General features: G+C 71.3%; 84 protein-coding genes (2 of these 84 only partly in view). 47 read left to right on the plus strand and 37 right to left on the minus strand.

Going from position 1 to position 115,343, the window contains the following annotated elements; all coding sequences use genetic code 11:
• Window positions 1-418: the end of an ABC transporter ATP-binding protein gene (locus AW273_RS05205; protein ID WP_062345730.1), read on the plus strand. The gene continues 806 nt to the left of window position 1, outside the view; only the last 418 of its 1,224 coding nucleotides appear in the window; its start codon lies beyond the left edge, outside the window; it ends in the stop codon at window positions 416-418.
• Between the two features lie 72 nt (window positions 419-490).
• On the opposite strand, the gene AW273_RS05210 is transcribed toward AW273_RS05205, so the two are convergent.
• The 4 genes from AW273_RS05210 to AW273_RS05225 all read right to left on the minus strand — a co-directional run bounded on the left by AW273_RS05210 (window position 491) and on the right by AW273_RS05225 (window position 4,515).
• Window positions 491-1,318: a hypothetical protein gene (locus AW273_RS05210; protein ID WP_062345732.1), complete on the minus strand. Its 828-nt coding sequence runs from the start codon at window positions 1,316-1,318 to the stop codon at window positions 491-493.
• 139 nt (window positions 1,319-1,457) lie between these two features.
• Window positions 1,458-2,735, minus strand: a complete 1,278-nt coding sequence (locus AW273_RS05215; protein WP_062345734.1) for a tyrosine-protein kinase domain-containing protein — start codon at window positions 2,733-2,735, stop codon at window positions 1,458-1,460.
• Window positions 2,732-3,724: a glycosyltransferase family 4 protein gene (locus AW273_RS05220; protein WP_062345735.1), complete on the minus strand. Its 993-nt coding sequence runs from the start codon at window positions 3,722-3,724 to the stop codon at window positions 2,732-2,734. Before AW273_RS05220 ends, AW273_RS05215 begins: the two co-directional genes overlap by 4 nt.
• Complete coding sequence (locus AW273_RS05225) at window positions 3,721-4,515, minus strand: NAD-dependent epimerase/dehydratase family protein (RefSeq protein WP_062345737.1); 795 nt, start codon at window positions 4,513-4,515, stop codon at window positions 3,721-3,723. Before AW273_RS05225 ends, AW273_RS05220 begins: the two co-directional genes overlap by 4 nt.
• Window positions 4,516-4,823: 308 nt before the next feature.
• Here AW273_RS05225 and AW273_RS05230 point away from each other — a divergent pair, with 308 nt between their 5' ends.
• Window positions 4,824-5,885, plus strand: coding sequence for a glycosyltransferase (locus AW273_RS05230; protein ID WP_062345739.1), 1,062 nt, complete (start codon window positions 4,824-4,826; stop codon window positions 5,883-5,885).
• Here AW273_RS05230 and AW273_RS05235 read toward each other — a convergent pair.
• Window positions 5,878-6,636 (minus strand): SDR family NAD(P)-dependent oxidoreductase, encoded by a 759-nt coding sequence (locus AW273_RS05235; protein WP_062345740.1) that lies wholly within the window; start codon window positions 6,634-6,636, stop codon window positions 5,878-5,880. The genes AW273_RS05230 and AW273_RS05235 overlap by 8 nt on opposite strands.
• Before the next feature lie 493 nt (window positions 6,637-7,129).
• Between AW273_RS05235 and AW273_RS05240 the strand changes: the two genes are divergently transcribed.
• The 5 genes from AW273_RS05240 to AW273_RS05260 all read left to right on the plus strand — a co-directional run bounded on the left by AW273_RS05240 (window position 7,130) and on the right by AW273_RS05260 (window position 14,798).
• A complete protein-coding gene (locus AW273_RS05240) occupies window positions 7,130-7,834 on the plus strand; it encodes a hypothetical protein (RefSeq protein ID WP_062345742.1) in 705 nt (234 codons plus the stop codon).
• Window positions 7,835-7,843: 9 nt separating this feature from the next.
• The gene (locus AW273_RS05245; RefSeq protein WP_062345745.1) at window positions 7,844-10,777 is read left to right on the plus strand and encodes an AAA family ATPase; all 2,934 of its coding nucleotides are present in this window, start codon (window positions 7,844-7,846) and stop codon (window positions 10,775-10,777) included.
• A gap of 114 nt (window positions 10,778-10,891) precedes the next feature.
• Window positions 10,892-12,709 (plus strand): M14 family metallopeptidase, encoded by a 1,818-nt coding sequence (locus tag AW273_RS05250; protein ID WP_062345747.1) that lies wholly within the window; start codon window positions 10,892-10,894, stop codon window positions 12,707-12,709.
• A 37-nt stretch (window positions 12,710-12,746) separates the two neighbouring features.
• The gene (locus tag AW273_RS05255; protein ID WP_063909840.1) at window positions 12,747-13,175 is read left to right on the plus strand and encodes a hypothetical protein; all 429 of its coding nucleotides are present in this window, start codon (window positions 12,747-12,749) and stop codon (window positions 13,173-13,175) included.
• Between the two features lie 135 nt (window positions 13,176-13,310).
• Window positions 13,311-14,798 carry a S8 family serine peptidase gene (locus tag AW273_RS05260; protein ID WP_062345749.1) on the plus strand — a complete coding sequence of 496 codons (1,488 nt, stop codon included), beginning with the start codon at window positions 13,311-13,313 and terminating at the stop codon, window positions 14,796-14,798.
• A gap of 372 nt (window positions 14,799-15,170) precedes the next feature.
• Here the strand turns inward: AW273_RS05260 and AW273_RS05265 are convergent, their stop codons facing one another.
• Window positions 15,171-16,712, minus strand: coding sequence for an aldehyde dehydrogenase family protein (locus tag AW273_RS05265; RefSeq protein WP_062345751.1), 1,542 nt, complete (start codon window positions 16,710-16,712; stop codon window positions 15,171-15,173).
• Window positions 16,713-16,772: 60 nt separating this feature from the next.
• Here AW273_RS05265 and AW273_RS05270 point away from each other — a divergent pair, with 60 nt between their 5' ends.
• Window positions 16,773-17,360: a GNAT family N-acetyltransferase gene (locus AW273_RS05270; RefSeq protein WP_198168012.1), complete on the plus strand. Its 588-nt coding sequence runs from the start codon at window positions 16,773-16,775 to the stop codon at window positions 17,358-17,360.
• Here AW273_RS05270 and AW273_RS05275 read toward each other — a convergent pair.
• A complete protein-coding gene (locus AW273_RS05275) occupies window positions 17,332-17,811 on the minus strand; it encodes a cupin domain-containing protein (RefSeq protein WP_232327075.1) in 480 nt (159 codons plus the stop codon). The genes AW273_RS05270 and AW273_RS05275 overlap by 29 nt on opposite strands.
• Window positions 17,812-17,815: 4 nt before the next feature.
• On the minus strand, window positions 17,816-20,686 hold the full coding sequence (locus AW273_RS39030) for a helix-turn-helix transcriptional regulator (protein ID WP_062345753.1): 2,871 nt from the start codon (window positions 20,684-20,686) through the stop codon (window positions 17,816-17,818).
• A gap of 91 nt (window positions 20,687-20,777) precedes the next feature.
• Between AW273_RS39030 and AW273_RS05285 the strand changes: the two genes are divergently transcribed.
• The 7 genes from AW273_RS05285 to AW273_RS05315 all read left to right on the plus strand — a co-directional run bounded on the left by AW273_RS05285 (window position 20,778) and on the right by AW273_RS05315 (window position 30,656).
• Complete coding sequence (locus tag AW273_RS05285) at window positions 20,778-22,097, plus strand: SWIM zinc finger family protein (protein WP_062346141.1); 1,320 nt, start codon at window positions 20,778-20,780, stop codon at window positions 22,095-22,097.
• Window positions 22,094-23,497 (plus strand): DUF5691 domain-containing protein, encoded by a 1,404-nt coding sequence (locus AW273_RS05290; protein WP_062345755.1) that lies wholly within the window; start codon window positions 22,094-22,096, stop codon window positions 23,495-23,497. The genes AW273_RS05285 and AW273_RS05290 overlap by 4 nt, the downstream gene beginning before the upstream one ends.
• Entirely contained in the window at window positions 23,494-24,579 is a 1,086-nt protein-coding gene (locus AW273_RS05295; protein WP_062345757.1) for an ATP-binding protein, read from the plus strand. Before AW273_RS05290 ends, AW273_RS05295 begins: the two co-directional genes overlap by 4 nt.
• 3 nt (window positions 24,580-24,582) lie before the next feature.
• Window positions 24,583-26,751: a DUF5682 family protein gene (locus tag AW273_RS05300; RefSeq protein WP_062345759.1), complete on the plus strand. Its 2,169-nt coding sequence runs from the start codon at window positions 24,583-24,585 to the stop codon at window positions 26,749-26,751.
• Complete coding sequence (locus AW273_RS05305; RefSeq protein ID WP_062345761.1) at window positions 26,751-27,938, plus strand: VWA domain-containing protein; 1,188 nt, start codon at window positions 26,751-26,753, stop codon at window positions 27,936-27,938. Before AW273_RS05300 ends, AW273_RS05305 begins: the two co-directional genes overlap by 1 nt.
• 340 nt (window positions 27,939-28,278) lie before the next feature.
• Window positions 28,279-29,613 carry an MFS transporter gene (locus AW273_RS05310; RefSeq protein WP_232327077.1) on the plus strand — a complete coding sequence of 445 codons (1,335 nt, stop codon included), beginning with the start codon at window positions 28,279-28,281 and terminating at the stop codon, window positions 29,611-29,613.
• Between the two features lie 41 nt (window positions 29,614-29,654).
• Window positions 29,655-30,656, plus strand: coding sequence for an enolase C-terminal domain-like protein (locus tag AW273_RS05315; protein ID WP_062345765.1), 1,002 nt, complete (start codon window positions 29,655-29,657; stop codon window positions 30,654-30,656).
• Here the strand turns inward: AW273_RS05315 and AW273_RS05320 are convergent.
• Entirely contained in the window at window positions 30,653-31,966 is a 1,314-nt protein-coding gene (locus AW273_RS05320) for an LCP family protein (RefSeq protein WP_062345767.1), read from the minus strand. The two genes, AW273_RS05315 and AW273_RS05320, sit on opposite strands and share 4 nt — an antisense overlap.
• A gap of 162 nt (window positions 31,967-32,128) precedes the next feature.
• On the opposite strand from AW273_RS05320, the gene AW273_RS05325 reads away from it, so the two are divergent.
• Complete coding sequence (locus AW273_RS05325) at window positions 32,129-33,160, plus strand: alpha/beta hydrolase (protein ID WP_063909842.1); 1,032 nt, start codon at window positions 32,129-32,131, stop codon at window positions 33,158-33,160.
• Here the strand turns inward: AW273_RS05325 and AW273_RS05330 are convergent.
• Complete coding sequence (locus AW273_RS05330; protein ID WP_062346142.1) at window positions 33,080-34,558, minus strand: alpha/beta hydrolase family protein; 1,479 nt, start codon at window positions 34,556-34,558, stop codon at window positions 33,080-33,082. The genes AW273_RS05325 and AW273_RS05330 overlap by 81 nt on opposite strands.
• A gap of 146 nt (window positions 34,559-34,704) precedes the next feature.
• On the opposite strand from AW273_RS05330, the gene AW273_RS05335 reads away from it, so the two are divergent.
• Complete coding sequence (locus AW273_RS05335) at window positions 34,705-35,796, plus strand: exonuclease SbcCD subunit D (RefSeq protein ID WP_062345769.1); 1,092 nt, start codon at window positions 34,705-34,707, stop codon at window positions 35,794-35,796.
• Window positions 35,796-39,593 carry an AAA family ATPase gene (locus AW273_RS05340; protein WP_062345771.1) on the plus strand — a complete coding sequence of 1,266 codons (3,798 nt, stop codon included), beginning with the start codon at window positions 35,796-35,798 and terminating at the stop codon, window positions 39,591-39,593. The genes AW273_RS05335 and AW273_RS05340 overlap by 1 nt, the downstream gene beginning before the upstream one ends.
• Window position 39,594: 1 nt before the next feature.
• On the opposite strand, the gene AW273_RS05345 is transcribed toward AW273_RS05340, so the two are convergent.
• Window positions 39,595-41,805: a thiamine pyrophosphate-dependent enzyme gene (locus AW273_RS05345; protein ID WP_062345773.1), complete on the minus strand. Its 2,211-nt coding sequence runs from the start codon at window positions 41,803-41,805 to the stop codon at window positions 39,595-39,597.
• Window positions 41,806-41,993: 188 nt separating this feature from the next.
• Here AW273_RS05345 and AW273_RS05350 point away from each other — a divergent pair, with 188 nt between their 5' ends.
• Window positions 41,994-43,043 carry a hypothetical protein gene (locus AW273_RS05350; RefSeq protein WP_062345775.1) on the plus strand — a complete coding sequence of 350 codons (1,050 nt, stop codon included), beginning with the start codon at window positions 41,994-41,996 and terminating at the stop codon, window positions 43,041-43,043.
• A 50-nt stretch (window positions 43,044-43,093) separates the two neighbouring features.
• Here AW273_RS05350 and AW273_RS05355 read toward each other — a convergent pair whose 3' ends face one another.
• From AW273_RS05355 to AW273_RS05370, 4 genes are all read right to left on the minus strand, one after another.
• Window positions 43,094-43,951: an ABC transporter permease gene (locus AW273_RS05355; protein ID WP_062345777.1), complete on the minus strand. Its 858-nt coding sequence runs from the start codon at window positions 43,949-43,951 to the stop codon at window positions 43,094-43,096.
• The gene (locus AW273_RS05360) at window positions 43,948-44,916 is read right to left on the minus strand and encodes an ATP-binding cassette domain-containing protein (RefSeq protein WP_062345779.1); all 969 of its coding nucleotides are present in this window, start codon (window positions 44,914-44,916) and stop codon (window positions 43,948-43,950) included. The genes AW273_RS05355 and AW273_RS05360 overlap by 4 nt, the downstream gene beginning before the upstream one ends.
• Window positions 44,913-45,092 carry a hypothetical protein gene (locus tag AW273_RS05365; RefSeq protein ID WP_062345781.1) on the minus strand — a complete coding sequence of 60 codons (180 nt, stop codon included), beginning with the start codon at window positions 45,090-45,092 and terminating at the stop codon, window positions 44,913-44,915. Before AW273_RS05365 ends, AW273_RS05360 begins: the two co-directional genes overlap by 4 nt.
• A gap of 135 nt (window positions 45,093-45,227) precedes the next feature.
• Window positions 45,228-46,340, minus strand: coding sequence for a magnesium and cobalt transport protein CorA (locus tag AW273_RS05370; protein ID WP_232327079.1), 1,113 nt, complete (start codon window positions 46,338-46,340; stop codon window positions 45,228-45,230).
• A gap of 134 nt (window positions 46,341-46,474) precedes the next feature.
• Between AW273_RS05370 and AW273_RS05375 the strand changes: the two genes are divergently transcribed.
• Complete coding sequence (locus AW273_RS05375) at window positions 46,475-47,116, plus strand: M50 family metallopeptidase (protein WP_232327081.1); 642 nt, start codon at window positions 46,475-46,477, stop codon at window positions 47,114-47,116.
• On the opposite strand, the gene AW273_RS05380 is transcribed toward AW273_RS05375, so the two are convergent.
• Window positions 47,098-48,018, minus strand: a complete 921-nt coding sequence (locus AW273_RS05380; protein WP_062345785.1) for a winged helix DNA-binding domain-containing protein — start codon at window positions 48,016-48,018, stop codon at window positions 47,098-47,100. The two genes, AW273_RS05375 and AW273_RS05380, sit on opposite strands and share 19 nt — an antisense overlap.
• A 63-nt stretch (window positions 48,019-48,081) precedes the next feature.
• Here AW273_RS05380 and AW273_RS05385 point away from each other — a divergent pair, with 63 nt between their 5' ends.
• The 3 genes from AW273_RS05385 to AW273_RS05395 all read left to right on the plus strand — a co-directional run bounded on the left by AW273_RS05385 (window position 48,082) and on the right by AW273_RS05395 (window position 53,447).
• Window positions 48,082-49,269: a hypothetical protein gene (locus AW273_RS05385; RefSeq protein ID WP_232327082.1), complete on the plus strand. Its 1,188-nt coding sequence runs from the start codon at window positions 48,082-48,084 to the stop codon at window positions 49,267-49,269.
• Complete coding sequence (locus tag AW273_RS38410; RefSeq protein ID WP_232327084.1) at window positions 49,262-50,413, plus strand: hypothetical protein; 1,152 nt, start codon at window positions 49,262-49,264, stop codon at window positions 50,411-50,413. The genes AW273_RS05385 and AW273_RS38410 overlap by 8 nt, the downstream gene beginning before the upstream one ends.
• A gap of 79 nt (window positions 50,414-50,492) precedes the next feature.
• On the plus strand, window positions 50,493-53,447 hold the full coding sequence (locus AW273_RS05395; protein WP_157555578.1) for a coiled-coil domain-containing protein: 2,955 nt from the start codon (window positions 50,493-50,495) through the stop codon (window positions 53,445-53,447).
• A 36-nt stretch (window positions 53,448-53,483) separates the two neighbouring features.
• Here AW273_RS05395 and AW273_RS05400 read toward each other — a convergent pair whose 3' ends face one another.
• Window positions 53,484-54,056: a TetR/AcrR family transcriptional regulator gene (locus tag AW273_RS05400; protein ID WP_062345789.1), complete on the minus strand. Its 573-nt coding sequence runs from the start codon at window positions 54,054-54,056 to the stop codon at window positions 53,484-53,486.
• Between the two features lie 27 nt (window positions 54,057-54,083).
• On the opposite strand from AW273_RS05400, the gene AW273_RS05405 reads away from it, so the two are divergent.
• The 6 genes from AW273_RS05405 (at window position 54,084) to AW273_RS05430 (ending at window position 60,736) form a co-directional block, all read left to right on the plus strand.
• Entirely contained in the window at window positions 54,084-55,691 is a 1,608-nt protein-coding gene (locus AW273_RS05405) for a carboxyl transferase domain-containing protein (protein ID WP_062345791.1), read from the plus strand.
• A 5-nt stretch (window positions 55,692-55,696) separates the two neighbouring features.
• Window positions 55,697-57,499 (plus strand): acetyl/propionyl/methylcrotonyl-CoA carboxylase subunit alpha, encoded by a 1,803-nt coding sequence (locus AW273_RS05410; RefSeq protein WP_062345793.1) that lies wholly within the window; start codon window positions 55,697-55,699, stop codon window positions 57,497-57,499.
• Window positions 57,496-58,416, plus strand: coding sequence for a hydroxymethylglutaryl-CoA lyase (locus AW273_RS05415; protein ID WP_062345795.1), 921 nt, complete (start codon window positions 57,496-57,498; stop codon window positions 58,414-58,416). The genes AW273_RS05410 and AW273_RS05415 overlap by 4 nt, the downstream gene beginning before the upstream one ends.
• A gap of 2 nt (window positions 58,417-58,418) precedes the next feature.
• Window positions 58,419-59,570: an acyl-CoA dehydrogenase family protein gene (locus AW273_RS05420; RefSeq protein WP_062345797.1), complete on the plus strand. Its 1,152-nt coding sequence runs from the start codon at window positions 58,419-58,421 to the stop codon at window positions 59,568-59,570.
• Between the two features lie 91 nt (window positions 59,571-59,661).
• A complete protein-coding gene (locus tag AW273_RS05425; RefSeq protein WP_062345799.1) occupies window positions 59,662-60,126 on the plus strand; it encodes a Rieske (2Fe-2S) protein in 465 nt (154 codons plus the stop codon).
• Between the two features lie 163 nt (window positions 60,127-60,289).
• Complete coding sequence (locus tag AW273_RS05430) at window positions 60,290-60,736, plus strand: GNAT family N-acetyltransferase (protein WP_062345801.1); 447 nt, start codon at window positions 60,290-60,292, stop codon at window positions 60,734-60,736.
• A gap of 10 nt (window positions 60,737-60,746) precedes the next feature.
• Here AW273_RS05430 and AW273_RS05435 read toward each other — a convergent pair whose 3' ends face one another.
• The 3 genes from AW273_RS05435 to AW273_RS05445 form a co-directional block, all read right to left on the minus strand.
• On the minus strand, window positions 60,747-62,492 hold the full coding sequence (locus tag AW273_RS05435) for a hypothetical protein (RefSeq protein ID WP_157555579.1): 1,746 nt from the start codon (window positions 62,490-62,492) through the stop codon (window positions 60,747-60,749).
• 65 nt (window positions 62,493-62,557) lie between these two features.
• Window positions 62,558-63,562: a carbohydrate kinase family protein gene (locus AW273_RS05440; protein WP_232327085.1), complete on the minus strand. Its 1,005-nt coding sequence runs from the start codon at window positions 63,560-63,562 to the stop codon at window positions 62,558-62,560.
• Window positions 63,563-63,567: 5 nt separating this feature from the next.
• A complete protein-coding gene (locus tag AW273_RS05445) occupies window positions 63,568-64,476 on the minus strand; it encodes a pseudouridine-5'-phosphate glycosidase (RefSeq protein ID WP_062345805.1) in 909 nt (302 codons plus the stop codon).
• Window positions 64,477-64,623: 147 nt separating this feature from the next.
• Between AW273_RS05445 and AW273_RS05450 the strand changes: the two genes are divergently transcribed.
• From AW273_RS05450 to AW273_RS05470, 5 genes are read left to right on the plus strand one after another with little or no spacing between them, the layout of a single operon-like run.
• The gene (locus tag AW273_RS05450) at window positions 64,624-66,111 is read left to right on the plus strand and encodes a phytoene desaturase family protein (protein ID WP_062345807.1); all 1,488 of its coding nucleotides are present in this window, start codon (window positions 64,624-64,626) and stop codon (window positions 66,109-66,111) included.
• Between the two features lie 34 nt (window positions 66,112-66,145).
• Complete coding sequence (locus tag AW273_RS05455; protein ID WP_083949548.1) at window positions 66,146-66,841, plus strand: response regulator transcription factor; 696 nt, start codon at window positions 66,146-66,148, stop codon at window positions 66,839-66,841.
• The gene (locus AW273_RS05460; protein ID WP_062345810.1) at window positions 66,838-68,184 is read left to right on the plus strand and encodes a sensor histidine kinase; all 1,347 of its coding nucleotides are present in this window, start codon (window positions 66,838-66,840) and stop codon (window positions 68,182-68,184) included. Before AW273_RS05455 ends, AW273_RS05460 begins: the two co-directional genes overlap by 4 nt.
• Window positions 68,181-68,912: a dolichyl-phosphate beta-glucosyltransferase gene (locus AW273_RS05465; RefSeq protein ID WP_062345812.1), complete on the plus strand. Its 732-nt coding sequence runs from the start codon at window positions 68,181-68,183 to the stop codon at window positions 68,910-68,912. Before AW273_RS05460 ends, AW273_RS05465 begins: the two co-directional genes overlap by 4 nt.
• Window positions 68,882-69,298 (plus strand): ferritin-like domain-containing protein, encoded by a 417-nt coding sequence (locus AW273_RS05470; protein WP_062345814.1) that lies wholly within the window; start codon window positions 68,882-68,884, stop codon window positions 69,296-69,298. The genes AW273_RS05465 and AW273_RS05470 overlap by 31 nt, the downstream gene beginning before the upstream one ends.
• Here the strand turns inward: AW273_RS05470 and AW273_RS05475 are convergent.
• Window positions 69,267-71,393: an acetate--CoA ligase family protein gene (locus tag AW273_RS05475; RefSeq protein WP_062345815.1), complete on the minus strand. Its 2,127-nt coding sequence runs from the start codon at window positions 71,391-71,393 to the stop codon at window positions 69,267-69,269. The genes AW273_RS05470 and AW273_RS05475 overlap by 32 nt on opposite strands.
• Before the next feature lie 80 nt (window positions 71,394-71,473).
• On the opposite strand from AW273_RS05475, the gene AW273_RS05480 reads away from it, so the two are divergent.
• Together AW273_RS05480 and AW273_RS05485 are read left to right on the plus strand one after the other, a co-directional pair.
• Window positions 71,474-72,109: a TetR/AcrR family transcriptional regulator gene (locus AW273_RS05480; protein ID WP_062345817.1), complete on the plus strand. Its 636-nt coding sequence runs from the start codon at window positions 71,474-71,476 to the stop codon at window positions 72,107-72,109.
• Between the two features lie 59 nt (window positions 72,110-72,168).
• Window positions 72,169-73,332: an acyl-CoA dehydrogenase family protein gene (locus tag AW273_RS05485; protein ID WP_062345822.1), complete on the plus strand. Its 1,164-nt coding sequence runs from the start codon at window positions 72,169-72,171 to the stop codon at window positions 73,330-73,332.
• Window positions 73,333-73,433: 101 nt separating this feature from the next.
• On the opposite strand, the gene AW273_RS05490 is transcribed toward AW273_RS05485, so the two are convergent.
• Window positions 73,434-74,264 carry an ABC transporter permease gene (locus tag AW273_RS05490; protein ID WP_062345824.1) on the minus strand — a complete coding sequence of 277 codons (831 nt, stop codon included), beginning with the start codon at window positions 74,262-74,264 and terminating at the stop codon, window positions 73,434-73,436.
• 287 nt (window positions 74,265-74,551) lie between these two features.
• Between AW273_RS05490 and AW273_RS05495 the strand changes: the two genes are divergently transcribed.
• Together AW273_RS05495 and AW273_RS05500 are read left to right on the plus strand one after the other, a co-directional pair.
• Window positions 74,552-84,862 carry a LamG-like jellyroll fold domain-containing protein gene (locus AW273_RS05495; protein WP_198168014.1) on the plus strand — a complete coding sequence of 3,437 codons (10,311 nt, stop codon included), beginning with the start codon at window positions 74,552-74,554 and terminating at the stop codon, window positions 84,860-84,862.
• Window positions 84,859-85,182, plus strand: a complete 324-nt coding sequence (locus AW273_RS05500; protein ID WP_157555581.1) for a hypothetical protein — start codon at window positions 84,859-84,861, stop codon at window positions 85,180-85,182. The genes AW273_RS05495 and AW273_RS05500 overlap by 4 nt, the downstream gene beginning before the upstream one ends.
• A 165-nt stretch (window positions 85,183-85,347) precedes the next feature.
• On the opposite strand, the gene AW273_RS05505 is transcribed toward AW273_RS05500, so the two are convergent.
• Both AW273_RS05505 and AW273_RS05510 read right to left on the minus strand, forming a co-directional pair.
• Complete coding sequence (locus AW273_RS05505) at window positions 85,348-86,217, minus strand: ABC transporter permease (RefSeq protein ID WP_062345829.1); 870 nt, start codon at window positions 86,215-86,217, stop codon at window positions 85,348-85,350.
• Window positions 86,218-86,252: 35 nt separating this feature from the next.
• On the minus strand, window positions 86,253-87,341 hold the full coding sequence (locus AW273_RS05510) for a polyamine ABC transporter substrate-binding protein (protein WP_062345832.1): 1,089 nt from the start codon (window positions 87,339-87,341) through the stop codon (window positions 86,253-86,255).
• A gap of 236 nt (window positions 87,342-87,577) precedes the next feature.
• Between AW273_RS05510 and AW273_RS05515 the strand changes: the two genes are divergently transcribed.
• The 3 genes from AW273_RS05515 to AW273_RS05525 all read left to right on the plus strand — a co-directional run bounded on the left by AW273_RS05515 (window position 87,578) and on the right by AW273_RS05525 (window position 91,768).
• Complete coding sequence (locus AW273_RS05515) at window positions 87,578-89,176, plus strand: phytoene desaturase family protein (protein WP_062345834.1); 1,599 nt, start codon at window positions 87,578-87,580, stop codon at window positions 89,174-89,176.
• 79 nt (window positions 89,177-89,255) lie between these two features.
• Complete coding sequence (locus AW273_RS05520; RefSeq protein WP_062345836.1) at window positions 89,256-90,380, plus strand: aromatic ring-hydroxylating oxygenase subunit alpha; 1,125 nt, start codon at window positions 89,256-89,258, stop codon at window positions 90,378-90,380.
• 2 nt (window positions 90,381-90,382) lie between these two features.
• Entirely contained in the window at window positions 90,383-91,768 is a 1,386-nt protein-coding gene (locus tag AW273_RS05525) for an aspartate aminotransferase family protein (protein ID WP_157555582.1), read from the plus strand.
• Here the strand turns inward: AW273_RS05525 and AW273_RS05530 are convergent.
• The 7 genes from AW273_RS05530 to AW273_RS05560 form a co-directional block, all read right to left on the minus strand.
• Window positions 91,741-91,998, minus strand: a complete 258-nt coding sequence (locus tag AW273_RS05530; protein ID WP_062345838.1) for a hypothetical protein — start codon at window positions 91,996-91,998, stop codon at window positions 91,741-91,743. The genes AW273_RS05525 and AW273_RS05530 overlap by 28 nt on opposite strands.
• Before the next feature lie 68 nt (window positions 91,999-92,066).
• Complete coding sequence (locus AW273_RS05535) at window positions 92,067-92,921, minus strand: helix-turn-helix domain-containing protein (protein WP_062345840.1); 855 nt, start codon at window positions 92,919-92,921, stop codon at window positions 92,067-92,069.
• Between the two features lie 78 nt (window positions 92,922-92,999).
• Window positions 93,000-93,206 carry a hypothetical protein gene (locus AW273_RS05540; protein WP_030454164.1) on the minus strand — a complete coding sequence of 69 codons (207 nt, stop codon included), beginning with the start codon at window positions 93,204-93,206 and terminating at the stop codon, window positions 93,000-93,002.
• Between the two features lie 77 nt (window positions 93,207-93,283).
• Window positions 93,284-94,963: an acyclic terpene utilization AtuA family protein gene (locus AW273_RS05545; protein ID WP_062345842.1), complete on the minus strand. Its 1,680-nt coding sequence runs from the start codon at window positions 94,961-94,963 to the stop codon at window positions 93,284-93,286.
• Entirely contained in the window at window positions 94,963-95,724 is a 762-nt protein-coding gene (locus AW273_RS05550) for an enoyl-CoA hydratase family protein (protein WP_062345844.1), read from the minus strand. The genes AW273_RS05545 and AW273_RS05550 overlap by 1 nt, the downstream gene beginning before the upstream one ends.
• On the minus strand, window positions 95,721-97,640 hold the full coding sequence (locus tag AW273_RS05555; protein WP_062345846.1) for an ATP-binding protein: 1,920 nt from the start codon (window positions 97,638-97,640) through the stop codon (window positions 95,721-95,723). Before AW273_RS05555 ends, AW273_RS05550 begins: the two co-directional genes overlap by 4 nt.
• A gap of 5 nt (window positions 97,641-97,645) precedes the next feature.
• Complete coding sequence (locus tag AW273_RS05560) at window positions 97,646-99,178, minus strand: acyl-CoA carboxylase subunit beta (RefSeq protein WP_232327109.1); 1,533 nt, start codon at window positions 99,176-99,178, stop codon at window positions 97,646-97,648.
• 261 nt (window positions 99,179-99,439) lie between these two features.
• Here AW273_RS05560 and AW273_RS05565 point away from each other — a divergent pair, with 261 nt between their 5' ends.
• On the plus strand, window positions 99,440-99,853 hold the full coding sequence (locus AW273_RS05565; protein ID WP_062345850.1) for a hypothetical protein: 414 nt from the start codon (window positions 99,440-99,442) through the stop codon (window positions 99,851-99,853).
• Here the strand turns inward: AW273_RS05565 and AW273_RS05570 are convergent.
• Entirely contained in the window at window positions 99,850-101,334 is a 1,485-nt protein-coding gene (locus AW273_RS05570; RefSeq protein WP_062345852.1) for a serine/threonine-protein kinase, read from the minus strand. The two genes, AW273_RS05565 and AW273_RS05570, sit on opposite strands and share 4 nt — an antisense overlap.
• A gap of 21 nt (window positions 101,335-101,355) precedes the next feature.
• The gene (locus tag AW273_RS05575) at window positions 101,356-102,708 is read right to left on the minus strand and encodes an FAD-binding oxidoreductase (protein WP_232327087.1); all 1,353 of its coding nucleotides are present in this window, start codon (window positions 102,706-102,708) and stop codon (window positions 101,356-101,358) included.
• Between the two features lie 263 nt (window positions 102,709-102,971).
• Between AW273_RS05575 and AW273_RS05580 the strand changes: the two genes are divergently transcribed.
• Together AW273_RS05580 and AW273_RS05585 are read left to right on the plus strand one after the other, a co-directional pair.
• Window positions 102,972-105,731 (plus strand): immune inhibitor A domain-containing protein, encoded by a 2,760-nt coding sequence (locus AW273_RS05580; RefSeq protein ID WP_232327089.1) that lies wholly within the window; start codon window positions 102,972-102,974, stop codon window positions 105,729-105,731.
• A gap of 56 nt (window positions 105,732-105,787) precedes the next feature.
• Complete coding sequence (locus AW273_RS05585) at window positions 105,788-106,726, plus strand: diacylglycerol/lipid kinase family protein (protein ID WP_062345858.1); 939 nt, start codon at window positions 105,788-105,790, stop codon at window positions 106,724-106,726.
• Here the strand turns inward: AW273_RS05585 and AW273_RS05590 are convergent.
• Both AW273_RS05590 and AW273_RS05595 read right to left on the minus strand, forming a co-directional pair.
• Window positions 106,695-107,501: an SWIM zinc finger family protein gene (locus tag AW273_RS05590; protein WP_062345861.1), complete on the minus strand. Its 807-nt coding sequence runs from the start codon at window positions 107,499-107,501 to the stop codon at window positions 106,695-106,697. The genes AW273_RS05585 and AW273_RS05590 overlap by 32 nt on opposite strands.
• A gap of 85 nt (window positions 107,502-107,586) precedes the next feature.
• Window positions 107,587-110,421 (minus strand): DEAD/DEAH box helicase, encoded by a 2,835-nt coding sequence (locus tag AW273_RS05595; protein WP_062345863.1) that lies wholly within the window; start codon window positions 110,419-110,421, stop codon window positions 107,587-107,589.
• 86 nt (window positions 110,422-110,507) lie between these two features.
• On the opposite strand from AW273_RS05595, the gene AW273_RS05600 reads away from it, so the two are divergent.
• Window positions 110,508-110,900, plus strand: coding sequence for a hypothetical protein (locus AW273_RS05600; RefSeq protein WP_062345865.1), 393 nt, complete (start codon window positions 110,508-110,510; stop codon window positions 110,898-110,900).
• 55 nt (window positions 110,901-110,955) lie between these two features.
• On the plus strand, window positions 110,956-112,995 hold the full coding sequence (locus tag AW273_RS05605; RefSeq protein WP_157555583.1) for a DUF4132 domain-containing protein: 2,040 nt from the start codon (window positions 110,956-110,958) through the stop codon (window positions 112,993-112,995).
• Between the two features lie 142 nt (window positions 112,996-113,137).
• Here AW273_RS05605 and AW273_RS05610 read toward each other — a convergent pair whose 3' ends face one another.
• A complete protein-coding gene (locus AW273_RS05610; protein ID WP_062345869.1) occupies window positions 113,138-113,848 on the minus strand; it encodes a hypothetical protein in 711 nt (236 codons plus the stop codon).
• 92 nt (window positions 113,849-113,940) lie between these two features.
• On the opposite strand from AW273_RS05610, the gene AW273_RS05615 reads away from it, so the two are divergent.
• Window positions 113,941-114,444, plus strand: coding sequence for a hypothetical protein (locus tag AW273_RS05615; protein WP_062345871.1), 504 nt, complete (start codon window positions 113,941-113,943; stop codon window positions 114,442-114,444).
• Between the two features lie 67 nt (window positions 114,445-114,511).
• Here the strand turns inward: AW273_RS05615 and AW273_RS05620 are convergent, their stop codons facing one another.
• Window positions 114,512-115,343, minus strand: the 3' portion of a protein-coding gene (locus AW273_RS05620; RefSeq protein WP_062345873.1) for a glycoside hydrolase family 9 protein. It continues 1,511 nt past the right edge of the window; the window shows 832 of its 2,343 coding nt (coding positions 1,512-2,343); the start codon falls outside the window, past its right edge; the stop codon is at window positions 114,512-114,514.

Consider the following 115,343-nt stretch of genomic DNA (forward strand, 5'->3'; position numbering starts at 1 on the left):
GTTCGGGGAGAAGGTCGGCCTCGACCGCTACATCGGCAAGCGCATCATCCTCGGCATCCGCCCCTCGGACTTCGAGGACTCGGTCGCCGCCAACGGCGCCTCCGCCGGGTGGGTCCGCATCCCCGTCAAGGCCAACGTGACCGAGGAGCTCGGCTCCGAGATCAACGTCCTGTTCACGATCGACGCCCCGCCGGTCGAGCACAAGGACACCGTCGCCGCCGCCAACGACGGTGACGAGGAAGAGGCCGCGACGCTGCCGCTCTCGGGCGACAAGTCGCTGTGGACCGCCCGCGTGAACGCCCGCAGCCACGTGCGCCCCGGCCAGAACATCGAGCTGGTCGTGGACACCCACAACCTGCACTTCTTCGATGTCGAAAGCGGCCTCTCGATCGGCCACCCGGCCAACGTCGGCCGCTGACGACATACCCTTCAACGGCAGAGCCCGCCCCGCCGGCTTCCCCCCTCCGTTCGGCCGGGCGGGCTCTGTCCTTTATTCGTTCGCGCAGGTCGCGTACGACCGGACGCTCCATTCCCGGCTCGTGCCGCTCAGCTCGTGCGCGTACGTGATGACCGTCCCGTCGGTCGGGATGAAGTAGGTGAGCACGGTCTCACCGGCGGCTCCGGGGATCGAGAAGCCCGCGCTCAGCGTCCGCGTCCCGGCGGGGCACTCCCTGATGGCGCCCTTGTCGTCCGAGTCCTCCTCGCTCTCCTCCGACAGGACCCGCAGCCCCGCCGGGGCGTCCTCGACGCAGATCGCGAACACCCTCAGGTAGTAGTTGCCGGCGTAGCCCCGGTGGTTCTCCTTCGTCTCCACGAAGACGTCGTCGAGGGTGGGGATGAGCGCGGTGACGCTCACGTTGCCCCGGGCGCCCTCCAGCTGGTAGCCCGAGCCGACCAGCCAGTCGCCCTCGTGGCAGGCGAGCCCCAGCGTCTTCGGGTTGGGGTGCGACGCGGTCGTCTGGTAGCGGATGTAGGCGTTCGTGCGGGGGTTGCCGCACACCGCCCACACCCGGATCGTCCACGCGGCGGTCGTGCCGGTCGGCGTCTCGACGCCATAGGCGCTGACCGTGTAGGCGGTCGGGATGACCTCGTCGATGACGACCGAGCCGCCGCCGCGGGTGATCTCGGCGCCGGTGCCGAGCACGTGGGTGCCGTCGGGGCAGTGCACCTCGGCGCCCTTGTCGTTGGAGTTGCTCTCGCTGACCTCGGAGACGATGACGCGCCCCGGGACGTCGGCCGACGACGGACCGGCCGAAGCCGTGACGAACCCGGCGGCCAGGGCGAGGGTGAGCAGGACGGTTCTGAGTCGGATGTTCACGGTCTCTCCTCACGGGGAGCCGGCACCGGCTCCCCGACGACCGGAGAGGGGCGCCCCCCTTCCCCGCACTGTCGGCCCGCCGGCGTGCGCGCACCGCGCCGTTTTACCCGCTGGTTCCGCGTCGTCGTCCGTGGACAGGTCAGCGGAAGCTGGTCCGCCGGGCCCGCTCTTCGGGATAGGGCGAGCGGAGGCCGACCGGCGCGAAGTTCAGCACGCCGCCGACCAGCCGCGCGTCGACCCGCGTGAGCCGCGCCACCGCCTGGGCGAGCGACTCCCGGCGGGTGCGGCCCGCGCGGGCCACCAGCAGCACCCCGTCGCAGGCCGTCGCCAGCAGGCAGGCGTCGGTCACCGGGAGCAGCGGGGGCGCGTCGACGACGACCAGGTCGTGGTCGGTGGCCAGCTCCGACAACACGCGGTGCATGCCGGGCGAGCCCGCGAGCTCGCCCGGGTCGGCCGGGACCCGGCCGCTGGGCAGCACGTCGAGGTCGTGGCGGCGCTGGAGGGCCTCCGGCACGCGGGCCGAGCCGGCCAGGACGTCGGTCAGGCCCATCGACCGGGTGTCCAGGCCCAGGTAGCCCGCCAGCGAGGGGCGGCGCAGGTCGGCGTCCACCAGGGCGACCCGCCGGCCCGTCTGGGCGACGGCGACGGCCAGGTTGATCGCCAGGGTCGACTTGCCCTCACCGGTGCCGCAGCTCGTGACGAGCAGCGAGCGCGGCCCCCCGTCCACCCCCACGAACCGCAGGTTGGTGCGCAGGGCGCGGAAGGCCTCGGCCCGCGCGCCGGTGACGACGAGGGGGCGGCGGCGGTCCCGGCCGACGACCCCCAGCGTGGGCGCCCCGGCCGCCGCGGCGAGGTCGTCGCCGTCGGAGATGGTGGTGTCGAGGCGGGAGCGCAGCATCAGCAGGCCGTAGGCGAAGACCAGGCCGAGCAGGATCCCGGCCGCCACGTTGACCGGGGGGCGCGGCGAGACGGGGTCGGCCGGCGGGGTCGCCCGGTCGATGACGGTGACGCCGATCGCGGCGCGTCTCTCCAGGGTGTGGATCAGGCCGCTGAGCTCCCCGCCGATGCGGTTGGCGAGGCGGGCGGCCCGCTCCGGGTCGCCGTCGGTGACGATGGCGCGCAGCAGCACCGTGCCGGGCACGACCTCCGACCGCACGTCGAGCGTGGCCGGGTCGAGGTGCTCGGCCACCGCGACCTCCCGCAGCACGCGTCGGCTGGTGACCAGGCGGGCGTACGACTTCACCCGCTGCTGCGACAGCGGGTCGGCCGAGCCCTTCTGGTCGACCATCAGCGACACGGCCGCCGCGTACCTGACCGGCATGTAACCGGTCACCAGCAGCGCGCAGGCTGCGCCGCCGACGGCGGCCAGGAGGAGGATCCACCAGCCCCGGCGGACCAGCCCGAGATGTTCCGTCACACCGTCACCGCCACCCGATAGACGTCGACCTGCTGGAACGCCAGCACCCCGGCGACCGCCGCGGCCCCGGCGCCGAACAGGGCGACCAGGGGCGACAACACGCCCAGGGTCATCGCCACCGCCAGCACCCCGCTCACCGCCGCGCTCGCCGCCAGCGCGCAGACGATCACCGGCGCCGGCAGCCCGACCCGCCGCAGCCGGTGCGCCACGTGGTCGGTCCCGCCGCACGTCAGCGGCCGGTGGTGGAGGGCGCGGGCGAGCAGCACGACACCCGTGTCGACGGTCGCGGTGAACGTCGCCAGCAGCGCTCCGGCGGGGGCGTGGAAGGGGCCGTCGAAGACCAGCAGGGCGCATCCGGCGACGGTGAAGCCGATGAACAACGAGCCGCAGTCGCCCATGAAGATGCGGGCCGGCGTCCAGTTGTGGACCAGGAAACCGGCGGCCGACCCCGCCAGCGCGAACGGCACCAGGGCGACCGGCCCGCTCCCGGCCGCCAGCGCGGCGGCGCCCAGGGTCAGGCCGGTCGCCGTCGTCACCGCGCCGAGCGCGCCGTCCATGTTGTCGAGCAGGTTGAACGCGTTGGCCGCGAACACCAGCCACGCCGCCGTCAGCGTCACGTCGAGCCACGGCACGCCGGTCAGGTCGGCGCGGACGCCGTTGACCGCGACCAGCAGGGCGGTCGGGGTCTCCACGGCCAGCCGCGGCAGGCGGCCGAGCGGGCGGGCGTCGTCGACCAGGCCGACCAGGGCGAACACCAGGCCGCCGAAGAACAGGGCGCGCACGCGCGGGTCGTCGGCCACGCCCGCGACGGCCGTGCCGAGGATGATGGCCGGGCCGCCCAGGCACGGGGTCGGGGCGCGGTGCGCCTTGTGCCCGCCGGGGTGGTCGACCAGCCCGACCCGCAGCGCCAGGCGGCGCAGCGGCTCGACGGCCAGGGCCCCCACGACGGTCGCCGAGACGGCCGTGCCGAGCACGATCGCGGGGTTCACCGGACGCGGGCCTCGCTGATCGTGTCGAGCAGGATCTCGTCGAGGTTCCGCCGGGGCCGCCACCCGGTCAGCGCCCGCAGCCGCGACGCGTCGGCCACCCGGAAGCCGGGTTCGGGGGCGCCGCCGTGGCAGGTGATGCCCGACGGGCTCCCGGTCAGTTCGACGATCGCCTTGGCGAGCTCCAGCACGCTGACCTCGTCGTCGGCGCCCACGTCGAAGATGCCGCCGAGGGCGAACGGCTCGTCGAGCAGCAGTGTCAGGGCCTCCACGACGTCGCGGACGTGGGTGAGAGAGCGCGTCTGCGACCCGTCGCCGGGCACCACCAGGTCGGCCCCGGCCAGCGCCTGCCGGATCAGCCTCGGCACCAGGTGCTCCTCGCGCTGCCTCGGCCCGGCCACGTCGAACAGCCGGGCCACCACGACGAGCAGGTCCTTCTCCGTCCGGTACGTCCCTCCGCGCGGCGTCTCCCCGCCGGAGAAGGCCGCGGCGTGGTCGTCGGTGCCCACCAGGACCTTGCGGCCGTGCCGCCGGGCCGCGTCCAGCACCGTCTCGCCGCCGGCCAGGTGCACGACCGCGTCGCACCCGCCGACCAGGTCGCCGACCAGCGGGGCGTCCAGCGCCGACCCCTGGACGAACCGCAACGACGGATGCCCGCGCAGGTGCCGGAGGCCGGCGGGGGACCCGGTGGACAGATCGTCCAGCACGGTGACCGTGTCGCCCCTGGCGAGCAGGGCCCCGGTCAGGTGCGAGCCGACGAAGCCGCCGCCCCCGGTGATCAGATGGTGCGCCACGGTGCTCCTCGCTGTCAGTGGGCGAGAGAGACGGTAGAGACGCCGTCGGCACGGCCCGGCGCAGCCACGCGCGGGCTTGCGCCGCCTTTTGCGGATTATTGGCGACCCGCGCACGTACTCGATGGAGACGCCGCGTGGTCGAGCGGCCTACACATAGCGGGGCAAACCGGCCCACCATGGCAAACGAGCCGCTAATCCTTCGCAAGCGCATGACATGCCCGCCGGTAAAAGCCGCATCAACCCCCCGCGCTGGACGAGACTGCCCGCCGGGCAGACATACCGCAACAGGGTCGAAACGGGGGCCAGTGATGGGCGAGCGCATCAGGGTCATGCGGGTGATCACCGGGCTGGACGCGGGCGGGCCCGCCCTCCAGGCCCTCACGCTGCTCGACCACCTCGATCCCGGCCGGTTCGAGCAGCGTCTCTACACCACCACGATGCACGAACGCGCGCGCACCATCCCGGACGACAGCCCGCGCGCGCTGGCCCGGCTGGTCGCCGAGATGCGCCGGTTCCGGCCGGACATCGTGCACACCCACACCGCCAGGGCGGGCGCGCTCGGCCGGATGGCCGCCACGATGGCCCGGGTCCCGGCGCGGGTGCACACCTTCGACGTCCACCCGCGCCGGCCCACGATCGAGCGGCGGCTGGCCCGGGTCAGCGACCGCCTGGTCGCCGACTGCGCCCTGGTCCGCGACGACCTGCTCGCCGCCGGGGTCGGCACCCCGCGTCAGTACGCCGTCGTCCGGCCCGGCGTGCGGACGGGCGGCCGGCCGGCCCGGGAGGTCGCGCGGGCCCGGCTGGGGCTGCCGGCCGACATCCCCGTCGTGGCGTTCGTCGGGAAGGTCACCAAGGCCCGCAGGCCCGACCGGTTCCTCGACACCGTCGCGCTGGTGCTGCGCGGCCTGCCGATGACCAGGGTCCTCGTCTGCGGCGGCGGCGACCTGGCCGCCGACCTGCGGGCCAAGGCGGTCAGGTTCGGCGACGCCGTCGCCTACCTCAGCCGCCGCACCGACCACGAGATCATCCACGCCGCCGCCGACGTCATGCTGCTGACCAGCGACTACGAGGGCATCCCGCTGGACCTCCTCAAAGCGGCCGCGTCGGGGGTCCCGGCGGTCGCCACGCGGGTCGGCGGGGTGCCCGAGGTCGTCGAGGACCGGGTGACCGGCCTGCTCACCGACCCCGACCCGGGACTGCTGGCCGCCTCGGTCGTGCGGATCCTGCGCGACCCCGGCTACGCGGGCCGGCTGGGCGACGCCGCCGCCCAGCGGGCCGGGCTCTACTTCGGGCAGTCACGGTTCGTCGACGACCTGTCGGCCCTCTACCTGCGGCTGCACGAGGAGAGCCGGTCGGGGTCCGCTACCTGAACCGGCGGCCGATGCGGGTGGAGATGCGGGCGGTGAGGTTCTGCGGGAGCAGCCGCCCCACGCCGACGACCACCTTGTAGCGCAGGTCGGGCACGCTGACGACCTTGCCGAGGGCCAGGTCGCGCATCGCCGTCCTCACGACGGGGTCGGCCTCCAGCCACAGGAACTCCGGGATGCTGGTGGTGTCCATCCCGGCCCGCTGGTGGAACTCGGTGTGCACGAAACCGGGGCACAACGCCATCACCCGCACGCCGTCGCCCGCCGTCTCGGCGGCGACCGCGCCGCTGAAGTTGACCACCCACGCCTTGGACGCGCCGTAGGTGCCCCGGGTGAAGAACGCCGCCACCGACGCCACGTTGATCACCCCGCCGCGGCCCTTGGCCCGCATGTGGGGGAGGGCCGCGTAGGTGAGCCGCAGCACCGCCTCGCAGTGCACCTTCATCATGGTGAGCTCGTCTTCGACCGGCGCGCTGAGGAACATCCCCCGGTTGCCGAACCCGGCGTTGTTGACCAGCAGGTCGACCCCCTCGCGCAGCCGCTCCTCGACGACCTTCAGGCCGTCGTCGGCCGACAGGTCGGCCGGCAGCACCTCGGCGTGCACGCCGTAACGGCGGCCGAGGAACGCGGCCTGCTCGGCCAGCCGGTCGCGGTCGCGGGCGACCAGCACGAGAGAGAAGCCGTCGGCGGCCAGGCGGCGGGTGAACGCCGCGCCGATCCCGGCGGTCGCGCCGGTGACGAGTGCGGTGGGCATGGCCCGCAGCCTAGCCCCATGCCGATCGGCCCGTGCCTGATCACCGGCGGCGCGCCGACATCCGGTACGCCATGATTCATCCTTTTCGATAGGGCCGATAATGCCTTTCTGTTGCGGGTATCGGCCCTATCGCGAGTTCGCCCGCATAAACGGGCGTCGATAATCGGCGGGGATTCCGGGTCGTCGCAGGTCCGGGCCGTCCCGATTCGTCCGGACGGCTCTCGTCACATAGGCTTCGCCGGTTCGTGTATCAACGGTCGATCTGGGGGAAGTGCCGCTTACGCCGGACTTATGCCATGCGGCCTACGCTGCCGCAAAAAGTTGACGTTTCTCACCCAGCGGTCCCGCCGCCCTATGATCACGTCACAAGTACAGCTAAGCTCCGGGCAAGATTTGGTCAAGTTTTCCAAGATGTAACAACAGTCCCGGTAAGGGGATACTTGGAAAACGGGCACTACTACCTCGTAGACCCGCAAAGCGGAGGTATGGCCCTGTGAAGAGATGGCGGGCGGGGTCCGGCGCGACGGCGGCCTTCGGGGTCGCCGCGATGATCGCCGGATTGGCCGGATGCGGCGGCTCGCAATACACATTCGTCCGTGACTCGGGCGGCAGCACCTACTTCAAAGTCCCCGCCACCTGGCACAAGGTCGACCAGAACGCGGTCGAGGCCGCGCTCCTCGGGGATCCGTCCTCGGCGACCACCCAGGTGCTGAAGAAGAGGATCTGGACCGTCGCCTACGACGGCCACATCCAACCGTCGATCGACCACATCATGACCGCGGGGCCCGAAGACCCCGACGAACCGTTCGCGTTCGCGATGGTGCAGACGCTCTCCGAGGAACAGCAGCAGGACGTCTCTCTGAACGCCCTGCGAAACGTGCTGGGCTTCCCCGTCGCGGCGACCGCCGCGGAACGCACCCAGAACGAGAAGAACGACGAATACCCGTACAAGAACTTCGAGCTCACCCGTGACGACGTGCTCGAAGGCGACAACGGCGCGAAGGGTGTGCGGGTGCAGTTCAGCCTCCGTTACATGGGCGGCCCGCTGCAGACGTTCCAGCAGACGGGCTACCTGTCGGCCGACGGAACCACCATGTCGACCTTCCTGATCCGCTGCTCCGCGGCCTGCTTCCAGCAGCGTCAGGCCGAGTTCGACTCCATCGCGCAGTCGTTCAAGGTGAAGAACAACCTCGGGTAAGGAGCCCATATGAAGACGGCTTCCCCGCCGCAATACGAGGGACTCCGGCCACCCGGATCAGGTCCCGACGACCGGGATCCGCGCACCCGCAAGAAGATGGCGTTCTGGGATCGCTCCAAGATCATCATTTTCCTCGTCGCGGCGTTCCTCATCCTCACCGTCAAGACGATGGGTGAGTTCGAAGGTGTCATGACCTTCTGGGACGCGGTGGTCTACCAGGCCGAAGCGACCGGCTGGATCCTCTGGCTGATCGGCGTCGACCTGCTCCGCCAGATCCACTTCCTGATCTCCGAACGCTCCGCCGGCTACCACCGTCTGTGGACCAAGGGCATCTTCGGCGGTTTCGACCGCTGGGTGCACCGCAGGTTCAGCGACTGGACCCGCTACCGGCTGGCCCGAGCGATCAAGGTCGTTTTCTGGATCACCCTCATCGCCTTCATCCTCGCCGAGGTCCTGCCAGGGGACGTGTCGCCCGTCATGGCGCTGTTCCAGGCCCCGGCGCTGCTGTGGCAGGCGATGCCGATGATCGCGCAGCTCGCCTTCGCGTTCTTCTTCATCGTGTTCCAGTTCATCGGCCTGTTCTGGTTCCTCTCCCGGGGCGGCGTCGAGACCTACTTCCCCGACGACATCAAGACGCGCTTCGACGACGTCTGGGGCCAGGACCACGTCGTCGAGCGGGTCAAGGAGAACATCGTCTTCCTGGAGCGCCCCGACGAGATCGAGCAGCGCGGCGGCTACGTGCCCAGCGGCCTCCTCCTGTGGGGCCCGCCCGGCACCGGCAAGACCCTGATGGCCGAGGCCGTCGCGGGCGAGACCGGCAAGCCCTACGTGTTCGTCGACCCCGGCGCGTTCACGAACATGTTCATGGGCATCGGCATCCTCAAGGTCAAGTCGCTGTTCCGCAAGCTGCGCAAGCTCGCTCTGCGGTACGGCGGCGTCATCGTCTTCTTCGACGAGGCCGACTCGCTGGGCCGCCGCGGTTCGCTCGCCCAGCAGGGCCCCCAGACCGGGCCGGCCTTCAGCGCCTTCGACGACAGGTGCAACGGGTTCTCCTACCTGTCCGAGAACGCCAAGCAGATGCACCTGCGCGATTCGTTCGCCCAGAGCGGCGTCGACGTGAACGAGTCACAGACCAGCCGCTTCATGATGGGCGGCAACATGATGGGCGGCGGCGGTGGTGACATGGGCACCCTGCAGGCCCTGCTCACTGAGTTGTCCGGTCTGAAGAAACCGCGCGGCATCGTCAACCGCCACGTCCGGCGACTGCTCGGCATGCGCCCGAAGCCGCCGCCCAAATACCGCATCCTCGTCATGATGGCGACGAACATGCCCAACGCGCTCGACGAGGCGCTCCTGCGGCCCGGCCGTATCGACCGGATCTACAAGGTCGGCTATCCGTCCAAGCCGGGCCGGATCCGCACCTACCAGGGCTACTTCGACAAGGTGCGCCACGAGCTGACCGAGGAGAACATCGACAAGCTCGCCACGATCACTCCCTACGCCACCGGCGCCACGATCAAGGACCTCGTGAACGAGTCCCTGATCACCGCGATCCGCGACGGCCGCGAAGTGATCACCTGGGCCGACGTGACCAAGGCCAAGCGGCTCAAGCAACTCGGTCCGCCCGAGGACGTCGAGTACATCGAGAGGGAGCGCCACGCGATCGCGGTTCACGAGGCCTGCCACGCCGTGGTCGCCTACCGCACCCGGCATCACCTCGAGATCGACCTCGCCACCATCGAGAAGAGCGACAGCACCCTGGGCATGGTCGCCAACATCAAGCCGGAGGATCAGTTCACCGAATGGAGGTCCGAGCTGAAGTCGGACATCCTGGTAAGCCTGGCCTCACTCGCCGGTGAGCGGATGTTCTTCGACGACGACAACTCCTCCGGGGTGTCGAGCGACCTCCACAAGGCGACCTACAACACGGCGCTCATGGAGACCCAGTTCGGCATGGGGGTGGGCATCTCCGTGCTGCCCACGCTCCGGCGGCTCGGTCTCTTCTCCGGTTCGCCCAGTGAGCGGAAGAAGCCCGGGGCCGGGCGGGCGGCCGGGTTCCTGGCCGATGAACTCTCTCCGAGAGTCGACCACGAGGCGCCCCAGGCGGTGGCCGACCGCATCGAATACATGCTGACGCGCTACTTCGAGGAGGCCGAGGAACTGCTCCGGGCCAACCGGGCGCAGGTGCTGGCCGTCGCGCACGCGCTGGAGACCCACAAGACCCTCAACGGCGACGACGTCATCGCGGTCATCAACCGCACCCGCGGCCCGCTGATCGACGGCACCGTCTACGCCGACGAGGAGTTCCAGCAGGAGATCGAGGCCTTCCACGAGGCGGCCGTCCGGGCGCATCAGCAGCACACCCCCGTGGACGTGCCGCTGCCGCAGCCCAGGTCCCGCGTGCTGGCGCTCGAACCGGCGTCCGTGCTCACGCACAGCGGCGCCGGGATCCCAGTCTTCGCCCCGGCGGTGACCGGCGAGATCGTCCCCGTCAACGGCAACGGGAACGGTTCCGTCGACTTCGTCCCGTGGGCGAACACGAACGGCAACGGCTCCCCGCTGCCCCCGCCGCCGCCCGAGGCGACGGCGGCCAAGCCCGACGGCTCGCGTTCGCGTGGTCTGCTCTGGGGCCTGTTCGGGGCGGCGCTCGCGCTGGCCGCGCTGGTGCTCGTGGTGATCGCCGTCTCCGGCGGCGCCATGAACGGCGCGACCGAGGTGGTGCCGGGCCTGCCGGCCGGGACGGTCATCGTGTTCTTCCTGATCCTGCTCGGCATCGTCGCCATCCTGGCCATCGTGGTCGGGGTGGTCCGCGCCCAGCAGGCCAACCGGCGGCGGGCCGAGGAGGCCAGGGACCGGGCGAACGAGCGGGCCCAGCTCCTCGCCGCCGCGATGGACCCCGAAGTGGCCATGAGGTTGCTCGGGTACGACGGCCGGGAGAAGTAGAAAACACAGAATTGCACCAAGCGTCCGCCGTCCTGAGCGCTCCGGACGACGGACTTGACGGGAGATCGTGAGTCGGCCTTGCCTCCTCGGCGGGGCCGATTCACTTTTGTCGACATGAAGCAGCGCCTGACAGTCGTTCTGACACTGATCGTCCTGGTCCTGACCACGGGCCTGACGAGCGCCGGAGCCGGGGCCGAACCCCCGCCCAACCGCCAGTACACCGTCGAGGGTGTGAGCACCCAGGAGCAGCGCACCGCCGTCGCCCGGACGGGTGCCGCCATCGACGAGGTCGCCGCCGACCGGATCGTCGTCACCGCGACGAGCGAGGAGGTCGCGGCGATCCGGGCCCTGGGCCACACCGTCAAGGCCGCGCCGAACCGGCTCGCGCCGGCCGTGCCGCAGCCGCTCGACTTCCCGGCCGCCGACAGCGCCTACCACAACTTCGCCGAGCTCAACTCAGTGGTGAACGCGGCCCTGTCGGCCCATCCGTCGATCATCCGCAAGGTGTCGATCGGCACGTCGTACGAGGGCCGGGAGCTGTTCGCGGTCAAGATCAGCGACAACGTCGCGACCGACGAGAACGAGCCCGAGGTGCTGTTCACCCACAGCCAGCACGCCCGTGAGCACCTGACCGTCGAGATGGCGGTCTACCTGCTGAACCTGCTCACCGACTCCTACGGCTCGGACTCCCGCATCACCGACATCGTGAACTCGCGGGAGATCTGGATCATCCCCAACATGAACCCCGATGGCAGCGAGTACGACATCGCCACCGGGTCGTACCGGAGCTGGCGCAAGAACCGGCAGCCCAACAGCGGATCGAGCGCGATCGGCACCGACCTGAACCGCAACTGGGCCTACAACTGGGGCTGCTGCGGAGGGTCGTCCGGCACCACGTCATCGGAGACCTACCGGGGTCCGTCGGCCGAGTCGGCGCCCGAGGTGCGCGCGGTTTCCGACTTCGTCCGCGGCCGGGTCGTCGGCGGCGTCCAGCAGATCAAGGCGCACATCGACTGGCACTCCTACGGCGAGCTGATCCTCTGGCCGTACGGCTACACCACCGCCAACACCGCCCCGGGCCTGACCCAGGACGACCGCGACGCGCACGCCGTGCTCGGCCAGCAGATGGCCGCCACCAACGGCTACACGCCCGAGCAGGCCAGCGACCTCTACATCACCGACGGGTCGATCGACGACTGGATGTGGGGCACGCACAAGATCTTCTCCTACACCTTCGAGATGTACCCGGTGGCGTCCAACCCCGGCTTCTACCCGCCCGACGAGGCGATCGTGCCGCAGACCACCCGCAACCGCGAGGCCACGCTGCTGCTGCTGGAGAACGCCGACTGCGTCTACAAGGTGATCGGCAAGCAGGCGCAGTACTGCGGCGGCGGCCCGCCGGCCGTCACCGTCTACGAGGACACCTTCGAGACCGCCACCGGCTGGACCGCCAACCCGCTCGGCACCGACACCGCCACCATCGGCCAGTTCACCCGGGCCAACCCCGAGGCGACCACCTCCAGCGGCGCCAAGCAGCTCGGCACCACCACCAGCGGCTCGTTCGACCTGGTCACCGGTCCGCTCGCGGGAGCCTCGGCGGGCGACTACGACCTCGACGGCGGCGTCACCTCGATCCGTTCCCCGCAGATCGCCCTGCCGGCCACCGGCACCCTGACGTTGTCGTTCGCGTGGTACCTCGCCCACGGCAGCAACTCCTCCAACACCGACTACCTGCGCGTGTCGGTCAACGGCACCCAGGTCTTCCAGCAGCTCGGCGCGGCGAGCAACCGCAACGGCGCGTGGGCCACGGCGTCGGTGAACCTGGCGGCGTTCGCGGGCCAGAACGTGCAGATCACGGTCAGCGCCGCCGACACCGGCACCGCCTCACTGGTCGAGGCCGCCGTCGATGATGTGAAGATCACCCAGCAGTAATGGACTAACTACCCTTACCGGTGTAAACGTGGCATGTGTGATTAATGACCGGTCGCGGGGCCGCGAACGGGAGCTCGCCGTCCTGCTCCGCACCGGCCCGTTCGAACGCGCGCTCCGGGCCGCCATCGCGGCCCGGGGCCTGTCGCTGGAACGCCTGCACGCGCGCCTCGCCGAGCGGGGCGCCCACGTCAGCCTGGCCAGCCTCAGCAACTGGCAGCGCGGCCGCTCCCGTCCGGAGCGGTCGCGGTCGCTGGCGGCGGTGCGGGAGCTGGAGTCGATCCTCGGGCTGCCCGCCGACTCGCTCGTCGCGCTGCTGGGGCCGCGGCGTCCCCGGGGGAGATGGCTCGCGCACGATCCGGGCGCGATCCGGCAGCAGCTCCGCGACCTCGTCGAGTCGCTCGACGACGACGAACTGCCGACTGTACTCGCAGTCGTGCGTGCCCTCAGGGCGTCAGACCGGAAATGATATACCGCCGGTTTTGCCCGGAAATTTCCTGGAAGCTCAGCACAGGCGATTGATTCCGCCCTATCTGACCTGGCGTTTCGTCATGCCCTCATTCGGGCCTTTCGTATGCGTGCGCCACCCAGGAAAGGACCCCCGATGCACCGAATCCCCCGGGTCGCGGCGCTGCTTGCGGCCACCGCGCTCGCGGGCGCGTCGCTCGCCGCCCCCGCCCAGGCCCGCACGGCCATGGTCGTGGGGACGGACAACCCCGGCGCGATCCCCGGCAGCTACATCGTCGTGCTGAAGCCGACGGCGGACGTCCGCGCCCAGTCCCGCGACCTCGCCGCCGAGAAGGGCGGCCAGGTGAAGAACGTGTACAACCGGGCCATCAAGGGCTTCTCCATCAACGCCACCGCGAAAGAGGCCCGCGCCCTCGCCGCCGACCCCGACGTCGCCTACGTCGAGCAGGACGCCGTGGTGACGATCGACGCCGAGCAGGCCGACCCGCCGTCGTGGGGCCTCGACCGCATCGACCAGCGCGCCCTCCCGCTGAACTCCCGCTACACCTACACCGGGACGGGGGCGGGGGTGACGGCCTACGTCATCGACACCGGCATCCTCACCACGCACCAGGACTTCGGCGGCCGGGCCGTCTCCGGCAAGGACTTCGTGTCCAACGACAACGACGCGACCGACTGCAACGGCCACGGCACCCACGTCGCCGGCACCGTCGGCGGCACCGCCTACGGTGTGGCCAAGCAGGTCAAACTGGTCGGCGTGCGGGTGCTCGACTGCGCCGGGCGGGGCAGCAACTCCGGCGTCATCGCCGGCATCGACTGGGTGACCGCCAACGCCGCCAAGCCCGCCGTCGCCAACATGTCGCTGGGCGGCTCGGCCTCGGCCGCCGTCGACACGGCCGTGCGCAACTCCATCAAGTCGGGCGTGACCTACGGCCTGGCGGCCGGCAACAGCAGCGTGAACGCCTGCTCGTCGTCGCCGTCACGCGTGACCGAGGGCATCACCGTCGGCGCCACCGCGAAGAACGACGCCCGCGCCTCGTACTCCAACTACGGCGACTGCCTCGACATCTTCGCCCCCGGCACCGACATCACCTCGGCCTGGTACACCTCCCCGACCGCCAAGAGCACCATCAGCGGCACGAGCATGGCGACCCCCCACGTCGTGGGGGCGGCCGCCCTGATCCTCTCCGGTACGCCGGCCGCGACCCCGGCGCAGGTCAGGGACACCCTGGTGAAGGACGGCGTGACCGGCGTGGTGACCAACCCGGGCAGCGGCTCCCCGAACGTCCTGCTGAACACCTCGGGCGGGCCCGCCCCGTCGCCGACGGCCTCCCCGACCGCGTCGCCCAGCCCCAGCGCGACGCCCACCCCGACGGTGTCGCCGAGCCCCACCACCTCCCCGCGCCCGTCGGCCTCGCCGACCCCGACCGCGACCGCGCCCGCGAAGAAGTGCGTGACCGCGACGAACAACGCGCACGTCTCGGCCGGCCGGGCCTACGTGGAGTTCTTCTTCCTCGTGTACGCCGAGGGCTCCAACGACTACCTCGGTCTCACCGGCAGCACCCAGCGCAGCCTCCAGGAGACCCGTCCGGGCTACTGGGACCTGGTCTCGCGCTGCGCGTGACCCCGAGCGGAAAAGGTCCGGCTCCGGCGTGGGGGCCGGACCTTTTCATCGCTCCCGTGCCGGTCCGCACCGGGTCCCTCGGCCGGACGTCCGGCGTGGCCGCTCGGTGGTGGCACGCCGGTTGATGGCCGAGGCCGGCACCCGGCTTGTGGATCCGCCCATGGATCCTGCCCGTGGTGTCCGGCCTGTAGAACCGGCTTTGACCCGGGCGTCGCACCCCGTCTCGTGAGCCGTGCCGCCGCGCGCCGATTTGTCGGCCGGACATCCGTCGTCGCGGTGCCCTGCCCGAGCGGGTGGTCGCCGCCGGATACGGCGCGGGGCCGGGCGGCGGGCGGTGCCGGGGTGGGCGGAGCCGTAACGGAAGGAAGCCTTTCAGATCCTGTACTCCAGGTCGGGGAGGATTTCCGTGACGTCCATCTGGGCCTTCTGCAGCCGGCCCGAATAGTCCCAGTTCATCGCCTGCCAGCGGGTGAACTGGTCGAGCACCCACATGCCCGACTGGCGGCTGCCGTTGCCCGACTTGCCGTTGCCGCCGAACGGCAGGTGCGCCTCGGCGCCCGACGTCGAGTTGTTGACGCTGACCATCCCGGCCGACACCCCGGCCCGGAAGCGGAACGCCGCCTGCGGGTCGCGGGTGTAGATCGACGACGACAGGCCGTAGCCGGGCAGGTTGGCCAGTTCGATGGCCTCGTCGAGGGTGGAGAAGGTCGTCACGCCGACGATCGGGCCGAACGTCTCCTCCAGGAACAGCCGGTCGGTCGGCCGGACGCCGTCGACGATCACCGGGTGGTAGAAGAGGCCCTCGTTCGGGTCGTCGCCGAGGAAGTGGCCGCACGGGTTGGACTCGGTGATCCGGCCGACCGGGCCGGTGACCGTGTGGTGGTCGCCGATCCAGGTCAGGAACTCCTCGTAGCGGTCGGCGAACTTCTGGTCGAGCAGCGGCCCCATCAGCACCTTCCGGGCCGGATCGCCGACATGGGCCGATTGCGCGGCGGCGGTGAACCGGGCCACGAAGTCGTTGTGGATCGACTCGTGGACGATCACCGTGCCGAGCGAGGTGCAGCGCTGACCGGCGGTGCCGAACCCGGCGAACAGGGCGCCCTCGGTGGCGAGGGTCAGGTCGGCGTCGGGCATGACCACCATCGGGTTCTTGCCGCCCAGCTCCAGGCACGGCGACTGCAGGTGCCGCCCGCACAACGCGCCGATCCGGCGCCCGACCTCGGAGGAGCCGGTGAAGCCGACCTTGTGGACGGTCCCCTCGCCGAGCGCGGTCTCCAGCCCGGCGAAGGTCTGCTCCCCGTCGGCGAAGACGACGTTGAACACCCCCTTGGGCAGCCCGGCGGCCGAGAAGACCCGGTGCAGCGCGGCGGCGGAGGCGGCGGCGTACTCGGCCGGCTTCCACACCACCGAGTTCCCGCACAACAGGGCCGGCACCAGATACCACGACGGCACCGCCACCGGGAAGTTCCCCGCCGTGATCACCGCCGCGACCCCGACCGGGGTCCGGAACGTGAACAGGTTCTTGTCCGGCATCTCCGAGGGAACGGTCTGCCCGTAGAGGCGCCGCCCCTCGCCGATGAAGAAGTCGCAGGTGTCGACGATCTCCCGCACCTCGCCCAGCGCCTCGGCGTAGGGCTTGCCGATCTCCTCGCTGACCAGCCGCGCCAGCGCCTCGGCGTTGGCCTCCACGAGCCGCCCGATCGAGGCGATCACCCGCCCGCGCACCGGCGCCGGCACCGCCGCCCAGTCGCGCTGCGCGGAGGCGGCGTTCCGGCACGCCGCCGCGAACGTCGCCGCGTCGGCCAGGGCGACCTCGGCGACGACCTCCTTCAACCGGGCGGGGTTCCGGGACAGATAGGGCGTGCCGGACGGCTCGTCCTTCCCTCCGATGACGGAAACGATCTGCCGGGTCATCGTGCGACCTCCTCGTCGTGCGCGTGCCCTTCACCCTATTCCGGGCGGCAGGATAGGCGGGTGTACGTCATCCCCGAGGTCGTCCCCGCCGGTTCCATGCGTGATCACCCACAGCCGTCGCTGACGACCGGAGACCTGCTGCTGCGCCCTTTCCGCGAGTCCGGGGACGAGCCGATCGTCATGGCCGCCTTCGCCGACCCCGACATCCGCCTGTGGAACCTCGAACACGAGGCCGACGCCGCCAGGGCCGCGACCGTCATCGCCCGCTGGCGGGCCCGCTGGACCCTGGAGACCGGCGCGTCATGGGTGGTCGAACGCGGCGGTCTCGTCATGGGCCGGGTGGCCCTCCGCATGGTCGACCTGGAACTGGGCCTGGGCGAGGTCGCCTACTGGACCCTCCCCGAGGGCCGCGGCCGGGGCGGCACCACCGCGGCGGTCGCGGAGGTGACCCGCTGGGCCTTCGACGACCTGGGCCTCCACCGCCTCGAACTCCGCCACGCGATCGCCAACCCGGCGTCGTGCCGGGTGGCGGAACGGTCGGGATACGCGCTGGAGGGCGTCCTGCACAGCTCGCTGCTCCACGCGGACGGCTGGCACGACATGCACCTCCACGCGCGGATCACCGATCGGCCAGCCGGAAGTCGGTGAACTCGAAGCCGGGGGAGACGACGCAGCTCACCAGCACGCCCTCGGCTCCCGCCGGCCGGGCCGCCTGCCAGACGCCCGGCGGGATCAGCACCTGGGGCCGCTCGCCCCGCTCGACGTCGGGGCCCAGGACGACGCTCTCACCGCTCTCCGGGTGGTCGCCGGCGCCGCCGAAGGTGAGGACCAGCGGGCCGCCGCGGTGCCAGAACCAGAGTTCGGCGGAGGCGACGACGTGCCAGGCCGACTCCTCGCCGGGTTCGAGGAGGAAGTAGATGGCGGTCGCGCTGTGCCTCGGGCCGTCGTAGCCGTCGGGGGAGAACATCACGGGAGACCGCCAGGTCTCCGCGAACCATCCCCCCTCGGGGTGGGGCTCCAGCCCGAGCTCCTCGGCCAGCGGCGGCTTCTGCATGTCGGCTCCCTCCAGCGGCACCTGTGGTCCGAGGGTATCGATCACCGGTTCAGTCGGCGGGAGGTCTCACCCCTTCCTGGTGGGCGATGGCGGCGGCCTGGGTGCGGGTGGCCGCGCCGAGTTTGGCCAGGATGTTGGACACGTGGACGCTCGCCGTCTTCTGGCTGATGAACAGGCGTTCGCCGATCTCGCGGTTGGAGCGCCCGGCCGCCACCTGGGCCAGGACCTCGCGTTCGCGGCCGGTCAGGCTGTCGAGCACGCCCGCCCGGACGGGCCCGGCCGAGCCGGGCACGGTGAAGCGGGCCCGGCGGCCCAGCAGGTCGAGGGCGTGGCGGAGCGGGGCGGCGCCCAGGTGGTCGGCCACCTCGACGGCCCGCTCCCACTCGGCGCGGGCCCGGTCGCGGTCGCCCGACTCCAGGAGGGTCTCGGCCAGCCGCCAGCGGGTGCGGGCCTGCTCGTAGGGGAAGCCGCCGTCGAACGCGGCCAGCGCCCGCTCCCACACCTCGGGGGTGGCGGTGCCGGACAGGCGGTGCCACTCGGCCTCCGCGCGGGCCGCCCAGCCCCGGCCCTCGGGGCCGAGCGTGTTCCCCGAGCCGGTGGGCCCGGTGGGGCCGTTGGTGGCGGCATAGCGGGCCCGCTCGATGAACTCGGTGCCGCGCGCCCGGTCGGGATCGCCGGGCGGCAGGTCGGCGAGGGCGGCCAGACCGGTCGCGGAGACGCGGATCAGGCCCGAGTCGTAGGGCTGCTGCACGGCCACGACCGCGTCGACGTGACCGAGCGCCTCCTTCGGGTCGCCGCGCCACAGGGCGAGCTCGGCGGCCATGCCCCGGGTCATGTAGGTCACCAGGTCGTCGGCGCCCCAGAACGGCTCCAGCCAGCGCAGCCGCTCGGCGGCCACCGCGCGCCCCCGGCCGACCTCGACGAACAGCGCGAACGACGACAGCAGCGCCTCGGGCGGGGTGCCGACCCGGACGCCGAACATGGCGGCCCGCTTCTCGGCGGCGTCCCAGTCGCCGGCCGCGTAGGAGATCAGGTAGCGCAGGAACCGCAGGTCGGTGCCGAACGTGCTCCACATCAGGCCGTTGTCGCGGGCCACCTGCAACCCGGTCTCGGCCGACTCCGCCGCCGCGTCGAGGTCGCCCCGCTCGTATTGCAGCCGGGCCAGGCTGAACAGGGCCCGCAGGTCCATCGACAACGATCCCGACGTCTTGGCCGCCGCCATCGACAGCAGCTCCTCGGCCATGTCGGGATCGCCGAGCGACTCCTGCTGGATGCCCAGCGTCACCAGCGCCGCCGACTCGGCCTCGATCGAACCGGTGCGCCGCGCCACCTCCAAGGCGCGGGCGGCGGCCGCCTGCGCGTCGGTCACCCGCTCGGAGATCCACAACGTGCGGGCGTGGGTGGCCAGGGCGCGGGCCAGCATCGGCGTCTCGGGGCCGTCGTCGACGGCGTTCACCGCCGCCTCGGCCGCCTCGGCCATGCCGTGGAAGTCGTCGCCGTCGGCCTGATACCAGGCCAGCCGCTCGTTGGTCTCGGCCACGAGCTGCGGCTCGGTGACGAGCTGGCGCAGCCGCCGCAGATGGGCGATGGCCCGGTGGTTGTCGCCGCTGTCGGCCGCCGCGGCGGCGCTGTCGAGGATCAGCCGCGCCCGTGTCGTGGCGGTGATCGCCTCGGCGTCGGGGACCTGCTCCCACACCTCCAGCGCCCGGTCGAAATGCCGGTTGGCCTCGGCCGGGGCGCCCATCTGGGTGGCCCGCACACCCGCCTCCAGCGAGGTGATCAGCGCGCCCCGCACGTCGTGGGCGGCCGAATAGTGGTGGGCCAGCTCGGCGGCCCGGCCCCCCGACTCGGTGAGCAGCGACGCGAACGTCATGTGCAGGCGGGTGCGCTCGCCCGGGAGCAGGTCGTCGTAGACGGCCTCCTGGAGGAGGGCGTGGCGGAAGTCGTAGCCGATGTGCTGGTCGACCGTCAGCAGCCCGCGCGAGACGATCTCGCGCAGCGCCTCTTCGAGCGGCCGGTCGGCCAGCCCGGCCGCCGCGCGCAGCATGTCGTGGTCGACCCGCCGCCCGGCCACGGCCGCCACCCGGAGCACCTGCTGGGCCGTGTCGGACAGCCCCTCGACCCGCGCCATCAGCAGGTCGGCCAGCGTCGCCGGCAGCCGGTCACCGCTGGCGGCCGCCTGGAGCAGCTCCTCGGCGAAGAACGGATTGCCCCCGGCCCGCCCGACGACCCCGCCGATCACCCCCGCGTTCCCGCCGCCCAGAGCGGTCAGGTGGGTCGCCATCGCCTCGTCGTCGAGCGGCGGCAGCTCGACCGGCACGACCAGCGGCAGCCGCTGAAGCTCCGCGAGCACCGGGCGCAGCGGATGACGGCGGTGCAGGTCGTCGGTCCGGTAGGTGCCGACCAGGACCACCCGCTCGCGCTGGAGCATGCGGGTCAGGAACACCAGCAGGTCACGCGTCGAATGGTCGGCCCAGTGGAGGTCTTCGAACACCATCAGCACCGGCCGCTCCTCGGCCAGCTCGCCCAGCAGGCTCAACGTCGCCCCGAAGAGCCGCTGCTGCGCCAGCGCCCCGCTGAGCGCGTCGGGCCCGTCGGAGTCGGCTCCGGGCAGCAGCCGCCGGAGCACGGGCCGCGATTCGAGCGCCGACCGGAGGTCGGCGCTGCGGAGCGCGTCGGCGAGCGGCAGATAGGGCAGCGCGTTGCCCAGCTCGGCGCACTGCCCGACCAGAACGGTGAAATCGCGCTCCCGCGCGATCGTGCACAACTCGCACACGATCCGCGTCTTCCCGATGCCGGCGTCGCCGCCGACGAGCGCCACCCCGGCCATGTGCCCGGTCGCGGCGTCGAGCACCCGCGACAACCGGTCGAGCTGGAACCCCCGCCCGACAAGCCCGGTTTGTGTCTTTCGGCCCACCACGCTGCGAGTATGGCACGTCACCCCGACAGAACCCGGAGCCCTCTTCGTGATCTCGCGCGTTTTGTCGCCCGGCGCGGCTAGGGTGCGGCGCGTGATCGAACGATGGAGTCGAGACCAGGTGCTGGCGCTCGCGCCCGACGCCGCCTCGCAGAAGGCGGCCAGTGGGGTGAGCGCGCCCAGGAAGTGGTCCGCCATGGGGGTGAGCGGATCGGCGTTGTGGGGCGAGTGCGCCGGGTCCGGGTCGAAGCCCTACCAGGCGTGCGTCGACCTGTCCGAGCCCGCCTACCGCTGCAGTTGCCCCAGCAGGAAGTTCCCCTGCAAACACGCCCTGGGCCTGCTCCTGCTGTGGTCGGCCGACGGCGTGCCGCCCGCCGCCGAACTCGCCCCCTGGGCGGCCGAGTGGTTCGCCCAGCGGGCCGCGCGGGCCGAGAAGGCCGCCGAGAAGAAGACCGCGGAGAAGGCCGAGCCCTCCGCCGCGAAGCCCGACGAGGGCCGGGCCCGGCAGCGTGAAGAGCGGGTCACGGCCGGGCTGGCCGAGCTCGAACGCTGGTTGTCCGACCAGGTCGCGAGCGGCCTGTCCGACGCGCGGCAGACGGGCCTGGCCGAGTGGAGCGACCTGGCCAAGCGGCTCGTCGACGCCCAGGCGCCGGGCCTGGCCGGGACGTTCTCGGGGCTCACGCGGGTCTTCCGCGACGAGAACTGGCCGGGCCGGCTGCTCGGCGAATACGCCATGGTCCACCTGCTGGCCGTGGCCCACCGCCGGGCGGCCGAGCTGCCCGGCGACCTGCGCGAGACGGTGCGCCAGCGGGTCGGCTACCAGGTGGCCAAGGAGACCGTGCTGGCCCTGCCGCCGATCCGCGACGAGTGGCAGGTCATCGCCCTGCGCGACGAGGAACGCGACCGGTTGTTGTCGCGGCGCGTCTGGCTCCACGGCCGGGCGACCGGCCGCGTGGCGCTGGTGTTGTCGTTCGCGCCGCCCGGCCAGCCGCTCGACGCGTCGCTGGTGCCCGGCACCCGGGTCGACGCCGACGTCTCCTACTATCCGGGCGCGGCGCCGCTGCGGGCCCTGATCGCCGACCGCTACGGCCCGGCCGTGCCCGCCAGGGCGCCCGCCTCGGGGGTGACCGTCGAGGGCGTGCCGCAGGTGATCGCCGACGTGCTGACCCGCGACCCGTGGACCGAGTCGTGGCCGCTGGTGCTCACCGGCGCCCGGGTCGGCCGCGACGGCAAGGAGTGGTGCCTTCTGGGCGACTCGGGCCGGGGCCTCCGGCTTCACCCGTCGGCCGGTGATCCGTGGAAGCTGGTCGCGGTCTCGGGCGGCCATCCGGTGACGGTCGCCGTGGAATGGACTCCCGACGGCCTGCGTCCCCTCACCACGTGGGACGAAAACGACGAGGTGGTGGTCCTGTGAGGCTCGATCGGCGCAACGGGTGGAACGAGCTCGTCTCCACCGCTCTCGTGGGGACCGAGCGCCGGGGCCTCGACACCCCCTCCGACCTGCTGGAGCAGGCCGCCGCGCAGGTGGTGGCCCGCCGGGCGGGGGAGCGGCCCGGCGCCGGGATCCCGCTCGCCGGGGCGCCCGCCGACGGCGCGCCGCCGGTCCCGGCGAAGGCCGCCGACCGGCTGGCCCGGCTGCTGGGCGGCGAGTTCGCCCGGGTGCTGCCCGAATGGCTGGCGCTGGCGGCCGGCCGGTCGCTGCGTGTCCCGGCGCGGCTGCTGCCGCAGTTGCTCGCGGCCGGAACACGCGACCGGTCGATCCGGGCCGACCTCGCCGTCGTGGCGGGGGCCAGGGGGCGCTGGCTCGCCCGGCTCAACCCCGACTGGGGCTACCTCCTCCAAGAGAGCTCGGGCGGGGCCCCGGACCAGGCGGGCCTCGACCACGGGCCGTGGGAGTTCGGCACCCGCGGCGACCGCCAGGCCTTCCTCGCCGCCCTGCGGGCGGCCTCCCCCGACGAGGCCAGAGACCTCCTGGAGGTCACCTGGCCGAAGGAGGAGCCCGACGACCGGGCCGCCTTCGTCGCGGTCCTGGCCGACGGGCTGACCATGGCCGACGAGCCCTTCCTGGAGAAGGCGCTCGACGACCGCCGCCGCGAGGTCCGGCAGGCCGCCGCCGACCTGCTCACCCGGCTGCCCGACTCCCGGCTCGGCCGGCGCATGGCCGTGCGGGCCGCGTCGCTGCTCACCCGCGACGGCTCCCGGCTCACCGCGGTCGCGCCGACGGCCTGCGACTCCGTCATGGAGCGCGACGGCGTCCGGTCCCGGCCGCCGGCGGGCACCGGGCCGCGTAGCTGGTGGTTGCAGCAGGTCGTCGCGCACACCCCGCTCCGGTTCTGGCCCGGCCACCTCGGCGCCGAACCCGCCGAGCTGGTCCGGATGACGATCGGCGACTGGGCCCGGGAGATCCACATGGGCTGGATCCGGGCCGCGATCCTCCAGGACGACCCCGTCTGGGCCCGCGCGCTGTTCGACGTCGAACCGCTGACCGACCTGCTGGCCGTCCTGCCGCCCGACGAGCGGTCCTGGCGGGCGGCCGAGATCGTCCGGGCGGGGAACGTCGACGGGCAGCTCATCATGATGCTCGGCGGAGTGCCCGGCCCGTGGAGCGGGCCGCTCGCGGCGGCCGTGCTCCAGCGGGTCGCCGACATCGCCTCCAGCCAGCCGTGGAACGCGGGCGAACTGGCCCGCCTGGCGGGCGAGCGGCTCGACCCGGCCGGCACCTACGACCTCGACCAGATGCCCGACATCGGCGAACTGCGGACCGCCGCCGCCCTGCTCCGCTTCCGTTCCGACATGATCAAGGAGTTCTCGTGACGACCCCCACCGTCCTGCGGCCCCACGCGGAAGACCAGTACGCCGACGAACTGGCCGTCCTGGCCAAGCACGACGACCGGCCGCGCCCGCCCGGCTGGCGGTTGTCGCCGTGGGCGGTGACCACCTACGTCCTGGGCGACGCGAACCACCCCGGCGGCGTGATCACCCCGAAGTACATCGGCCCGCGCCGCATCGTCGAGGTCGCCGTCGCCACCCTGGCCACCGACCGGGCGCTGCTGCTGCTCGGCGTGCCCGGCACCGCCAAGACCTGGTTGTCGGAACACCTGGCCGCCGCCGTCTCCGGCGACTCGACCCTGCTGGTCCAGGGCACCGCCGGAACCGCCGAAGAGGCCGTCCGCTACGGCTGGAACTACGCCCGCCTGCTCGCCGAGGGCCCCTCACGCGAGGCGCTGACCCCCAGCCCCGTGATGCGGGCCATGGCCGAGGGCCGGCTGGCCCGGGTCGAGGAGCTGACCCGCATGCCCTCCGACGTGCAAGACGCGCTGATCACCGTGTTGTCCGAGAAGACGCTGCCGATCCCCGAGCTCAACCAGGAGGTCCAGGCGGCCAAGGGCTTCAACGTGATCGCCACCGCCAACGACCGCGACCGCGGCGTCAACGAGTTGTCGAGCGCGCTGCGCCGCCGGTTCAACACGGTGGTGCTGCCCGTCCCGGCCTCGGCCGAGGAGGAGGTGGAGATCGTCTCCCGCCGGGTCGCCCAGCTCGGCCGGTCCCTCGAACTGCCCGAGACCCCCGCGGGCCTGGAGGAGATCCGCCGGGTCGTCACGGTCTTCCGCGAGCTGCGCTCGGGGGTGACCTCCGACGGCCGCACCAAGGTCAAGTCGCCCAGCGGCACTCTGTCGACCGCCGAGGCGATCTCGGTCCTGACCAGCGGCATCGCTCTGGCGGCCCACTTCGGCGACGGCGTGTTGCGGCCGTCCGACGTCGCGGCCGGGATCGTCGGGGCGGTCGTGCAGGATCCGGTGTCCGACCGGGTGGTCTGGCAGGAATACCTGGAGACGGTCGTCAGGGAACGCGAGGAGTGGCGTGACTTCTACCGCGCCTGCCGGGACGCCGGCTGACCGATGACCATCACCCTGCTGGGCGTCCGCCACCACGGCCCCGGGTCCGCCCGCGCCGTGGTGGCCGAACTGGCCCGACTGAGACCCGACATCGTGCTGATCGAGGGCCCGCCGGAGGCCGACGGCCTCGTCGCCCTGGCCGCCGACCCCGACATGGAACCGCCGGTGGCGCTGCTGGCCCACGTGCCGGGCGACCCGACCAAGGCCGCCTTCTGGCCGTTCGCCGCGTTCTCCCCGGAATGGCAGGCCCTGCGGTACGCGGCGGAGGCGGGCGTCCCGGCCCGCTTCTGCGACCTCCCGGCGGCCCACTCGATGGCCGGGAAGGACGACGCCGGCCAGGACGGCGACGACGTGACGCCGGTCCAGGCCGTGCGCGTCGACCCCATCGCCTCGCTCGCCGCCGCCGCCGGCTACGACGACCCCGAGCGCTGGTGGGAGGACGCCGTCGAGCACCGCGGCGACACCCCCTTCGAGGTCATCGCCGAGGCCATGGCCGCCGTCCGCGAGGGCTACACGCCCGACGAGAAGGAGGCCCGGCGGGAGGCCTACATGCGCCGGACCGTCCGGGTCGCGATCAAAGAGGGCTTCACCAACATCGCGGTCGTGTGCGGCGCCTGGCACGTCCCGGCGCTGAGCTCGATCGGCCCGGCCGCGGCCGACGACCGGATCCTCAAGGGCCTGCCGAAGGTCAAGGCCGAGATGACCTGGGTGCCGTGGACCCACGGCCGGCTCGCCCACTGGAGCGGCTACGGCGCGGGCGTCTCCTCGCCGGGCTGGTACGCCCACCTGTTCGCCACCCCCGACCGCCCGGTCGAGCGGTGGCTGGCCGCCGCCGCCGGAGTGCTGCGCGACGAGGGGCTTCCCGTCTCGTCCGCCCACGTCATCGAGTCGGTGCGGCTGGCGCGGAGCCTGGCGGTCATCCGGAACCGGCCCCTGGCCGGGCTGGCCGAGGTCACCGAGGCCGCGCGGGCCGTGTTGTGCGAGGGCGACGAGCTGCCCGTCGAGCTGATCCAGCGGCGCATGGTCGTGGGGGAGCGGCTCGGCCACGTCCCCGACTCGACGCCGATGGTCCCGCTGCAACGCCATCTGCGCGAGGAGCAGCGGCGGCTCCGGCTCAAGCCCGAGGCGCTCGACCGCGAACTCGAACTCGACCTGCGCAAGCCGCTCGACCTCGACCGCAGCCGCCTGCTGCACCGGCTCAGGCTGCTCAACGTCCCGTGGGGCGAACCCCGCCAGACCCGGGGCAAGGGCACCTTCAAGGAGGCCTGGGCGCTCCAGTGGCGGCCCGAGTTCGACATCTCGCTCATCGAGGCCGCGCCGCTCGGGGTGACCGTCCCGGCCGCCGCCACCGCGAAGATCGCCGAGCTGGCCGGCCGCGAGGGCGCGGCGCTGGCCGACCTCACCGGTCTCGTCGAGCGGGCGCTGCTCGCCGACCTGCCCGCGTCGCTGCCGGCCGTGCTGGCCGCGATCGGCGACCGGGCCGCCGTCGACACCGACATCCGCCACCTCATGGCCGCGCTGCCCGCACTGGTCAGAGCCCAGCGTTACGGCGACGTCCGGGGCACCCCAGCCGAGGGGCTGGCCGTGATCGCCACGTCGCTGCTGGCCCGGATCTGCGCCGGGTTGTCGGCCGCCGTGTCGGGGCTCGACGACGAGAACGCGCGCGGCATGGTCGTCCACATCGACGCCGTGACCAGCGCGTCGGCGCTGCTCGACGAGGGGCGCGACCGCTGGCTGGGCGCGCTGCGCGCCCTCGCCGACCGGACCGGCCTGCCCGGGGTCATCGAGGGCCGGATCGTCCGCATCCTGTTCGACGGCGACCGGCTCGGCGACGCCGACGCGCGCATGTCGCGGGCCGTCTCGCTCGCCCATCCGCCCGCGCGGGCGGCGGCCTGGATCGAGGGTTTCCTGTCCGGCGGCGGGCTGCTGCTGGTCCACGACCCGCGCCTGCTGGCCATGGTCGACGACTGGCTCGTGGGCCTGCGCGGCGACGCGTTCGTGGAGGTCCTGCCGCTGCTGCGGCGGACCTTCGGCTCCTTCGCGCCGCCCGAGCGGCGCTCGATCGCGAGCCGCGTCCGGTCGGGCTCGGCCACCGAGAAAGACATCGAATACGACGACGAGCGCGCCGCCCCGGCCGTGCGCACCGTCATGGGCATCCTGGGGAGCGGCTGATGGACGTGCACGACGACGAGCGGGCCCGCCGCTGGCGGCTGGTCCTCGGCGGCGAGGCCGCGAACGCGCCCGGCGGCGGCCTGGGCGACCTGTCGGGCGCCGACGCCGGCATGGACGCCGCCCTGGCCGCCCTCTACGACCTCGACGGCGACGGCGAGGCGGCGCCCCGCTCGGCCGGGCTGGGCGGTTCGGCGCCCCGGGTGTCCCGGTGGCTGGGCGACATCCGCACCTACTTCCCGTCGACGGTCGTCCAGGTCATGCAGAAGGACGCCATCGACCGCCTCGACCTGAGCCGCCTGCTGCTGGAACCGGAGATGCTCGAGGCCGTCGAGCCCGACGTCCACCTGGTCGGCACCCTGCTGTCGCTCAACCGGGTGATGCCCGAGCAGGCCCGCGAGTCGGCGCGGGTGGTCGTCCGCAAGGTCGTCCACGAGCTGGAGAGGAAGCTCCAGCACCGCACCCGGGCGGCGGTGACCGGCGCGCTGAACCGGGCCGCCCGCACCAACCGCCCGCGACGCCCGGCCGACATCGACTGGGACCGGACCATCCGGGCGAACCTCAAGAACTACCTGCCCGACCGCAACACGGTCGTGCCGTCGCGCCTGGTCGGCTACGCCCGCAAGCAGCAGTCGGTGCAGCGCGAGGTCGTGCTCTGCATCGACCAGAGCGGCTCGATGGCCGCCTCGGTGGTCTATTCGAGCGTGTTCGGGGCGGTGCTGGCCTCGATGCGCTCGCTGAAGACGTCGCTGGTCGTCTTCGACACCGCCGTCGTCGACCTCACCGACCAGCTCCACGACCCGGTCGAGCTGCTGTTCGGCACCCAGCTCGGCGGCGGCACCGACATCAACCGCGCCATCGCCTACTCCCAGGGCCTCATCACCCGCCCCGCCAACTCGATCTTCATCCTGATCAGCGACCTCTACGAGGGCGGCGTCCGCGCCGAGATGCTGAAGCGGGTGGCGGCGATGACGGCGGCGGGCGTCCAGGTGATCGTCCTGCTGGCCCTGTCCGACGAGGGCGCGCCCTTCTACGACCACGAGAACGCCGCCGCCCTGGCGGCGATGGGCGTCCCGGCCTTCGCCTGCACCCCCGACGCCTTCCCCGACCTCATGGCCGCCGCGATCGAACGCCGCGACATCACCGCCTGGGCCGAACGCAACCTGGGCGAGGGCAAACAGACCGGCTGAGAACCCCGGCGCCGCGCGGGCCGCTCCCTCCCCTTCCGCTACGGCTCCGCCCACCCCGGCCCCGCCCGCCGCCCCCGCTCCCCGCCGTATCCGGCGCCGGTCGCCCGCTCTCGCGTCCCGCCGCGACGACCGATCCACGCCGGAAGGGACCTTCCGACCTAAGACCACCGGAAACGGAGCACGATCGAGATGCGAAGCCCACGTCAGCGGCCCGGCGAACCCGGCGTCACCAGGCGTGACCGGCCGCGGCGGCGTCCGACCAAGGTCCCATGCCCTCCGGGGCCACGGCCCGATGCCCGGTACGCTCTCCTTCCGTAATGTCCGAATCATGGTTTCCGTCATGACGTCCACGTCACCGCCTCCGGCGGTCTTCTCCACGCGCTACCGCTCCCTGAGCATCGGCATCACCGCGCTCATGGTGCTGGTCGCGTTCGAATATCTGGCGGTCGCGACCGCCATGCCCGAGATCGGCAAGGAGCTGCGGGGCTTCGGCCTCTACAGCCTCGCCTTCAGCGGCGCGGTCGCCGCGGCCCTCGTCGGCACGGTCGCCGGCGGCCGGTGGGGCGACCTCTCCGGCCCCGACCGGCCCCTGTGGACCGGCCTCGGCATGTTCGTGACCGGCCTGGTCATCGCCGGGCTGGCCCCGACGATGGAGGTCTTCATCGCCGGACGGCTGCTCCAGGGCCTGGGCGGCGGGTTGTTCAACGTGGCCATCTACGTCCTGGTCGCGCGGGTCTACCCGGGCGCGATGCACCCGAAGGTCTTCTCGCTGCTGGCCGCCGCCTGGGTGTTGCCGTCGGTGGTCGGGCCGGCCATCACCGGCATGGTCACCGAGACGTGGACCTGGCGGGCCGTCTTCCTGGGCGTCGCGGTGATCGCTCTCCCGGCCGCGGCGATCTTCTGGCGCGGGCTGGCCTCCAGGGAGCCCGATACGGAGGACGAGGAGAAGGCCGACACCGGCCCGTTCGCCGCGCGGCTCGCCTGGGGAGGCGGCGCGGCCGTGGGCGCGGCGGTGCTCCAATACGGGTCGGGCGAGTCGAACCACGCCCTGATGGCGGTCGGCCTGGTCGTGCTGCTGGTGGCACTGCCGATGCTGGTCCCGGCCGGGACCCTGCGGGCGGCCCGCGGCCTGCCGACCGTGGTCGCGCTGCGCGGGCTCAGCATGGCCGCGTTCTTCGCCGCCGAGATCCTCGTGCCGCTGATGCTGACCAAGGAGCGCGGCCTGACGCTGACCGAGGCGGGCATCGCGCTCACCGGCGGCGCGCTGGCCTGGTCGGCCGGGTCGTGGCTGCAGGGGAAGTACCCGGGCGGGCGCGTGCTGCGGCTCTGGGGCGGCCACCTGCTGGTCGTCGCCGGGATCTCGGTGACCGCGCTGGCGTTCCTGCCCGCCGTCCCGGTCTGGGTGGCGTTCGCCGGCTGGGTGGTCTGCGGGCTCGGCATCGGGATGATCTACCCGACGCTGTCGGTGCTGGTCCTGGAGTTGTCCAAGCCCGGCGAGGAGGGCAAGAACAGCGCCTCGCTGAGCGTCGGCGAGTCGGGCGTGACCGTGGTCGCGGTGGCCGTCACGGGGGCGATCCTCACCTCGACCGGGGCCTACGCCGTCTGCTTCGCCCTGCTCGTGGTGATGGCGCTGGCGGGGGCGCTGCTGTCCCGGCGTGTCACCATGGAGGTCTGAGAGCGGGAATCCGCCTCAAGAACAGCCAGGGGGAGCCATCCGTGCCGCGTGTCCGTGAGGTCGATGTGTTCCGGCTGGTCCTGCCCTACGGCAGGCGACCGGAGAGCATCCTGGTCAAGCTCACCGATCACGGCGGGATGGCCGGGTGGGGCGAGGTCGTCCACCCCGATCCCAAGGTCTGGAGCTCGCTTGAGGAGACCCTCGCCCAGATCCTCATCGGGGTCGACTGGGAGACCCCCCACGACCTGCCCGAGCTCGGCACCGCGGCCGACATGGCCTGCTGGGACCTGGCGACCCGCATGACGGGCGTGCCGCTGGCCCACGCGCTCGGCGGCACCCGCACCTCGCTCATGGCCACCGTCCGGCTGCCCGCCGTGCGGTCGCTGCAGTCGGCGGTCGACGGCGTCAACCGGTTCGTCGGGGCCGGATACGCCCACGTCACCGTGGAGATCCACCCGGGGTGGGACGTCGAGCCGCTGCGCGCGATCCGGGCCGCCTACCCGGCGCTGGCGATCACGGTCGACGCGCGGCGGGCCTACACGGAGATCGGGCAGCTCGAATCCCTGGCCGGTTACGACCTGTCGGGGATCGAGCGGCCCTGCGACGACCTCGACCTGAGCGCCGAGTTGCAGTCGCGGCTGAGCATCCCGGTCGTCGTCGAGGCCCGCTCGCTGGCCGAGCTCGACGAGGCCGTCGCCGCGCGGGCCGGGCGGGCCCTCATGCTCCGGCCGTCCTTGTTCGGCTCGCTGGCCGCCGTGAAGACCGCCCACGACCGCGCCCGCCGGGCCGGCTGGGACATCACCTGCGCCGACGGCCGGGGCGCCGGTCTCGCCCGCGCGGCCACCGTCGCGGTGGCCGCCCTGCCGGGCTGCACCCTCCCGAGCGACGTGACCGAACCACCCAGGAACGCCCAGATCGTCGACCCGCCGGTCGGCGCGTCGGGGGGAGTGGTGGCCATCCCGCTGACCCAGCCGGGGCTGGGCCACACGGTCGACGAAGAGCGGGTCAGGCGGATGGCCCGCGACAGCTTCGCCCTGCGTTAGGACGCGACGGGCGCGCAGCCCTCGGCCAGTTTCGGGGCCTTCGGCGAGCTGCTCGACGCACCGCCGCCGCCCGTGAGGGCCCGCGCGACGGTGTTCCTGATCAGGGTCCAGTCGGGCGAGGCGGTGCTGATCATCGGCGGGACGAACTGGACGCTGGTCACCCCGGCCCTCTTCGTCTTCGCCGCGAGCGGCACCAGGTGTTCGAGCATCGGGCCGGGGATGTCGGTCTCCAGCAGCCCCTCGGTCGCGCCCGCGATCTCGGTGAAGTGGGTCAGGACCTTGGCGGGCTCGGCCTGGGCCAGCAGGGCCGCGAACACGCACTTCTGCCGCTTCATCCGGGCGTAGTCGTCGGAGAAGGTGCGCGAGCGGGCGAACCACAGGGCCTGCTCGCCGGTCAGCCTGCGGGTGCCGGCCGGGATGAGGCCCTCGTTGCGGCGGCCGTAGACGACGTCGCGGTCGACGGTCAGCTCCAGGCCGCCGATCGCGTCGATGATCTTGGCGAAGCCGCCGATGTTGACCAGCGTGTACCAGTCGACGTGCAGCCCCAGGATCTCGCCGACGGTCTCCTTCAGGGTCGCCGGGCCCATGCCGGTGCGCCCGCCGAAGACCTCGGGGTGCTGGTCGGCGTACTCCCACACCGAGAACAGCAGATCCTCGCGCGAGCCGTCGGGGCCGCTCGGCAGCCGGAAGCCGAAGGGGAAGTGGTTGTACATCGGGCTGCCCTCGGGGAACCGCACCCCTTCGAGGTTGCGCGGCAGCCCGAACATGACCGTGTGCCCGGTGCGCACGTCGACGCTGGCCACGTTGATGCTGTCGGTCCGCACGCCGACCCGGTTCCCGGCCAGGTCACCGCCGAGCAGCAGGATGTTGACCCGGTCGCGCCCGCCGAACGGCTCGCCCGTGGGCATCTCGCCCGAGCTCTTGAACAGGCCGTCGATCGTGCGCTGCGAGACCGCCGCGTAGTGGGCGGTCAGCCCGAACGGCAGCGCCGACCCGACCGCCAGCACGCCGGTCAGCACCCCCGAGACCAGCTGGCCCGGCATCGACAACCGTCCCGGCCGCAGGACGACGTACGAGTGCACCACGAGCACGAACCACGCCACGCCGAGGGTGCCCGACATGACCGCCAGCAGCCCGAGACGGCCGATCAGCCGCCCGGCCAGGTCGGCCCCCGCCAGCGCCGCCACCGTGATGACCACCGCGACGCCCGACAGATAGACCGCCAGCACCGACGCGCCGGTACGCCGCCAGCCCGCCCGCAGATGCGCCACCCCCGGGAACAGCACCGACAACGCGACCCATCCGATCACCTGACCTGGTTTCCGCACGCCCATCCCCGAAGATGCTCGATTACGTGGTCACGGACCGTGTCGCCACGATTACATTGAACCGTCCGAGGGGGCCGAACGCCTTTACCTTCCAGACACCGGCGAGTTCGTAGCCGATTCACCCGGTTCGCGTACTCTGACCCCATGTCGGAAGACATCCTGGGCGCGGACTACGACGTCGTCACCATCCCCCTCCCGCCCGACGACGAGGGCGAGGTCGTCGCGACGCTGGTCCGCCGCGTCGTGCCGGGAGCCCGCCGCGCGGTCCTCTACCTGCACGGTTTCACCGACTACTTCTTCCAGGCCCACCTGGCCGACCACTACGTGGCGCAGGGCGTCTCGTTCTTCGCGCTCGACCTGCGCAAGTACGGGCGGTCGCTGCTGCCCTACCAGACGCGCGGATTCGTGCGGAGCGTCACCGAGTACTTCCCGGAGATCGACGCCGCGGTCCGGATCATCCGGGCCGAGCACGACGAACTGGTCGTCAACGGCCACTCGACCGGCGGGCTGGTCGCCGCGTTGTGGGCCGACCGGGTGCGCGGCCGGGGGCTGGTGCAGGCGCTCCTGCTGAACAGCCCGTTCCTCGACCTGAACGTCCCGGTGCTGGTCAAGGGCGTCGCCGACGCGCTGAAGGGGGTGTTCGCCCGGTTGCCCGCGCGCGCGGTGCTGCCGGTGGGCGTCTCGACCGTCTACGGCGACAGCATCCACCTGTCCCGCGAGGGCGAATGGGACTACGACCTCGACTGGAAGCCCCTCGGCGGCTTCCCCGTGCACGCCGCCTGGCTGGCCGCGATCCGCCGCGCCCACCACCGGCTGCAGGGCGGGCTGAGGGTCGACGTGCCGGTGCTCGTGCTCTGCTCCGACCAGAGCCTGCGGGTCAGGGACTTCGTACCGGAGGTGCGCAACAGCGACACCGTGCTCGACGTGGAGCAGATCGCCCGGCACGCCACCCGGATCGGGCCCCGCGTGACGGTGGTCCGGGTGGCGGGCGGCGTCCACGACCTGGTCCTGTCGGCCGAACCGGTGCGCAAGCAGGTGTTCGACGAGATGGACCGCTGGCTGGCCTACGCACTCCCGGGCGCCCTCCCGGGCGCCCTACCAGGGAAAACCGAACAGCCCGTAGTAGGCGGCGGTGACCAGCATCAGGGCGGTGCCGCCCAGCACGCCGGTCAGTGACACCTGCTGCGACCGAGTGATCTCCCAGCCGTCGCGCAGCCCCACGAGCACGGCCCCGCTGGCGCCCACGAGCTGCGCCAGCATCACCACCGCCAGCACCCGCACCACCAGCCAGCCGGCCTGCACCGCGGGCCAGGCGCCGGCCTGGTTCACCGAGAACAACACGATCAGCATGATGAACGCGAGCACGGAGACGAGCAGCGCCAGGCTGGTCCAGATCATCCGCCACAACCGCCGCCGGATCGGCGGCCAGACCTGGGTGTTGGTCTGGTGCCGCAGGTCACGGCCGCGCAGCCGGACGAACATCTCGGTCACCGGCGCCGCGACGTAGCCGAAGGCGGCCAGGGTCAGGGTGAGGCCGAGGAAGCTGCTGGCGCCGTACCAGGGGGCGGCGGGCACGTCGGTGGCCTCGTAGCGCTGGACCGGTTTGGCGCCCGCGATCTTGACCGGTGACCGGTCGGGCAGGCCGGTGATCCAGTTGGCCAGGGTCGGCAGGTAGCCGGGCACGAACGGCCCGCCGTGCTGCCGCATCGCGTGGTCGGCCCCGGCGAGGAACCGGATCGTGTAGTTGTCGGCGGGTTTGGCGTCGATCAGCGTCTGGGTGCTCTCGACGAACGGGATCGACGGGTCGCCGGTGCCGTAGAGGGCGAGGGTGGGCTGCCGCATGCCGTGGAGGGCGGGCGCGCTGTCGTAGCGGAGGAAGTCGAAACCGACCCCGCCCATGGCCCGGGTCAGCAGGTCGCGCACCCCGGTCGGCGCGTGCAGCCGGAGGAGCTGCTCGTTGAGCGCCCAGGCGACCTGCCGCATCGGCGACACGTTGGGAGAGGAGACCAGCACCGTGTAGGCGATGCCGGGGTTCCTGGACGCCGCGATCGGGACCACCCAGCCGCCCTCGCTGACCCCCCAGAGGCCGGTGCGCGAAGAGTCGGTGGACGGCCGCGCGCGCAGCAGGTCGACCATGGTCACCGCGTCGTCGGCGAGCAGGGAGAAGTCGCGGCTGCGGAAGGAGTAGCCGTGGGTGCGCTTGTCGTAGGCGAGCGTCACGATGCCGTGCTGGGCCAGCCATTCGGCCTGCGAGGTGAACTCGCCCCGGTCGCCCGAGCCCGAGCCCTGCACGAACACCATCGCCGGGAACGGGCCGGGGCCCTGCGGGGTGCGGATCGTGGTGACGAGGTTGTCGCCCCGGACCGGGACGGTGATCGTCTCGGTGGTGACCGGATAGACCGCAGGCGGAGAAAGCGTCTCGGCCGCGGGCTGGGCCGGCAGGTCGCGGAAGGCGGCCGGCGGCTCCAGTGGTGGCGGATCGAACGCGGGCGGTGGCAGGAGGTAACCGATCACTCCGAGCAGCGTCACGAGGACGCCGGCGAGAATCGTCAGCGTGCCCCGCCCAATGGTCATCAGGCCGCTCCCCGATGGGTGGTCCATATCCCGAGTCGTGCCTTCCTCCTTACGATGCCCCCTGGTCGCCAGGTTAAGTCATTACGTGATGCCGTTGTCTCAGGGGAGGCCCAATTTGTCGGTGAGACCTGTTAGCTTCGTGCGCCATGCGGCTGCTGCACACGTCCGACTGGCACTTGGGCCGGTCCTTCCACCGCGAGAGCCTGCTCCCGGCCCAGGCGGCGTTCGCCGACCACCTGGTCGACACCGTCGCGTCGGAGCGGGTCGACGTCGTGCTGGTGGCCGGTGACGTCTACGACCGGGCGCTCCCGCCGGTCGACGCGGTGGCCCTGTTCGACGAGACGCTGCGCCGCTTACGCGGCCTCGGCGTCCACACCGTGATCATCAGCGGCAACCACGACTCGCCCGTCCGGCTCGGCTTCGGCGCCGGTCTGATGGACCGCATCCACCTGCGCACCGACCCCCACCAGGCGTGGTCCCCGATCGTCGTCGACGACGTCGCCTTCTACGGTGTTCCCTACCTGGAGCCCGAGCTCGTCCGCACCCCGTGGAGCCTCCCCGAGCGCACCCACACGGCCGCCATGACCCACGTCATGGACCGGATACGCTGTGACGACGCCGCCCCCGCGAAGGTGGTGCTGGCCCACGCCTTCGTCACCGGCGGCGCGGCCAGCGACAGCGAACGCGACATCACCGTCGGCGGGGTGGCCCACGTGCCGCTGCGGGTCTTCGACGGGGCCGGCTACGTCGCCCTCGGCCACCTCCACGGCCGCCAGACCATGAGCGAGACGGTCCGCTACTCGGGCTCCCCGATCGCCTACTCCTTCTCCGAGACCGACCACGTGAAGGGGTCGTGGCTGGTCGAGCTGGGCGGCGCGACCGAGTTCGTGCCCGCGCCGGTGCCCCGCCCGCTCGCCCGGCTGCGGGGGCGCATCGACGACCTGCTCGCGCTCCCGCCGTCCGACGACTGGATCCAGGCGACGCTGACCGATCCCGTCCGGCCCAAGGCCGCGATGGAGCGGCTGCGGTCCCGGTTCCCCCACACCGTCGACCTCCAGTTCGCCCCCGACGACGTGCCCGAGGCGGCGCCCGCGCGGCCCCGGCTGGCCGGGCGGCCCGAGATCGACGTCGCGCTCGACTTCGTCCGCGAGGTCCGCGGCGAGGCGGCCGACCCCGACGAGCGCCGGATCCTCGAAGAGGCCGCGATGGCCTGCCGCATCAGGGAGACGACCGCCTGATGCGCCTCCACCGGCTGACGATCTCGGCCTTCGGCTCCTTCCCCGACCGGGAGGAGGTCGACTTCGACCGGCTCGGCGAGGCCGGGCTCTTCCTGATCCACGGTCCTACCGGGGCGGGCAAGACGACCATCCTCGACGCCGTCTGCTGCGCGTTGTTCGGCGTGGTCCCCGGCCAGCGCAACGACGCCCGGTCGCTGCGCTGCGACCACGCGCCCCCGGGCAAGGGGCCCCAGGTCGTGCTGGAGACCACCATCCGGGGCCGCACCCTGCGCATCACCCGCTCGCCCGCGTGGGCCCGCCCGAAGCTCCGGGGGCAGGGCACCACCCAGGAACAGGCCAAGGTGATCGTCCAGGAGCTGCGCGACGGCGACTGGGCCCCGGTCACGACCCGGATCGACGAGGCGGGCGACTTCGTCGGCGGGCTGCTCGGCATGAACGCCGAGCAGTTCGGCCAGGTGGTGATGCTGCCGCAGGGCGAGTTCGCCAAGTTCCTGCGCTCCTCCGGCGACGACCGCCGCAAGCTGCTCGAACGGCTGTTCACCGTGCGGGTGTTCACCGGCATGGAGAAGTGGCTCGCCGACCACCGCAGGGAGACCGGCCGGGTCGCCGAGCAGCTCGCCGAGGAGGTCCGGGCCCGCGCCGACCGCATGCGCGGCGCGGCCGGCGCCGAACTGCTCGCGGAGGCCGGCGACGCCGACGATCCGCTCGAATGGTCGTCGGCCCTGCTCGCGGCCGCCTCGGCCGCCGTCGCCTCGGCCGAGGCGACGGTCTCCGAGGAGGCGCTCCGGGAGGCCCGCGACCGGCTGGCCGACGGCCGTGACCTGGCCGACCGGCAGCGCCGCCACACGGCGGCCCGCATCCGCCACGACGAGCTGGAGGCCCGCGCCGACGAACGCGCCGACCTGGAGACCATCCTGGCCGAGGCCGCGTCGGCGTCCCGCGTGGTCCCCCTGCTCGACCAGCTCACGGCCCGCGAGCAGAGGGCGTCGGCCGCGTCGGCGGCCTTCGAGGCGGGCACGTCCGGCCTCACCGAGACCGACCACCGCCAGGCCGAACGCACCCGCCGCGACGAGCTGATCCGCCTTGAGGAGGCCCTCCACGACGAGGCCCGCCTCCGGGGCGTCATCCGCGAACAGGCTCACCTGAACGACGAGATCGCGACCCTGGAGAAGGGCCTGCGCGCGACCGCCGACCGCCTGGAGGCCGCCACCGCCGAGTTGTCGGAGGCCGAGGAGCGCCGCGCCGCCGCCGCGGTCGCCGAGGCCGCCCTGCCCGGCGCCGAGGCCGCCCGCGACCGGGCGGGCGACCTGCTCGAGGCCGTCCGCCGCCGCGACGCCGTCACGGCCGACCTGGCCGGGGCCGCGGCGGCCCGGGAGGCGGCCGGCCACCCGGGCCTGGGCGAACCGGAGCTCGCCGCCCTCGAACGCGACCGCCGCGACGAACTCGCCCGCCTCGACGCCCTCGACGGCGAGGAGACCCGCCTGACCGCGCTGAGAGCGGGCCGCGAGGCCGCCGAGGCCGAGGCCGCCCGCCTGGCGGGTGCCGAGGCCGAACTCGCCGACCGGCTGACCACCCTGCCCGGCCTCCTCGCCGAGACCGCCGCCCGCCTGGCCGCCTGCCGCGAACAGGCCGCCGCCCTGCCGGCGGCCCGATCCCGCCTGGTCGCCGCCGAGGAGCGGCTCGAAGCGGTGATCCGCCGCGACGAACTCGCCGCCGAACTGGCCGGGGCCGAAGACGCCCGCCGGGTCGCCGTCGACGCCGCGCAGGCGGCCGTCGACCGCCTCCACCAGATCCGCCAGGCCAGAATCGACGGCATGGCCGCCGAACTGGCCGCCCGCCTGGCCGAGGGCGACCCGTGCGCGGTCTGCGGTTCCCCCGCCCACCCCGCCCCGGCCGAGCCGCTGTCCGAGATGGCCACCGCCGACGACGAGGAGGCCGCCCAGGCGGAGGCCGACGCCGCCCAGGCGGCCAGGGAGTCGGCCGAGTCCATGGTGGCGGGGCTGGAAAGCCGGCACGAACGCGCCGCCGACACCGCCGACGGCCGGTCCCAGGCCGAGGCCGAACAGGCCCGCGAGGAGGCCGGCACCGAGCTGGCCGCCCTGGAGGCCGCCGCCGCCCGCGAACCCGTGCACCGCGACGAGGCCGCCCGCCTGGAGACGGCCCTCATCGACGTCCGCGAGGCGGAGGCCGAGACCGCTCTGGCCCTCCGCGAACTCCAGACCAGGCAGCAGACCTCCCGCGCCGAAGAGGAACGCGTCGAGGTCCGCCTGGCCGCCGCCCTCGACCCGGGTGAGACGGTCTCGTCCCGCCGCGCCCGCCTCACGGCGGAGGCCGCCGCGATCGCCGCGGCTCGCGCGGCCGAGACGAAGACGACCGCTCTGACCGGCCTCCTCGCCGAGGCCCACCGCCAGGTGGCGGCCACGATCAGAGGCACCGGCCTGGAGTCCGCCGCTCCCCGCGGGCCGGCCGAGGGCAAGACCGGCGCCGGTCCGGACGGCGATCTTCCACCGGGCACCGGTCCCGGCCCTGCGGTCTGGCCCGATGTCCCGGCCGCGCGGGCGCTCCTGGCCGAGGCGCGGCAGGCCGTCGCGGAGCTCACCGCCGTGCTCGACGGCCGTCTCGCCGCCCGGCAGACCGCCGACCGCCTGACCCGCGAGGTCGGCGACCTGAAGATCAAGGAGAGTGCCGACACCAAGCTCCTCGTGGAGACCAGGGCCGCCCGGGGCAGGTTCGCCCACGAGGAGTCCGAGCTGACGGGCCGCCTCGACCGGCTGCGCGGCGACGACGCCTCCATCTACGAACGGGTCGAGCGCCTCCGCGCCGAGACCGAGGCCTACCGCCACGCCGCCGAGCTCTCCGAGGCCCTCCACGAGGCCGGGCGGGAACTGGCCGCCGCGCGGAACGCCGCGCTGGCCGCCGCCGTCGACGCGGGCTTCGCCGGCCTCGACGACGTGGCCGCCGCCCGCCGCACCCCGGCCGAGATCGACGAGATGGGCGGCCGGCTGCGCGAGCTGGGCGACGAACTGGCCGCCGTGGTCCGCACCCTCGCCGACCCCGAACTCCAGGCCGCCGCCGCCCAGCCCCCGCCCGACCTCCCCGCCCTCCAGCGGGCCGTCGACGAGGCCGACGCGACCCGGTCGGCCCAGGTCTCCGCGCGTGACGGCGCCGTCGCCCGCCTCAGCCGGCTCACCGCGCTGGCCGCCGAACTCGCCGAGGCGCAGGCCCGCCGCGCCCCCGCCGAGCGCCGCCACCGGCTGGCCCGCCGGATGGCCGAACTCGCCGGCGGCACCTCCGCCGACAACCAGTGGGACATGCCCCTGTCGTCCTATGTCCTCGGCGAACGCCTCCGCCAGGTCGCCGACGCCGCCAACGAGCGCCTCTCCCACATGTCCGACGGCCGCTACCTGCTGCGATACGACGTGAAGAAGACGGCCGGGCACCGCGGGCGCTCGGGCGGCGGCCTGGGCCTGCGTGTGCTCGACGCCTGGACCGGCGTCGACCGCGACCCGGCCACCCTCTCGGGCGGCGAGAGCTTCATCACCTCACTGGCGCTGGCGCTGGGCCTGGCCGACGTGGTCGCGGCCGAGGCGGGCGGCGCCGAGATCGGCACCCTCTTCGTCGACGAGGGCTTCGGCACCCTCGACGAGGAGACCCTCGACGACGTCCTCGACATCCTCGACTCGCTGCGCGAGGGCGGGCGCGCGGTCGGCGTGGTCAGCCACGTCGCCGAACTGCGGGTCCGGATCCCGGCCCAGCTCCGCGTCCACAAGGGACGGGCGGGCTCGACCCTGCGCTGAGTCAGGAGAGCAGTTTGTGGGCGGCGTGCTCGATCTCCTGCTCGCTCAGCAGGACGTGCTCGGAGGCCGCCCCCAGGGGCACGAAGCTGTCCTGTGACGTCACCCGGGCGATCCGCCCGGTGAAGCCGTTGTCGACCAGAGCCGTCACGATCGCCTCGGAGACGCCGCCGGTGCGGCGCGTCTCGTCGGCGATCAGCACGTTCCCGGTCAGCTCGGCCGAGCGCATCAGGTCGTCGATCGGCAGCGGGGAGAGCCAGCGCAGGTCCAGGACGCGGCAGCTCTTCTCCTCCTGGGTCAGGCGGACGGCGGCCCGCAGGCTCATCCGCAGGCCGTTGCCGAAGGTCACGATCGTCAGGTCGCGGCCGTCGCCGTAGGAGCGGGCGCGGCCGACCGGGACGTGGGTCTCCGCCCAGCGCGACGGCGGGGCGTAGGGGGCGGCCCAGCCGTTGTCGCCCTCGTCGAACAGGTCGCGGGTGTGGTAGAGCGCGATCGGTTCGAGGAACACGCAGACCGTTCCCTGGGCACGGGCCGTGGCCAGGCAGGTGCGCAGCATGGCGGCCGCGTCGTCGGGGCGGGCGGGGGCGGCGATCACCAGGCCGGGGATGTCGCGGAGGGCGGCGACGGAGTTGTCGTTGTGGAAGTGGCCGCCGAAGCCCTTCTGATAGGAGAGGCCGGGGACGCGGACGACCAGCGGGTTCCGGTAGGCGCCCTGGGAGAAGAAGCTCAGCGACGACGCCTCGCCCCGGATCTGGTCCAGGGCGTTGTGGAGGTAGGCCAGGTATTGGATCTCGGGGACCGGGGTCAGACCGGAGACGCCGGAGCCCAGGGCCAGGCCGAGGATCGCCTGCTCGTCGAGGAGGGTGTCGAAGACGCGCTCGGTGCCGAACTGGCGGACCAGCCCGCGGGTGACGCCGTAGACGCCGCCCTTGCGGGCGACGTCCTCGCCGAAGACGATCAGGCCGGGGTCGCCGAGCATCTGGTCGGCGAGGGTCCGGTTGATCGCCTGGGCCAGGGTGAGGCGGCCCTCGTCTTCGGGGAGGGCGCGGAAGACGCTCTCGCGTCCCTTCGGCGGCCGGGCCGACTCCGCCGCCACCCGCTGCGGGTCGCGGGGGGAGATCGGGGCCATGATCTCGCGGGCGCTGGTCAGCTTCGGGCGGCGGGCGGCCTCCACGGCGAACTTGAGCACGTGGTCGCGCTCGGCCTCGTACTGGGAGAGCAGGCCCTCGGGGGTCTCCAGGCCGGCCTCGACCAGGAGTCTCGCGGTCGCCACGAGCGGGTCGTGGGCCAGGTCGGCGGTGATCTCGCGGCGGGTGCGGTAGCCGATCTCGACGTCGGAGCCCGCGTGGCCCATCAGCCGGACCGTCTTCAGGTGGAGATAGGCGGGGGACCGGTTCTCGCGGGCGTGGGCGGCGGCCCTCTGGGCGACCTCGTAGGTCTCGGCGATGTCGGAGCCGTCGGCGGTGAAGTATTCGATCAGCGGCTGGCGGGACGCCTCGACCCAGCCCGGAGGGGTCCGGACGCTGATGCCGATGCCGTTGTCCTCGCACACGAACAGGATCGGCAGCGACAACCCCCGGTAGGCGCCGTAGGCGGCCGTGTTGAACCCCGACAGGGCGCTCGCGTGGTTGACCGACGCGTCGCCGAAGCTGCAGACCGCGATGGCGTCGGGGGCCCACGGGCCGGGCACGCCGAGCAGGCGCCCGCGTTCGATGGCGAACGCCACGCCGACCGCGCGCGGCAGGTGGCTGGCGATCGTGGAGGTCTGCGGGATCACCGCCAGCGACGGGTGGCCGAAGACCTTGTGCCGCCCGCCCGCGATCGGCTCCTCGGCCGAGGCGGCCACGCCGAGCAGGACGTCGCGCAGGCCCTCGTTGGCCACCCGGCCCGCCTGCGACGACCGGGCCAGGTAGAAGGCGCCCGACCGGTAGTGGAGCAGCGCCGGATCGGTCGCCCGCAGGGCCAGGGCGACGGCCGCGTTGCCCTCGTGGCCGGCCGAGCCGATCGTGTAGTAGCCCAGGTCGTTCTCGCGCATCCAGCGCGCGGCCACGTCGCAGAGGCGGCTGGCGAGCTGGGCGTCGTACACCCTCCTGGCCTGCCTGCCGGTCAGTGGTGAACCGGGCCGGATCGCACGCTCCGGGTCTCCCTTCTCAGCCGGGGGGCGAAGCGCCCCGACGACCTCGGCGAAATGCGTCTCAACAGTGTCCCGCGCCACATGCCCGATTATGTCGTCACCTCAGGCGTGCCGTCCCGCCCCTTACACAGTCCGGCGGGATTTGACAAGTTTTCATCACAACATGTCAGCGGATCAAACCGTTTCGTCGCAAAAGCCGTCTACTAGAAAGGCAAAAGCGCGGCACCCTCACGTCGCGTTCGACACACCCGGGGAAGGAATACACCCGCATGTTGAAACGCATCAGCGCCGTGATTCTCGCGGCTGCCGTGGCGTCGGTGGGATTAGCCACCGGAACCGCGGCGAACGCCACCACGGCGGAGAAGCCGACCCTGTCCGACCTCACGATCAACCCCAGTCCCGTGGTCGTGACCAGCCGTGACAAGGTCACCGCGACGTTCTCGTTCGTCGTGGGCAAGGAGGCCGACAAGGTCGAGGCGACGATCGCGCCCCGGCGCGGCGACGCCAGGTCGCTGACCCTGACCGCGCCGACGGGAACCCCCGACGGCAAGTACACCGGGACCTTCTCGTTCGGCCGCGGCGAGCCCGCCGGCGAGTGGAGGCTCTCCGTCAAGGCGAGCAACGAGACCGGCGCCACCGAAGCCTCCAAGGACTTCAGGGTGTTCCAGGTCTGGCCGACCGACATCGTCAGGTTCGGCGCCGGCCCCGAGCCGGCCAGGTTCGGCTCCTCGCTGACCGTGTCCGGCCGGCTGGTCATCCACGGTTCCCGGGGCTTCGACGGCCTGAAGGACCAGCGGGTCAAGATCCTGTTCAAGGAGAAGGGCTCGTGGCGCTGGAAGACCGTCGCCTGGGACCGCACCAACTGGCGCGGTGACTTCGCGGTCCGCGTCAAGGCCCTGAAGTCGGGCTGGTGGAAGGCCGAGTACGACGGCGTCAGGGGCTTCACCCACGGTTCGAGCAGCGACGGCGACCAGGTCACCGTCTTCCGCCCGAGGCCGCCGAAGCCCGACGCCGCCAGCCGCGTCGTCGACTTCAACGCCTCCCCCGAACCGGTGAAGAAGGGCAAGAAGCTCTCCCTCGCCGGTGAGCTGCAGACCTGGGACCACGGTCGCTGGGACGGCTACGAGGGCAAGGTCAGCGTCTGGTTCAAGGCCAAGTGGGGCAAGTGGACCTACGTCAAGACCGCGTGGACCGACGGCTCGGGCGAGTTCTCGACCACGGCCACGGCCAGGAAATCCGGTGACTGGCGCGTCGTCTTCGCGGGCGACAAGGACACCAAGCCCAGCACCAGCAAGTCCGACTGGGTGCTCGTCAAGTAACACCCGCACCTGAGAATGCCCGGGACACCCCACGCGTCCCGGGCATTCCGCTATTCGGTACGCCGGAACCGCGCGATCGCGAGCTGGAGCAGCACGAACCCGAACACCGCCACGACGACCAGCTCGAACCAGACCGGCAGCCGCCAGCCGAACCAGGTGATGCCCGGGTTCAGCAGGGCCATGACCTGCGGTTCCACGGTCAGGCGGGCGAAGACGGCCTCGCGCATCGGGTCGACCGCGTAGGTCAGCGGGTTGATCACCGTCAGGACGTGCAGCCAGGCCGGCAGGTTGGCCAGCGGGTACATCGCGCCCGACAGGAAGATCATCGGCATGATGGCCATCTGCATGACGCCGAAGAACGTCTGCATGTTCTTCATCCCGGCCGCCAGCAGCGTGCCGAACGCGGTGATCGTGAACGCCGCCAGCAGCATCTCGGCCAGCAGCGTGACGATCAGGACGGGGTCGTAGGGGACCCCGACCAGCCCGGCCATGGCCAGGATGATCACGCCCTGCGCGGTGGCGACGAGCGCCCCGCCCAGGCACTTGCCGAGCACGATCGCGCCCCGGCTGACCGGCGCGACCAGCATCTCGCGCAGGAACCCGAACTCGCGGTCCCACACGATCGAGGCGGCCGAGAACATGGCCGTCGTGATCACCGTCATGGCGAGCACGCCGGGGTAGATGAAGGTGCGGTAGTCCAGGCCCGGGATGGCGGTCCGGACGATCGAGCCCAGTCCCGTACCGAGCACGAACAGGTAGAGCACCGGCTGGGCCAGCGAGGACACCAGCCGCGTGTGGTCGTTGACGAACCGCAGCATCTCCCGGTGCAGCACGACCTTCACCGCGCGCACGTCGTGGGCCAGGCCGCCCGTCGGCAGCCGCACCGCGGCGATCTCGGTCGTTGTCATCGGCGCAGCCTCGCTCTCATCATCTGGTTCATCCCGCCCGACTCCTCGGCGTCGCGGATCGTCGAGCCGGTGTAGTTCATGAACACGTCGTCGAGCGTCGGACGGTGCACGCTGACCCCGGTGATCGGCAGCCCGAGTTCGGCGAACAGTCTCGGCACGAACTCCTCTCCTGAGGCCACCGCGAAGGTCACCGCGCCGTCGTGGACGCCGGCGTCGAGGTCGAAACGTTCCTTGAGGGCCGCGATGGCGGCCTGGTCGTCGGAGGTGTGGATCTGCACCCGGTCCTTGCCCACGCCGGCCTTCAGCGCCTCGGGCGTGTCGATCACGACGATCTCACCGTGGTCGATGATCGCGATGCGGTCGCAGTACTCGGCCTCGTCCATGTAGTGGGTGGTCATGAAGATCGTGATGTCCTCGGTCCGGCGGAGCTTGTTGATGTAGCCCCAGATCGCCGAGCGGGTCTGCGGGTCGAGCCCGACCGTGGGCTCGTCGAGGAACAACACGCGGGGGGAGTGGAGCAGGCCGCGGGCGATCTCCAGGCGGCGCTTCATGCCGCCGGAGAAGGTCTGGACCTTGTTGTCGCGGCGGTCCCACAGGGCCACCATCTCCATGACCTGCCGGAGCCGCTCGTTCACCACCGGCTTCGGCACGCCGTAGAGCTCGGCGTGGAAGCGGAGGTTCTGCTCGGCGGTGAGGTAGGAGTCGAGTGTGGGGTCCTGGAAGACCAGGCCGATGTTGCGGCGGACCTCGTCGCGCTCCTTCACGACGTCGTGACCGGCGACCCGGGCCGATCCGCCGGTCGGATTGACCAGGGTGCAGAGCATGCTGATCGTGGTCGACTTGCCGGCGCCGTTGGGCCCGAGGAAGCCGAACACCTCGCCGTGCGCGACCTCGAAGTCGATGCCCTTGACCGCGTCGACCTTGCCGTAGGACTTCCGCAGCCCGGTGACCTCGACGGCGTTCATCGATCCCCTTCCTCGTCGTCGTCGCCGGCCAGGATGCGGAACATCTCGCGGCGGGTGTCCCTCAGCAGCTTCTTCGTCTCGGCCACCTGCTCGTCGGTGGCGACGTGGGTGAGGTGGACGAACGCCTCGGCGAGCCGGCCCCAGAGCAGCCGCATCTCGTGGCGGTCCTCGGGCATCCCCTGGGCCACCTCGGTCCAGGGTTCGGGTCCGGTACGGCTGCCGGCGACCTCGTGGCCGTTCTCGGTCAGCCGGTAGACGCGCGCGCCGGCCGACTCAAAGATATATCTCGATAGTCGGAGGTGTCGACGGATTCACAGCCAGTCGCGGCGTTTGAACACCACATAGAGCGTCAGGCAGACACACCCCATGAGCAGCACCGCGAACGGGTAGCCGAAGGCCCAGTGCAGCTCGGGCATGTGGTCGAAGTTCATCCCGTAGATCGTGCCGACCAGGGTGGGCGCGAACAGGATGGCCGCCCACGCCGAGATCTTCTTGACCTCGTCGCCCTGGGCGATGCTGGCGCCGGTGAGCTTGGTCATCTCCTCGTTCTGGGCCTGGCTGACCAGGGTGGAGTTGACGATCAGGATGTCCTGGAGCATCTGCCGGAACCCGGCCACCCGCTCGGTGACGGTGATCGCATGGTCGGCCACGTCGCGCAGGTAGCTCTGCAGCTCCTCGTCGACGCCGAACTTGGGGGCGTGCTGGATGAAGCCGTCGAGCATCTGGGTGAGCGGCAGGGTGGCCCGCTGGAACTCGATGACCTCGCGCGAGAGCTCGTAGATGCGCCGGGGGGCCGCCGGGTCGCCGCCGAAGACCTGCACCTCGATCTCGTCGATGTCGTTCTGCAGGCCGGCGACCACGGGGGCGTAGGCGTCGACGACGGCGTCGAGGATGGCGTACAGCACCGCCTGCGGGCCCTGGCGGAGCAGGTCGGGGTCGTTCTCCATGCGCTTGCGGACCAGCGACAGGTCGGGGGCCTCGCTGTGGCGGACGGTGATCACGAAGTCGGGCCCGAGGAAGATGTGCAGCTCGCCGAAGGCGACCTCCTCCTCGGCGTCGAGGTAGTTGGCGGCCCGCAGCACCATGAAGAGGGTGTCGCCGTAGCGGTCGGCCTTGGGCCGCTGGTGGGCCACGATGGCGTCCTCGATGGCGAGGTCGTGCAGGCCGAACTCCTCGGCGACCTTGAGCAGTTCGCTGTCCTCGGGGCGATAGAGGCCTATCCACGCCATCGATCCCGGGTTGGCGCGCAGTGCGGAGAAGGCGCCCGCGAGGGACGCGGGTGAGTCGATCCGGTGCCCGTTCAGGTAGATCGCGTTGTCGATGACGCTCTGTCTGACCAGCACGTCTTCGGGCTTGCGGGGGTCCATGGACGCCTCGGGGGAGGCGTCTCGTCTCATCCAGGTCCGCATACGCAGCTTTGCCACAGGGTGACGTTATCCCTCCATACCTGGATCAATCCTCTTGGGCGCGGAAGCCCCTAGGCTTTGCCCCGGGAGGTGGCCCCCTGAAAGCCCTCTGGAACCAGCTCATCGACACCCATCCGGCGCCGCCGCTGTGGGTGATCGCGGTCGCGGGAGTCGTGGCCTTCTGCGTCGTGGCCTATCCGCAGACCTGGCACCTGTCGCGCGGCCTGATCACGATCGCCCACGAGGGCGGGCACGCCCTGATGGCGGTGCTGACCCGGCGCAAGCTGCGCGGCATCCGGCTCCACTCCGACACCTCGGGGGTCACGCTGACGCGCGGCCGCCCGACGGGTCCGGGCATGGTGCTGACGGCGGCGGCCGGATACATCGCCCCCTCGCTCGTGGGGCTGGGCGCGGCGTGGCTGACCGACGCCGGCCACGTGACGCTGCTGCTCTGGCTGGTGCTGCTGCTGCTCGCGTGCATGCTCCTGCTGATCAGGAACGTGTTCGGGGTGGTCTCCCTGCTGGCGGTCGGCGGCGCGGTGTTCTGCGTGTCGTGGCTGGCGACGCCCGACGTGCAGGGCGTGGTGGCCTACGGCGCGGCCTGGTTCCTCATGCTCGGCGGGGTGCGGCCCATCCTCGAACTGCAGCGCAAGCGGCGGCGCGGCCGGGCCCCCGACTCCGACGCCGACCAGCTCGCGCGCCTGACGCGGGTCCCCGGCGCATTATGGGTGTTTCTGTTTTTCGTGGTGTCGGTGGTGGCATTGGGATATGGCGGCTATTTGCTGGTGATGTGAAGGAAATTCGCGATGTCCGCGATTTCCTCGTCGACGGGAATTTCCCGATCGTTTCCACCGAGCGACCACGTTCCGACGATCACCCCGTCCTTGACAACGGCCGGGCGGATGATTCCCCCGCCGGGGGCGATCACGGCCGGTGGAACGGTCATCGGGGCACGTTCCTTCCAGCCGAGCAGAAACTCATCGAAGGCGGGCAGCAGCCGGGTGCCCTCCCAGGGCTCTTTCCCCGGTACGTCGTGATGCGCCCGCCGCGCCTCCCGCAGGCTCACCCCCGACCAGTAGGCGAGGTCCTCGGGCGTGGCCGGGGCGTGGGACCGGGCGTAACGCACCCCGAGTTCCCGCAGGGCCCTGTCACGGTCGGGCTCGAAGACGATCGGCGCGCCGAGCCAGTCGGCGGCGTGGACGTAGGTGGCCTTGCCGCCCCGGTCGGGACCGAGCACCAGCCGGCCCCGCTCGGCGGCGAGCGCGGCCAGATGGATGATCGCCTGGCCTTCGGCCCCGAGCCGCTCCCCGAGCTCGGCCTTGGTGAGCGGGCCCTGCCCCGCGGTGGCCCGCTCGACCCGTCCGGCCAGGTCGTCGCCGGTGACCCCGAGCTGGGCGAGACGCCTGGCGATGGTGGCGGTCGAGGGCCGGGTGAGCGACAACAACCAGGGCAGGTCGTCGGTCCTGATCAGGTGCAGCGTGCCGCGCGGCCCCCAGGCCCGGGTGATCTCCCCGGCGCGGATCGCCTCCTCGACGTCCCGCCTGGTGAACCCGGCGCCCCGGGCGCGCAGCGCGAGCGCCGCCGCCCTGGAATCCTGCGCCTGTACGGCCAGGAGCCGCCCCACCAGCTCGGGCACGCTCGTCCGGGGGCGGTCGAGGAGCTGCGCCGTCGCCCGTCTGGGCCATGGATCGTTCACGGGACGATCCTAGGAACATCCTGCGAACCAGGAATGTCGGAGCGGTGCCCTACGGTGGGGCGCGTGCTACCCGAGACGCTCGACTCGGCGCTGTCCGACGAGGCGGTGCTGGTCACCTACCGCCGCATGTTCGCCGCCCTGGCCCGCGACAGCGGCGCCGTCGTCGACGACCCCGCCCTGGTCGACATCGCCGAGACGCTGTTCGCGGCGTTCGCCGAGGCGGGCGAAGAGTGGCTGACCCACGAGCAGATGCGCCACGCCTGCCGCGCCCACCCGGTCGAGCAGTTCGAGAACCGGCTCCGCGTGCTGCGCGGCCTCGGCGCGATCCGCGAGGTCTTCCCCAAGCCCAACCAGCTCCGCTACCGGGCGTCGTTCACGTCGGTGGTCGGCCTGATGTTCATCCGCCGCATGATGGACGACGGCGGCCAGAGCGAGATGCACCGCCTGCTGGCCCTCGAAGACCTGACGGTCGCCGGCCCCCGCACCACGATGGAGCAGGCCCGCCGCTCGGCCGACATGCTGGCCCGCGCCTTCCGCCTGTGGGCCCTCGAACTCGTCACCCTGACGACCGGCACCATCGAGGAGCTCCGCGAGCAGGCCCCCAAGTTGTGGGGCACCGAGGAGATCGCCCGCCGCGCCCAGAGCCTCCACACCACGATCCTGACCCGCTGGCCCGACCTCGACCGCGTCTGCACCGACCTCCGCTCGGCCATCTACGCCTACAGCGACGCCTCCCGCCGCGCGGCCGGCCGCCTGGCCGACTCGGCCGGCACCACCCGCAACCTGACCCTCCTCCCGGCCGAGACGTGGCGCACCTTCGCCCAGACGGCCTCCCGCGAACGCCTCGCCGCCGTCCTCGACGGGTTCGTCTTCGACGCCGCCGCGCCCTGGCACGACCCTTCCGCGATCGTCCGCGCGGTCGACGAGGCGCCCCGGCCCGTTCCCGTCCGGCCCGCGCCGCCGCGCTCCCCCCTGCCCGACGAGGGCGCGTCCTCCTCCTTGGCGGCGTCGGCTCCCGGGCGGTTCACGGAGGTGGCCGAAGCACTGCTCGGCGACCGCGACGCCGTGGCGCTCGAAGAGGTGCTGACGGGCGACTGGTCGACGATCCGCCGCGTGCTCGCCGACCTCGCCTCGGCCGACCTGCATCCCGAGGCGCCCTACCGGCTGGCCTGGTCCGACACCCTCTCGGCCGACCCTTCCGGGCACCCGAGCTGGCGGTCCCACGGCAGGTTGGAGCGCACCGATGGGTGAGCTCCACGCCGAGGCGCGCTCCACGGGCCTGGTGAAGCTGACCGGTTCCGTGCCGCCCGGGTTCGTCCGGGTGGGCGAGACCGGGGTGCCCGTGTGGCCCGACGGGGCCTCGCCCTCGTTGCTGGAGGAATACCAGATCGCCGGCGCGCCCGTGGAGCGGGCGGGGGAGACCCGGCGGGTGCTGGCCTGCTGCCTGCGCATGTGCTGGGCCGACCTCGACGCCGAGCCGTGGCCGGGGGTGTGGGCGGCGGTCGACGACGTGCTCGCCTGCTACCGCACCATGGTCGGCCGCACCGACGACTCGGTGCGGAGCTGGGCCGTGGGCGCGCTGCGGCGGCTCCACGACACCGGCTGGATCGTGTCGTCCGGCTTCGGGACGCTGCGGCTCGGGCCGCGCTGCGTGCTCTGGACCGCCGACGGCCACGTCCAGTTGCGGGAGCTGATGCGGCGCATCGCCGCGCCCGCGCCCTCGGGTGAGGTGACGCCCGTCGTGGAGGCGCGCGACGAGGGGCCCGAGGAGTTCGGCGACCTGCTGGGCGCCTTCGACGAGCGGCGGCGGGCCGAGCTGGTGGCCGCGTTCGTGGCGGTCGAGACGGCGGCCGAGCCGGTCCAGGAGGCGCGGTTCGCCGCGCTGCGCGACCCGGCCCTGCGGCGGGCGCTGACGGAGATGCTGGCCCGCCGGGGGCGGGTGCTGCAGCAGCGGCGCGACGCGTGGATCTCCGGTTACGCCGACGCCTACCAGGCCACCTCCCTGCCGGAGGCCGAGCGGGCGGTGCTGGCGCTCGTGCTGGTCCATTCGGTGGCGATCCCCCGGGCCGAGGGCCTGCTGGGGGAAGACACCTGGTTGTCGCACCATCCCGTCGCGACCGAGGAACTGCGGCGGCGCACGCTGCTGCCCATCGGCGAGCTGGAGGCCGCCCTGCGGTCGCTCCGGCAGGCCGGGCTGATCGCCCAGCAGAAGACCGGCGAGGAGGGCGCGGGCGGCTACGTGCCGGGCCCGCAGTTCCACCGGCTGACGCGGGCGGCGCGGGCGCGGCTGCAGGAGGAGCTCATCCTTGCGGCCGGTCCGCAGACGCCGCTGGCGGTCGCCATCAGGGCCAAACGCCGCCGCCACGAGCCGTCCGGCCCCGGCGAGGCGGCGTGATGCGCGGTGCCGGGCGCCGGGGCCGGCTGGGCGTCGATGTGGTGCGGGTTGTCGTGATCGGTTCGGAAAGGGTGCGGGGATGACCGAGGTCGTCGATCTGAGCGGAGACAAGCCGGGAGAGCCGGGGGCCTCCGGGTTGTTCCAGGTCGTCGTGCCGATCGATGACGTGCGGCCGGTCCGGGCCCCGCAGGACGACATCGTCGGCGACCGGGTGCTGGTCGCGGTGCAGGCGGTCAACATCTCGCGGTTGTCGACCCACACGGTCCCGATCGTGCCGGGCACGCTCGTCGTCGTCGCGGGGGCCGGGCCGAAAGACTCCAACGGGGCCGGGAAGTCGTCGTTCATCGCCGCCGTCACGGCGCTGCTGGGCGACGAGCAGTGGCGGTTCGCCTCGGGCGCGAAGGCCGTCTCCGAGTTGCTGTTCAACGCCGAGCTGGCGGCCCACGGCGACCAGCAGTGGGCCAGCGCCGACCACGGTTACATCGTCGGCGTCTTCGACGTGCCGTCGGCCGGGGTGCCGGTGACGGTGTGGGTGCGGGTCAACCAGGAGGCGCCCCACCTGGAGGTGCGGTGGGCCGAGGGCGTCCACCTGGCCACCGCCGCCTCCGAGGCCGAACGGGTCACCCACGCCGACGTCATCTGGTCGGGGCTGCCCAAGAGCGCCGGGCGGCGCGACGTCGTCGCCCGCGACCTGACCCGGGTCCTCTACGGCGACCGGGTCAGGTGCGTGTCGTTCCTCTCCACGTCGGTACGCAGCAAGGTCGCCACCAACCTGCTCTCGCAGCCGCTGAACGAGATCTCGCCCGACCGCATCTTCGAGGCCATCGCCGCCCTGACCGGCCTCGACGCCGAGCTCGACCAGGAACGCGAGGCCCGCCGCGACGAACACGCCAAACGGGTGCGCGCCGAAGACGCCCAGCGGCGCCTGGCCGACTTCGAAGACGAGTCACGCCACCTGCTGGCCGCCTTCGACCGCCGCGACCGGGCCCGCGAACGGCTCGCCGACGCCCTGAAGCACTGGCGCGGCCGGCTCGCCCGCCGGGTCGCCGACGCCGCCGAGGCCGAGGGCGCCCTGGCGGCGCAGCGGGCGGAGTTCGAGGCCGCCGCCGAGACGGCCGAGTCGGCGATCGCCGAGGTCAAGGCCGAGATCGCGGCCCTGCGCGACGACTCGCTCGACCGGGCGCTGGCCACCGCGCGCCGGGAACTGGCCGCCGTCCAGGCGAGCGCCGCCCGCGTCGAGGCCGAACGCGCGGTCGCCCAGAACACCGCCGACCAGCTCCGGGCCCAGATCCCGGCCCTGGAGGAGCAGCGCCGCCGCGCCGACGGCCGCGACCCCGGCCGGGCCCGCGCCGAACTGGCCGAGGCTCGCACGGTCCACGCCGAGGCGCTCAAGGCCCTCGGCGTCGCCGACCGCGAACACGAGACCGCCCAGGCCGCCCTCCGCGACGCCGAGAACGGCCCGGCCGCCCTGCAGCTCACCGCGCTGGGCCTGGCGGGCATCCGGGCCGCCGGCCTCCTCGACGCCTTGGACGTGGCCGAACAGGCCGGCGTCGCCGAAGACGCGCGTGACGCCGTCGTGGTCGACGCCGCCGACATGGACGCCGCCGCGACGGCGCTGGCCGCCTTCCCCGGGTCCGTCGTGGTCTCCTCGTCCGGCGTCACCGTCGTCGGCCTGGCCGAGGCGCAGGTCACCGGGCGTGACGCGCGGGTGAAGGCCGCCGCCAAGCGGGTCGAGCGGGCCGTCGCCGCGCAGGAGGCCGCCGCCGCGGCCGTGCGGAGGGCCGAAGAGGGCGTCGCCGCGGCCGAGCGCCGGGTCGAGGGCGCCGAGGCCGCCGACCGGCTGGCGGAGCTGGCCACCCGGCTCGACGCCCAGCGCGAGCGCCTCACCGAACTGACCGCCGCCGCCGGCGAGCTCACCCCCGCGCTCGACGCCGCCGAGGAGCGGGTCGGCGCGCTCGACTTCCGGGCCCGCACCCGCGACGTCGAGGCCGACCGCCTGGAGGGCCGCCGCCACGCCCTGACCGCCCGCCGCGACGAGGCCCGCGCGGGCGCCGCCCGCATCGAGGCCCAGCGGACCGCCCTCGGGCTCGACCGGCTGGTCAGAGACTGGGGCGGCACCGTCGAGGGCGCCCAGGAGTGGCTGGCCGCCGACGAGCTGACCGCCGACGAGTGGTGGCGGGCCGCCGAACGCCACCTCGACGCCGCCCTGCGCGACACCTTCGACGACGGCGAGGAGATGCCCGAGGAGCTCGCCTACCTCATCGCCGCCCGCAAAGACGGCCGCGCCGCCGAAGAACTGGCCACCTTCCAGGCGGTGTGCAACGCGCTGGGCTCCTACCTGCGCGCCCAGGAGGAGTACGAACGCCACCAGCGCCGCCAGATCGAGACGCAGATCACCACCCGCCGCCGCGACCTCGCCGCCGCCACGCGGGGCGCCGAGGAGGCCGCCCAGTCGACCGCCGTCCACCGTGCGACCCTCACCGAGGCCATCCGCGCCCGCCTGACCCGCGTGGCCGAGGAGTTCGACCGTCTCGACACCGGCTACGGCGGCTACGGCGCCTCCCTCGACTTCCCCGTCCCGGCGGCCCCGGCCGACCCCGAGCAGCGCTGGTCGTGGCGGGTGATCCCGAAGTGGAAGCGGGGCGAGGGCCAGGGCTACGTGCCCTACAACCGCCGGGCCAACACGGCGCTGATGGACGAGAAGGCGGTCAAGCTGGTCTGCGCGGCGGCCATCGCGTCGAGCGGCGGCAAGCACCTGACGCTGGTCCTCGACGAGCTCGGCCGCAACCTCGGCAAGGAGCACCGCCGCGAGGCGGTCGCCCTGTTCCGCCGCATCGGCGAGACCTACGGCATCACCGTCATCGGCGCCCTGCAGGACGACATGGAGCCCTACGCCATCGACGCGTGCGGACAGTATGTGAAGCTGCGGCGCTCGTCCGACGCGATGGCCTACAACGAGCCGCCCATCATCATCGCCCACGACAAGCACGCCGACCGGGTGAGGATGCTCGCCGAGCACGTGACCCGCGCGTAAGAACTCTACTTTGTAAAGGCGCAGGCCCGGCGCGTGTTAACGGTCGCTAACAGCAGCCCGCAACGACGCCCGGGCCATGACCTCCAGCACCGACGCCATCTCCGCACTCCCCAGCTCTCCGACGCTCCGGGGCGTCGAGTTCAGCAGCCCGAACACGGCGTGCACCGCGGCCCGCACCCGCGCCACCGCGCAGCCCGGATGGAGGTCACGCACCACGCCCACCCACTCTTCGACGTAGAGGCGCTGGAGCCGGCGGATGGCCCGCTGGTCGGCCGCGGGCACGTTGTGGAGTTCCCGCTCGTGGACGCGGATCAGCTCGGGATGCCCGAGGGCGAACTCGATGTGGCCTCTGAGCAGCACGTCGAGCGCGTCAGGCGGTGCGAGGGAGGCCGCCGAGGCGCCGGCGGAGGAGAGGCGGCCCGAGATGTCGAGCAGGATCTCGGTCAGCAGCGCCTCCTTGCCCCGGAAGTGGCGATAGAGCGCGGGCCCGGACACGCCGACCGCCGCGCCGATCTCCTCGATGGACACCCCGTGGAAGCCGCGTTCGGCGAAGAGGGCCGCCGCCGCGTCGAGGATCTCGGCCCGCCTGTTCCGGGTAGGTGTGCTCACAAGCCCCCATGGTAGACGTTGATGTTAATGGCGACTAACGTGAGGCGCGGAGAACACGGAGGAGGTGGCCGACAGGTGTGGCCGGTGCTGTCCAGTTCGGGTGATCCGGGCGGGGCGTCCTACAAGAAGAACGCCGAGGTCAACGAGAGGCTCGTCGCCGAGTTGCGGGAGCGGCTCGACACGGCCGCCAGGGGCGGCCCCGAGCGGTCGCGGATCCGGCATGTCGAGCGCGGCAAGCTCCTCCCCAGAGACCGGGTCGACACGCTGCTCGACCCGGGCGCGCGGTTCCTGGAGCTCTCGCCGCTCGCGGCGACGGGCCTCTACGACGACGCCGCGCCGGCGGCCGGGATCATCACCGGCGTGGGCCGGGTGAGCGGCCGCGAGGTGGTGGTCGTCGCCAACGACGCGACGGTCAAGGGCGGCACCTACTACCCGATGACCGTCAAGAAGCACCTCCGCGCCCAGGAGGTCGCCCTCGACAACCGTCTCCCGTGCGTCTACCTGGTCGACTCCGGCGGCGCGTTCCTGCCCAGGCAGGACGAGGTCTTCCCCGACCGCGAACACTTCGGCCGCATCTTCTACAACCAGGCGACCATGTCCGCGAAGGGCATCCCGCAGGTCGCGGCGGTGCTCGGCTCGTGCACGGCCGGGGGCGCCTACGTCCCGGCGATGAGCGACGAGGCGGTGATCGTCCGCGACCAGGGCACGATCTTCCTCGGCGGGCCGCCCCTGGTGAAGGCCGCGACCGGTGAGGAGGTCACCGCCGAGGAGCTGGGCGGGGGAGAGGTGCATTCGCGGATCAGCGGGGTCACCGACCACCTGGCCGACGACGACGCCCACGCGCTGCGCATCGTCCGCGACATCGTGGCCACCTTCGCGCCCGCGAGGAAGGCGTGGGAGCGCACCGACACCGAGGCGCCGAAGTACGAGCCCCGCGAGCTCTACGGCATCGTGCCCCCCGACACGCGCACCCCCTACGACGTGCGCGAGGTCGTCGCCCGGATCGTCGACGGCAGCCGGTTCCTGGAGTTCAAGCAGGAGTACGGCCCGACCCTCGTCACCGGCTTCGCCCGCGTCCACGGGCACCCCGTCGGGATCGTCGCCAACAACGGCATCCTGTTCGCCGAGTCGGCGCTCAAGGGCGCCCACTTCATCGAGTTGTGCGACCGGCGGGAGATCCCGCTCGTGTTCCTCCAGAACATCAGCGGGTTCATGGTCGGCAAGGCCTACGAGCAGGGCGGCATCGCCAAACACGGCGCCAAGATGGTCACCGCGGTCGCCTGCGCGCGGGTGCCGAAGCTGACCGTGGTCGTCGGCGGCTCGTTCGGGGCCGGGAACTACGCGATGGCCGGGCGGGCCTACTCGCCGCGGTTCCTCTGGATGTGGCCGAACGCCCGCATCTCGGTCATGGGCGGCGAACAGGCCGCGACCGTGCTCTCGATGGTCGGCGACGCCGACCCCGAGGCGATCAGGGCCCAGTACGAATCGCAGGGCAACCCCTACTACTCGACCGCGCGCCTGTGGGACGACGGCGTCATCGACCCCGCCGACACCCGGACCGTCCTCGGCCTGGCCCTCGGGGCCTGCGCGAACGCGCCGCTGGAGCCGGTCGGCTACGGCGTCTTCCGGATGTGAGGCCCATGTTCGACACCGTTCTGGTCGCCAACCGGGGCGAGATCGCCCTCCGTGTCATCAAGACGTTGCGCCGCCTGGGCATCCGGTCGGTGGCCGTCCACACCGAGGGCGACACGACCCATGCCGACGAAGCCGACGTGGCGGTGAAGATCGGCAGCTACCTCGACGCCTCCGAAGTGGTGGAGGCCGCCCGGATAACCGGAGCTCAGGCCATCCACCCCGGCTACGGATTCCTCTCCGAGAACACGAACTTCGCGGCCGCGTGCCATGACAACGGCATCGTGTTCGTCGGCCCGCCCGCCGGCGCGATCGAGGCGATGGGCGACAAGATCCGCGCCAAGGAGACCGTCGCGGCGGCCGGGGTCCCGGTGGTGCCGGGCGCGTCGACCGATCTGGCGGACTTCGCGGAGTTCCCCGCCCTGATCAAGCCGTCGGCCGGTGGCGGCGGCAAGGGCATGGTGCTGGTGCGCGCCAAGGAGGAGCTGCCCGAGGCGCTCGCCTCGGCCGCGCGGACCGCGCTGGCCGCCTTCGGCGACGGCACCCTCCTCATCGAGCGCTACGTCGAGAGCCCCCGCCACATCGAGATCCAGGTGCTGGCCGACGCCCACGGCAACGTGATCCACCTGGGCGAGCGCGAGTGCAGCCTGCAGCGCCGGCACCAGAAGATCGTCGAAGAGGCGCCCTCGCCGCTGCTCGACGAGGCCACGCGGGCCAAGATGGGCGCCGCCGCCGTGGAGGCCGCGCGCAGCGTCGGCTACGTCAACGCGGGCACCATCGAGTTCATCGTCCACGGCACGACCGGCGAGTTCTTCTTCATGGAGATGAACACCCGCCTTCAGGTCGAACACCCCGTGACCGAACTCGTCACCGGTCTCGACCTGGTCGAACTCCAGCTCAGGGTGGCGGCGGGCGAGGAGTTGCCGCTGACCCAGGACGACGTGCGGCTCGACGGCCACGCGGTGGAGGCCCGCGTCTACGCCGAGGATCCCGCGCGCGGCTTCCTCCCGAGCACCGGCCGCGTCCTCAAGCTCACCGAGCCGAAGGTCCGCTTCGACTCGGGCATCGCCGAGGGCGGCGTGGTCGGCACCGGCTACGACCCGATGCTCGCCAAGGTGATCGCGTGGGCCCCCACCCGGGACGAGGCCCTGGCCACGCTCGACAACGCGCTGCGGGAGACGGTCATCCTCGGGGTGACCACCAACCTGGGCTTCCTCCAGAAGCTGCTGCGCAACGACCGGGTCCGGCGGGGCGTGCTCGACACCGGGCTCGTCGAGCGCGAGGTCGACCCGGCCGAACCGGAGATCCCGGGTCACGTGCTCGCCGAGGCGGCCCGCCTCTTCGCCCCGGTCGCCGCCTCCGACGACCCCTGGGACATCCCCGACGGCTGGCGGCTCGGCCGGCACCGTCCGCCGGCCCACCTTCTTGAGGTCGGCGGGGAGATCGTCGAGGCGCCCGAAGACGACGGGGTGACCCGCCGGTTCACGACCGCCCGCGACGGCGCGACCCTCTGGCTCCACTCCGAGGGGCGGACGTACAAGGTCGCCCGGCACGAGCCCATCGAGGAGCGGTCGGCCGCCGCCCAGGCGGGTGACGGCGCGGTGCGCAGCCCGATGCCGGGGACCGTCCTGGTCGTGAAGGCCGCGCAGGGCGACCGGGTGGCCGAGGGGCAGCCGCTGCTGATCGTGGAGGCCATGAAGATGGAGCACACCGTCACGGCGCCGGTCGGCGGGACGGTCACCCTCCGGGTGCGGGCCGGTCAGCAGGTCGCCCTCGACGAGGTCCTCGCGGTCGTGGAGGCGGCGCTGTGACGTTCAAAGGCGCGACGTACCGGATCGAGAATCTGCCCGACGAGGTCACGATCTACGAGGTCGGGCCGCGCGACGGGCTGCAGAACGAGAAGACGATCGTGCCGGTCGAGGTCAAGGCCGAGTTCGTCACCCGGCTCGCGGCGGCGGGCCTGAAGGTCATCGAGGCGACCAGCTTCGTGCACCCCAAGTGGGTGCCGCAGCTCGCCGACGCCGAGGAGCTGCTCACGGTCGTCCACCGGAAGGACCAGGTGCGCTATCCGGTCCTGGTGCCGAACGAGCGCGGCCTGGACCGCGCGCTGGAACTCGGCTGCACCGAGATCGCGATCTTCGGCAGCGCGACCGAGACCTTCGCCCAGCGCAACCTGAACCGGTCGCTGAAGACCCAGTTCGACATGTTCGCCCCGGTGGTCCGGCGGGCGCGCGAGAACGGGCTCAGGGTCCGCGCCTACGTGTCGATGTGCTTCGGCGACCCGTGGGAGGGGCCGGTCCCGATCGGCCAGGTCGTCGACGTCGGCAGCCGGCTGCTCGACCTCGGCTGCGCCGAGTTGTCGCTCGGCGACACGATCGGCGTCGCCACCGCCGGGCACGTCGGCGCGCTGCTCGACGCCTTCCCCCGGGAGCGGCCGCTCGCGGTCCACTTCCACGACACCTACGGCCAGGCCCTGGCCAACGTCGTCGAGGCCCTCCGCCACGGCATCACCGTGATCGACGCCAGCGCGGGCGGCATCGGCGGCTGCCCCTACGCCAGGTCGGCCACCGGCAACCTCGCCACCGAAGACCTGGTCTGGCTCCTCGACGGCCTCGGCATCCGCCACGGCGTCGACCTGCGGGAGCTCGCCGCCACCAGCCACTGGCTGGCCGGCAGGCTCGGCCGCCCCAGCCCCAGCGCGGTGGTCCGCGCCCTCACGAAGGAGTGAGAATGCTCACCGAAGACCACGAAGACCTGCGCAAGACCGTCGAGGCGTTCGCCCGCGACGAGGTCGCCCCGGTCATCGGCGGCCTCTACGAGAAGGGCGAGTTCCCCTACGAGATCGTCCGGAAGATGGGCGCGATGGGCCTGTTCGGCCTGCCCATCCCCGAGGAGCACGGCGGCATGGGCGGCGACTACTTCGCTCTGTGCCTGGCGCTCGAAGAGCTGGCCCGGGTCGACTCCAGCGTCGCCATCACCCTGGAGGCCGCCGTCTCGCTGGGCGCGATGCCGCTCTACCGCTTCGGCACCTCCGAGCAGAAGGACGAGTGGCTGCCCCGGCTGGCGGCCGGTGAGCTGCTGGGCGCGTTCGGGCTGACCGAGCCCGGCGGCGGCTCCGACGTGCCCGGCGGCATGCGGACCACCGCCGTCCTCGACGGCGACGAGTGGGTGATCAACGGGTCGAAGGCGTTCATCACCAACTCCGGCACCGCCATCACCGGCTTCGTCGGGGTTGCCGCCATCACCGGCCGGAGGGTCGACGGCAAGCCCGAGATCTCCACGATCATCGTCCCGGCGGGCACGCCGGGCCTGGGGGTCTCCGAGAAGTACTCGAAGGTCGGCTGGTCGTCCAGCGACACCCGGGAGTTGTCGTTCACCAACTGCCGGGTGCCGGCGGCCAACCTCCTCGGGCAGCGCGGCCGGGGCTACGCCCAGTTCCTGCAGACCCTCGACGAGGGCCGGATCGCCATCGCGGCCCTGTCGGTCGGCCTGGCCCAGGGCTGCGTCGACGAGTCGGTCCGCTACGTCGCCGAGCGTCACGCCTTCGGCCACCCGATCGGCCACTACCAGGCGATGCAGTTCAAGGTCGCCGACATGGAGGTCCGCGCCCACACCGCCCGCCTGGCCTACTACCACGCGGCCGAGCGGATGCTGCGCGGCCTGCCGTTCAAGAAGGAGGCCGCCATCGCCAAGCTGGTCGCCTCGAACGCGGCGATGGACAACTCCCGCGACGCGACCCAGGTCTTCGGCGGCTACGGTTTCATGAACGAATACCCGGTCGGCCGCTTCTACCGCGACGCCAAGATTCTGGAGATCGGTGAGGGCACGAGCGAGATCCAGCGCCTCCTGATCGCCCGTGAACTGGGCCTCGGAGGGCTCTGACCACGATTAATTAATCCTTAGAAAGCCGATCAAGCGTGCGGGTCCACTCCCGGCTGCTGGTTGTCTGTGTACGACAACCCCCGTAACCCAGATGAAGGGCATCACAGTGGACCTGAACGTCACTCGTCGTCGCGCCATCGGCACCGCCGCGCTGGCCGGGGTCGGCGTCGCGGTCGCGGCGTGTTCCGGAGAGCAGGCCCCCACCAGCGCCGAACCGGCTCCGGCCGACAGCGCGGCCGCGCCCCCGGCCGCGACCGACGCCCCCGCGGCCGGCGGCAACGCGCTCGCCGCGACGGCCGACGTGCCGGTCGGCGGCGGCGTGATCACCGAGCAGGCCGTGGTGACGCAGCCGGAGGCCGGCACCTACAAGGCCTTCAGCCCCGTCTGCACCCACCAGGGCTGCAAGGTCAAGAGCATCGACGCGGGCAAGATCGTCTGCCCGTGCCACAACTCGCAGTTCTCGATCGCCGACGGATCGGTCCAGGGCGGCCCCGCCGCCACCCCGCTCCCCGAGGTCCCGATCAAGGTCGAGGGCGACCAGATCCTCCTCGGATAAGTGCGAAAGTTTGGCACCATTACCATCAGTGGTACGTGGCCGGACGTACCACTTCCCACCTGCTTAAACTTCCGTCAAGCCGGATGTTCCGGACGGGCTCGGTAGCCGGGCGACCGCATCCCGGTGATGGACGCGCAGGTCGGACGGATCCTAGAGTCCTCTCATGACGTCCGGTGATCTCCAGCTTCGCAGAGCAGAGAAGACCGACGCGGAGCAGATTTTCGCGTTGGCCCGCGAATTCGCCGTGTCGTTCCGACCAGAGCGGGCCGCCTTCGACGCCGCCTTCCCCGAGCTCCTGGAGAACGAGGAGGCGCTGCTCCTCGTGGCCACCGTCGACGGCGTCGTCCGGGGCTACCTCCTCGGCTTCACCCATCTGACCCTGTTCGCCAACGGCCGGGTCGCGTGGGTGGAGGAGGCGATCATCGAGAGCGGCTTCCGCCGCCACGGCCTCGGCCGCCATCTGCTCGCGGAGTTCGAGTTGTGGGCGCGCAGCCGCGACGCGGGATACGTCGCGCTGGCCACGCGCCGCGCGGCCGAGTTCTACAAGGCGACCGGCTACGAGGTGTCGGCCACCTACTACCGCAAGCTGCTCCGCCCGAGGAATCCCTAGGAAGTGAGCCCTAGGAAGTGAGCTGGGCGTCGAGCCGGTAGCCGTCGACGGTCACGTAGACCGAGTCGCCCGGCCGCGCGTTCAACCGCATCAGCACCGGCTGCAGCGAGTCGAAGACCGGCTGCCGGTCGCGCCACACCAGCACCACGGCGTTGTCGCCGGGACCGGTCACCGACAGCAGGGTGCCGGGGCGCATGCCGAGCTGGGCCGCGTAGTTCTCCGGCACCGCGACCGGTTCACCGCGCAGGTGCCCGCTGGTGACGTCGATGCGCTGCCAGCGGCGCGGGTCGGACGCCGGGCTCGGCGTGCTGCGCGGGCTGGGCACCAGGTGCGGGCGCGGCGCTCCGCCGGTGAGGGCGTTGAGCGCGGCCAGCGCGGTCGCCGGGTCGGGGCCGCTGTGGGCCATCTTCGGTATCGGCACGCCCGCCGGGCGGGCCGGGTGGCCGTTGGCGCCGGGGGTGCGGCGCGGCAGCGGGGTGTCGCCCACCGGGGCGCCGTTGGCGGGGGACGTCGTGTTCGCGGGAGTTTTCGGCAGGGCTTCCATCCAGGCCTTGGCGGAGTGGGAACGGATGCCGAGCTGGCCGAGCAGTTCGATCACGTCGGCGTCGGCCGGGTGGGCCGACAGCAGCTGGCGGGTGCGGTCGCGCAGGCCGCCCAGGTCGCCCACGACGAGCCAGCCGTCCTGCAGCCGGCGGTCGGGCATGAGCGTCACCAGGACACGCCACAGGGGCGTACGCAGCGCCGGGACCTCGATCGGGTGGGACGGATCGGCGCCGATGAGCTGTTCCTGGGTGGCGGCGGTGCCGAGCCACTCGGTGAGGCCGAACAGGTGGCCCGTCAGGGCGGCGGAGTCGGGGGAGCGCAACCACATCAGCACGCGCTCCTCGGCGGTGCGCTGGGCCTGCGACAGCAGCTCGCGGTCGACGTTGAGCTCGTGGGCGAGGGTGCGGAGGCTGATCGGCTCGGCGGCGAACAGGCGCTGCGCGGCGACCGCGCGCTCCAGCTGGTTCCACTCGCGGAACAGGTGCTCGACCAGGCCGACCATCGGGTGTTCGGCCGTGTTGAGCGGGGCGGGCTTCTCGGGCTCCTTGGCCGGGGCGGGCACCACGGGGGTGCCGTTGACGGCCGGTTTCACGCCGTTGACCTGGCCGCGCGCCGGGATCGCGGGGATCGCGGCCATCATGCCGGTCTCCTCGACGGCCGGCACGGGGGCCGACAGCGGCGCCGGCTTGGCCGGTTGCTGGACCGGAGCCGGAGCCGGAGCCGGGGCCTGCGGCGCGGCGGCCGCAGCGGCGGCCGGGGCCGGGGCGGCGGTCTCGGCGGGGATCTCGATGCGGATGTGCGTGAAGATCTCCTTGAACACCGCCGTCAGCACCACGTCGGGCGTCGCCGCGGCCGACGGGGTGTCGAGGTCGCCGGCGGTGAGGCGGCGCAGGCGCTGCCAGCCGCCCAGCCCGATGATCACCGAGCGGACGGGGTCGGGCCAGCCGGGGAGCTGACGGTCGACCGTGTGCACCTGCACGGCCGGCATGAAGTCGGTCAGCGGCAGATGGTCGAGATGGGCCACGGCGAGCCGGGCGAGCCGCTCGCAGACCCAGTCAACTCCGGTCGTGCCGAGGGCACGGCCCAGTGCGACGGAGCCCCACCAGCCGCCGGGGAGGCGTGGATCTCCCAGCACCTCGGCCACCTGCTGGGGGCGGCTCCAGCGAAGAGCGGGAACCAGATCGCTCAGGCAGATCGTTGACTCGGCGTCCATCGGTTTGACCGCACCCTCCCGAGAGTGACGCTTGTTGCTAATGGTGCAGCTTACGCCGCAAGCTATCAATTGGTGTCAATAGGGTAAAGCTCTGTTGCGTTCTTGACGGCCGGAGGACGGCCGCCGACAAGCCCAACGGCCCGCCGGCCTGCGCGGCAGCCCGCTTCGAGACATTCGGAACGGGTGGAACCCGCGAGTCGGGCCGTGAGGAACCCGGCCGCGAACGCGTCTCCCGCGCCGGTGGAGTCGACGACGCGGTCGGCCGGCCCCGCCGTGGCGGCACCGGCCCGAGCAACGATACGCCCGTCTTGGGCGAGAAGCGCGCCCGCCGGGCCGAGCTTCACGACCGCGGTTCCGTAGATGTCGCCGAGGAGTTCGGCTGCCCGCTCCGGATCGGCGGCTCCGGTCAGCGCGAGCGCCTCGTCGCGGTTGGGCACGATCACATCGGCCTCCCGCGTCTCGGCGAGGAACCGTTCGGTCCCGAACTCGCGCAGGAACCGCGTCGACGCGGGGTCGACGCTGACCGTGCGGCCCCGCGCGGCCCGCATGGCGATCCGGGCCAGTTCCAGCCCCTCCGGCGTCCACATCAGGTAGCCGGACAGGTGGAGGCAGGCCACGCCGTCGAGCAGCGCGTCGCTCCAGTCGCCGGGGCCCAGACGACGCGCCGCGCCCCGGTTCGTCAGGAACGACCGCTCGCCGGCGTCGTCGACCATGGCGATGACGACGGCGGTCGGGCGGTCGGGGTCGACGGTCACATGGGTTTTGACGCCGCTCAGCGCGTTCAGGTGCCACACCGCCGTGTCGGAGCCGACGCGGGCCAGCAACCGGGCGTCGCCGCCCAGGTGGGCGGCCCACGCGGCGGTGTTGGCGCCCGAGCCGCCCGGCCGCAGCGTGATCTCGGCCTCGGTGTCGGTGCCCGTGGCCACCGGCTCGGAGTGGAGCGCGACGACGTCGGTCACGACATCGCCGATCACCAGCAGCCCCCTCGTGTCCCGGGTCACGGGGCCCTCGGATCCGGCGTCGGTCACGACCTCGCCGATCACCGGCCGCGCCCGCATCCCCGATCCCATGTCCCTCAATTCTCCGGCGTCCAGGATGACGCGATTTCCGCCGCGAGGCGGGTGTTTCCGCGGACTGCCGCGAGGTTGGCGGCAAGTGAGGCGCCTTGGGTGGCCTCGACCAGGTATTCCAGCAAGTACGGGGTGATGGCCTGACCCGTCACCCCGCCGGTCTCGGCCGCCCGGAGGGCCTCGGCGAGGACGCGGTCGTGCAGGGCCGGGTCGAGCTGCTCGTCCTCCGGGACGGGGTTGGCGACGATCAGGGCGGTCTCGGGGCCGCCGAGGGCGTCCTGGGCGCGCATGATGCCGGCCGCCTCCCCGGCCGACTCGATGCGCCAGTCGACCGGTTCGCCGGAGGTGTGCAGGTAGAAGCCGGGGAAGGTGTCCGTGCGGAAGCCGACCACGGTGACCTGGCGCGTTTCGAGGCGCTGCAGTGTGGCGGGCACGTCCAGGATCGACTTCACGCCGGCGCAGACGACCGTGATGCGGGTGCGGCTCAGCGTGTCGATGTCGGCCGACTCGTCCTGCACCGAGGTGTAGCCGCGGTGCACGCCGCCCAGGCCGCCGGTGGCGAACACGCGGATGCCGGCCCGCGCGGCCAGGAACGAGGTCGCCGAGACCGTCGTCGCGCCGCTCAGCCTGAGCGTGGCGCACGGCGCGAGGTCGCGGAAGCCGAGCTTGCGCAGCCCCGGCTCGGTCGCGACCCGCACCAGTTCCTCGTCGGTCAGGCCGGCCCGGGGCACGCCGTCGAGCACCGCGACCGTGGCCGGGACCGCGCCGCCCGCCCTGACGAGTCCTTCCAGCTCACGGGCCACTTCGAGGTTCCTGGGCTGCGGCAGGCCGTGGGAGATGATGGTCGACTCCAGTGCCACCACCGGGCGGCCCTCCGCGAGCGCGGTCGCCACTTCCTCGGAACGCTTGATCATTTGAAATATCCCCATACGTCGCAGGTGGTCCCAGAGCACTCACAAATGTAAGGTGCGGACATGGTGTCCCAGCCGCAGCCCCATTGGCAGACCGGTCTCTAGCCCCGCTCCCGCTTTCGTCACGCCACGAAACCGAGGGGACTCACCATGTTCGACGTCGTCATCGCCGGGGCCGGCCACAACGGCCTGGTCGCCGCCGCCTATCTCGCCCGCGCGGGCAGGAGCGTGCTCCTGCTGGAGCGGTTCGGCCACGTGGGCGGCCTGGCCGTCTCGGCCCAGGCCTTCCCGGGGGTCGAGGCCCGGGTCTCGCGCTACTCCTATCTCGTCAGCCTGCTGCCCTCCAAGGTCGTGACCGACCTGGGGCTGCCGCTCGACCTGCGGCGGCGGCGCTTCTCGTCGTACACGCCGGTCGGTGACGGCGGCCTGCTGGTCGACGGCGGCGACGACGACCGCACGGCCGCCTCGTTCGCGAACGTCACCGGGAGCGGCCACGAGATCGTCGCCTGGCGGCGCTTCTACGCCATGACGGCCGCCGCCGCGACCGCCGTCGCGCCCACCCTGATCGAGCCGCTGATGCCGCGCGAGCGCCTCCGCGACCTGGTGGGCGAGGCGTGGACCGATCTGTTCGAACGCCCCATCGGCCAGGTGGTGAACGAGCGGTTCGCCGACGACGTGGTGCGCGGGGTGGTGCTCACCGACGCCCTGATCGGCACCTTCGCCGACCCCGACGCCGACCTGCTGGCCAACCGGTGTTTCCTCTACCACGTCATCGGCGACGGCACGGGCGACTGGAACGTCCCGGTCGGCGGCATGGGCGCCGTCACGGGCGGCCTCGCCGAGATCGCCCGCAAGGCGGGCGCGCAGATCCGGGTGAACGCCGAGGTGGTCGCGATCGACCCGGCGACCGGCGAGGTGACGTACCGGGACGAGAGCGGCGAGCACACCGTGACCGGCGGGAAGGTCCTCGCGAACCTGCCCCCCTTCACGCTCGCGCGCCTGCTCGGCGAGGAGGTCCCGGAACGGCCCGAAGGCGCCCAGCTCAAGATCAACATGGTGCTGAAGCGGCTGCCCCGGCTGAAGGACCCCTCGGTCGACCCGCGGGAGGCCTTCAGCGGCACCTTCCACATCAACGAGAGCCGCGACCAGCTCGCCGCCGCCTTCCGGCAGGCGTCGGCGGGGGAGATCCCCGGCCTGCCGCCCGCCGAGGTCTACTGCCACTCGCTGACCGACCCCTCGATCCTCGGCGCCGACCTGCGCGCTTCCGGCGCGCAGACCATGACGCTGTTCGGCCTGCACATGCCCGCGCGGTTGTTCGACCGCCCGGAGGCCAAGGAGGAGGCGGTGCGCCGCACCCTCGCCTCGATCGACTCGGTGCTCGCCGAACCCATCGAGGACGTGCTGCTGCCCGGCTGCCTGGAGGCCAAGACCCCCCTCGACCTGGAGAAGGACGCGGCCCTGCCCGGCGGGCACATCTTCCACCAGGACCTGTCGTGGCCCTACGCCGAGGGAGAGGGCCGCTGGGGCGTGGAGACCGCCCACGAACGGCTGCTGCTGTGCGGGGCGGGCGCCCGGCGCGGCGGCGGGGTGAGCGGGATCCCGGGCCACAACGCCGCGATGGCCGTTCTGGGTCGTTAAGGGTCCTCTCAGAGGCGGTCGTTACCGTGTGAGCGTGACGGACGAAACACCCCGGCTCCTGGTCGTCGACGACGAACCCGCCCTGCGTGAGGCGCTGCGGCGCAGCCTGGAGTTCGAGGGATACCGGGTCGGGACGGCCTCCGACGGGCTGGCCGCGCTGGCCGAGCTCCAGCGCGAGCCCTACGACGCCGTCCTGCTCGACGTCATGATGCCGCGCCTCGACGGGCTCACCACCTGCCGCCGCCTCCGGGCGGTCGGCGACCACGTGCCGATCCTGATGCTGACCGCCCGCGACGCCGTCGGCGACCGCGTCTCGGGCCTGGACGCCGGGGCCGACGACTACCTGGTCAAACCGTTCGAGCTCGACGAACTGCTGGCCCGGGTGCGGGCGCTGCTGCGGCGCGGCGCCCTGGCCGCCGGGGACGGCGCCGAACTGTCCTTCGAGGGCCTGCGGATGAACCCGGCCACCCGGGAGGTCCGGCGCGGCCGGCGGCCCCTCGACCTGACCCGGACCGAGTTCCTGCTGCTGGAGCTGTTCCTGGCCCATCCCCGGCAGGTGCTGAGCCGGGAGCAGATCCTCAGCGCGGTGTGGGGCTTCGACTTCGAACCCTCGTCCAACTCCCTGGACGTCTATGTCATGTACCTGCGCCGCAAGACCGAGGCCGGTGGGGAGCCGCGGCTGATCCACACCGTGCGCGGGGTCGGCTACGTGCTGAAGGCCGCGCCGTGAGCCTGCGGCGGCGCGTCACGATCGTGATCGCGGTGGCGGTGGCCGTCGCCATCGCCGTCTGCGCCGGGGCGAGCTGGCTGATCGTCCGCGACCGGCTCCGCGACCAGCTCGTGGAGTCGCTGGAGCAGTTCCCCGTGCTCGACGTGCAGGTCGCGCAGGCGCTGGCCCGCTGTGGCCAGGACTACCCCGACCAGCCGTGGGACCCTTCGGGGCGCGGCTGGCAGCTCGTCAGGGCCGACGGGTCGATCTGCCAGGAGGGCTCCTCGGCGCTCGACCCCCTGCCCGCCGAACTCGCGCTCGCCGCCGCCTCGGGCCGGCCGGTGGTGCGCGACGGCGTCCTGCGCGGCAAGTACCAGACGCCCGTCATCGCCTACACCGAATGGTTCGAGCCCGGCACGGCGCTGACCGTGTTCCGGTCGACGCGGGAGATGGACACCTCGTTGCGGGTGCTCGGCCTGGTGCTCGCCGGGGTCTGCGCCGTCGGGGTGCTCGGCGCCTGCGTCACCGGCCTCTATCTGGCCCGGACGGCCCTGCGCCCCGTCGCGTCGCTGACGGGCGCGGTCGAGCACGTGGCCAGGACCGAGGACCTGGAGGTCCGCATCCCCGTCGACGGCAAGGACGAGATCGCCCGCCTGGGCGCCGCCTTCAACACGATGACCGCCGCGCTGGCCGCCTCGCGGGACCGCCAGCGGCAGCTCGTCTCCGACGCCGGCCACGAGCTGCGCACCCCCCTCACCTCCCTGCGCACCAACATCGACCTGCTGCTCCGCAGCGAGAACACCGGCCGCCCGCTCGCGCCCGAGGCCAAGCGGCGGCTGCTGGTCAGCGTGAAGGAACAGTTCGAGGAGATGTCGTCGCTCATCGCCGACCTGCTGGAACTGTCCCGGAACGCGGAGACCGGCGGCTCCTCGACCGATGTGGAGCTCCAGGACATCGTCTCGGCGGCGGTGGACCGGGCCCGGCGGCGCGGCCCCGGGCTGGTCTTCGACGTGGAGTTGTCCCCGTGGCGGGTGCGCGGGGATGTGCGCGGGTTGCAGCGTGCGGCCGTTAACATTCTGGACAATGCGGTCAAGTTCAGCCCAGAGGGGGGCACCGTGACCGTCCGCTTGCGGGACGGCGAACTGACCGTCCGGGACGAGGGACCAGGCATCGCCGACGAGGAGCTCCCGCACGTCTTCGAACGCTTCTGGCGATCGCCCGCCGCGCGCAGCCTGCCCGGTTCGGGCCTGGGCCTGGCCATCGTCGCCCAGGCGGTGCGGGCCGCCGAAGGCGACGTGCGCCTGGCGAGCGGCCCGTCGGGCGGGACGACGGTGACCGTGAAGCTGCCCGGAACCGCCGCGTGATCGAGATCGTGCTGCCCGTCTACAACGAGGAACGGGTGCTGGCGTCGAGCGTGTCCACACTGCTCGGCTTCCTCCGCCGGGAGTGTCCCTTCCCGGCCCAGGTGACCGTGGCCGACAACGGCTCGACGGACGCCACCTGGCAGGTGGCCCGATCTCTGGACGACGTCCGGACGATCCGCCTGGACGCCAAAGGCCGCGGGCTCGCCCTGCGGGAGGCCTGGTCGTGGAGCCAGGCCGACGTGGTGGCGTACATGGACATCGACCTGTCCACCGACCTGGCCGGCTTCGTGCCCCTCGTCGCCCCGTTGCTGGCGGGGGAGTGCGACATCGCGGTCGGCTCCCGGCTGGCCCCCGGCTCGTCGGTGGTCCGCGGTCCCCGCCGGGAACTCATCTCCCGCACCTACAACCGGCTGCTGCGCTCGCTCGGCGCGGAGTTCACCGACGCCCAGTGCGGCTTCAAGGCGCTGCGCACCCCGGTCGCGCGGGAGTTACTCCCGCACGTGACCGACGACGCCTGGTTCTTCGACACCGAACTGCTGCTCAAGGCCCAGTGGGGCGGCTACCGCATCCACGAGGTGCCCGTGCGGTGGGTCGACGATCCCGACAGCAGCGTGGACGTCGTGCGCACCTCGATCGCCCAGCTACGCGGCCTCGCCCGGGTGGTGTCGGAACACGATCGCGGGGTAGCCGCAGCCACATGGACAAACAGGCATTCATCGCGCTCCTGAACGAGGACCTCGAAAGCGAATACCGCTCGATCGTCCAGTACACCCAGCACGCGGCGACCATCAAGGGCGCCGAACACCAGCCCATCGTCGAGGAGATGCGCGCCCACCTGTCACAGGAACTCGAACACGCCTCCGCCCTGGCGGAGCAGATCGACTTCCTCGGCGGCGTCCCCTCGGTGCAGGTCCCGCACATCCCCGACGCCCACGACGGCGCCGCCGCCCTCCGGCTCGACCTGGAGCTGGAGGAGACCCAGCTCGTCCGCTACCGGGAGCGGGTCGAACAGGCCGTCGCCCTCGGCCTGCCCGACGTGGCCGAAGCCCTGCGCCCGCTGCTCCAGCAGACCCAGGACCACGTCATGGACCTGCGGGGCGCCCTCGGCGGATGACGGCGTCGACCGCCGTCGCGGTCCGTCCGCGCAGGATGACGGGGTTGACCTCGACCAGCGCGAAGCCCTCCCGGCGGGTCATGCCGGCGATCGCGACGGCGGTCCGGGCGAGTGTCCCGACGTCCGGAACGAGCCGGGCGGCCCTCAGTTCCCGTACGGCCCGCGCGACCCGCTCCGGCGTGACGGGGAGCGGGATGACGGCGGCGTCGTCGAACACCTCCACCCATGCTCCGCCGAGCGCGATGACGACGACCGGGGTGACGGCGTCGTACCGGACGGAGACCATGACCTCGACCCCCGGGGGGACCATCTCCTCGATCAGGACCGGCGGGGGGAGTTGCCGCAGGGCCCTGTCGAGGTCTTCTCGTGTCGAGACGCCCAGGATGACGCCGCCTTCGGCGGCCTTGTGGCGGATGTCGGGGGAGTGGACCTTGACCACGACGGTGCCCAGCTCCTTCCGGAGCGCTTCCGCTTCCTCCGGGCCGGCGGCCACCGCGCCTCGGGGGACGGCGATGCCGTGGGCCTTGAGGCAGGCCTTGCCGTCGGCCTCGCTGAGCCAGGTGTGCGGGTGGCGTTCGCCGGATGAGACGTCCGGCGGCGTGTGCGATGCCTGCTGGGAACAGTGGGCGATCTCGCGCAGGCGGTCCAGGTCGAGCCGGGCCGTCATGGCGTGAGCGCAGATCAGGCCCTCGGTGAGACCCGCTGCCGGGACCACCCCCAGGTCGGTGAGGTGTTCGGCGGTGGCCTCCGGCATGAGCTCGGGGAGGGTGGCGGCCACGACGACCGGGATGTGCAGATTCGCCGCCGCGCGGGTGATGCCGTCGAGGGCGGCGTCCCACGCCTCCGTCTGCTCGGCGTCCAGCTCCTCCGGACGGTCGTGGTAGGCCAGCACCACGCCGATCGCCGGGTCGTGGGCGGCCGCGGTGATGATGTCGGCGGTCTGCCGCGTCTCGCCGAAGACGACGGCGGTGTAGTCGAGGGGGTTGGCGGCGGTGGCGGTGCCGGGAAGCAGGCCCTTCAGCCGGTGGACTGTGCCGGCGCTCAAGGGCGGGAGCGGGATCCTGAGCCGGGCGGCCTCGTCGGCGGCGACGGCGGCGTCGCCGCCGGAACAGGTCACCACCAGGACACCGCTTCGATGGGGCCGGGTGTTCCCCGGAAGGGCGCTTGGCACATCGCCGCCGGTGCCCGAGGGGTGCGGGCTCGCTTCGTCTCTGCCGGCGGAGCGCCCGGCGCGGCTCAGGGCTTTGGCCAGTTCCAGGAGTTCGTGGGGGTTGCGGGCCCACACGCCGCCCGCTTCCTCGATCAGCGCCTTCAGGACGCGGTGGTCGCCCGCGACCGCGCCCGTGTGGGCGGACGCGGCGGCGGCCCCCTGTTCGCTGGAGCCCGCCTTCAGGACGGCCACCCGGATGCCGTGTTCGGCCGCGAGCGCGAGGGCCGCCGGGAGGCCGGGGTCTTCGGTTTCGAGGTAGAGGGCGGCCGAGGTCACGCCGTCGAGTTCGGTCAGGGCCGCGAGGTAGTCGGATGCGGTGAGGATCGCCTGGTTGCCACCCGAGATGACGGTGTGGAGCCGCAGCGCGCGCCTGCTGAGCAGGGCGTTGACCGCCACGTTGCCGCTCTGCGAGATGAGCGCCACCGGGCCGGGGCGTCGGGGGAGGTAGGCGTCGCCCCACATCGGGGCCTTGCCGACCACGGAGACGATGCCGTTCCCGTTGGGGCCGCAGACGGGGAGGTCGTGGGCGAGGGCGATCCGGCGGAGGTCGTCCTGGAGGGCCCGGCCCTCGGGGACCTCGGCGAAACCGGCCGCGAGTACGACCGCGCCGCCACACCCTCGTTCCCCCGCCTGCCGGAGAAGGTCCGGCACGGTGGCCGCCGGGGTCGCGATCACGAGCGCGTCCGGGACGATCGGCAGGTCGCCGATGGTCGGCACGCAGGACACGCCGCAGACCTCGCGGGCGGTGGGGTGCACCCCGTGCACGGGCCCCGGGAAACCGGCGGTGACCAGGTTGGCGACCGCCTGGTTGCCATAGGAGCCGGGGCGGGTCGAAGCGCCGACGACGGCGACCGAACGGGGAGCGAGCAGGCGCGCGGGTCTCACCCTCCCAACACTGGTTGGTCAACCAGTCAGCAGTCAAGGATGGTCGTCAACACGAGGCGCTGCTGGGGTAGGCTTGCCGGGTGCGCAGCGCGGAGGGCGCCCGGAGCAGCCGGGCCGATCAGGCAGATCAGCGCCGGGCCGAACTGCTGGACGCCGCCCGGCGTGTGGTGCTGGAACGGGGCCTCGCCAGCACCCGGGTCTCCGACATCGCGAAAGCGACCAACGTCAGTGGCGGGCTGATCCACTACCACTTCGCCACCAAAGACGACCTGATCACCGCCATGCTGCGGGCCACCTCGGAGAGCGAGGTCAGGCGGCTGCGCGAGATCATCGCCGGTCCCGGCACCGCCATCCAGCGGCTCGACCGCGTGTTGCGCTTCTACATCCCCTCGTCGCGCTCCGACCAGAGCTGGATCCTGTGGCTCGACGCGTGGGCGCTGGGTGTGCGGGAGCCCCACGTACGCGAGATCCTGCTCGAACTCGAAGGCGGCTGGATCGAGATCCTGTCCGAGGTGATCTCGCAGGGCATGGAGGCCGGCGAGTTCACCTGCGACGACCCGCAGGGGGCCGCCGAGCGGCTCGACGGCATGCTCGACGGGCTCGTGGTCCGCTACACCCTGCATTCGGGGGCGATGTCGCGCAAGCGCCTGCTGGAGCACGCGCGGATCGCGGCGGCCCGCGAGGTGGGCGTCGACCGGTCCTCGTTCCCTGCTTGACACGGTGATCGCTCTCCGATTTGACTGGGTCGCCAGTCAGGATCGTTGGGGAGAGCGACATGTCGCTGATACGGCTGTCGGACGAACAGATCGAGTTGCGTGACCGGGCGAAAACCTTCGTCGACGACGTGCTGATTCCACGGGAGGAGTCGGCCGAACGGGCCGGTGGGCGACTGCCCTCCTCCGACGTCACCGAGATCATGAAAGCCGCCCTCGCGGCGCGGCTCAACGGCGGGCGGCACGCCGTCGAACACGGCGGGCAGGGGTGGTCGGCCACCGACTACGTCGTGGTGCACGAACAGTTCGGCCGCAACACCAACGGATTGTGGTGGTGGGTCCCCGACGCCTACAACGTCCTGTCGGCCGGCACGCCCGACCAGATCTCCCGCTACCTGCGCCCCGCCCTGCGCGGCGAGGGATGGGTCTCCTACGCGGTGACCGAGGAGTATGCGGGCTCCGACCCGTCGGCCATCTCGACCGTCGCGGAACGGGTCGGCGACCGGTGGCGGCTCGACGGCGAAAAATGGTTCGTGACCAGCGGAGACGTGGCGGCCGTCCACATCGTGGTGGCCCTGGCCGAAGACGCCGGGCCGACGTTGTTCCTGGTGGACGCCGAGGCCGACGGGGTCGAATACCTCGACGACCCGCCCTTCACCCACTCCTTCCCCCACGGGCACCCGACGCTGCACCTGAACGGCGTGCTGGTCGGCGACGACGCCGTGCTCGGCGGGCTGGGTCAGGCCGACGCGCTCCAGCGGAACTGGTTCGTGGAGGAACGGCTGGGCATCGCCGCCCACTGCGTCGGCGCGATGACCCGGCTGCTGGACGAGGCCGTGGCCTGGGCCTGTGAGCGGGAACAGGGCGGCGCGCGGCTCATCGACCACCAAGGCGTGGCCTTCCCGCTGGCCGACTCGGCGGCCGACGCCGCCGCCGCGCGGCTTCTCGTGTACGAGGTGGCGGCGCTTGCCGATTCGGGGGCCGACCGGAAGGTGGTGCACGCGAAGGCGTCGCTGGCGAAGCTGTTCGCGTCGGAGGCGGCGTGGCGGTGTGCGGACCGGGCGGTGCAGACCTTTGGCGGGCGGGGGTACATGCGGACGAACGTGGCCGAACGGTTCCTTCGGGAACTGCGGGTCGACCGGATCTGGGAGGGGACGAGCGAGATCCAGCGGCTGATCATCACGCGGTCGATGGAGCGGCGAGGAGTCCGGCAGGTGATCGCCTAGCGGCCCCGCGCTCTCTCCTCGACAGGTGGCGCCGACTGCCGCCTGACCACGAAGTCTGCGATTTTCTGGCGGGTCAGCGGCATGTGATGGAGTGCAGCCTCTTACCGGCCGCGCAGGTGAGCGGGGATGCCGTCCTGTCGGGGCATTCGGCGTTGCATCAGCCAGCCCAGCAGCAACGCCGCTAGTGAGGTCAGCATCAGCAGCGCCGCGAGTGCGTTCAGCGCGGGTGTGGGCGCGTTTCGTACGGCGCTGTAAAGCTTGATGGGGACGGTCACCGACGACGCGTCGGGGGACAGGAACGCCGAAATGACGAAGTCGTCCATCGACGACGCGAAGACGATCATCGCGCCGGCGAACACGGCGGGGGTCAGCAAGGGGAGCAGGATCAACCGGACGGCGTTAAGGCGGCCGCAGCCGAGGTCGCGGGCCGCCTCCTCGTAGTCGGTGCCGATCGACGCGAGCCGGGAGCGGACGATCACCACGACGTACGAGACCGAGAACGTCACGTGACCGAGGATCTGGGCCGGTTGGCCCAGCGGCACGAACAGATAGAGGTTGGTGAAGACCAGGTACAGCGCCGAGCTCAGAACGATCTCCGGGGTGGCCAGGGGCATCAGGGTCAGGCCGCCGACCGCGCGGCCCGTCCGGCCCCGCCAGCGTGCTAGGCCGAGGGCGGTCGCGACCCCGAGCGGGGTGGCGATCAGCGTCGTGAGACCGGCGACCGTCAGGCTGTTGACCAGGGCCAGTCGTAAGGACGGGTCTTCGGCCACCGAACCGGACGAGCCGAAGTACCACTGCAGGGAGAAACCTTGCCAGGTGCTGCGGGAGCGGCCGTCGTTGAAGGAGAACTGGATCGCCACCAGGATCGGCACCGCCGACCACACGACATAGGCCCACGTCACCGACGCAAGCACCCACGGACGTCGTCTCATGCGATCTCCTCTCCGGCCAGAGTCACGTATTGCACTGCCGGAGTGTCGAGCGCAAGACGTGAATGACCGAATTCGATTCCGGACATTCGGGCACGTCCGTTACAGACGCTTCATTGGGTGTGACTCTGATCACATCCAAGTCGATCTCGACGGCATTGACGTCCATACATAACTACACGTGTGGGCGTTGTGACCTATGTCGGAGATTGTCCTCCTTTATCTCCGCCTTATTCCCATAAATGATCACGCTGGCATCTAACGGGCCTGGTGATGCGGGGGAGTGTCGCGTGGTCAGAAGACGGGGCAGAGTCGTCGGTACGGCATTGGCGATCGTGGCGTCGGTGTTCGTCTCCACAGTTGGCATACCGGGTGGGCTGGTCGCGCCGGCTGCGGCGGCTGAGCTTCCGGAAGCCGAGAAGGAACCCTCCGTCAATGGAAACCCCGTCCCGGTGGGGCCAGAGGTGAAGGGCGCCGAGGACGTGCCACCCCCGCCCAAGCCACCCGCTCCCATCTGGCCCGAAGCCGGAACAGCCGAGATCGTCGTCCCCGCGGGCGCCCCGCAGGTGGCCGCCTCCGGTCTGCCGGTGAAGATCGGTGCGCCCAAGCTCTCGTCGGCCGCCGCGCAGATGCGGTCCGAGGTCGTGGCCGCGCCCGCAAAGGTCCGGGTCGAGAACCTCGGCCAGGCCGTCGCGGCGAAGATCGGCGGACACGGCATGGCCATGCGGATCAGTCGCGCCGATGGGCTGCGGGGCGAGGCTCCGGTCGCGGTAACCGTCGACTATTCGAAGTTCCGGAACACCTCCTCTTCCCATCTGGCCCTCGTCGAGCAGCCGTCCTGCGTGCTTGTGACCCTCACCGAGGAATGCTGGAAGAAGGTCGGCAAGGAGCGCCGTCACCTCCCCGTGGTGAACGACACCAAGGCGGGCACCCTGACGGCCGAGGTGGCGGCAGGTGCGGGCGAGTCGGTGATCATGGTCGCGCAGGTGGCAGCCGCCACCGACGGATCGACCGGCGGTTCCTTTGAGGCGACCGACCTGAAGCCGTCGGGCACTTGGCAGGTCGGCCCGTCCGGCGGCGCCTTCACGTACTCCTATCCGATCGCAGTGCCGCCGGCGCCGGCAGGTGAAGGCCCCAAGGTTTCGCTCGACTACTCCTCCTCCACCGTCGACGGGCTGAGCACCTCGACCAACAACCAGTCGTCGGTCGTGGGTACCGGCTGGGACCTCGGTATCGGCTTCATCGAGCAGGAGTTCGAGGCGTGCGGCGACGATCGCTGCTGGGGGCCGGCCGACCCGGGCGATTTCTCCTACTCCAAGCTGACCCTGTCGCTCGGCGGGCGCTCCACGGGACTGGTCGAGGACTACTTCGGCTGGAAGACCGTGGAGGACTACGGGTGGAAGATCGAGAAGATCGAGGAGGGCGCCGAGTCGGAGATGCCCTACTGGCGTATCACCACACAGGATGGCACCACCTACCGGCTCGGCTACCGGCGTGACGCCAGCCTCCAGAACCCGTTCTTCGGCGACGATGTGGAAGAGCCGTGTAACGAGGGTTACGCAGAGCCGGGCGACGAGGAATACGCCGAGGTCTGTTACGCCCCCTATCGGTGGATGCTCGACCAGGAGATCGACCCTCGCGGCAACGTGATGGACTACGAATATGAAATCGACTCCGACTTCTACTGCTCGATGCGCCTTTCCTTTGAGGACTGCTTTCAGGAATACGACCGCAGCGCCACCCTCACGTCGATCACGTACGGCTCCAACGTCAACCAGTGGCAGTCCAACCCGACGGCCCAAGTGCTCTTCGGATATGGCTCGAGGGAGTTCAACGGGAGCACGGACATTCCGGACCCCGAAGAGGACCCCGGTTGTGGGGCCAATCCGATCTGTGGACAGGGCCCCACGTTCTTCACTGAGAAAAGACTGACCTCGATCACGACGCAGGTCCTCGGTTCGTCCAGCCCGGCCGATGTCATGCGCTATGACCTGACGCACCGCTGGATCACGAGCCCCGGCGGCTGGTACAACGTCCACCCGATGTTGTGGCTGGACAAGGTCCAGCAGACCGGGCGCGCGGGAAGCGCCCCCGAGATCTCGCTTCCCGCAGTGAAATTCGCCTCGATTCTGCTGGACAACCGGCGGAACTACACCGCCGCCGAGGCTAACCGTTCGCAGATGCCGCGAATCAGCTCGGTCACCAACGAGATGGGCGGGCGGACCGACGTGACCTACGGTCAGCCGTCGGGCTGTGGCCTGACCACCGAGACCCCGGCCTCGATTCGTGACAACGGCGGTTACGACTGTTACTGGAAGCTGGAGTCGACCTATACCGATGCGAACGACGTCTATCACGAGCTCGGCGGCGTCTGGAACAAATGGATGGTCACCAAAGTCGTGGACAAGGACCTGGTCGGCGGCTCGCCGGACCAAGTGACATCCTACGATTACGTCGGCTCGCCCGGCTGGACCCTCCCCGATCTGCGTACCCGCGTCGGCGGCGCGTGGAAGAACGACGACTGGACCCGCTTCCGCGGCTACCCGACCGTGCGCACGGTCAAGGGCGCCGGCACCGACCCGGCCGGCTACAGCGTCACCAGCTCGACCTTCTTCCGTGGTATGTACGAGGACCGCGTCGTCGGCAACGGCCGGCGCCTGACCCAGATCGCCGACTTTGAGGGCAACTCCTACCCCGACCGTGACGTCCTTGCTGGTCGGCCCCTCATGGAACAGACCCTCCGGGTACTGACCATGAACGGTTCCACCCCCGCCACGTTCGCGGAAGAGGAGGGGAAGCGGCACGAGTACGAGGTCATCGTCACCGGCGACGGGTACGAGGGCGAGGAGCCGTCCTTCGTAAACCAGACCAAAGAGGTCAGCCGGGAGAAGGTCAGCGCGGGCTGGCGGTACATCGACAAGGAGACGGTCTACGACGAGGACGCCCTGCCGGTCCAAGTCAACGACTTCGGCGAGCGCGGGGTCGCCTCCGACAACACCTGCACAGAGACCACGTACGCGAAGAACACCACCAACGGTGCGTGGATGATCGCCTACCCGGCTTCCGAGACGCGTCGTAAGGGTGACGACTGTTCCGCGGGCGCTCTCCTGGGACGGGTCGTCAAGCTTTATGACGGCGCGACGAGCGAGAACGTGAACCGGCCCACGGCGGGCCTGCCCACGCAGACCCGCGAGTACACCAGCGCTACGGCCTTCACCACTACCAAGGCCACCTACGATGGCTACGGTCGGCCGACTTCGTCGACCGACCAGTTGAACAAGACGACCACCACCACCTACACCCCCGCCTTCGACTGGCCGACCGGCGGTGTCAGAGTCACCAATCCGCTTGGCCACACCACCACGACCTGGGAGAATCCCGAATTCGGTCAACCGGTCGGCTTGCGTGACCAAGCCGGTCACGACACCAACATCGACTACGACCCTCTCGGCCGGACCATCGCTCTCTTCAGCCCTGCCCAGCCCAAGACCGGTGGGGTGGCAGCGGCCACGGTGGCGTACACGATTCCGGTCGACGGTTCCGGCGTGGTGAATGGTCCCGCGCGCACGGCGGTGTCGAAGATCCAGGCGGCGAACACATATCGCATCGTTTACACCTACGACGACGGTCTCGGCCGCACCCGCGAGACTCAGGTGGCGTCCCCTGCGGGCGGCCGGATCGTCAACGCGACCATCTATGACGCCCGTGGCCTGACTTCTGCCACCAGCGGCGCCGCGCACAACAGCGCCGCACCCGGGAGCGGGCTGCTCAACGCTGCGATGACGGCACTGCCACAGTGGAACAAGCAGACCTATGACGGCGTCGGCCGCGTGGTGGTCTCCGCGGACATGACGGGTTCGAGCGAACTGCGGCGCACCACCACGAACTACTTCGGCGACAAGACCGAGGTCATCCCGCCCGTCGGGGGCAAGACCGTCAGCTACACCGACGTTGAGGACAGGGTGACCAAGATTGAGGAGTGGCTCACGGGCGTCGGCACCACCCCGGCCGCCCTCCAAGGGCCAGCGGCGACCAGAACCGGCGCTGGCCGCACTCTCTTGGCCGACCGCACGACCGCCGACTCCCTGACCTTCCGCAACTCCGATGGAACCCTCACCACGGAGTTCTCCTCGGGACCGGCCCGCGTCAAGCAGGCCGACGGCACCTGGGCGGACATCGACACGACGCTGGTCGAGGCCGGTGGAGTGCTCAGGCCGAAGGTCGCCGCCGCGACCGTCGAGATCTCCGCAGGCGGGAAGGGCACACTGGCCCGCCTCGAAGGAGGCAAGGGGGAGAAATTCGCTCTCGAATGGCTCAGCACGCTGCCGAAGCCGCAGGTCAAGGACAACGTCGCGACCTACGTCGACGCGGCGGGGCCTGACGCCGATGTGGTGGTGACCGCGTTGAGCTCCGGATTCCGGCATGACGTGGTGCTGCGCAAGCCGCCGGCCGGGCCGGTGGAGTATCGCCTGCCGGTCGTCGCCGGGGGCATGACCCTGACGAAGTCTGCCAGGGGCGGCTTGGCGCTGGAGGACGCAGCCGGGAAGACGGCCGCCTCCGCTCCCGCGCCGTTCATGTGGGATGCGAGCGGAGTTCGCGGCCGTACCGGAAAGATTTCGACGGAGATCGTCGACGAGGGCGGGCGGCAGGTGCTCGTGCTGCGACCCGACCCCGCGTTCCTCGCCGACAAGGCCACGGAGTACCCCGTTACCGTCGATCCCACGACAACCCTGCCTGTGGTCAGTGACACGTGGATCACCGACGACCAGGACGACACCGGGGCCGCGAACGACTCGGATCCGACCTTGATCGCGGGCACGGACGGCTTTGAGGGCCTGTTCATGCTCCCCTTCCGGGCTTACCTCAGCTTCAACACCTCAGAGCTGGTCGGCAGCACGGTTCAGTCGGCATCCCTGACCCTTGACAAGGAAGACGCGACCGGGTGCAGCGGCGGCATCCGGGCTCAGCGGATCACCGGTTCGTGGACCGTCCAGAATCTTACCTACCAATCACAGCCGGCGGTCACCACGACGGAGCAGGTCACGGGGACGGAGTCGTCGTGTTCCGCCTCGGGCACCATGACCTGGAACGTCCTGCCGTTCGCGCAGGCGTGGGCCTCGGGCTCGGCCAACAACGGCGTCATGCTGCGCGGCGTCGATGAAAGCAACGTCAATGCGCTGTTCTTCCGGGAGTTTTCCTCCAACGAGTCGTTCGGCGGAACCCCGCCCTCCCTGTCGGTCACCTACACCCCGCCGGGTTCCGCGCCGACCACGTCGCAGCTCGCCGTCGCTCCTTTCAGAACCGTTTCCGGTACGACCACCGCGACCTCCCTCACCCCCCAGCTCGCCGCCACGCTCAGCGACACCGTCACCGGCCCGTTGACGGGTGAGTTCCAGGTCGAGCACGACCCCTCTGTGCCCGCCCAGGGCTCAGGCCAGATCTGGTCCGGCAGTGTCTCGGGCGTTGCGGTGGGTGGTTCGGCCGCCGTCGTCCTGCCCGGTCTACAGCAGGGTTGGCTGGTCCGATGGCGGGTCCGGGCGGTCAACCCCGGCCAGTCGGGAAGCTCCTCCTGGTCGTCGTGGCAGACCTTGCGTATCGATCCGGGGGGTGCCCTGCAGTCGACGGTCGCGCCCCTTGCCCACTGGAAGTTCGACGGCAACGGCGGCGACGCGACCGGAACCCCGGGCCGCACCGCGACGCTGGGCGGCACGTCGTCGTGGACGACCGGCCTGCTCGGCGGTGCACTGGCCGCGACCGGAGGCGCCAACAGCGCCTCGACCACGGGCTCGGTGATGCGCACCGACCAGTCGTACACGATCTCGGCCTGGATGCGGGTCGAGAACGCCGGCCTGTACGAGCCGGTGCGGCAGAACGGCACCAACCGGTCCCAGTTCTCCCTGGGTACCACCGCCGCCGGCCAGCTCCAGATGCGGGTCAGCGCCAGCGACAGCACGAGCGCGACCACTCAGGGCGTCACGGGGGGCAGTTACCCGACCAAACGCTGGTTCCACCTCGCCGGCGTCTACGACCGGACGAACAACCAGGTCCGGCTGTACAGCAACGGCACCCAGGTCGGCAGCACCACCAGCGTGCCCAGCAGCTACGGCTGGCAGGCCGGTGGTCAGGTCAAGTTCGGCCAGGTCTTCAACGGCCAGATCGACGACGTCCGGATCTACCAGAGCGCGCTGAGCGCGACGGAGATCGCCAACATCGCGGCCGGTAACCGCGCCCCCGACCGGACCCCGGTCATCGACCAGTTCGGCGCGACCGGCACCAACACCCTGACCCCGACCTTGTCGGCCCGCGTCTCCGAGCCCGGCGGCCAGGCGTTGCGGGCCGAGTTCCAGGTGGAGCACGACGGCACGCAGGTCTGGGCCGGCGCCAATGACAACGTGGCCTCCGGGACCACGACGACCATCCAGATCCCGTCCGGGAACCTGCAGGATGGGTGGGAGGTCCGCTGGCGGGCCCGCGCCGTCCGGGGCGACACGTCGTCGGCGTGGGGCGCGTGGCAGACCTTCACGGTCAACACGCCGAAGCCGACCGTCAGCGCCCTTCAGCTGACCCCGTCGATGGTGGTCGGCGGCCAGACCGTGACGTCGACGGTGACGCCGCAGCTCAAAGCGACCGTGACCGACGCGGGCGGAGCGGCCCTACGTGCCGAGTTCGAGGTCGAGCAGCCTCACGAAACCTCGGCCTGGACCGGGAACGTGGCCACGGTGGCGTCCGGCAGCCAGGCGTCCATTACCGTCCCGGCCGGCGAACTGGTCGACGGCGTCGCGGCGCGATGGCGTGTGCGGGCGGTGAACCCGAACGGGAACGTCGCCGGGTCGTGGTCGTCGTGGCAGGACTTCATCGTCGACACCCCCGATCCGACGATCAGCGGCCTCCAGACCGACCCCTCGTCGGTCATGGGTACGGAGACGGTGACGCCGAGCCTCACCCCGAGTCTGCGCGCGACCGTATCCGAGCCGGGTAACGGACAGGTCAGAGCCGAGTTCGAGCTGGAGCACGACGGCCAGCAGATCTGGACCGGAACCTCGGGCGACGTGGCGTCGGGCGCGGTGGTGTCCGTGGCGGTGCCATCCGGTGAACTGACCGACGGCTGGACCGTCCGCTGGCGCGCCCGCGCGGTGACCACCGCCACAGGCTCCGCGTCGGCATGGTCGGATTGGCAGACGGTCAAGGTCCAGACCGGGCCGGTCGACCCTGCCCCGGCGGTCGGGGCGCTGGAGCTCACACCCTCGGAAATGGTCGCGGGTGAGCGGGTCACGACGAGTCTCACCCCAACCCTGAAGGCACAGGTCAGTGACCCGGCGGGCGGGACTCTGCGGACTGAGTTCGAGATCGAGCACAACGGCACCCAGGTCTGGGCCTCGGCCGACGAGGAGACCCCCGCGGGCCAGCAGGCGTCGATCACCGTTCCCACTGGGGAACTGACCGACGGCTGGACCATCCGCTGGCGCGCCCGGGCTCTGAACGGGACCGTCGCATCGGACTGGTCGGCCTGGCAGGACGCGCGCATCGACCGGCCCGACCCCACAGTCAGCGACTTCTCCGCCACCGAGTCCCTGACGCCGGAGCTCAAGGCGAAGGTCGTCCACCCTGAGGGCGGCACAGTAAACGCCGAGTTCGAGGTCGAACACGACCCGTCGGTGCCGGCCCAGGGGGTCGGTCAGATCTGGGCTGGCGCGGATAATGACGTGGCATCAGGCGCGACCGCCTCCGTGACCACCTCGGCCATGACGGAAGGCTGGAAGGTCCGCTGGCGAGTCCGGGCCGTGACCTCCGACGCAGGGACCTCGGCATGGTCGGCATGGCAGCTCTTCACCGTGACCGACGGAAATGCGATCCCGACCGTGACCGGCGCCCGCACCCAGCCGGCCGACTTCCGGTCACTAACTCCCGCGCTGATCGCGACGTTCGCAGTGGCGCAGGGACAGGTGGGCGGCGAGTTCCAGGTCGAACACGACCCGACCGCTCCGAGCCAGGGGACCGGGTTGATCTGGTCGGGGAACGTGGCCGGGGCGACCGCGGGCAAGGAAGCGGCCGTGACGGTGCCGAGCGGGCTGCTGCAGGACGGATGGAAGATCCGCTGGCGGACCCGCGCGGTGCGGGGAACGGCGGCTTCGGAATGGACGTCATGGCAGACGGGGACGGTGGACGCTCCCGATTACTACACCACGACCTTCAAGTACGACGAGCGGGGCAACCTCACTGAACATGTCGACGCCAACGGGAACGTCAGAACCTTCGAATTCGACCTGAGGGGCAAGGAGATCTCCGGCACCGACCCGGACGCGGGCCAGACGGCGTCGGGCTACGACGCCGTCGGCCGTCTGATTTGGACGACCAACGGAAAGGGCGAGAAGGTCTCGACCACCTACGACGACGCCGGGAGGAAGACCGCCGTCTGGTCGGGAGACCCGGAGACGGGGACGAAACTCGCCGAGTGGGTCTGGGACTCGTTGACCCCGGGAAAGATCACCTCCGCGACGAGCTTTCACGACGGTCAGCCTTTGAGCACCACCATGACCGGCTATGACCTTATGGGGCGTCCGACTGGTGCGACCGTTTCAGTGCCCTCGAGTGAGGGTGATCTGGAAGGCGCATACACGATCAAAAAGACCTACAACGAGGCCGGCCAGGTAACCGAAACGGAGATGCCGGGCGTCGGTGGTCTTCCTGCGGAGAAGCTGACCTCCGAATTCACTCCGCTTGGGTACGCCGACCGGCTCACCTCAACCATCGGCACGTATGTCTATGACACCGCCTACACGCCGACCGCGCGGATGTCCTCGCGTTCGTATGGGTCCAACGGCAAGATCAAGCGTACACTTGCCTGGGATGAGTCCACCGGTTGGCTCAACCGGGACACCGTTCAAACCGGCGCGGACACGGGGAGCCCGATCACCCGCCTGGACGACCAGTACACATATGACGCCGCTGGCGATATCAAACAGATCTCGGACGCGGTTTCGGTGGCCGCCGGGGGATCAGGCCAATCCGAATGCTTCTCCTACGACGGAACCCGCAGGCTCTCTGCGGCCTTCACCACCATGGCGACAGGCTGCGCGGCGGGGCCTGATGGGGCGGGGTTCGAGCCCTACAGCCAGAAATACGGCTACGACGGAGTCGGCAACATCACGATGATGGCCGACGGCAACACGACCTCGACCTACACTTATCCGGGCGGAGCCACGCCGGTTCGCCCGAACGGCACATCCACCATTACCCGAGCGGGTGGCTCTGGCTCCGGAGTGGACACCTACTCCTACGACGACGCCGGAAATCTCCTTACTCGCACCGCCTCGAACAGGGCGACCTCATTCACCTGGAACCCCCTTGGCCAAATGGAAAAGGCCACGGTCGACGGCGCCGAAACCCGGATGGTCTATGACTCGGAAGGGGAACGTCTCATCCGGCATGATCCTGACGGCACCTCGACCCTCTACCTCGACGGCATGGAAGTCCGAGCGAAAAATGGGCAGCTCAGTGCGACCCGCTACTACACCACCGCCGACGGAGCGGTCGTCGCCCTGCGTTCTACCACTGATGGTCAAGACGGTGGGCTCAAGTGGCTGACCAGCGGCCTCCACGAAACGGCACAGCTGGCCATCGACGACGAGGACGGCCAGGTCAATCGCGAGCGTTATCTACCGTTCGGGAAGCGGCGCGGCGCCGATGACCTTTCATTCACTGATCGTGGTTTCCTTGGGAAGATCGAGGACGACGCCACCGGGCTCGACTATCTTTCCGCCCGCTACTACGATCCCGCGACCGGCAAGTTCATATCCATCGATCCCATGCTCGACCTGCGGAAATCCCAGTGGAGCAATCCCTACGGGTATGGCGGCAACAATCCGATCGGCCTGTCGGACCCTACGGGCCTCATGATGGACCCGACGTGTTCCCGGTTCTCGACTCAGGCAGAAATTGAGAAGCAGTGTCTCGCCTCGTACACGAAAGCACACTGGGATATCGTTAAGGAAGCGGCCAAGTATAAAGTCAAGAATGCTCCGGTCTGGACGGATGCGAAGGCTGCCCATTATGCGCGCCTTTACTATACGGACCCAAAGGCCGCAGGCGAGTACATTCATGATTTCAAGAAGAAGTATGTGGCGGCCTACAAGGATGTAATCAAAGCGGCGGCCGCAAAGTACGGAATTCCTGCGTGGGTGCTCGCCGGCGTGATCTATGAAGAAGTGGGTGGAGATCCGCCATTGGCCGACAGGGGCGGGGCTTACAAAAATGGCGCCGCCAACACCTCTTTTGGTGACGTCTCTATGAATCTCGGCACCGCTGCCTGGATGCTTGGGTACGACAAAAGCAAGGGGTTCGACGCTGATGCGGGTACACTGTCGCCGGCTCTGAGAAACCGGCTCATCAATGCGCTCCAAGACCCTGTCCAGGGAATTTTCATGGCAGCGGCCTATCTGCGCAAGCTGACACCTCAAGCTGGTCCCTGGACGAGTTCGACCGCGCTCAAGGCGGCAGCAAGCTACAATGGCGGACCAAACGGGTCAGGTAGCAAAAAAGCGCAGCAATATGGGCGCCGAGTGGTGAACAATCGGGCGATGCTGGAAGGGTTGTTGAAGTGAGCAATGAGCTCGCTGAAAGAATGGATCGGCAGGCGAAAATACTCAGGGAGCGGCTGTTCTACTGGTCCTACGTGGTCGGTGGAGCTCTGCCGATTTCGATGGGTTCGCTCTTCCTGGTCCATCGATACGCGTCGACGGACGCTCCGCAGGTCGATCACGATGCGGTGGCCGCGATGCAGGTACTCGTCGGCTTCGGCATGATTCTCATGCTGGGTGCGGTGATACACCGGCGGCGCTCCAAGAAGTCCTGGATCGTCCCAGGCCTCTTTCTGGCCTGGGGCTCGTTTCGCCTGATCTGGCTGCAATGGCTGGTGCCATAGAGGCGCCTTCTCGGGACCCTGGGCGCTGACTCGGCAGTCGTCTATGCTTCAGCCAGCCTAAGGCAGCGCCCTGTGCCGCGTCCTCAACGTCGATCCCGACACGGTCAGTGCGGAGACGCAAACCGTCCGCCCACGTCACCGACGCGAGCACCCACGGGCGTCGTCTCACGACATCTCCTCCTCGGCCCGGCGGTTGGAGATCAGGTAGTACACCATCAACATCATCAGCAGCGCCGACAGCAGCAGCACGAGCGAGGCCCCGAGCTCCTTGCGTGTCCCGCCGAGCAGATAGAACTCGATCTGGTTGGCGATCATCGTCGTGGTCGGCGACCCCGACACGAGCGTGTTCGTGTAGTAGTCGCCGAACATCGGCAGCGCCGTGATGGCCGACGCGGTGAGCAGTCCCGGCCGCGACAGCGGCAGCGTCACGTGCCAGAACGCCCCCCGTCCCGAACAGCCCAGGTCCCGCGCCGCCTCCAGCAGCAGCGGGTCGATCCGGTCGAGCGTGGAGAACAGGGGCACGATGAAGAACGGGATGTACCCGTAGACCAGCGCCAGCACGACCGTCACCGGGTTGCCCGACAACCACCGCACCGGCTCGTCCACGATCCGGGTGAACAGCAGCAGGTCGTTGACGTAGCCGTCGTCCTGGAGCAGGTTGAGCCAGGCCAGCATCCGGGTCAGGTAGTTCACCCACCACGGCGCGAGGATCAGGCCGAGCAGCAGGGCCCGGTGCCGTCCGGCGTGCCGGGAGACGTAGTAGGCCACCGGATAGCCGATGGCCACGCACAGTCCCAGGGCGAGGGCGACGTAGAGCAGTGTGCGGAGGAAGACCGGCCGCAGGTCGCCGGCGACCGAGCGGGTGAGGATCTCGGAGAACGCGGTGAAGTCCCAGTAGCGGGGGTCCCATTCCGGTACGGGCGCGTTGAAGACGGGGTCGGTGTAGCCGAAGGCCACGGCGGCGACGGCGTAGAAGGGCACCGCGAACAACAACACGAGCCAGAGCGTGCCGGGCGCCGCGAACAGCGCCCACATCCTCCCGCCTCGCGACCTCCGGAGCGGGTTTTCGGTCACTGGCCTGCCTTGAACCGCGACCACGTGTCCAGCCAGACCGCCTCGGCGGCCGGCGAGATCTGGAAGATCTGCCGGCTGCGGGCGTAGACGTCCGGCGTCACGATGGCCGACTTCAGTGCCTCGGTCACGAACTCGTCGGTCACCATCTTCTCGGGCGTGATCGCCGACAGGGCCGGCTGGTAGCCCGTGAAGGAGAAGTTCTCCTGCGCGACCGCGGGATCCAGCAGGTGGTTCAGCAGCAGGTGCGCCAGCACGGGCTTGGTCGCGGAGGCCGGTACGGCGAGGGAGTCGGTTCCCACGACGCCGAGGTCGTCGGACGGGTACCAGTAGCCGAGCACGTCCGCGTCCACCCCCTTGGGCAGGTAGGACTGCGCGTTGATCATGTCGCCCGACCAGCAGTGGTGCACCGTCGCCTGGCCTTCGGCCACCAACTGGTAGGCCGCGATCCCGGTCTTGATGTTCATCAGCGGCACCAGCTCCGAGAGCCACGTCCCGGCCTGCCTGATCTTCGCGGGGTCCTCGGTGTTGATCTCCCGCGACCCGTTCTTCAGCATCGCCAGGGCCAGGCCCTCGCGGTGGTCGTCGATCAGGTACGCCTTGCCCTTGTACGCGGGGTCCCAGAGCAGCCCGTACCCGAACCCGGCCGTCACCTCGTCGGCCCGGTATCCGACCCCGGAGGTGTAGGCGCAGTAGGGCACGGAATACCGCGACCCCTCGTCGTAGAAGGGCGACTGGAGTTGCGGCCAGGCGTTGGCCAGGTTCCCCAGATAGGTCTTGTTGAGAGGCTGGAGCAGCTTCCCGACGGCGGCCTTGCCGATCACGTCGGGTGTCGGGAACCACACGTCGAACGACGCCCCCGGCGTGCGGAGTTTGGAGATCGCGTCTTCCATCGTGTTGAAGGTCGTCACCTCGACCTCGACCCCATGGGTCTTCCCGAACGCCTTCAGCACGTCGGGCGAGACGTACTCGGGATAGTTCAAGATCTTCAGCACCCCGCCGGACTCCGGGGAGAGCCCGTCCGCGATCTGCGGGATGTCGTCGTGCAGCGGCAGGGCGCCGGGTGAATCCGTTCGGGTCAGCGGCACTGCGGAGGACCCCGTCGAGCGGCCGGGCCGCTCGCCTCCACATGCCGCCGTCGCAGCTAAGGCGCTGACCAGCAGAAACCTGCGTCGATCCATGCTGTTTCCTTTTCCGGTACCGAATCTCCTCTTGCCAGACTGACTGGTTGCCCAGTTAGTCTGACGGTGTGGCCCCCATGGGCCGCAAGGCGTGCGGGCACAAGTTTTCCGGGTCGTAACGCCATGCAGAAGGGGTATAGCCGGTGAAACACGCATACGACGCGATCATCATCGGAGGCGGGCACAACGGGCTCGTCGCCGCGGCCTATCTCGCCCGTGCCGGACTCTCCACCCTCGTCGCCGAAGCCCGCCGGGTCACCGGCGGCGCCGCCACGACCGAGACCCCGTGGGGCCCCGAGTTCAAGGTCACCGCTCTCTCGTACGTCATGAGCCTGATGCCCCCCACGATCCTGCGTGACCTGCGGCTCAAGGAGCACGGCTATGACGTGATCCCCATGGGGCCCAGCTTCGTCCCCTTCCCCGACGGCCGTTCCCTGCAGACCGAGACGGGCGATCCGGCCCGTGACCACGCCCAGCTCGCCGCGTTCTCCAAGAAGGACGCCGACGCGATGCCCCGCTACGAGGCCTGGCTCCAGGGCGTCGGCGACGTCCTGTCCCCGCTCCTCATGCGCACCCCGCCCAACGTCGGCTCGACGCGGCCGAAGGACCTGATCGACCAGCTCAGGCTGGCCTGGGGGTTGCGGGGGCTGCGCACGCGGGGCACCGCCGACGCGGTCCGCCTGTTCACCATGTCGGTCGAGGACCTGCTGAACGAGTGGTTCGAGTCGCCCGAGGTCAAGGGCGTGATGTCGATCAACGGGGTCATCGGCACCTGGGCCGGACCGGCCGAACCGGGCACCGCCTACGTGATGATGCACCACACGATCGGCGACGTCGGCGACGGCCGGATGGGGTCGTGGGGCTACCCGATCGGCGGCATGGGCGCGGTGAGCGACGCGATCCGCCGGTCGGCCGAGGCCTTCGGCGCGACGATCATCACTGAAGCCCCGGTCGGAAATATCCTCATAAAAGGGGGCAGGGTCGTGGGGGTCGCCCTCGAAGACGGCCGCGAGTTCACCGCCCGGACCGTCGTCGCCGCCACCCACCCCAAGACCACCTTCCTGAAGCACGTGGGCCGCGACCACCTGCCCGACGACTTCGTGACCGACATCGAACGCTGGCGCTCCCGCTCGGGCGTCGTGAAGATCAACGTGGCCCTCTCGGAGCTCCCGGTCTTCCCGTCCGACCCCGGCGCCGACCTGACCGGTTCGGTGGAGCTCTGCCACTCCATCGAGTACGTCGAGCGGGCCTTCCAGGACGCGAGGTCCGGCGTCGCCGCTCGCCGGCCGTTCTCCGACTCGGTCATCCCCTCGACGGTCGACCGCACGCTCTGCCCCGAGGGCACCCACATCATGTCGATGTTCACCCAGTGGGTCCCGCACACCTGGAACGAGGAGCCCCGCACCGAGGAGCTCGACGCCTACGCCGACCGTGTCATCGACGGCTACGACCAACTGGCCCCCGGCTTCACGGCCTCGGTCATCCACCGCCAGGTCATCGGCCCGCACCAGATGGAACACGAGTACGGCCTGCTCGGCGGCAACATCTTCCACGGCGAACTCTCACCCGACCAGCTCTTCCACCTGAGACCCGCCCCCGGCTACGCCGACTTCACCACCCCGGTGAGGGGCCTCTACCAGTGCGGCTCGGCGACCCACGGCGGCGGCGGAGTGACGGGCATCGCCGGCTACCTGGCCACCCGCAGAATCCTGAACGACCACAAGAGGTGGTGGAAGCGATGATCCAGGCTCTCCGGAAAACGCTGAGCGCCCTGGCCCGACCGGACCAGAGGGCCGGGGCCGTCACTGGGTGGTGCAAGCGATGAACTCCGCTCCCCTCGACCTCGACGAGGTCCGTGAGTGTCTCAAGGCCCCGGGTCAGATGCTCCCGCAGGCCGCCTACACCGCCGACGACGTCCTCGCCTGGGAGCGCGGAGTCATCTTCGCGGGGGGCTGGGTCTGCGCCGGGCGCTCGGCCGACATCCCGAACCGGGGCAGGAGGGCCGTCGCCGTCGGCGACGACTCGGTGCTGCTGGTACGCGACGACGACGCCACCCTGCGCGGCTTCTACAACGTCTGCCGGCACCGCGCCCACGAACTGCTCCCGTGCGGTTCGAGCGCGACGGGCCGGTTCATCGCCTGCCCGTACCACAACTGGGTCTACGACCTGAGGGGCGACCTGCACCGCATCCCCGGGGAGCCCGCGCCGAAGCTGGGCCTCGCCGAGGTGCCGGTCACGGAGTGGCACGGGTTCGTGTTCGTCAACGCCGACGGCCAGGCGCCGCCCGTCCACGACTACCTCCACGGACTGGAGGACATCGTGGCCCCGTACACGCCGGCCGAACTCGACGTCGCCGCGTCGCACGAATACGAGCTGGACGCCAACTGGAAACTCGCCGTCGAGAACTACCACGAGTGTTACCACTGCCCGGCGATCCACCCGGAGCTCTGCGCCGTGAGCCCGCCGGACAGCGGCGACAACTACGTGCCGACCGGGTTGTGGGCGGGCGGCCGCATGGACCTGGTCGACGGCGCGGAGACCATGTCCATGGACGGCAACTCGGCGGCCGGACCCCTCCCCGGCATCACCGGCGAGCGGCTCAGGATCGTCGAATACCTCCATCTCTTCCCCAACCTGCTGCTCAGCCTCCATCCCGACTACGTCATGACGCACGTCCTCGAACCGCTCACCGCCACCCGGACCAGGGTCACCTGCCAGTGGCTGTTCCCCCGGGGGACCACCGACGTCGGCTACGCCGTCGACTTCTGGGATCTCACCAACCGCCAGGACTGGCAGGCCTGCGAGGGGGTGCAGCGGGGAGTGGGCTCGCGCGGTTACCGGCCGGGGCCGTTCTCCGCCGACGAGGACGTCACCTTCCAGTGGATCGCCACGGTGGCGACCGCTTATCTCACGGGCCGCGCGCCGGCCCTGCCCGAAAGGATCTGACGATGACCGTCGTCGGCGAGCGGACAACGGCTCGCGTACTGGACGACCTGATCGCCGTTCAAGAGGCCGCGTTCCTCGCCCGGACCGTCGAGTCCCGGCGTGTGCGCACCGAATGCTCCGATGTCTTGCCCGGGGGAGTGGCCTCCAACTGGCAGGACGCACCGCCCGGGGCCGTGTGGATCTCGCACGGCCGGGGCTCCCGGGTCGTCGACCTCGACGGCACCTCCTACGTCGACCTGCACGGCGGGTTCGGGGTGAACCTCGTCGGGCACGCCCATCCCGCCGTCGTCGAGACCATCGGCGAACGGGTCAGGAAGGGCACCCATTTCGCCCAGCCGACCCGGGACGCCGTGGTCGTGGCCCGGTTGCTGGCCGGGCGGTTCGGGCTGCCGATGTGGCGGTTCGGCAACTCCGGCACCGAGGCCACGATGGACGCCGTCCACCTCATGCGGGCCGCCACCGGACGCATGAAGATCATCAAGGTCGAGGGCAGTTACCACGGCCACCACGACTCCGTGCAGGTCAGCGTCTATCCGTCCGTCGAGGAGGCCGGGCCGCCGCTGCGGCCCCGCTCGGTGCGCTACGGCGTCTCGGTGCCGCCCGACCTCGCCCGGCTGACCGTCGTCGTGCCCTTCGGCGACCTGGAGGCCGTCGAGCGGGCGCTGATCGAGAACCCCGGTGAGATCGCCGGGATGATCCTCGAACCCGTCATGATGAACATCGGGCTCATCCCGCCGCCCGACGGCTATCTCGGCCGGCTCAAGGACCTGCTGCACCGCCACGGCGCCTACCTCGCCTTCGACGAGGTCAAGACGGGGTTGTCGGTCGCACCCGGTGGCGCGTGCGAACTACTGGGCGTGACGCCCGACCTCATCTGCCTGGCCAAGGCGCTCGGCGGCGGGTTGCCGTGCGGGGCGATCGGCGGCACACCCGAGCTGATGAGGCTGATCTCGGAGGGTGTGTACGAGCAGGTCGGCACGTTCAACGGCAATCCGCTCACCATGGCGGTCGCGGCGGTCGTGCTCCGGGACGTGCTTGATTCGCACGCTTATCGGCACTTTGATCGGTTGCGCACCGTCATGACGGAAGAGGCGACCGCCATTCTCGGTAGATGGGGCATGCCGGGATATGTCCAGTCGTATGGCGCAAAGGGCTCAGTAATATTTCACCAGAAACTCCGCGACTATCGCGACTTTCTGGACTATCCCGACGAATGGGGACACGCGCACTGGCTTTACCAGCACAACGGCGGGGTCTTCCTGCCGCCCTGGGGCAAGACCGAGCAGTGGACGCTGTCGGTCCAGCACGGCGACGACGACGTGCGCGCGTTCCTGGCCAACCTCGACGCCATGGGGCGTGACTACGCCGGGAGCGCCGCCATCAGGTAGGCGAGGCGGGCGGCGGCGTCTTCGACCGACTCGACCGTGCCGAGGCGGTAGCCCCACGAGGTCACGAAGGCGCCGCGGTCGGTGCAGGTCACCGTTTCGGTGAGGGTGTCGGAGAAACGGTTCCGCACGTGCACCGCCGGCGGATTGGCGCTGAGCAGGCGCACCGAAAGGTCGATGTGCTCTCGTGTCGCATCGGCGAATCGCTCAAGACACCACAAAGTGTCAAGCATCGCACAATCACCTCCCGGCTGAGAGGAAAGGATTGCACGCTCCCGTCACACGAGGCAAGCAATTGCTCTTACGAATCAGCGGATTGTTTGCCCAATTCGTCGATGACCCGGACGATCACCGCGCGGGCGTCCTCGCGGTAGGCGGCGGCGCCCGCGAAGTCGTCGTACGCGCGGGCGTAGAAGGCGATGTCGTCGGGGTCCCTGAGCAGCAGGTCCTTGGTGAACGTGGCCACGCCGACGAGTGCCTCGTTGTAGATGGCGAAGCTGTGCAGCGGGGTGGCCGGCAACATCGTCTCGAACGGGATCACGCCGAACTCGACGTTGGGCAGCGTCGTGATGGCCAGCAGCCGGTCCATCTGGCCGCGCATCACGTCGACCGGCGCCAGCCGCACGTGCAGCACCGACTGGGGCACCACGAAGCGGAACTGGCGCTGCGGGTCGTAGAGGATCTCCTGCCGCTGCATCCGCACCCGGATCGCCGCGTCGACGTCGTCGACCGCCTCGTAGACCCGGCGCACCTTCTGGAAGATGTGCCGGGAGTACTCCGCGGTCTGCAGCAGGCCGGGCACCAGCCCGGCCTCGAAGATCCGCAGCGTCCGGATGCGGGCCTCCAGGTCGCGCACGTCCTCCTGGAGCGCCGCCAGCCCGCCCTTGTGCCGGGCCTTCCACGAGTCGTGGCGTTCGCTCAGGCCGACCGCCTGCTGGATCAGGTTGTCGACCATGCCGGGGTCGGCGGCGACCGCCTGGGCCCAGACGACCACGTCGTCCTCGGTCGGGGTCTGGCGGGCGTTCTCGATGCGCGAGACCTTCGACGGTTGCCAGTTGAGGCGCTCGGCGAGGTCCTTGCCCGACAGGTGAGCGACCTCCCGGAGCTGCCTGAGCTGGATGCCCAGGTCGATGCGCGCCTGCTGGAAACCGCTCACTCGATCCCTCCCGCCATGGTGCGGACCAAGGTAGACCTCAGTTCGCCGCCCAGGCCATAGGGAGCTCCCTAATCGTGATCAGGTCAAGACCTTGCGGGCGATCTCGACCAGGAGTTCCCGGGGGACCTCGACGGCGGTCTCGTAGTCGGCGAGGTGCCGGAGATCGGCTCTGGCCTCCGGATCCACCACCTCCGTGCCCTGGACGACGATGGTGCCGCGGTCGGTCTCGTACAGGGCGGGGCACGACGTGGCCTCGGAGGTGGTGCCGAGGAAGCGGAGGCGCATGAGGGGGTCCTTCCGTACAGTCGCAATTGCGAGCAATTGTAGGAGGGCTCACGTTTCGCCGCGATGTCGGGATGGACTCAGGGCAGCGGCACCAGGACCGCCCGCAGGCGTTCGCCGAGGGCCTTGGCCTGGGCGTCCATCAGCGGGCTGGCGGCGACGCCCCGGCCGAGCAGGCCGTGGACGACGAAGTTGACGGCGAGCAGGTTCGGGAACGTGTGGCGGTCGACGCGCAACCCGGTCACTTCGGGCAGCAACTCGGGCAGCCGGTCGGCCGTGAGATAGCTCCGCAGCCAGCCGTAGTGGTCGGGGGAACGCACCCACACGCCGAGGTTGGCGTTGCCGCCCTTGTCGCCCGACCGGGCGCCGGCGATGAGGCCCAGAGGTCGGAGCTCTTCCTCGACGGCCAGCGGGATCGGCATCGGCGGGGAGAACCACGGCCCGGCCGCCTCGGGCTCCTCGGGAGCGGCCGGAGCGGCCTCGCCCGCCTCCGGCACGGCCTCCTCGAACGGCACCTGCGCGCCGTCGAGGGTGACCGACGCGGCGACCCGGGGCACCGCCACCGGCCAGTAGATCCCGTAGGGAGACGCGTCGCCCGGCGGCGTCAGGCCGTAGAAGCCCGGGTAACTCGCCAGCCCCGTCTCCACCACCGCCGAGGAGAACAGGCGCCCGGCCTTGTGCCGGTCGGGGTCCATCACCGTGATCCGGAGCAGGTCGCCGTTGCGTTCCGTGTACGCCTGCTCGAAGGTCTCCCTGGGCACCCGCGCCCAGACGGCCTCCTCGGCGACCTGGGCCTTGCGGTCGGCGTCGAGACCGGTCAGCACCAGGGTCATCGTGTTGCGGTATCCGCCGAGCACGTTCACCGCGGCCTTGAGCGTCGGCGGGGGCGCCTCGCCGCGCGTGCCGCTCACCGACACGCGGTCGGGGCCCTCCTGCATGAGGCGGATCGTGTCGAACCGGGCCGTCACGTCGGGGCCGGGGTAGCGGGGGCCGGTGATCTCGTACAGGAGCTGGGCGGTGACGGTGCCCACGGTGACCGCGCCGCCCGTGCCGGGGTGTTTGGTGATGACGGAGGAACCGTCGTCGTGGAGTTCGGCGATGGGGAAGCCGCAGTGGGCCAGGTCGGGGATCTCGCCGAAGAAGGCGTAGTTGCCGCCGGTGGCCTGGCAGCCGCACTCGATGACGTGCCCGGCCACGACCGAACCGGCGAGCGCGTCGAGGTCGGTGGGGCCCCAGCCGTACCGCCAGATGCCCGGACCAGTGACCAGGGCCGCGTCGGTGACGCGGCCGGTCACCACGACGTCGGCGCCCGCCGAGAGCGCGGCGGCGATGGGGAAGCCGCCCAGGTAGGCGTTGGCGGTGATCGGCTTCGCCGTGAGGGTCTCGCCGGTGTCGAGGTTGACCAGCGGCCCGAGGTCCGGCAGGCGCGGCATGAGGTCGTCGCCGGTGACGGTCGCGACCTTGGCGGGCAGGCCGAGGTCCCTGACCGCCTGCGCGCAGGCCTCCGGGTCGAGGCCGCCCGCGTTCGACACGATCTTGACGCCGCGGTCGAGGCAGGTCGCCAGGACGTCGGAGAGTTGCCGGACGAACGTCGTCGCGTAGCCGGGGCGGCCCTTCGCCCGGTTCCCGGCCAGGATCAGCATGGTCAGCTCGGCCAGCCAGTCGCCGGTGAGGACGTCGATCGGGCCGCCCTCGACCTGCTCCCGCGCCGCCGAGAGGCGGTCGCCGTAGAAGCCCGAGCAGTTGGCGATGCGCAACATCAGACGGCCCAGGCGGGCGGGCGCTTCTGCAGGAAGGCGCTCATGCCCTCCCGCGCCTCGGGCGAGGAGAACAATTTGGCCGACAGGGTCGCCATCTCGTCGCCGCGTTCGGCCAGCAGCCGCCGGACCGGCTCGGTGACCAGCCGTTTCGACTCCGCGAGGCCCTGCGGCGAGGCGGCGCGCAGGCCGTCGAGCACGGCCTCGACCGCGTCGTCGAGCTGCGGCAGCGGAACCGCCCGGGTCAGCAGGCCGATGCGCTCGGCCTCCATCGCGCCGAAGGTCTCGCCGGTGATGAAGTAGCGCCCGGCGGCCCGGCCGTCGAGGCGCGGCAGCAGGGTCAGCGAGATCATCGCGGGCGCGAGGCCGAGACGGGCCTCGGTGAAGGCGTAGTCGCCGCCGTCGTCGGCCACCACGACGTCGCACGCGCCGAGCAGGCCCAGCCCGCCCGCCCGCGCCTTGCCCGCGACCCGGCAGACCACCGGCTTGGGCAGCTCCACGACCAGCGTGAACAGGTCGATCATGCGGCGGGTGCCGGCCTCCATGCCCTCGGCCGCCGCCTCCGACAGGTCGGCCCCGGCGCAGAACACCGGGCCGGTGTGGGTGAGCAGCACGGCCCGGACGTCGTCGTCGGAGCCGGCCGCCTCCAGGTGGGCCGACAGCTCCTCGACGAGCTGCCGCGACAGGGCGTTGCGGTTGCGCGGCGAGTCGAGGGTGACCGTGGCCACCCCGCGCTCGACGGTCAGATGTACGACCTCGGTCACTGTGTCACTTCCTTGATCACGGCCAGTGGCGTGCCGGCGTCGACCTGCCGCCCGGCGACGGCGGTCAGCTCGGCCACCACCCCCTCGGCGGCGGCCGTGATGCGATGCTCCATCTTCATGGCCTCCAGCACCACGACCGTCTGCCCCGGTTTCACCGTGTCACCCACGCCGACCTCCACCCGCAGCACGGTTCCGGGCATCGGGGCGGGCAGCGACCCGGGAGGCGTCCGCACCACGGGTTCCGGCAGCCGGGGCAGCGGGGTCAGCCGGACCGGGCCGAGCGAGGAGTCGACGTACACGGCGTCGTCATGGGAGGCCACCGCGAAGACCCGGCGCACGCCGGAGATCTCCAGGACCACCTCCTCCGGCGCGGCCGAGACGAGGACCGCCTCGGGCGACGACCGCAGGCCCTCGCGGGTGTGCAGGTAGGTGACCTCCCCGGCCTCGGCGAAGGACACCCGGTGCGGCTGCGACACGACGTTGCGCCAGCCCGGCGGCAGGTCGCCGAGCGTCCTCCTCGGCCGGGCGGCCTGGGCCAGGGCCGCCGCCAGCGCCGAGAACCGCACCGCCTCGGGGTCGGCGAGCGGGCCCAGGTCGTGGCGGGTCAGGAAGCCCGTGTCGGTCTGGCCCTGGAGGAACTCCGGGTGGCGCAGGACGCGCACGAGAAGGTCGCGGTTGGTCGCCGGGCCGTGCAGCTTCGCGCCGGCCAGCGCCGTGGCCAGCCGTCTCGCCGCCGCCTCCCGGGTGGGGGCGTAGGCGACGACCTTGGCCAGCATCGGGTCGTAGAAGGTGCCGATCTCGTCGCCGGACACGACGCCCGAGTCGAGCCGCAGGCCGCCCTGGGCGAACTCGGCCTCCACCCCGGGCACCTCGAAGTGGTGCATCCGGCCGCTCTGCGGCTTCCAGCCGTCGGCCGGGTCTTCGGCGTACAGGCGCACCTCGATGGCGTGGCCGACCGGGCTCGGCGGCAGGCCGGGCAGGGCGGCGCCCTCGGCGATCTCGATCTGCATGCGGACCAGGTCGACGCCGTAGACGGCCTCGGTGACCGGGTGTTCGACCTGGAGGCGGGTGTTCATCTCCAGGAAGTGGAACCCGTCGTCGGTCAGCAGGAACTCGACGGTCCCCGCGCCGGTGTAGCCGATGGCGCGGGCCGCGTTCACCGCCGCCTCGGCCAGCGCGCGCCGCAGGTCGGGGGTCACGCCGGGGGAGGGGGCCTCCTCCAGCACCTTCTGGTGGCGGCGCTGGATCGAGCACTCGCGCTCGCCGAGCGCCCAGACGGTGCCGTGGGTGTCGGCGAGGATCTGCACCTCGACGTGCCGGGCCCGCTCCAGCAGCGGCTCGGCGAAGACGGTCCCGTCGCCGAACGCCGACGCGGCCTCCCGGCCCGCCGATTCGAGCGCCTCGGCGAGTTCGCCGGCCGACCGCACGACCCGCATCCCGCGCCCGCCGCCCCCGGCCGACGCCTTCAGCAGCAGCGGATAGGCGAGGTCGGCGGGTGGTTCCTCCGACCCGCCCGCGAACGTCATGGTGGGCAGCAGCGGCACCCCCGCCGCGGCCATCAGCGCCTTGGCCTCGATCTTGTCGCCCATCGCCGCGATGGCCTCGGGGGAGGGCCCGATCCAGGTCAGCCCCGCCTCGGCCACCGCCCGCGCGAACCCGGCGTCCTCGGAGAGGAACCCGTAGCCGGGGTGCACCGCGTCGGCGCCCGCCGCCCTGGCCGCCGCGACCAGCTTCCCGGCGTCCGTGTACGCCTTCACCTCCCCCAGCCCGACGGCCGACCCGGCCTCGGCGACGTGCCGCGAGCCCGCGTCGGCGTGGCTGAACACCGCGACCGTCTCGATCCCCAGCGCGTCGCACGCCCGGATCACCCGGCGGGCGATCTCGCCCCGGTTGGCCACCAGAACCCGTCTGATCATCTGACTCACATCCGGAAGACGCCGAAACCGGCGGCGGGCGACTCGGGAGCCGAGCCGATGGCGGACAGGCACAATCCAAGGACGGTCCGGGTGTCGCGCGGGTCGATCACGCCGTCGTCGTAGAGGCGGCCGGACAGGAAGAACGGCAGCGACTCGGCCTCGACCTGCGCCTCGACCATCGCGCGCATGGCGGCGTCGCCCTCCTCGTCGAACGCCTGCCCCCGCGCCTCGGCGGCGGCCCGGCCGACGATCGACAACACCCCGGCGAGCTGCGCCGGGCCCATCACCGCCGACTTCGCGCTCGGCCAGGTGAACAGGAACCGCGGGTCGTAGGCCCGCCCGCACATGCCGTAGTTGCCCGCGCCGTAGCTGGCCCCCATGACGACCGTCAGGTGGGGGACCGTGGAGTTGGCCACCGCGTTGATCATCATCGAGCCGTGCTTGATGATCCCGGAGCGCTCGTAGTCCTTGCCGACCATGTAGCCGGTGGTGTTCTGCAGGAACAGCAGCGGCGTGCGCGACTGGTTGGCGAGCTGGATGAACTGGGCGGCCTTCTGCGCCTCCTGGCCGAACAGCACGCCCTGGGCGTTGGCCAGGATCCCGACGTCGTAGCCGTGGACCGTGGCCCAGCCGGTCACCAGGCTCGCGCCGTAGAGCGGCTTGAACTCGTCGAACTCACTGGCGTCGACGATCCGGCGGATCACCTCGCGCGGGTCGAACGGGATGCGCAGGTCTTCGGGGACGATGCCGAGCAGTCCGTCCTCGTCGAGCAGCGGCGGCCTTGAGGCCTTCGGCGCGCGGCCCTGCTTGCGCCAGTTCAGCCGCTTCACGATGTCGCGCCCGATGCGCAGGGCGTCGTGCTCCGAGTCGGCCAGGTAGTCGGCCAGGCCGGAGTCGCGGGCGTGCATCTCGGCGCCGCCGAGCGACTCGTCGTCGGCGTCCTCACCGGTCGCGACCTTGACCAGGGGAGGGCCGCCGAGGAACACCTTGGCGCGTTCCCGGACCATGACGACGTGGTCGGACAGTCCCGGCACGTAGGCGCCCCCGGCGGTGGAGTTGCCGAAGACCAGCGCGATCGTCGGGACGCCGGCCGCCGACAACCGGGTCAGGTCGCGGAACATCCGCCCGCCCGGGATGAAGATCTCCTTCTGCGTCGGCAGGTCGGCGCCGCCCGACTCGACCAGGTTCACGAGCGGGAGCCGGTTCTCCAGGGCGATCTGGGTGGCCCGCAGGGTCTTGCGCAGCGTCCACGGGTTCGACGCGCCGCCCCGGACGGTCGGGTCGTTGGCGACGATCACGCACTCGACGCCCTCGACCACGCCGATGCCGGTGACCACGCTGGCGCCGACGGGGAAGTCGGACCCCCACGCGGCCAGCGGGGACAGTTCGAGGAAGGGGGCGCCGGGGTCGAGCAGCAGTTCCACGCGTTCACGGGCCAGGAGCTTGCCCCGGGCGTGGTGGCGGTCGACGTACTTCTGCCCGCCGCCTTCGACCGCTTTGGCGTGCTCCGCCGCCAGTTCGGCGATTCTGCCGAGCATCGCCGCACGCCGCTGCTGCGTTTCCGCCGAGTCGGGAGGTTCGATCACGTTCGGTGAGTTTAATCTTCTGCGCGGGCGGACGACCCCCGAACCCCCTGACATGCGGCTTTCACCCTAATTTCAGAGGGTGGATTCATCGGCGCAGCTCAACGCGGCCCGGTTGACTCCGATACGTGGGAATTCCTGTCCGGCCTTGTCCGGCTATGGCGACCTCATCAGACTCAGTTAAGTCTTCAACTAACTGCACGGATGAGGAGAGGCATGAAGCGCATCATCTTCGTTCTCGTCGGCGTCCTCGGCGCCATGCTCACCGGCATCACTCCCGCGTCCGCGACCTCCCCGGTCGACTGCTCCGCGGGCGGCTACACGCGGGCTTACACCAGCTATATGCCCACCAACATGGAGCGGGGGGCCGTCGACGGGCGCAGTTACAACATCGGCGCCAATCTGGCGTACGACTACGAGATCTGCCTCGACATCCCCGACGACGAGACGTTCACGATCGAGGTGCGGATCTACAACAACGGAAGCTGGAGCACGTTCGTGGACGACCGGCCCGGTGACAAGGTCTTCCGCTACTCGCTCGCCCCGAACAGCTTCTGGCAGGTCTACGGCACGTTGACCGGGCCCGGCAGCACCTACCTCTACTACACCTGGCACGAGAAGCGGCTCTAGCCGCAGTGGGTCCAGCCGCTCTGCCAGGTGGCCTTGGCGAAACCGCCGCCCCAGACGACGCACTTCTTCTTCGCCAGGAGGCGGATCGGCCCGGCGTAGGCGGTGTAGCGGCCCCAGTCGTTGCCGTGGGCGCCCTTCTGCACACGCAGCAGGGCGCCCATCTTGATGGTGCCCGGAATGACGTTCTTCGACAGGGTGACCACGCAGTTGAGGCCGGTCGCCTGTTCGTACAGGAGATAGGTGGTGGCCCGGCCGCCCTGCCAGCGGCGCTGGTCGACGACAGTGAACCCGGCCCCGCACAGGCCCTCGGCCGTGTAGGGGTTGGGCTCCCTGACCTTCGTCGGGCTCGGGCTCGGCGAGGGGGACGGTGACGGCGAGGGGCTGGGCGACGGCGAGGGCGTCGGGGTCAGGCTCGGGCGCGGCTTGTCGGCCACGTCGGGGCGCTCGGCCGGGGCCCCGGTCGTCGGCGCGGGCGGTTCGGGCTGGGCGGCGACCGGGGAGAGCGACGGGCGGGGGGCGCGCTTCGTCGGGGTGAGCTGGGCGATGACCGGGGCGGCCGTCGGCGCGGCGACGGCGGTGCCGGGCTCGGGCCGCGTCAGGACGTAGGCGGCGCCGCCCAGCAGGAGCACGGCCGACGCGGCGGCCAGGACCATCCGGCCGCGTCTGGCGGGAGGCGGCTGGATCACGCCGCGGTCGCCGCGCAGGTAGGCGATCAGTTGCTCGGGGGTCGGGCGGTCGGCCGGGTTCTTGGCCAGGCAGCGCGCGACCAGGGCGCGCATCGGCTCCTCGACCTCGCCGAGGTCGGGCTCGGAGTGCAGGATGCGGTTCAGCACGACCGGGATCGAGTCGGCGCCGAACGCCGGGCGGCCGGTGGCCGCGAAGACCATCGTGACGCCCCACGCGAACACGTCGGAGGCGGGGCTCGCGGTGGCCTCGCTCAGTAACTCGGGGGCCAGGTAGGCGGGGGTGCCCATGGTCGTGCCGCTCATCGTGGCCTGCGGGGCGTCCAGGGCCTTGGCCACGCCGAAGTCGATCACGACCGGGCCCTCGGGGCCCATCAGCACGTTGGCCGGCTTCAGGTCGCGGTGGGTGATGCCGGCCTGGTGGATGGCCGCGAGGGCGGTCGCGGTGGCGATGCCCAGCCGTTCGAGCGCCGCGCCGCGGCGCGGGCCCTCCCGCTCGACGAGGTCCTTCAGAGAGGGGCCCGGGACGTACTCGCTGACGATGTAGGGCCGGTTTCCGGCCAGGTCGGCGTACAGGACCGGGGCGGTGCTGAACCGGGCCACCCGCTGGGCCAGGCTGACCTCGCGCAGGAAGCGGGCGCGGGCCGCCGGATCGGCGCTGAGCCGGGTGTGCAGCAGTTTCACGGCCACGGTCGCGCCGTCGGGGGTCACTCCCCTGTAGACGACGCCCTGGCCACCCTCGCCCAGCCGGCCGACGATCTCGAACGGCCCCAGCCTTGAGGGGTCGCCTTCCACCATGGGGATCACGCTATCAGTGGGTCAGATGGCCTTGCCCGGGTTAAGGAGGTTGTGGGGGTCGAAGACCTGCTTTATCCCGGTCTGGAGGGATGCCACGACGGGCCCGCTCTCCAGCTCCAGCCACCTCTTCTTCAGCAGGCCCACCCCGTGCTCCCCGGTGAGGGTCCCGCCGAGGCGCAGCGCGGCCCGGAAGATCTCGTCGGCCGCCGCCCACACGTGCGGGGGCGGCTCGGGCAGGCCGCGCTCGAAGATGAACACCGGGTGCAGGTTGCCGTCACCGGCGTGGGCGACGGTGCAGATCCGCACGTCGTGACGCGCGGCGACGGCCTCGATCTCGGCGATCATGTCGGGCAGCTTCGACCGGGGCACGCAGACGTCCTCGGTCAGGCACTCGCCGAGGCGCTCCTTGGCCTGGTAGGCCATCCGCCGGACCGCGATCAGCTCGTCGGCCTCCTCGGGGGTGGTCGACCGGGCCGCGAACGTGGCGCCGTGCTCCTCGCAGAGCGCGGTCATGCGGTCGGCGGCCTCCTCGCCGTCGGGGGCGTCCGACTGGGCCAGCAACATGCCCTGCGTCGAGGGGTCGAGGCCGATGTGCCGCCAGTCGTCGATCGCCACGAGGGTGTTGCGGTCGATGAGCTCCAGCATCGAGGGCCGGCAGCCCGCCGCGATGATCGCGGCCACCGCGGCGGCGGCGTCGCGCAGCGAGGTGAACTCGGCGACCATCGTCACCGGCGGCTTCGCCGGGGCCCGGCGCAGCCGGACCGTGGCCTCGGTGATGATCCCCAGGGTGCCCTCGGAGCCGACGAACAGGCCGGTCAGGTCGTAGCCGGTGACGCCCTTCATGGTCCGGCGGCCGGTGTTGATCACCTGGCCGTCGGCCAGCACGACCTCCAGGCCCAGGGCCGAGTCGCGGGTGACGCCGTATTTGACGCAGCGCAGGCCCCCGGCGTTGGTGGCCAGGTTGCCGCCGATCGTGGAGATCTCGTAGGACGACGGGTCGGGGGCGTACATCAGACCGTGGGCGCGGGCGGCGCGGTCGAGGTCGGCGGTGATCACACCGGGCTGGACGACGGCGATCTCGTCCGCGGGCGAGAGTTCGACGATCCGGGTCATGCGGGCCAGTGACAGGACGATTGACCCGTCACCCGCCACCGCCCCTCCGGCCAGCCCCGTTCCGGCGCCGCGCGGCACCACCGGGACCCCGTTGGCGGTGGCCCATTTCATCGTCGCCACGACGTCGTCGCGCGACTCCGCCAAGACCACCGCACGAACCGCTCCGGCCTGCAGGAACGTGCGGTCGCGGGCGTAGGAGGCGGTCACGTCGGGGTCGGTCAGCACCCGTCCGGGAGCCAGCGCTGAGATGAGGTCGTCCACATCCCGAAACAGTACCAATGGCTCTGACATGCACGGTAAGGCGATCAATCGATATCGGTTTCGCAACATCCCCCATTCACTTTACTTTTCCTTTACCGAGTGATCTAACGTCCCGGTTGCGACGGCTGTGGCTGTTTTCGCCATGCCCGTCGCAGCGGTGGCGCGCGAACACCCCCCGCGCGCCTCAACAAGCCCGGCTGACTACCGGGTGAGGGAGGAATCACTTGTCAGCCTTTGCAGCATCCCCTCGCAGGGCTCGGCGGTTGGCCGCCATCGTGCCCGCGCTCGGGCTGCTGGCCGCGGGTCTCACCGCGGCCACGGTCCCGGCTTCGGCGGACACCACGGTGGCCCGCTGGACTCCGTCGATCAGTGACCACTACATCAACTACACCCCCCCGCGCGCGCAGTCGGACACCTCCGACCGCTCGGCCGAGAAGCTGAGCGAGGCGGCGAAGGCCAACCGGCAGGCCACCCAGGCCATCGCCGAGGAGATCGACCACAAGTACGCCGGCGGCAACCCCGTCGCCGCCCGGACGCTCGCCGACAACGAGCGCCGCGCGATCCGCACCGGCCAGAACCCGTTCGACTTCATCTACAAGAAGGCGGGCACGAAGCGTACGGCCAAACTGCTGACGCTTCTCGTGGAGTTCAACGAGAACGCCAACGACGACTTCTCCGGCTTCACGCGCCCGGTGTCGACCGCCGACATCAACACGTGCGTCACCGAGCCGCCGGGCACGAAGATGAACGGCCCGCTGCACAACAACATCCCCGACCCGGCCACGGCCGCGGGCGGCGGCAAGGACAACAACTCCTTCTGGGTGCCGAACTTCAGCACCGACCACTTCAACAAGATGCTCTACTCCGACACGGGGATCACCGAGCGGGTCCGCAAGGACCTCAAGGACCCCCGCGACGGCAAGAAGGGCATCGACATCTCCGGCTTCACCATGAAGAAGATGTACGAGGAGATGTCCAAGGGCGCCTACACCGTCTCGGGCGCGGCGATCGGCTGGCTGAAGGTCCCCCACTCCGAGGCCTGGTACGGCGCCGGTCAGTGCGGCACCTACCCGCAGCAGATGGCCGGCCACCCCGACAACCCGGCGGGCCCGGCCCAGCTCGGCATCGACGCGGTGAACGTGCTCGCGCAGCAGCAGCCGGACTTCCCGTGGGCCGACTACGACATCGAGGACACCGCCGACGCCGACGGCGACGGCAACCTCCTGGAGCCCGACGGCGTCATCGACCACCTCGTGCTGGTGCACGCCGGTGAGGACAAGTCGGGCGGCGGCGGCGCCGAGGGCACGTACGCCATCTGGGCGCACTCCTCGACCATCCCCGGCGGCTACACCGTCCCCGGCACCAACAAGAAGATCGCCAACTACATCGTGCAGCCGGAGGACTCCGGCGTCGGCGTCTTCGCCCACGAGTACGGCCACGACCTGGGCCTGCCCGACCTGTACGACGCCTCCGGCGCCGGCGACAGCTCGGTGGAGTTCTGGGACCTGATGTCGACCGGCTCCCACTCGGGCCCGATCTTCCAGTCGATGCCGACCCACATGGGCCTGTGGGACAAGTGGGTGCTCGGCTGGGCCGACCCCGAGGTCGTCAACCCGGGTGACAAGACCAAGCTGGTCACCATCGGCCAGACCTCGCGCACGCCCAAGCTGACCGAGGACGGCCTGCGCATCAACCTGCCGACCAAGCACGTCGTCATGGCCACGCCCCACTCGGGCGCGAACATGTGGTGGTCGAACAACGACCAGATGTGGGCCGACAGCAAGCTGACCCGGACCGTCCAGGTCCCGGCCACCGGCGACCCCCGCTTCTGGATGTGGAACGACTACACCATCGAAGCGGAGTGGGACTTCGGCTTCGTCGAGGTCTCGACCGACGGCGGCGCCACCTGGGCCCAGCAGAAGGTCTACTCCGAGGACGGCACGCTCGTCACCACCGACGACGGCTACGCCGACCCGAACGGCCGCATGCACGACTTCGGCAACAAGAAGTACGGCCTGACCGGCGACACCCACGGCTGGCGGCACGACTACGTCGACCTGACGCCGTTCGCGGGCGCCACCATCCAGATCCGCCTGGCGTACAACACCGACGAGGCCGCCATCGAGCGCGGCTGGTTCTCCGACGACTTCGCCGTCACCGCCGGTGGCGCGACCGTCTGGAGCGACGACGTCGAGGGCGGCGCCAACGGCTGGACCGCCACCACCGGCACGTTCACCGACACGACCGGCGCGGGCTGGAACATCCACGGCGGCTCGATCGACTCCGAGCAGTACTACCTGGCCGAGTGGCGCAACTACGACGGCTTCGACCAGGGCCTCAAGTACACCTACGACACCACCTGGCAGCGCGACGGCGCCTGGAAGGTCGAGAAGGTGCCCTACAACGCCCCCGGCCTCCTCGTGTGGCTGCGCGACGCGGCGTACGGCATGAACAACCCGGCCGCCAACCACTTCAACCTGCCGTCGGTGGGGTCGAAGGGCCAGCTCCTGCTGATCGACTCGCACTTCGAGCCGCTGCGCCGCTCCGGCGTCGCCGCGACGAAGGACACCAGCACCCTGAAGAACATCCCGATGCGTCCGCAGGCCGCCAACGCCGCCTTCGGCTTCGGCAAGACGTATGCGTTCAAGGAGTGCCTGGAGCCGGCGGCCGAGCCGTTCGTCGAATACTGCACCAGCTTCCCCGGCCAGAACCCGGTCAAGGAGTTCACCGACGCCAAGACCTGGTACCCGGGCCTGGAGAACCGTCCCGACGGGCTCTACTTCCGCCTGCGCGACGCCTCGGCGGTCGTGCCGTCGAAGGACAACCAGGCCTACACCGCCCGGATCGTCAACCCCGACGGCAGCCCGGCCACCGACCTGTACGGCGAGAACGTCAACGGGTTCGTGCTCGGCTCCGGCAACCCCGGCGACGAGGGCAAGCAGCTCGGCGTGAAGCTGAAGCTCGTCAGCCCGCTGCCGCTGAACCTCGGTGTCATCGTCCAGGTGACCCCGGCGAAGAAGTAGCCGTTAAGATCACGTTCGGCTGACCGGTGCCCGGCGGGAGACCGCCGGGCACTACCATGTGCAGGGTGCGGAGCAAGCTCGACCATACGGCGGCCATCCGGGACAATCGCCGGGCCGCCGTCGTCGTGAACACCAAATCGCGCCGGGGCCGCAAACACTTCGCCGAAGTCGTGCGGCTCATCCGTGAAGCCGGCTTCTCGCCCCTCGGCGTGTTTCCCGTCGACGACCCGCGCCGGTTGCGCGCCCGTCTCGACGAAGCCCTCGGCCTCGGTCCCGACCTGCTCATCGTCGGCGGCGGCGACGGCACCCTGTCCAGCTCCATCAAGCACATCGCCCACCGCGACGTCGCGCTCGGCGTGTTGCCGCTGGGCACCACCAACAACTTCGCCCGCAGCCTCGGCCTGCCGCTGACCCGTGCGGGCGCGGTGCGCGTCTTCACCGAGGGCAAGGTCGCCGACATCGACCTCGGCCTGTGCGGCGACCGCCCGTTCGCCAACCTGGCCAGCTTCGGGGTGTCGGTCGAGGTCGCCGGAACCGTCAAGCCGTGGCTGAAGCGGCTGGCCGGCCGGGCCGCCTACCCGCTCACCGCGTTGACGATCCTGCCCGGCCACACGCCGTTCCGCGCCTTCATCACCGTCGAGGGCCGCCGCCACGAGCTGCTCACCCACCAGCTCAACATCGCCAACGGCCGCTTCCACGGCGGCTGGCAGATCGCCAGCGACATCTCCATCGACAACCGCAACCTGGTCGCCTACCAGCTCGGCTCGGGCAAGCGGCTGCGCCTGCTGGGCGAGACGTTCCTGCGGGCCACCACCGGCAAGTGGCGCAGCCTGGCGGGCGGCCCGTTCGTGGTCGGCAAGGAGATGCTCCTCGAAACCGATCCGCCGATGGCCGCCGACATCGACGGCGAGGTGCGGCTGATGACCCCGCTGGTGATCAAGACGGTCCCCAACGGGGTGCGGGTCATGGTTCCTCAGGGCTTCGTGGATACGTGAAACTCCGGTAGGCCGGTCGCAGCAGGTCGAGCAGCGGGATGTGCCGGACCTTCACCTTCGGCGGTTCCAACGCCCTGAGCAGCAGGTCGGGCGGGGTGTCGGGGGTGCGGGGGCCCTTCAGCCGGGCCGCCGAGACGGTGAGCGCGTAGAAGTCGGCGAGCCGGTCTTCCAGCGGTTCGTCGGCGGGGGCGCGGAGTTCGTCCAAGAGCTGCTCCCTGGGCTTGCCGCGCCAGGCCAGTACCAGGAACGGATCGTCGTCGAACGCCTCGGCCAGCAGATAGAGCACCGCCGAGACGTGTTTGCAGGGGTTGCCCCAGTCGGGGCAACCACAGGTCATCTCCAGCTCGCCCTGCTCGGGGAACAGCGGATGTCCGGCGGCCGAGAAGAGCGCGTCGAGCTCCTTCGGCATCTCACCCGCCAGCAGCCGGGCCCGATGCCCGGCCTGCCCCGCGATGACCCGTTCGAGCTCCGCCCACTCCTCCCGGCCGTAGGCCTCGATCTCGATCTCGACCCGGTACGGCTCTGGGCGCGACCCCTGGACCACCGCCTCGACCGACCCGGCTTTGACGGTCATCGAGACGACCTGCCCCTGACGGGCATACGCCCGGCCCCGGGCGAGCCGGCCCGGGTCGCAGACACGTTCCAGGATGTCGACGAACCGCCGCGACCACCACTTCTCGCCGATGGTGCCGCGCCGCCCGCGTGCCCTGATGCCGCCCTCGACCTTGATGGGCGTGCCGGCCTCGAACCAGCCGTCTTTCCCGACGGGGCTCATCGCACCACCTCGAATCGTCGGGCCCGGCCTGCTTCGCCGAGGCGCATACGTGTGCGGGCCGAGATTCCCGGCGTTCCCGCGCGGGTCATGCCACCGCCTCCGGCCCCAGCGTGAACAGGTCGCGGAGCTGCTCGGTCGACAACGACGTGAGCCAGTCTTCGCCGGTGCCGACCACCCGCTCGGCCAGGGCCTGTTTGCGTTCGATCATCTCGTCGACGCGCTCCTCGATGGTGCCCGTGCAGATGAACTTTCTGACCTGCACGTTCTTCGTCTGGCCGATGCGGAAGGCCCGGTCGGTGGCCTGGTTCTCCACCGCCGGGTTCCACCACCGGTCGACGTGGACGACGTGGTTGGCCGCCGTCAGGTTGAGGCCGGTGCCGGCCGCCTTCAGCGACAGCAGGAAGATCATCGGCTCGTCGTCGGTCTGGAAGCGGTCGACCAGTTCGTCGCGCCGCCTCTTGGGCAACCCGCCGTGCAGCCACAACACCGGCCGGTCGAGCCGGGCCTCCAGATGGGGCAGGACGAGCGAGCCGAACTCGGCGTACTGGGTGAAGACCAGCGCCTTCTCGCCCTCGGCCAGGATCTCCTCGCAGAGCTCCTCAAGACGGGCCAGCTTGCCCGACCGGCCGGCCAGCCGGGAGCCGTCTTTCAGCAGGTGGGCGGGGTGGTTGCAGACCTGCTTCAGCCGCGTCATCGCGGCCAGCACGTTGCCGCGCCGTTCGATGCCCTCGCTGCCCTCGATGCGGCCCATCATGTCGTCGACGACCGCGCGGTAGAGGGTGGCCTGCTCGGGGGTGAGCGTGCACCACACCTTCATCTCCAGCTTGTCGGGCAGGTCGGAGATGATCGTCTTGTCGGTCTTCAGCCGCCGCAGCACGAACGGGCCGGTCGCCCGCTTCAGGGCGGCCACGGCGTTCTCGTCGCGGCGCACCTCGATCGGCTCCTGGAACCGGTCGCGGAACACCCGGGCCGAACCGAGCAGGCCCGGGTTGCAGAACTCCATGATCGACCAGAGTTCGGCGAGATGGTTCTCGACCGGGGTGCCGGTGAGGGCCAGTCTCGTCCGGGCCGGGATCGACCTGACCGCCTGCGCCTGCCGGGCCGCGCTGTTCTTGATCGCCTGCGCCTCGTCGCAGACCACCCGCTCCCACTCCTTCGCCGCCAGGTGGCCGACGTCGCGCAGCGCGGTGCCGTAGGTGGTGAGCACGAGGTCGGCGTCGGCCAGCTCGCGGCCCGAGCCGTGGTAGACGTGCACCCGCAGCCCGGGGGCGAACCGCGCGGCCTCCTTCTGCCAGTTGCTGAGCAGCGACATCGGGCAGACCAGCAGCGTCGGCGCGGGGGTGCGCGTCTCTGGGCCGGATCCTGAGCGCTCGGCCAGCAGCAGCGACAACGTCGTGATCGTCTTCCCGAGGCCCATGTCGTCGGCCAGCACGCCGCCCAGCCCCAGGTCCGACAGGAAGCTCAGCCAGGCCAGGCCGCGCTGCTGGTAGGGCCGCAGCGTCCCGGTCAGCCCCTCGGGAGGCGGGACCGGCTCCAGCCGCCGATCGGCCTCGCCCGACAGCAGGTCGCCGAGCAGCCCGTCGGCGTCGACGGCCGTGATCGGCAGGTCGTCGTCACCGCCGAGCACGACCTCGTTGATGACCTCCCGAGCCGTGCGGGTGCCGTCTCTGCGCTGCTCCAGGATCTTCAGCGCGGCCTTGAGCTGCCGGTCGTCGAGCTCGACCCACTGGCCGCGCACCCGGACCAGCGGCACCTTCAGCCGGGCCAGCTCGGCCAGCTCCTCCTCGGAGACGACCTGCTCGCCGACGGCGAGGTCGACCCGGAAGTCGACGATCTGGTCGAGCCCGAACCCCTGGCCGCCGACCGCCTTCGGCCCCTGGCGGGTGCGGGTGGTGAGCTTCAGCCCCAGCTTCGTCTTCCCCGCCCAGGCGGGCAGGCGCACCCCGAAACCGGCCGCGCCCAGGAGCGGCGCGGCGTTCTTGAGGAACCCGAACGCGCCGCGGGTGTCGAGCGCGAGCCCTTCCGGCCGGGGGTCGCGAAGCGCCCGGTCGAGCTCCGGATAGAGCCGGACCGCCCGGCCCAGCCCCGCGAGCAGCTCGTCCTCCGCGACGACCCCCGGCAGCCGCGCCCCCCGCCACACCTCGGCGGCCGGCAGGTCGAGGCTCGGGTCGTCGGCCGACTGCAGCGAGAAACCGACCTCCCAGCCGTCGTCGCCGATCTCGGCCAGCCGGAAGGCCACCCGCGCGGGTCCGTCGAAGGCGTGCGCGGCGTCGTGCCAGCGGTCGAGCTCCGCGCGCAGCTCGCCGACGTCCCCATCGAGGTGGACGTCGTCGCCGGTCAGCTTCACCGCCCACTGGTCGGCGACCGGGCTGCGCCTCCCCGGCCGGTGGCCCATGAGGATGCGGTCGGGCAGGGACGCCCGGACGGCCCGGTCGGCCAGCCGCGTCAGCGCGTCGTGCAGCACCTCGCGGGCGGGCCGCGCGTCGGCCGACCGGAACACCGGCGGCATCGCGGCCGCCAGCTCGGCGGCCCGGCCGGCGTCGGCGCCGGTCAGCACCGGCCGCCAGCGGGCCTCGCGCCCCACCAGGCCCGGCAACACCCGGCCGCGTCTGACCAGGTCACGCGCGAAGTCGTCGACGGCGGCGAGGAAGCGTACCGAACCGGAAGGCTCCTCCGGCTCCGGCAGCTCGGCCGGGAAGACCGCGGACAGGGACCACTCGCGCAGATGGGTCGCCGTGGTGAACGACGAGTGCACCGGACCGTCGGCGTCGGACGGCAACCGCAGCACGACCTCCTCGGCCCGGCCCTCGACCTCCTCCGGCGGCCCGGCGAACGGATGGTTTTCCGACGTCGCGGGGCATGGCGAACCTTCCGCCCAGAATCCGGCCCGCCCCCCGGCCCAGACAGCGTGCACCAGCATCCCGACAAGTTACCGCCGTTTTTGTCGGAAGCCGTTGCTATGAATGGGGCCCGACACATGATCTTCCCCACGAGGACGGCCCCCCCATGGCATTGGTGACGTTCCGCGACGAGACCGCGACCGGCCGCGCGCTGGCCGAGTTCTCCCTGCCCGACCTGCCCGAACGCATCACGGCGCGGGAACTCGTCCGGCTGCGCGTGCGGGAGGAGGTGGCCCGTCACAACGCCGCGCCGTCCCACCACTACCGGGGCCTGGTCAAGCCGACCGACGCCGAGGCCGACCTCAACGGCTACCGCATGCGCACGGCCCGCCGGCTCGACTGGGAGAAGCAGGCCGACGCGGCCGAGGCGGCGTTCCGGCGCAACGGCTTCCTGCTGCTGATCGGCGACCACCAGATCCTCGACCTCGACGTCGAGATCGACCTGCTCGCCGACCCGGTCGTGTCGTTCGTCAAGCTGGTGCCGCTGGTGGGCGGCTGAGATGGGCGTGCCCGACGATCACCCGCCCGTTCCGCCCCTGACCGAAACGACGTCCATGACTTTCACCGAACTCTCCCCCCTCGCGAAGCGCCTCTACGACGTGCTCAGCGGAACCGCCCGCGACACGACCACCCTGGCCGGGGCGAACATCCCCGACCTGCGGGTGATGGCGGCCTCGGCCCGTGAACTCGTCGAGAACTCGATGAACGACCGTCATCCGCGCCTCGGCACGTGGGCGACCGTGGTCGCGGCGGGGATCGCGGGCACGGACGCCGAACTGGCCGCCCACCACGCCGAGCGGCAGGGCGTCATCGCGGTCGCCGAGAAGGTGGTGGTCTTCGGCTGGGAGGTCGGACGGCGCGCGCTGTTCAGCGAACTGCTGCGGAGCGTCGCCGGCACGCTGCCCCGCCCGCCGATGCCCACCACCGGGCTCGACTGGCTGGCGGAGCAGCCCGGCTACCTCGGCTTCGCCCGCACCGCGCTGGAGTCGGCCCAGGCCAGGGCCCGGCGGTTGCAGGCGGGCGAGATCCCGTACACGACCCGGCTCTTCGACGACGCGGAGGTCGCGGCGCTCGGCCGGGCCGTCCGGCTGGCGCTCCATCGCGACGAGCCCTGGCTGCCCGACCTGCTCGACGCTCTTGTACGGGACATCGCGGTCGCCCCCACCAACGCCAAGACCCTGCCCTCCCAGGCCTTGCTCTACGAGATCGCCCGTGCCGCCGAAGACCGGCCGACCCCCGAGGCGATCGCCTCGTTGCGCACCGCCGCCCGGATCACCCGGCACGCCGGGGTGCCCAAGGAGCTCGCCAAGAAGTTCAAGCGCATCGAGCCCACGCTCGCCGAGCGGCTCGACGTCGCGTTCCGGATGCCCGACGGCCGGCTCCGCGAGACCTTCGGCGAGCACACCGCGGTCATCTCCACCGACGGGGACGTCGAGTTGTCGTGGTGGCACGGCGGCAGGAAGCTCAAGACGGTCCCCGCGGCGGTCCGGCGCGACCACCCCGACGACGTCAAACGGCTGAAAGACCTGGCCAAGCAGGCCGCCCAGCGGCAGGCGACGCTGGCCAGGGCGCTGGAGGCCGGATACACCAGCCCGACGCCGCCGCCTTATCGCCAACTGGAGGGCAACCCGGTCGCCGACCGGCTGATCTGGGAGTTCGAGGTCTCCCCGGGCGTGTGGCAGGCCCAGCTCGGGCTCACCGTGCCCGACGTGCCGGTGCGGCTGTGGCATCCGGCGCGGGCGACGGTCGAGGAGGTCCGCGCCTGGCGGGAGACGATCCACGACAAGGAGATCCGGCAGCCGTTCAAGCAGGCCTTCCGCGAGGTCTATCTGCTCACCCCCGCCGAGGAGGCGGCCGTGACCCACTCCGCCAGGTTCGCCGACCACCTGTGCGTCTACCCGAGGCTGCGCGCGCTGTTCAAAGATCGCGGCTGGAAGTCCAACTACCTGGGCTTCTGGGACGGCGGCGGCGGTTACGACGACCCCGCCCACCGGACCCTGGCCGGAGGGCAGTGGCGGGTGAACCTCCACCACGACCTCTACGAGGAGGGCTACGTGGTCACCGGCGCGGTGGAGTTCAAGCGCCTGACCGCCGGGCGCTGGGTCCCCGCGCCGCTGGCGGAGGTCCCGCCGCTGGTCTTCAGCGAGGGCATGCGCGATGCCGACCTCTTCGTGGCGGTCAGCTCGATCATGTCCGACCCGCAGGGCGGCGACCGGGAGCCGGGCCCGCTGCGCGACTACTGGGAGAACCACTCCTTCGCCGACCTGTCGTCGACCGCCCAGGTCCGGCGCGACGCGCTGGCGCGGCTGTTACCCCGGCTGACCATCGCCGACCGCTGCACCCTGTCGGGCCGTTTCCTGGTCGTCCGGGGCGACCTGCGCACCTACAAGATCCACCTGGGTTCGGCGAACATCCTGATGGAGCCCAACGACGCCTACCTGTGCATCGTCGCCAAGGCCACCGCGTCGAGCGGCCTGTTCCTCCCGTTCGAGGAGGACGGCCGCCTCTCGCTGATCCTCAGCAAGGCCTTCCTCCTGGCCGACGACACCGCCATCACCGACCCGACCATCGTGCGGCAGATCGAGGCGGCCTAGAGAAACGACACGACCAGGTTCACGGCCGACAACAAGGCGGCGCCGGCGAGGCTCACGACCAGGACGAGACAGACGACTTTCACCCAGGGTTTCACCCGGCCATGCTCGGGGGCGCCGCCACGTAAATCAAATCACCCGCCCCTCAGCCCAGCAGCAGCCTGACCAGTTCGCCGACGCCCAGGGCGGCGCCCACCGAGACGACGGCCAGCAGAATCGAGTACAGGCAGCCGGTGCCGCCGCTGATCGGCTTGGCGTGGACGGGCCCCTCACCCGGCTTCTCGCCGGGGCCTCGCCACAGCGGTCTCGGCTCCAGCACCAGGAACAGCAGCGCGCCGATCTCCCCGACGGTGAACAGCCAGAACCACGCCCACCGGTTGCCCAGCCGGGGCCGCGATCCCAGCATCACGGCGAACGTGACGATCCAGGCCGCCGCCGGCCACCACAGCTGCGTGCCGCCGGGGAACCGGAAGGGCCACTCGGGCAGGATCGTCCCGCCGCTCCGATCGTCCACGTGCACGACCGAAGGTTGCACGGCCATGTGCCCGGCGTCGGCCCTGAGCCGCTTGATCGTGTACGCCCCGTCGGCGTCCCGCAACCCGTCACCGTGCACCTCGTGCCAGACCAGGGGCGACTCCGACCAGGTCAGCAGCCAGATGCCCTGATCGTCCCCCCGCCACGTCACCCGATCGACCTCACCGGAGGAGAGGGCGAACCGGAACTGGTCGAGCGTGCGAAGCGACGGCCGGAACGTGGCACTGACGAGCACCGCCCCGCCCAGCAGCACGAGCAGCAGCACGACGCGCAGGACGAAGTGGATCCAATACAGGACGCGCCCGGATAAATCCGATTCCACATCTCCTGTCTACCCAGGCGATCGGTCCCGCGAATGCCTGTATGCGACAGATTCACTGGACGCCACCCGCCCGCCGGGCTTGAGTCCTGAGTATGCGCTCACGACACGAAGCCGTCTTCGACGAGCCCGACATCGTCGAGGAACACGACGAGTCCATCGGGATCTCCACCGACCACATCGCCGTCGTCACCCGGGTGGGGGAGGGCTGGCGGGCCGTCGTCGACGGCCTGCCCGACGGGAAGGTCGTCGTGGCACATGGGTCCACCTGGGCCGAGACGACCCACAACGTCGGCGACGCCCTGTCCGAGGCCGTGACGCCGGAACCGCCGTACGTCCTCGGCTACCACATGGTCCCGGCAGACCCCGACGCCGACTCGGCGCTGGGGGCGGTCATGATCGCCCGCTCCGAGCGGGTCCATGCCGAGCAGGCCGAGCGTGACGCGGTCCGGCACGCGGTGCGGGTCTTCCTCGGCCAGGGCTGGAGCACGCGTGACGCGGCGCGGGCCCTGCTGTTGTCCCAGGAGCGTGTCATCCGGCTCGCCGCCGAGATGGAGGGCCGAGCGGCACGTGGAAAGCCCCGCCCCCCTGCGGAATGAGGGGCGGGGCCGTTTGGGGCCCGCCTCCCCCAGAGGGGTCCGTCTGGGGAAGGCGGGCGGCTTGGGGTCAGGCCGGGGTGCAGGTGAACGTCGGGGTTCCGTTGGTGCCGGACCAGGTTCCGTTGAAGCCGAACGCGGTCGAGGCGTTGACGGAGAGGTTGCCGTTGTAGCTCAGGTTCCGGACCGACACGTTCGCGCCCGTCTGGGTGTGCTGGCCGTTCCAGAGCTGCGAGATGGTCTGGCCGTTGGGCCAGGTCCAGTTCACGGTCCACCCGGTGATGTTGACCGATCCGGAGTTCCGCACCGACACCTCGGCGCCGAAGCCGCCGCCCCACTGGTTGCTGACCGTGTAGGTCACCGCACAGGCCTTACCCGTCGGAGACGGTGAGGGCGACGGGCTGGGCGAAGGCGAGGGGCTGGGGGAGGGGCTGGGCGAGGGGCTGGGCGAAGGGCTGGGCGAGGGCGACGGGGACGGTGAGGGCGACGGGCTCGGCGACGGCGAGGGGTCGTTGCCGGGCGTGTTGCCCCAGATCTTGGTCGTCCCCGCGTACAGCGGGATGTTGGTGACCCGCACCGGCGTCGAGCCCGGCGTCGTCGACACGCCCACGAACGACCAGTCGTTGGCCGCGCTCCACTGCTTCGAGCTGGCCACCCGGAACTGGACCTCGCGGCGGTGCTGCGACTGCCCGGCCGGGGCGATGTTCTGGCCGGTGCAGTTGATCGTCACGTAGTAGACCGCGCCGGAGTGCTGGGTGGGGCCGGTCGGCGCGCTGCACTGGTTGTAGTTGGCCGTGATGGTGATGTCGGCCGGGGTCGTGTCGCCGTCGAGGGTGAAGTAGTAGCGGAACGAGCCGTTGGTCAGGTTGCGGGCCGGCCAGCCCGACTGGTTCCGGACCATG

Source organism: Herbidospora yilanensis (genome assembly GCF_001570565.1).
Lineage (GTDB): Bacteria > Actinomycetota > Actinomycetes > Streptosporangiales > Streptosporangiaceae > Herbidospora > Herbidospora yilanensis.

What these genes read in the sequence shown, in the direction of transcription:
- AW273_RS05335 (WP_062345769.1), top strand. Translation starts at nt 34,705, where the DNA reads ATGCGGCTGCTGCACACGTCCGACTGGCACTTGGGCCGGTCCTTCCAC.
- AW273_RS05350 (WP_062345775.1), top strand. Translation starts at nt 41,994, where the DNA reads ATGTTGAAACGCATCAGCGCCGTGATTCTCGCGGCTGCCGTGGCGTCG.
- AW273_RS05555 (WP_062345846.1), bottom strand. Translation starts at nt 97,640, where the DNA reads ATGATCAGACGGGTTCTGGTGGCCAACCGGGGCGAGATCGCCCGCCGG.
- AW273_RS05420 (WP_062345797.1), top strand. Translation starts at nt 58,419, where the DNA reads ATGCTCACCGAAGACCACGAAGACCTGCGCAAGACCGTCGAGGCGTTC.
- AW273_RS05540 (WP_030454164.1), bottom strand. Translation starts at nt 93,206, where the DNA reads ATGCGCCTCCGCTTCCTCGGCACCACCTCCGAGGCCACGTCGTGCCCC.
- AW273_RS05485 (WP_062345822.1), top strand. Translation starts at nt 72,169, where the DNA reads ATGTCGCTGATACGGCTGTCGGACGAACAGATCGAGTTGCGTGACCGG.
- AW273_RS05570 (WP_062345852.1), bottom strand. Translation starts at nt 101,334, where the DNA reads ATGGTGGAAGGCGACCCCTCAAGGCTGGGGCCGTTCGAGATCGTCGGC.
- AW273_RS05250 (WP_062345747.1), top strand. Translation starts at nt 10,892, where the DNA reads ATGAAGCAGCGCCTGACAGTCGTTCTGACACTGATCGTCCTGGTCCTG.
- AW273_RS05405 (WP_062345791.1), top strand. Translation starts at nt 54,084, where the DNA reads ATGGCGACTAACGTGAGGCGCGGAGAACACGGAGGAGGTGGCCGACAG.
- AW273_RS05360 (WP_062345779.1), bottom strand. Translation starts at nt 44,916, where the DNA reads ATGAACGCCGTCGAGGTCACCGGGCTGCGGAAGTCCTACGGCAAGGTC.
- AW273_RS05425 (WP_062345799.1), top strand. Translation starts at nt 59,662, where the DNA reads ATGAAGGGCATCACAGTGGACCTGAACGTCACTCGTCGTCGCGCCATC.
- AW273_RS05230 (WP_062345739.1), top strand. Translation starts at nt 4,824, where the DNA reads ATGGGCGAGCGCATCAGGGTCATGCGGGTGATCACCGGGCTGGACGCG.
- AW273_RS05520 (WP_062345836.1), top strand. Translation starts at nt 89,256, where the DNA reads ATGAACTCCGCTCCCCTCGACCTCGACGAGGTCCGTGAGTGTCTCAAG.
- AW273_RS05260 (WP_062345749.1), top strand. Translation starts at nt 13,311, where the DNA reads ATGCACCGAATCCCCCGGGTCGCGGCGCTGCTTGCGGCCACCGCGCTC.
- AW273_RS05470 (WP_062345814.1), top strand. Translation starts at nt 68,882, where the DNA reads ATGGACAAACAGGCATTCATCGCGCTCCTGAACGAGGACCTCGAAAGC.
- AW273_RS05605 (WP_157555583.1), top strand. Translation starts at nt 110,956, where the DNA reads ATGACTTTCACCGAACTCTCCCCCCTCGCGAAGCGCCTCTACGACGTG.
- AW273_RS05410 (WP_062345793.1), top strand. Translation starts at nt 55,697, where the DNA reads ATGTTCGACACCGTTCTGGTCGCCAACCGGGGCGAGATCGCCCTCCGT.
- AW273_RS05490 (WP_062345824.1), bottom strand. Translation starts at nt 74,264, where the DNA reads ATGAGACGACGTCCGTGGGTGCTTGCGTCGGTGACGTGGGCCTATGTC.
- AW273_RS05265 (WP_062345751.1), bottom strand. Translation starts at nt 16,712, where the DNA reads ATGACCCGGCAGATCGTTTCCGTCATCGGAGGGAAGGACGAGCCGTCC.
- AW273_RS05505 (WP_062345829.1), bottom strand. Translation starts at nt 86,217, where the DNA reads ATGTGGGCGCTGTTCGCGGCGCCCGGCACGCTCTGGCTCGTGTTGTTG.
- AW273_RS05340 (WP_062345771.1), top strand. Translation starts at nt 35,796, where the DNA reads ATGCGCCTCCACCGGCTGACGATCTCGGCCTTCGGCTCCTTCCCCGAC.
- AW273_RS05525 (WP_157555582.1), top strand. Translation starts at nt 90,383, where the DNA reads ATGACCGTCGTCGGCGAGCGGACAACGGCTCGCGTACTGGACGACCTG.
- AW273_RS05355 (WP_062345777.1), bottom strand. Translation starts at nt 43,951, where the DNA reads ATGACAACGACCGAGATCGCCGCGGTGCGGCTGCCGACGGGCGGCCTG.
- AW273_RS05310 (WP_232327077.1), top strand. Translation starts at nt 28,279, where the DNA reads ATGACGTCCACGTCACCGCCTCCGGCGGTCTTCTCCACGCGCTACCGC.
- AW273_RS05430 (WP_062345801.1), top strand. Translation starts at nt 60,290, where the DNA reads ATGACGTCCGGTGATCTCCAGCTTCGCAGAGCAGAGAAGACCGACGCG.
- AW273_RS05595 (WP_062345863.1), bottom strand. Translation starts at nt 110,421, where the DNA reads ATGCTGGTGCACGCTGTCTGGGCCGGGGGGCGGGCCGGATTCTGGGCG.
- AW273_RS05450 (WP_062345807.1), top strand. Translation starts at nt 64,624, where the DNA reads ATGTTCGACGTCGTCATCGCCGGGGCCGGCCACAACGGCCTGGTCGCC.
- AW273_RS05530 (WP_062345838.1), bottom strand. Translation starts at nt 91,998, where the DNA reads ATGCTTGACACTTTGTGGTGTCTTGAGCGATTCGCCGATGCGACACGA.
- AW273_RS05330 (WP_062346142.1), bottom strand. Translation starts at nt 34,558, where the DNA reads ATGACCATTGGGCGGGGCACGCTGACGATTCTCGCCGGCGTCCTCGTG.
- AW273_RS05545 (WP_062345842.1), bottom strand. Translation starts at nt 94,963, where the DNA reads ATGTTGCGCATCGCCAACTGCTCGGGCTTCTACGGCGACCGCCTCTCG.
- AW273_RS05590 (WP_062345861.1), bottom strand. Translation starts at nt 107,501, where the DNA reads ATGAGCCCCGTCGGGAAAGACGGCTGGTTCGAGGCCGGCACGCCCATC.
- AW273_RS05435 (WP_157555579.1), bottom strand. Translation starts at nt 62,492, where the DNA reads ATGGACGCCGAGTCAACGATCTGCCTGAGCGATCTGGTTCCCGCTCTT.
- AW273_RS05395 (WP_157555578.1), top strand. Translation starts at nt 50,493, where the DNA reads ATGACCGAGGTCGTCGATCTGAGCGGAGACAAGCCGGGAGAGCCGGGG.
- AW273_RS05600 (WP_062345865.1), top strand. Translation starts at nt 110,508, where the DNA reads ATGGCATTGGTGACGTTCCGCGACGAGACCGCGACCGGCCGCGCGCTG.
- AW273_RS05305 (WP_062345761.1), top strand. Translation starts at nt 26,751, where the DNA reads ATGGACGTGCACGACGACGAGCGGGCCCGCCGCTGGCGGCTGGTCCTC.
- AW273_RS05615 (WP_062345871.1), top strand. Translation starts at nt 113,941, where the DNA reads ATGCGCTCACGACACGAAGCCGTCTTCGACGAGCCCGACATCGTCGAG.
- AW273_RS05245 (WP_062345745.1), top strand. Translation starts at nt 7,844, where the DNA reads ATGAAGACGGCTTCCCCGCCGCAATACGAGGGACTCCGGCCACCCGGA.
- AW273_RS05300 (WP_062345759.1), top strand. Translation starts at nt 24,583, where the DNA reads ATGACCATCACCCTGCTGGGCGTCCGCCACCACGGCCCCGGGTCCGCC.
- AW273_RS05440 (WP_232327085.1), bottom strand. Translation starts at nt 63,562, where the DNA reads ATGGGATCGGGGATGCGGGCGCGGCCGGTGATCGGCGAGGTCGTGACC.
- AW273_RS05325 (WP_063909842.1), top strand. Translation starts at nt 32,129, where the DNA reads ATGTCGGAAGACATCCTGGGCGCGGACTACGACGTCGTCACCATCCCC.
- AW273_RS05560 (WP_232327109.1), bottom strand. Translation starts at nt 99,178, where the DNA reads ATGCTCGGCAGAATCGCCGAACTGGCGGCGGAGCACGCCAAAGCGGTC.
- AW273_RS05445 (WP_062345805.1), bottom strand. Translation starts at nt 64,476, where the DNA reads ATGATCAAGCGTTCCGAGGAAGTGGCGACCGCGCTCGCGGAGGGCCGC.
- AW273_RS05235 (WP_062345740.1), bottom strand. Translation starts at nt 6,636, where the DNA reads ATGCCCACCGCACTCGTCACCGGCGCGACCGCCGGGATCGGCGCGGCG.
- AW273_RS05565 (WP_062345850.1), top strand. Translation starts at nt 99,440, where the DNA reads ATGAAGCGCATCATCTTCGTTCTCGTCGGCGTCCTCGGCGCCATGCTC.
- AW273_RS05365 (WP_062345781.1), bottom strand. Translation starts at nt 45,092, where the DNA reads ATGCCCGAGGACCGCCACGAGATGCGGCTGCTCTGGGGCCGGCTCGCC.
- AW273_RS38410 (WP_232327084.1), top strand. Translation starts at nt 49,262, where the DNA reads ATGGGTGAGCTCCACGCCGAGGCGCGCTCCACGGGCCTGGTGAAGCTG.
- AW273_RS05585 (WP_062345858.1), top strand. Translation starts at nt 105,788, where the DNA reads ATGTGCAGGGTGCGGAGCAAGCTCGACCATACGGCGGCCATCCGGGAC.